74 protein-coding genes and 1 pseudogene are annotated in these 83,607 nt (G+C 68.9%); 33 read left to right on the top strand and 42 right to left on the bottom strand.

Annotated features, from left to right (window positions below; all coding sequences use genetic code 11):
* Positions 1–1,343: 1,343 nt before the first annotated feature.
* Positions 1,344–2,228 carry an oxidoreductase gene (locus VFZ09_RS40955; RefSeq protein WP_329733230.1) on the bottom strand — a complete coding sequence of 295 codons (885 nt, stop codon included), beginning with the start codon at positions 2,226–2,228 and terminating at the stop codon, positions 1,344–1,346.
* Positions 2,229–2,299: 71 nt separating this feature from the next.
* Between VFZ09_RS40955 and VFZ09_RS40950 the strand changes: the two genes are divergently transcribed.
* On the top strand, positions 2,300–3,442 hold the full coding sequence (locus tag VFZ09_RS40950; protein WP_329733229.1) for an RNA methyltransferase: 1,143 nt from the start codon (positions 2,300–2,302) through the stop codon (positions 3,440–3,442).
* Here the strand turns inward: VFZ09_RS40950 and VFZ09_RS40945 are convergent.
* The 3 genes from VFZ09_RS40945 to VFZ09_RS40935 form a co-directional block, all read right to left on the bottom strand.
* Positions 3,439–5,046: an ATP-binding protein gene (locus tag VFZ09_RS40945; protein ID WP_329733231.1), complete on the bottom strand. Its 1,608-nt coding sequence runs from the start codon at positions 5,044–5,046 to the stop codon at positions 3,439–3,441. The two genes, VFZ09_RS40950 and VFZ09_RS40945, sit on opposite strands and share 4 nt — an antisense overlap.
* A 179-nt stretch (positions 5,047–5,225) precedes the next feature.
* On the bottom strand, positions 5,226–6,128 hold the full coding sequence (locus tag VFZ09_RS40940) for a TIGR02266 family protein (protein ID WP_329733228.1): 903 nt from the start codon (positions 6,126–6,128) through the stop codon (positions 5,226–5,228).
* Positions 6,129–6,148: 20 nt separating this feature from the next.
* Positions 6,149–6,520 (bottom strand): response regulator transcription factor, encoded by a 372-nt coding sequence (locus VFZ09_RS40935; RefSeq protein ID WP_329733227.1) that lies wholly within the window; start codon positions 6,518–6,520, stop codon positions 6,149–6,151.
* 143 nt (positions 6,521–6,663) lie between these two features.
* On the opposite strand from VFZ09_RS40935, the gene VFZ09_RS40930 reads away from it, so the two are divergent.
* The 4 genes from VFZ09_RS40930 to VFZ09_RS40915 all read left to right on the top strand — a co-directional run bounded on the left by VFZ09_RS40930 (position 6,664) and on the right by VFZ09_RS40915 (position 10,724).
* A complete protein-coding gene (locus VFZ09_RS40930; RefSeq protein ID WP_329733226.1) occupies positions 6,664–8,052 on the top strand; it encodes a M20/M25/M40 family metallo-hydrolase in 1,389 nt (462 codons plus the stop codon).
* 57 nt (positions 8,053–8,109) lie between these two features.
* Positions 8,110–8,985: a hypothetical protein gene (locus tag VFZ09_RS40925; protein ID WP_329733225.1), complete on the top strand. Its 876-nt coding sequence runs from the start codon at positions 8,110–8,112 to the stop codon at positions 8,983–8,985.
* A gap of 166 nt (positions 8,986–9,151) precedes the next feature.
* A complete protein-coding gene (locus VFZ09_RS40920) occupies positions 9,152–10,522 on the top strand; it encodes a sensor histidine kinase (RefSeq protein WP_329733224.1) in 1,371 nt (456 codons plus the stop codon).
* A 13-nt stretch (positions 10,523–10,535) separates the two neighbouring features.
* Positions 10,536–10,724 (top strand): hypothetical protein, encoded by a 189-nt coding sequence (locus tag VFZ09_RS40915; RefSeq protein ID WP_329733223.1) that lies wholly within the window; start codon positions 10,536–10,538, stop codon positions 10,722–10,724.
* Positions 10,725–10,766: 42 nt separating this feature from the next.
* On the opposite strand, the gene VFZ09_RS40910 is transcribed toward VFZ09_RS40915, so the two are convergent.
* Positions 10,767–11,987, bottom strand: a complete 1,221-nt coding sequence (locus tag VFZ09_RS40910; RefSeq protein WP_329733222.1) for a small ribosomal subunit Rsm22 family protein — start codon at positions 11,985–11,987, stop codon at positions 10,767–10,769.
* A gap of 62 nt (positions 11,988–12,049) precedes the next feature.
* On the opposite strand from VFZ09_RS40910, the gene VFZ09_RS40905 reads away from it, so the two are divergent.
* The 5 genes from VFZ09_RS40905 to VFZ09_RS40885 all read left to right on the top strand — a co-directional run bounded on the left by VFZ09_RS40905 (position 12,050) and on the right by VFZ09_RS40885 (position 16,681).
* Positions 12,050–13,045, top strand: a complete 996-nt coding sequence (locus VFZ09_RS40905) for an ATP-binding cassette domain-containing protein (protein ID WP_329733221.1) — start codon at positions 12,050–12,052, stop codon at positions 13,043–13,045.
* A complete protein-coding gene (locus VFZ09_RS40900; RefSeq protein ID WP_329733220.1) occupies positions 13,042–13,845 on the top strand; it encodes an ABC transporter permease in 804 nt (267 codons plus the stop codon). Before VFZ09_RS40905 ends, VFZ09_RS40900 begins: the two co-directional genes overlap by 4 nt.
* A gap of 5 nt (positions 13,846–13,850) precedes the next feature.
* On the top strand, positions 13,851–14,642 hold the full coding sequence (locus tag VFZ09_RS40895; RefSeq protein WP_329733219.1) for an ABC transporter permease: 792 nt from the start codon (positions 13,851–13,853) through the stop codon (positions 14,640–14,642).
* Positions 14,643–15,033: 391 nt separating this feature from the next.
* Positions 15,034–15,783, top strand: a complete 750-nt coding sequence (locus tag VFZ09_RS40890; RefSeq protein ID WP_329733218.1) for a Uma2 family endonuclease — start codon at positions 15,034–15,036, stop codon at positions 15,781–15,783.
* 58 nt (positions 15,784–15,841) lie between these two features.
* On the top strand, positions 15,842–16,681 hold the full coding sequence (locus tag VFZ09_RS40885) for an ion transporter (RefSeq protein WP_329733217.1): 840 nt from the start codon (positions 15,842–15,844) through the stop codon (positions 16,679–16,681).
* 285 nt (positions 16,682–16,966) lie between these two features.
* Here the strand turns inward: VFZ09_RS40885 and VFZ09_RS40880 are convergent, their stop codons facing one another.
* Genes VFZ09_RS40880 through VFZ09_RS40870 form a run of 3 tightly spaced genes read right to left on the bottom strand, consistent with a single transcriptional unit; the run spans position 16,967 to position 20,682 of the window.
* Positions 16,967–19,516, bottom strand: coding sequence for a S8 family peptidase (locus VFZ09_RS40880; protein WP_329733216.1), 2,550 nt, complete (start codon positions 19,514–19,516; stop codon positions 16,967–16,969).
* 3 nt (positions 19,517–19,519) lie between these two features.
* Positions 19,520–20,503: an ATP-binding protein gene (locus tag VFZ09_RS40875; protein WP_329733215.1), complete on the bottom strand. Its 984-nt coding sequence runs from the start codon at positions 20,501–20,503 to the stop codon at positions 19,520–19,522.
* Positions 20,500–20,682: a MerR family DNA-binding transcriptional regulator gene (locus VFZ09_RS40870; RefSeq protein ID WP_329733214.1), complete on the bottom strand. Its 183-nt coding sequence runs from the start codon at positions 20,680–20,682 to the stop codon at positions 20,500–20,502. The genes VFZ09_RS40875 and VFZ09_RS40870 overlap by 4 nt, the downstream gene beginning before the upstream one ends.
* Positions 20,683–20,879: 197 nt before the next feature.
* Between VFZ09_RS40870 and mads1 the strand changes: the two genes are divergently transcribed.
* The 3 genes from mads1 to VFZ09_RS40855 are packed head-to-tail and all read left to right on the top strand — an operon-like array spanning position 20,880 to position 24,827.
* A complete protein-coding gene (gene mads1 / locus VFZ09_RS40865) occupies positions 20,880–21,080 on the top strand; it encodes a methylation-associated defense system helix-turn-helix domain-containing protein MAD1 (protein ID WP_329733213.1) in 201 nt (66 codons plus the stop codon).
* Complete coding sequence (locus tag VFZ09_RS40860) at positions 21,073–21,456, top strand: hypothetical protein (RefSeq protein WP_329733212.1); 384 nt, start codon at positions 21,073–21,075, stop codon at positions 21,454–21,456. Before mads1 ends, VFZ09_RS40860 begins: the two co-directional genes overlap by 8 nt.
* Positions 21,456–24,827 carry a hypothetical protein gene (locus VFZ09_RS40855; protein WP_329733211.1) on the top strand — a complete coding sequence of 1,124 codons (3,372 nt, stop codon included), beginning with the start codon at positions 21,456–21,458 and terminating at the stop codon, positions 24,825–24,827. The genes VFZ09_RS40860 and VFZ09_RS40855 overlap by 1 nt, the downstream gene beginning before the upstream one ends.
* A gap of 542 nt (positions 24,828–25,369) precedes the next feature.
* Here the strand turns inward: VFZ09_RS40855 and VFZ09_RS40850 are convergent.
* Positions 25,370–25,759 (bottom strand): RidA family protein, encoded by a 390-nt coding sequence (locus tag VFZ09_RS40850; protein WP_329733210.1) that lies wholly within the window; start codon positions 25,757–25,759, stop codon positions 25,370–25,372.
* 177 nt (positions 25,760–25,936) lie between these two features.
* Between VFZ09_RS40850 and VFZ09_RS40845 the strand changes: the two genes are divergently transcribed.
* Complete coding sequence (locus VFZ09_RS40845) at positions 25,937–27,556, top strand: peptide chain release factor 3 (RefSeq protein WP_329733209.1); 1,620 nt, start codon at positions 25,937–25,939, stop codon at positions 27,554–27,556.
* A gap of 102 nt (positions 27,557–27,658) precedes the next feature.
* Here the strand turns inward: VFZ09_RS40845 and VFZ09_RS40840 are convergent, their stop codons facing one another.
* Together VFZ09_RS40840 and VFZ09_RS40835 are read right to left on the bottom strand one after the other, a co-directional pair.
* Positions 27,659–28,375 carry a hypothetical protein gene (locus VFZ09_RS40840; protein ID WP_329733208.1) on the bottom strand — a complete coding sequence of 239 codons (717 nt, stop codon included), beginning with the start codon at positions 28,373–28,375 and terminating at the stop codon, positions 27,659–27,661.
* 59 nt (positions 28,376–28,434) lie between these two features.
* Entirely contained in the window at positions 28,435–28,980 is a 546-nt protein-coding gene (locus VFZ09_RS40835; RefSeq protein WP_329733207.1) for a hypothetical protein, read from the bottom strand.
* Between the two features lie 67 nt (positions 28,981–29,047).
* Between VFZ09_RS40835 and VFZ09_RS40830 the strand changes: the two genes are divergently transcribed.
* Positions 29,048–30,547 (top strand): carboxypeptidase M32, encoded by a 1,500-nt coding sequence (locus tag VFZ09_RS40830; protein ID WP_329733206.1) that lies wholly within the window; start codon positions 29,048–29,050, stop codon positions 30,545–30,547.
* A 201-nt stretch (positions 30,548–30,748) separates the two neighbouring features.
* Here VFZ09_RS40830 and VFZ09_RS40825 read toward each other — a convergent pair whose 3' ends face one another.
* Positions 30,749–31,096: a hypothetical protein gene (locus VFZ09_RS40825; RefSeq protein ID WP_329733205.1), complete on the bottom strand. Its 348-nt coding sequence runs from the start codon at positions 31,094–31,096 to the stop codon at positions 30,749–30,751.
* Positions 31,097–31,478: 382 nt separating this feature from the next.
* On the opposite strand from VFZ09_RS40825, the gene VFZ09_RS40820 reads away from it, so the two are divergent.
* Together VFZ09_RS40820 and VFZ09_RS40815 are read left to right on the top strand one after the other, a co-directional pair.
* Positions 31,479–32,042 (top strand): hypothetical protein, encoded by a 564-nt coding sequence (locus tag VFZ09_RS40820; protein WP_329733204.1) that lies wholly within the window; start codon positions 31,479–31,481, stop codon positions 32,040–32,042.
* Between the two features lie 107 nt (positions 32,043–32,149).
* Complete coding sequence (locus tag VFZ09_RS40815) at positions 32,150–32,854, top strand: hypothetical protein (protein ID WP_329733203.1); 705 nt, start codon at positions 32,150–32,152, stop codon at positions 32,852–32,854.
* Between the two features lie 68 nt (positions 32,855–32,922).
* On the opposite strand, the gene VFZ09_RS40810 is transcribed toward VFZ09_RS40815, so the two are convergent.
* The 6 genes from VFZ09_RS40810 to VFZ09_RS40785 all read right to left on the bottom strand — a co-directional run bounded on the left by VFZ09_RS40810 (position 32,923) and on the right by VFZ09_RS40785 (position 40,574).
* Positions 32,923–33,399: an NUDIX hydrolase gene (locus tag VFZ09_RS40810; protein WP_329733202.1), complete on the bottom strand. Its 477-nt coding sequence runs from the start codon at positions 33,397–33,399 to the stop codon at positions 32,923–32,925.
* 166 nt (positions 33,400–33,565) lie between these two features.
* Positions 33,566–35,194: a DUF2339 domain-containing protein gene (locus tag VFZ09_RS40805; RefSeq protein ID WP_329733201.1), complete on the bottom strand. Its 1,629-nt coding sequence runs from the start codon at positions 35,192–35,194 to the stop codon at positions 33,566–33,568.
* Positions 35,195–35,215: 21 nt separating this feature from the next.
* A complete protein-coding gene (locus VFZ09_RS40800) occupies positions 35,216–35,593 on the bottom strand; it encodes a GNAT family protein (protein WP_329733200.1) in 378 nt (125 codons plus the stop codon).
* Between the two features lie 69 nt (positions 35,594–35,662).
* Positions 35,663–36,013 carry a hypothetical protein gene (locus VFZ09_RS40795; RefSeq protein WP_329733199.1) on the bottom strand — a complete coding sequence of 117 codons (351 nt, stop codon included), beginning with the start codon at positions 36,011–36,013 and terminating at the stop codon, positions 35,663–35,665.
* 339 nt (positions 36,014–36,352) lie between these two features.
* Positions 36,353–39,064 carry a M1 family metallopeptidase gene (locus VFZ09_RS40790; RefSeq protein ID WP_329733198.1) on the bottom strand — a complete coding sequence of 904 codons (2,712 nt, stop codon included), beginning with the start codon at positions 39,062–39,064 and terminating at the stop codon, positions 36,353–36,355.
* 343 nt (positions 39,065–39,407) lie between these two features.
* Complete coding sequence (locus tag VFZ09_RS40785; RefSeq protein WP_329733197.1) at positions 39,408–40,574, bottom strand: ribonuclease D; 1,167 nt, start codon at positions 40,572–40,574, stop codon at positions 39,408–39,410.
* Positions 40,575–40,640: 66 nt separating this feature from the next.
* Here VFZ09_RS40785 and ttcA point away from each other — a divergent pair, with 66 nt between their 5' ends.
* Genes ttcA through VFZ09_RS40765 form a run of 4 tightly spaced genes read left to right on the top strand, consistent with a single transcriptional unit; the run spans position 40,641 to position 44,422 of the window.
* Positions 40,641–41,501, top strand: a complete 861-nt coding sequence (gene ttcA / locus VFZ09_RS40780) for a tRNA 2-thiocytidine(32) synthetase TtcA (protein WP_052519061.1) — start codon at positions 40,641–40,643, stop codon at positions 41,499–41,501.
* Positions 41,494–42,318 carry a TerB family tellurite resistance protein gene (locus VFZ09_RS40775; protein ID WP_329733196.1) on the top strand — a complete coding sequence of 275 codons (825 nt, stop codon included), beginning with the start codon at positions 41,494–41,496 and terminating at the stop codon, positions 42,316–42,318. The genes ttcA and VFZ09_RS40775 overlap by 8 nt, the downstream gene beginning before the upstream one ends.
* Before the next feature lie 16 nt (positions 42,319–42,334).
* Entirely contained in the window at positions 42,335–43,156 is an 822-nt protein-coding gene (locus VFZ09_RS40770; protein ID WP_329733195.1) for a phosphate/phosphite/phosphonate ABC transporter substrate-binding protein, read from the top strand.
* 30 nt (positions 43,157–43,186) lie between these two features.
* A complete protein-coding gene (locus VFZ09_RS40765; protein WP_329733194.1) occupies positions 43,187–44,422 on the top strand; it encodes a serine hydrolase domain-containing protein in 1,236 nt (411 codons plus the stop codon).
* A gap of 10 nt (positions 44,423–44,432) precedes the next feature.
* Here the strand turns inward: VFZ09_RS40765 and VFZ09_RS40760 are convergent, their stop codons facing one another.
* From VFZ09_RS40760 to VFZ09_RS40685, 16 genes are all read right to left on the bottom strand, one after another.
* Positions 44,433–45,701, bottom strand: a complete 1,269-nt coding sequence (locus VFZ09_RS40760; RefSeq protein WP_329733193.1) for a metallophosphoesterase — start codon at positions 45,699–45,701, stop codon at positions 44,433–44,435.
* Positions 45,702–45,755: 54 nt separating this feature from the next.
* Positions 45,756–46,304 (bottom strand): Uma2 family endonuclease, encoded by a 549-nt coding sequence (locus VFZ09_RS40755; RefSeq protein WP_329733192.1) that lies wholly within the window; start codon positions 46,302–46,304, stop codon positions 45,756–45,758.
* A gap of 171 nt (positions 46,305–46,475) precedes the next feature.
* Positions 46,476–47,624 (bottom strand): serine/threonine-protein kinase, encoded by a 1,149-nt coding sequence (locus VFZ09_RS40750; RefSeq protein WP_329733191.1) that lies wholly within the window; start codon positions 47,622–47,624, stop codon positions 46,476–46,478.
* Between the two features lie 86 nt (positions 47,625–47,710).
* Entirely contained in the window at positions 47,711–50,722 is a 3,012-nt protein-coding gene (locus VFZ09_RS40745; RefSeq protein ID WP_329733190.1) for a choice-of-anchor D domain-containing protein, read from the bottom strand.
* Positions 50,723–50,913: 191 nt separating this feature from the next.
* Entirely contained in the window at positions 50,914–51,771 is an 858-nt protein-coding gene (locus VFZ09_RS40740) for an alpha/beta hydrolase (RefSeq protein ID WP_329733189.1), read from the bottom strand.
* Positions 51,772–51,854: 83 nt separating this feature from the next.
* Positions 51,855–52,028, bottom strand: a complete 174-nt coding sequence (locus VFZ09_RS40735) for a hypothetical protein (RefSeq protein ID WP_329733188.1) — start codon at positions 52,026–52,028, stop codon at positions 51,855–51,857.
* A gap of 243 nt (positions 52,029–52,271) precedes the next feature.
* Entirely contained in the window at positions 52,272–53,273 is a 1,002-nt protein-coding gene (locus VFZ09_RS40730; RefSeq protein WP_329733187.1) for a trypsin-like serine protease, read from the bottom strand.
* Positions 53,270–54,145 carry a trypsin-like peptidase domain-containing protein gene (locus VFZ09_RS40725; RefSeq protein WP_329733186.1) on the bottom strand — a complete coding sequence of 292 codons (876 nt, stop codon included), beginning with the start codon at positions 54,143–54,145 and terminating at the stop codon, positions 53,270–53,272. The genes VFZ09_RS40730 and VFZ09_RS40725 overlap by 4 nt, the downstream gene beginning before the upstream one ends.
* A 71-nt stretch (positions 54,146–54,216) precedes the next feature.
* Entirely contained in the window at positions 54,217–56,139 is a 1,923-nt protein-coding gene (locus VFZ09_RS40720) for an AAA domain-containing protein (protein WP_329733185.1), read from the bottom strand.
* A 93-nt stretch (positions 56,140–56,232) separates the two neighbouring features.
* Positions 56,233–56,604 (bottom strand): hypothetical protein, encoded by a 372-nt coding sequence (locus tag VFZ09_RS40715; protein WP_329733184.1) that lies wholly within the window; start codon positions 56,602–56,604, stop codon positions 56,233–56,235.
* Between the two features lie 16 nt (positions 56,605–56,620).
* Positions 56,621–58,084 carry a restriction endonuclease fold toxin-2 domain-containing protein gene (locus tag VFZ09_RS40710; RefSeq protein ID WP_329733183.1) on the bottom strand — a complete coding sequence of 488 codons (1,464 nt, stop codon included), beginning with the start codon at positions 58,082–58,084 and terminating at the stop codon, positions 56,621–56,623.
* 114 nt (positions 58,085–58,198) lie between these two features.
* Entirely contained in the window at positions 58,199–58,954 is a 756-nt protein-coding gene (locus tag VFZ09_RS40705; RefSeq protein WP_329733182.1) for a DUF5953 family protein, read from the bottom strand.
* Between the two features lies 1 nt (position 58,955).
* Positions 58,956–59,705: a DUF6310 domain-containing protein gene (locus tag VFZ09_RS40700; RefSeq protein WP_329733181.1), complete on the bottom strand. Its 750-nt coding sequence runs from the start codon at positions 59,703–59,705 to the stop codon at positions 58,956–58,958.
* Positions 59,706–60,030: 325 nt separating this feature from the next.
* Positions 60,031–61,821 carry a serine/threonine-protein kinase gene (locus VFZ09_RS40695; RefSeq protein WP_329733180.1) on the bottom strand — a complete coding sequence of 597 codons (1,791 nt, stop codon included), beginning with the start codon at positions 61,819–61,821 and terminating at the stop codon, positions 60,031–60,033.
* The gene (locus tag VFZ09_RS40690; protein ID WP_329733179.1) at positions 61,818–62,669 is read right to left on the bottom strand and encodes a DUF2381 family protein; all 852 of its coding nucleotides are present in this window, start codon (positions 62,667–62,669) and stop codon (positions 61,818–61,820) included. Before VFZ09_RS40690 ends, VFZ09_RS40695 begins: the two co-directional genes overlap by 4 nt.
* Positions 62,670–62,840: 171 nt before the next feature.
* Entirely contained in the window at positions 62,841–63,680 is an 840-nt protein-coding gene (locus VFZ09_RS40685; RefSeq protein WP_329733178.1) for a hypothetical protein, read from the bottom strand.
* Positions 63,681–63,978: 298 nt separating this feature from the next.
* Between VFZ09_RS40685 and VFZ09_RS40680 the strand changes: the two genes are divergently transcribed.
* Positions 63,979–64,395 carry a DUF6209 family protein gene (locus VFZ09_RS40680; RefSeq protein WP_329733177.1) on the top strand — a complete coding sequence of 139 codons (417 nt, stop codon included), beginning with the start codon at positions 63,979–63,981 and terminating at the stop codon, positions 64,393–64,395.
* Here the strand turns inward: VFZ09_RS40680 and VFZ09_RS40675 are convergent.
* From VFZ09_RS40675 to VFZ09_RS40665, 3 genes and pseudogenes are all read right to left on the bottom strand, one after another.
* On the bottom strand, positions 64,379–65,389 hold the full coding sequence (locus tag VFZ09_RS40675) for a ketoacyl-ACP synthase III (protein WP_329733176.1): 1,011 nt from the start codon (positions 65,387–65,389) through the stop codon (positions 64,379–64,381). The two genes, VFZ09_RS40680 and VFZ09_RS40675, sit on opposite strands and share 17 nt — an antisense overlap.
* A gap of 121 nt (positions 65,390–65,510) precedes the next feature.
* A pseudogene (locus tag VFZ09_RS40670) lies at positions 65,511–65,693 on the bottom strand (hypothetical protein); the annotation flags it as partial.
* A 482-nt stretch (positions 65,694–66,175) separates the two neighbouring features.
* On the bottom strand, positions 66,176–67,492 hold the full coding sequence (locus VFZ09_RS40665; protein WP_329733175.1) for a DUF418 domain-containing protein: 1,317 nt from the start codon (positions 67,490–67,492) through the stop codon (positions 66,176–66,178).
* 367 nt (positions 67,493–67,859) lie between these two features.
* On the opposite strand from VFZ09_RS40665, the gene VFZ09_RS40660 reads away from it, so the two are divergent.
* From VFZ09_RS40660 to VFZ09_RS40645, 4 genes are read left to right on the top strand one after another with little or no spacing between them, the layout of a single operon-like run.
* Complete coding sequence (locus tag VFZ09_RS40660) at positions 67,860–68,447, top strand: RNA polymerase sigma factor (RefSeq protein WP_329733174.1); 588 nt, start codon at positions 67,860–67,862, stop codon at positions 68,445–68,447.
* Positions 68,444–69,208, top strand: a complete 765-nt coding sequence (locus VFZ09_RS40655; RefSeq protein WP_329733173.1) for a zf-HC2 domain-containing protein — start codon at positions 68,444–68,446, stop codon at positions 69,206–69,208. Before VFZ09_RS40660 ends, VFZ09_RS40655 begins: the two co-directional genes overlap by 4 nt.
* A complete protein-coding gene (locus VFZ09_RS40650) occupies positions 69,205–70,797 on the top strand; it encodes a caspase family protein (RefSeq protein WP_329733172.1) in 1,593 nt (530 codons plus the stop codon). Before VFZ09_RS40655 ends, VFZ09_RS40650 begins: the two co-directional genes overlap by 4 nt.
* Positions 70,785–71,717, top strand: a complete 933-nt coding sequence (locus VFZ09_RS40645; protein ID WP_329733171.1) for a hypothetical protein — start codon at positions 70,785–70,787, stop codon at positions 71,715–71,717. Before VFZ09_RS40650 ends, VFZ09_RS40645 begins: the two co-directional genes overlap by 13 nt.
* 83 nt (positions 71,718–71,800) lie before the next feature.
* Here the strand turns inward: VFZ09_RS40645 and VFZ09_RS40640 are convergent, their stop codons facing one another.
* The 3 genes from VFZ09_RS40640 to VFZ09_RS40630 all read right to left on the bottom strand — a co-directional run bounded on the left by VFZ09_RS40640 (position 71,801) and on the right by VFZ09_RS40630 (position 76,001).
* On the bottom strand, positions 71,801–73,672 hold the full coding sequence (locus VFZ09_RS40640) for a M4 family metallopeptidase (protein WP_329733170.1): 1,872 nt from the start codon (positions 73,670–73,672) through the stop codon (positions 71,801–71,803).
* 397 nt (positions 73,673–74,069) lie between these two features.
* Complete coding sequence (locus VFZ09_RS40635; RefSeq protein ID WP_329733169.1) at positions 74,070–75,170, bottom strand: AAA family ATPase; 1,101 nt, start codon at positions 75,168–75,170, stop codon at positions 74,070–74,072.
* A gap of 3 nt (positions 75,171–75,173) precedes the next feature.
* Complete coding sequence (locus VFZ09_RS40630) at positions 75,174–76,001, bottom strand: polyphosphate kinase 2 family protein (protein WP_329733168.1); 828 nt, start codon at positions 75,999–76,001, stop codon at positions 75,174–75,176.
* 97 nt (positions 76,002–76,098) lie between these two features.
* Between VFZ09_RS40630 and VFZ09_RS40625 the strand changes: the two genes are divergently transcribed.
* The 7 genes from VFZ09_RS40625 (at position 76,099) to VFZ09_RS40595 (ending at position 82,416) form a co-directional block, all read left to right on the top strand.
* Entirely contained in the window at positions 76,099–77,712 is a 1,614-nt protein-coding gene (locus tag VFZ09_RS40625; protein WP_329733167.1) for an adenylate/guanylate cyclase domain-containing protein, read from the top strand.
* A gap of 116 nt (positions 77,713–77,828) precedes the next feature.
* Complete coding sequence (locus tag VFZ09_RS40620; RefSeq protein ID WP_329733166.1) at positions 77,829–78,161, top strand: PadR family transcriptional regulator; 333 nt, start codon at positions 77,829–77,831, stop codon at positions 78,159–78,161.
* Positions 78,162–78,274: 113 nt separating this feature from the next.
* Positions 78,275–78,775, top strand: a complete 501-nt coding sequence (locus tag VFZ09_RS40615) for an acyl-CoA dehydrogenase family protein (protein ID WP_329733165.1) — start codon at positions 78,275–78,277, stop codon at positions 78,773–78,775.
* On the top strand, positions 78,666–79,046 hold the full coding sequence (locus tag VFZ09_RS40610; RefSeq protein WP_329733164.1) for an acyl-CoA dehydrogenase family protein: 381 nt from the start codon (positions 78,666–78,668) through the stop codon (positions 79,044–79,046). Before VFZ09_RS40615 ends, VFZ09_RS40610 begins: the two co-directional genes overlap by 110 nt.
* Positions 79,047–79,108: 62 nt before the next feature.
* Complete coding sequence (locus VFZ09_RS40605) at positions 79,109–81,148, top strand: BTAD domain-containing putative transcriptional regulator (protein ID WP_329733163.1); 2,040 nt, start codon at positions 79,109–79,111, stop codon at positions 81,146–81,148.
* 43 nt (positions 81,149–81,191) lie between these two features.
* Entirely contained in the window at positions 81,192–81,662 is a 471-nt protein-coding gene (locus VFZ09_RS40600; RefSeq protein ID WP_329733162.1) for an ATP-binding protein, read from the top strand.
* Positions 81,649–82,416 (top strand): tRNA(His) guanylyltransferase Thg1 family protein, encoded by a 768-nt coding sequence (locus VFZ09_RS40595; RefSeq protein WP_329733161.1) that lies wholly within the window; start codon positions 81,649–81,651, stop codon positions 82,414–82,416. Before VFZ09_RS40600 ends, VFZ09_RS40595 begins: the two co-directional genes overlap by 14 nt.
* 58 nt (positions 82,417–82,474) lie before the next feature.
* Here VFZ09_RS40595 and VFZ09_RS40590 read toward each other — a convergent pair whose 3' ends face one another.
* Together VFZ09_RS40590 and VFZ09_RS40585 are read right to left on the bottom strand one after the other, a co-directional pair.
* Positions 82,475–83,086 (bottom strand): hypothetical protein, encoded by a 612-nt coding sequence (locus tag VFZ09_RS40590; RefSeq protein ID WP_329733160.1) that lies wholly within the window; start codon positions 83,084–83,086, stop codon positions 82,475–82,477.
* A 7-nt stretch (positions 83,087–83,093) separates the two neighbouring features.
* On the bottom strand, positions 83,094–83,501 hold the full coding sequence (locus tag VFZ09_RS40585) for a hypothetical protein (RefSeq protein ID WP_329733159.1): 408 nt from the start codon (positions 83,499–83,501) through the stop codon (positions 83,094–83,096).
* Between the last annotated feature and the right edge of the window lie 106 nt (positions 83,502–83,607).

The raw sequence follows: 83,607 nt of genomic DNA, 5'->3' as shown, positions 1-83,607 counted from the left end.
GCTGGGCCGCGGCGGAAGTGGCGCCCACCAGGGGCAGCAGACACAGGGCACGGCGCGGAAGGACGAGGGTCACTCCGGAAGTTCCTCCGGCGGGTGAACCTAGCAGGTCATGCGGCGCGGTGGCAGCCGTTGTCCGCGAGGCGCGGCCATGCTCAGATGCGGGCCCGCTGACTGCGGAGGGGGCTCATGACCGGAAGACTGCTGGCCTGGATGCCGTTGCTCGTCCTGGGGACGGCCTGCCCGTCCACCTGGGGCAAGGAAGGTTACGTGCAGAAGACCTTCCACAAGAACATCCTCAGAGAGACATTGGATCTCAGGTCGTGCCCCTTGACGGACGAACAGTGGGTGCTTCGCTGTGGCACTGCGGTCGACCATTCAGGAGATTGTCCTGAGCAGTGTCCTCTTCCTCATGAGGTCGAAGAGGAGTGGTAGGTGATTGATTCTTGATGGGACGCCTCATGCTGCGGCGCGTGCTCCTGATGACCTTGGCCTGTACGCTTCTCCTGCTTCCACTTGCATGGCTGCTCTCCATTGCCATGCCGCGGACGAGCCTTGGCGAGCGGCAGGCGTCGAAGCTCATTCCGGTACTGGCCCACGATGTCCGGCAATCCCTGCTGACCTACCGAAGGGACTGTCATACGGACGCGGACTGCGAGCCACCGCTGGGATGCCTCATCAAGAGGGCTTCGGCGCTACATATGTGTCTGGACAGCACGTGCGAAACAGACCAGCAATGTGACGAAGGCTTCTCTTGTGTGCCCCTCAAGACCGTTGATGGTAGGGCGATTGTTCGTACCTGTTCGCTCGTGGGACAGAGGAAGGAGGGCGAGCGGTGTAAGGTGCTCCCCGCGGTCCAGCGCGATGGCTGTGAGCAGGGCCTGCTTTGTCAGGGGCGGTGCGGCCGTCCGTGCCGGTTGGAGGACCCGTCCAGTTGCCCTGATGGCTTCTTTTGCGCGGAAGGTCCTCAAGGGCCACCCTCATGTCTACCCACATGTGAGGGCCGCTCCTGTCCCGACGGTCTGGAGTGTCTTCCACGCGGAAAGGGCGTTTCTGTGTGTGCCCGGATGCAGGGTGAGGACTGCCGGAAGGTTCCGTGTCCAGAGAAGCATCTCTGTCGGGTGCTCGAACCTCCGCAGCGTCCCTGGGAACTCCGGACGGAATGCAGACGAATCTGTGACAAGGATGCCTCTTGCCCCGCTGGGTACTTCTGCCACGACTTCGGGTGCCGCAAGCCCTGTGAGCCAGAGTCTCCCGAGACCTGCGGGCCGGGGCTGACCTGTGGGCGGCACTATCCGGATGACCCCTGGTACTGCGTCCCGGGCTGAGAACCCCGCCTCCCGAGCCTACCCGTACGACTCCCGTTTGATGCGCTTGTCCTCCAGGCCGAGCGTGTGGAGGTGGCCGAGCACCGTCTCCATGAAGCGCGGCGTGGCGGGGGTGCGCGTCTCCAGCGCCTTGCGCCGGTCCCACGGGGTGATGGCCGGGCCGCACACGTAGACGAGGCACGTGGCCCGGTCCGGGATGAGCTCCTCCAGCAGCGCCTCGCCCACCCGGCCCTTGCGCACGGCGGCGCCGAAGCGCGACTCGTCCGTCTCCCGGGTGAGGGTGTGCACCACGCGCAGCTTGTCCGGGTGCGCGCGCTCGAGCGCCTCGAAGGCCTCGCGGTAGAGGATGTCGCCCCACGTCTTGTTGGAGCAGATGACGGTGTGGCGCGGCTTGAGCCCCCGGTGCAGGGCGTCCTTGATGATGGAGAAGTTGGGCACCGCGCCCGAGCCGGCGACGACGTGGACGAGGTGGTCCGTGCGCTCCTCCACGTCGTCCGGCAGGACGTAGGGCCCCATGAAGCCCAGCACCTTCATGCGCGAGCCCTTCAGCGGCGCGTGGACGAGGTAGGGCGAGAGCAGGGGCGGGTAGCGGGTGAAGCCGGGGATGTAGTCCTCGTCCTTCACGGTGATGGCCACCCGGGGCTCGTGTGGCGCGGAGGCCAGCGAGTACGAGCGCGCGGGCTCCTTGCGGCCCTTGTGCTCCTGGAGGTAGGCGGCGAAGCGGCCCAGGGCGGGGAACTGGTGCGGGTCCAGGTTGAGGAACTGGCCGGCCTTGTACTCGGGGCGCTCCGGGCCGAAGTCCAGGGACAGGGTGGCGGTGTCGTGCGTCTCCAGGCGCACCTCGCTCACCGTTACCTCGTACTCCCTGGGGCGGTTCCGGGCGGTCGTCACGGCTGCGCTCATGGCCTGTTTCCTACCAGCCCGGTGGACGTTCCTTCGAGGAAAGCATTGCGGCCGGGCGTCAGCCGCGGACAATGCCGCTTCAGGTGACGAACGTCCAACAGAGGGAGCACGTCTTCGTCCCGGCGCTGCCGGGGCTGGAGCCCGCCGTGCACGCCGAGGCCGAGGCCCTGGGTTTCTCGTCCCGTCCGGTGGACGGCGGCGTGGAGCTCACGGGCGCGCCGGGGCTGTACCAGGAGGCCAACCTGCGCCTGCGCACGGCGAGCCGTGTGTGGCTGCGCCTGGGTCGCTTCGCCGCCGCGGACGCCGGGGCCCTCGCCAAGGGCCTGGCGGGGCTGCCCCTGGGCCCGGTGTGGGACGGGCGGACGGCGCCGAGGCTCTCGGTGGTGCTGCACCGCGCGCGCTTCAAGGGGCCGGACGCGGTGCTGGCCGCCGCGGCACGGGCCTGGGGACTGCCCTCGGTGGAGCGCGCGGGCCCGCTGGACGAGGAGTCCTCCGAGGGCCTCACCCTGCTGGTCCGCGTGGAGGGCGACACCTGCACGGTGAGCGCGGACACCAGCGGCGAGCCCATGCACCGGCGCGGGTACAGGCAGGAGGTGAGCCGGGCGCCCCTGCGCGAGACGCTCGCCGCGGGCATCCTGGTGCTGGCCGGGTATGACGGGGTGGAGCCGCTGGTGGACCCGATGTGCGGCTCGGGCACCTTCCTCATCGAGGGCGCGTGGATGTCCCAGCGGCGGGCGCCGGGGCTCCAGCGCGCCTTCGCCTTCGAGCGCTTCCCCGGCTTCGACGCGGCGGCCTGGAGCGCGCGCAAGGCGAGGGCGGAGACGGAGGCCCTGCCCTCACCGCGCTCGGCGCTGCGGGGCTACGACATCAACGCGGGCTCGCTGGGCACGGCGCGGCGCAACGCGCGGCGGGCCGGGGTGACGCTCACGCTGGAGCGCCAGGACGTGCGCACGCTGGCGGCTCCCGCGGGGCTCGGGCCCGGGCTGGTGGTGGTGAATCCTCCCTACGGCAAGCGGGTGGGGGAGGCGGAGGACCTGCCGGGGCTGTACCGAGCCATGGGCGCCACCTTCCGGCGGGCCTTCCCGGGCTGGCGCGCCGCGGTGCTGCTCCCGGAGGACCCGGGCCTCGTCCGCGCGCTGGGCCTGCCCGAGGGCCGGAATCTCCCGGTGCGCAACGGAGGCCTGCGCTGCCGCCTCCTGCTGTGCCCGCTCTAACGGGCGAGCGGAAGGGGCTTCGGCTCCAGCTGGAGCGGCAGCCTCAGCTCGAAACGCGCGCCGCCTCCGTGCCGCTGGCCCACCGACACCGTGCCCCCGTGGGCGAGCACCACCCGCCGCACCACGGCCAGGCCCAGGCCCGTGCCCGTGGTGCGCGTGGTGAAGAAGGGCTCGAAGATGCGCTGGGCGTCCCCCGAGGACACGCCGGGGCCCTGGTCCTCCACGATGAGGCAGAGGCCCTCCGGCACACCCTCCACCGCCACGCGCACCTGTCCTCCCGTGGGCGAGGACTGCACCGCGTTGCGCAACAGGTTCTCCAGCGCCAGTTGCAGCAGGGACTCGTCCGCTTGAATCACGGGCAGGCCGGGCGTCTCGTCCACCGTCACCTTCACGGTGCCCAGCTGGCGCCGCTCGTGGAAGAGCTCCAGCGTGCGCCGGGCCAGCTCTCCCAGGCTGAGCGGGCGCGGCCGGGGCTCCAGCGGACGCACCACGTCCAGCAGGTCCCTCACCATCGCGTCCAGCCGCGTGGCCTCCTCCTCCAACATCTCCACCGCGCTCGTGCCCACGGGGCCCAGCTTGTCCCGCTTGAGCACCGCCACCGCGTTGAGGATGGAGCCCAGCGGGTTGCGCACCTCGTGGGCCACCACGCCCGCGGCCTCGCCGAGCACCGTCAGCCGCTCCTGCGCCACCAGCTCCGACTGCAGCCGGGACAGCTCGGCCAGCCGCAGGGCGGCCAGCCGGTGGTGGCGCACGTTCTCCAGCGCCCCGCCCACCTGCCGCGCGAACAGCTCCAGCGTGGCCGCGCTCGTGGGCGTCAGCGTCTCGCCCTGGACGGACAGCACCCCGTAGGGCTGTCCCTCCACGAAGATGGGCGCGTCCAGGCCCCGGACGATGGGGTGGGCACGCCGCATCTGCGCCAGCAGCTCCGAGGGATAGAAGTTCTCCATCGCCCGCAGGAGCTCCGGGTGGAAGGCCGCCTTGCGCCGGGTGAGCACCTCCGCGAGGTGGGGCACGCTGGAGCGCGCAAAGCGCACCTCCTGGATGGGCTGCCCGTAGAGCAGCTCGCCGGCGGCCACCTGGGCGGGGTCCTGCCGCATCGGCCCATGGACGAGCATCTCCCCCTCGAGCAACAGCACCGTCACGAAGAAGCCCTGCTGGTGGATGGCCTCCACGGCCGTCTCCAGCACCGTCTGCTCGTCCCGGCAGCGCACCAGCTCACCGGCCGCCTGTACGAGTGCCTCGGTGAGCCGCCGCGTGTTGGCCTCGCCCTCGGCGTCGAACAGCATCAGCAGCAGTTCTCCGGGCCGCGGCCCCTCGCCCCGGCGCATGCACCAGGTGCGCTCCTGGCCTCCCGCCTCGCGGATGCGGACCCATACCGTGTCGGGGAAGCCCTGCCCGCCCGCGTAGTTCGCGTGAATGGGCTCCAGCCATGACTGATCCGCGGGCGCGTAGCGGGTCAGCAGCTTCAGGAGCTCGGTGGTCCGCACCTCCTCCAGGCCGATGCCCAGCAACCGCAGCAGCGCCGGGTTGGCGTAGAGCACGTGGTTGTCGCGGACCACCAGGATGGGAGCGGGGAGCCCCTCGAGCGGCCGGTACTCCGCCATGTCGGACACTTCACTTCCTCCCGGATGCAATCACTTCCGCCGTGCTCCGTAGACCGAAGCGTAGGGCATGACGGGGGAATTGCACATGCGCTTCGCCAACGTGACGAATCCGGACGGGCTGGAACTGAAGGCCGTGGTGGTGGTGGCGGCCGGCTACCTGATGCTGGCCGCCATCTTCCTCAGCGGCTTGTTGTAGGCGCCACGGGGCGGCCGCCGCTGCGGAGGAACTCGTCGAGGAACGTGCGCTCCTCGGCTCGCAGGTCCGCCAGGCCCAGGCCGTAGCCCCGCGGCTGCTTGCCGTCATCCAGCGTGTACTCCCAGATGACGGAGCTGCGCAGCTTGATCTGCTTCTGCTGCTGCTCGAAGTGGAGCACCAGCTCCACGCGCGTGCCCAGCTGCAGCGGCTTGTCGGTGGGGATGAAGAGGCCGCCGGCCTGGAGGTTGATGATGCGGTGGTCGGTGAAGATGCCCAGGGTGCGGGGCGTCACCTTGACGTCCACCTGGAGCCGGTCGTTGCGCGTCTGCTGCAGCCCGACGAACTCGTCGGCCGAGTACGTGTAGACCGGGGCCTGCTGCTGCTGGACGGCGCGCACCCCGGCGTGGGGCGTGCCCGTCCGGGCGCCCGGGGCCGCGCGAGGGGCGTGGGCCTCCGCCTCGCGCATGCGGCTGGAGAGCAGCTCGAAGACCTCGGCGTGCACCTTGCGCAGCTCGGGGTGGGTGTCCGGCCCCTGGTGCTCCGGCGAGTAGCGCTTCGCCAGGCGGAAGAAGGCGCCACGCAGCTCCTCCACCGGCGCGTCCGGCTTCAGGCCGAAGAGCTGGTGGGCCGGCATGCCCTGCATCTGCCGCAGCTGCTGGCGCAGCCGCTCGGCCTGCTGCTGCTCGGCGGCCGGGTTGCTCTTGAGCGAGCTCAGGAGGTCCTTCACCTCGTTGAACTGCTCGATGGGCTCCCACGAGGAGCCGTCACGCGAGGCGCGGGTGACGGCCTTGAGCCGCCCCGAGCCGATCAGCTCACGCAGCGACTGGAGCGTCAGGGGCCCCAGCACGCGACCGATGGAATCTCCGATCCAGTAATTCGTCGACACGCGGTCACCTCGAGAGGGGCTCAGTGGGCCAGAGCCTGCCGGACGGCCAGGGCGATCTCCAGCGGGTGGAAGGGCTTGCCCACGAAGCCCACGGCTCCGGCGGACATCGCCTGCTCCACCACGGGCTCGGCATCCATGCTGCTGATGATGAGCACCCGTGTATCGGGAGACGACTCCTTGATGGCGGCCAGCACCTCCAGCCCGCTGCGCCGGGGCATGAAGAGATCCAGCAGCATCACCGAGGGCCGCTCACGCGCCGCCACCTCGAGCCCCTCCTGTCCATCCGAGGCCTCCAGCAGCCTCACGTCCAGCCCACTCTCGTGGATGGCGTCCTTCAGGAGGTGGCGGACGAAACGATCGTCATCGACCAGCAGCAGCGTCGGGGTGGTCATGCGTGTGAATGATAAAGCATACGCCAGTCGAATGCCCGCACAACCTGAAACGCCGTGCATCGCTGAACGCAGTGTGAAAGAGGATGGACGGGAAGTCGACGGATGCGGCCCGCGCCGCCTGCTTTTCGAGTAAGTGAGGGAGCATGTCCACCGACAAGGCCCTGGCCCATTTCGACGCGCAGAAGAACAGCTATCTCGAAGATTTGAAGCAGTTGATCCGCATTCCCAGTGTGTCCTTTGACGGATTCGATCCCGCTCACGTGCGCGCGAGCGCGGAAGCCACAGCGAGGCTGTTGAAGTCGCGTGGGTTCGAAAATGTGCAGCTTTTGGAGATACAAGGCGCACATCCGTATGTGTATGGCGAGATTTTGAAGGCCCCCGGCAAACCCACGCTGCTGCTGTATGCCCACCATGACGTACAGCCGGCGGGAGACGAGGCGGCGTGGAAGAGCCCGCCGTTCGAGCCGCGGGAGCGGGACGGGCGGCTGTACGGCCGGGGCTCGGCGGACGACAAGGCGGGCATCGTGGTGCACACCTCCGCGGTGGACGCGTGGCTGAAGGGCACGGGAGGTCTGCCGCTCAACGTGAAGGTCGTCATCGAGGGCGAGGAAGAGGTGGGCAGCGAACACCTCGGCACGTTCCTGCAGAAGCACAAGGCGCTGCTGAAGGCGGACGCCATCGTGCTGACGGACACGTCGAACTTCGAGACGGGGCTGCCGTCCATCACCACGGCGCTGCGCGGACTGGTGACGGTGGACGTGGAGGTGCGCGCGCTGCGGCAGGCGGTGCACTCGGGCATGTGGGGCGGGCCGGTGCCGGACCCGGTGATGGCGCTGTGCCGGATGCTGGCGACGTTGACGAATCCGGACGGGAGCATCGCCATCGAGGGCATCTACGACAGGGTGCGTCCGCTGAGCGAGGCCGAGCGCAAGAGCATCCAGGCGCTGCCGGGTGACGCGGAGTACTTCAAGAAGCAGGTGGGCATGGTGCCGGGGGCGCAGATGTTGGGTGGGCGCCACCCGTGGGAGATGAACTGGCGGCAGCCGGCGCTGGCCATCAACGCCATCCAGGCCAGCAGCCGCAAGGACGCGCGCAACATCATCTGCGACGTGGCGTGGGCGCGCGTGGGCATCCGCGTCGTGCCGGACATGGACGCGCAGGACGTACAGCGGCGGCTGGTGGAGCACCTGAAGAAGGTGGTGCCCTGGGGCCTGGAGCTTCACATCAAGCAGGACCCGCCCGCGGGCCCGTGGTTCACGGATATCTCGCACCCGGCCTTCCAGGCGGCGTTCCGCGCGCTGCGCAAGGGCTACGGGGCGGAGCCGGTGGCCATTGGATGCGGTGCGTCGATTCCCTTCGTGGAGCCGTTCGCCAAGGAGCTGGGCGGCGTGCCGGCGCTGCTCATCGGCGTGGAGGACCCGTACACGAACGCGCACTCGGAAAACGAGAGCCTGCACCTGGGCGACTATGAGAAAGCGGTGCGCAGCGCCATCCACCTCTACGAGGAGCTGGCGAAGGACTTGAAGGGTTGAATATCGCCGGGCCGGGTGCGTCCGGGGGCATGAGTCGTTCAGAACCGGGAATCCCTCATGTCCTCGCCCCGCCATGTCCTGTCGTGTGCCCTGCTCGCCGGGGCGTTGCTCACGTCCGCCTCCGCGGAGGCCCGCTTCGGCAAGAGCTCGACGTCCTCGGACGAGGAGGCGTCGGGCTCGCGGACCCATGACGCCTCCCCCGTGAGCTCCAGCGGCCCCGTGCACGATGCCTCTCCCGTGACGGAGGACTCGGGCTCCGGCGGCGACGTGCCTGATGCCCCCCCGGTGGAGTCGTATCCGCCGCCGCAGGACTACGTGGAGCCCCCCACCACCTATGTGACGCCCGGGTATGTGACGCCCAGTCGACCGCGCTCCTCCGGGCACGAGGACACGTTCGCGTCCCGCCGGCACAGGAACTTCACCCTGGGAATCGAGGCCAATGCCATGCGCCAGGGCGCGGGGGTGGGCCTCCATCTGGGCCTGGAGGGGGAGCAATTCGGAGGCTTCGTACGTGCGAGCGCGCTCTCCCTGCGAGCGGAGGATGGGCTCGGCGTGACGGACGACATCTCCGTGACGGCGCTGCACCTGTCGATGGCCGTGTTGAAGGGCCAGGCGGGGCGGGTGCGGCTGGAGGGGGGCCTGTCCATCGCGAAGGCGCCGGATGTCACCTTCGTCGGCCCCAGCGTGGGGCTCTCGTCCGAGCTGTACCTGGTGAGCGCGCTGTCCCTGGAGGCCCGGGTGCAGCTCACCCCGTGGCCCTACCGCCAGCTCGACGCGGCGGGGGGACTGGCGTGGTACTTCGGCGACTGGCGCATGCTGGCCCTGCGCGGTGGCATGCGCATGCTGGTGTTGAACGACGCGGGCCATGTGGATGGCGTCGTCCACCAGGACGTGCTGCCCGGCCCGTACCTCTCGTTCGGCCTGGCGATCTGAACATTCCGGGTGTGCTCCAGCGCACAGTCCCGGGGGCGGTCGAGCGCTCCTGGCACGGCGGGTCTGCTGCCATCTCCGCCCATGTCCTACGCTCCTCTCCGGAGAGCGAAAGAGGAGTCGCACCGGACGCCAGGGGGGCACGTGGCGCAGCGGTCGCGAGCGCGACATGGACATGCGTCAACCGCCTGCCCTCTCCGGGACGGGCGTCGGCAGTGAGGCCCACGCCAATCCCGTGAACCACCGGCTCATTCTCTGGGCCGTGCTGTCCTCGCTCATCTTCCAGGTCATCCTGGTGGCGAGTGCTTGGGGGCAGTGGGTGACCGTGGGGGTGCTCTGCGCGCTGTTCGTCGCCCGCGCCGGGCTCAACATCCTGTTGGCCCACTGGATGAACCGGACGAAGCGGGAAGTGCTCGGGGGGTGGCTCATCATGGGCACCAACCTGCTCATCAGCACGGCCATGTCCGAGGTCCTTCACTGGAACCTGCTGGCCTGGTTCAACGTGCTCTTCCAGGCGTTCTTCCTCAGTGGGTTCCGGGAGCGGGAGAGCCACGCCGCCATGCACCGCTCCGGGCTGGCCGTCTTCCTCGCGGTGTCGGCCGGGCTGGCGCTGCGCACGGGGCTCGAGCCCTCGTTCATCGCCATGTTCTGCGTCATGGCCGTCCTCTTCTTCTGCATCGGAGAGGCGCGCTGCCAGCAGCTCGCCGCGGCACTGGACGCCTCGCGCGAGAGTCACCAGCGGCTGCTGCGGATGCAGGCCCAGCTCGTGGCGCAGGAGAAGTTGTCCAGCCTGGGCATGCTGGCGGCCGGTATCGCGCATGAGATCAACAACCCCATGGCCTTCGTGACCAGCAACATCCGGTCGCTCAGCAAGGACCTGGCGGCGCAGCCCCAGCTCCCGGAGGAGCTGCGCGAGTACGTGGACGACGTGCTGCCCGCGACGCTCGACGGCATCCGCCGCGTCAATGCCATCGTGGCGGACCTGCGCCGCTTCGCGCGCAACGACCCGGAAGCGCCCGTCGAGTTCGATCTCAATCACGAGGTCTCCTCCGCCATCCGCCTCTCCCAGGGCGAGCTGAAGCACCGCTGCGGCGTGGAGCTGGAGCTCGGCGAGCTCCCACCTCTCGTGGGCCAGCCCCGGCAGATTGGCCAGGTGCTCGTGAACCTCATCGTCAATGCCGCGCAGTCGCTGCCCTCCCAGGGCGGCGTGGTGAAGGTCAGCACCTCCGCCGGGCCCGACGAGGTGCTCGTGCGGGTGCGAGACAACGGCGCGGGCATGTCCCAGGAGACCCTGGGCCGGCTCTTCCAGCCATTCTTCACGACCAAGCCCGTGGGCGAGGGGACGGGCCTGGGTCTGGCCGTCGCCTATGGCATCGTCACCGGGCACGGGGGCCGCATCGAGGCCGAGTCGGAGCCCGGAAGGGGCTCGTGCTTCACCGTCCGGCTGCCGAGGCCCGTGGAGAAGGCGCGGGCGACGCCTCCCGGTACGATGTCACCAGGAGTTGACCCGGGTGCAACGCGGGCTCCTCATGGAGGGTGAAGAGTCGGCTCCCATGAACGTCACGTCCCTCCTGAATGCCGCTCGCACCGATGCTCCCTCGCCGGGCTCCCTGACGCTGCTGCGCGTCGAGGCCAGCGTGCTCGCCCAGGCCCTCGTTGTCTCCGCCCGCGAGAGCGTGCTCGCCTTCCGCTTCATGCGCGGCCTGCTGCTCGACGGCGGGTTCTCCACTCCTCTCAAGTAGGGCCCTGGCGCCACGGGCCCTCTTCCTGGGGGAACCCGGGGCTCAGGTACCCTCACCCTTTCCCTCTCCCGAGGGGAGAGGGGTGGGGGGCGGAGTGGGGGGCGAGGGGGGCGGGGCAGGGGGGACTCCCTTGCCCGCGTAGGCCACCACCTTCACCTCGGACGTGTCGTCCAGCGCGAGCCCGTCTCCCTTCGCCTCCGTGTTCGTCACCGAGATGACGTCCCCCCGGTGCAGCTTGAAGAAGCGCTCGTTCTTCTCCGTGCGGTGCTTCTCCTGCATCGCCAGTCCCATGCGGCCCTCGGGCCCGCAGCCGATGAAGCGCTGCCGCCCCTTGCCCTCGAGCGACTCGGACACGATGCGGAACAGCCGCTCCGGCCTCGGCTCCGGCCAGCCCTCGCCCTTGGGCGCCAGCATCAGGTAGCTCATCTTCAGCGACTCCTTGTGCAGCCCCGCCGCCCGGGCGATCTCCTCCACCACCTTGGGCATCGGCCAGTCGCGCTCCGCGTGGCACCAGTCGCTCTCCTTCACCAGCGCCGGGCACGCCCCCCGGTACATGCACGGCGCGCGGATGGCGTAGCCCTTCTCCACCATCTCGTCCCGCACCTTCAGCAGCAGCCGCGACGTCTCGCGCAGCGCCGGCTCCAGCACCAGCAGGCTCCCGCCCGGCTTCACCTGCGCCAGCACCTGCTCCAGCAGCGCCGCCCGCGGCTTCACCGCCTCGTCCCCCGAGCCGTACAGCTCGTTGAGCACATGGCCCATGGTGATGAGGTCGTACTTGCCCTCGGGCGGGGCCGCCTTGCGCGTGGGATCCCACTCCCGGGTGGCCAGTGCCTCGCCCGCCTCCGCGGCGAGCGCCCGGGCGAGCGTCAACGCAGGCTTGCTCCGGTCCGCGGCCGTCACTTCGGCGGCCCCCGCGTCCAGCGCGGCGAAGGCCATGGGGCCCGGTCCGCTCCCCAGGTCCAGCACGGTGCGTGGCCGGTTGGGCAGCTCCCCGAGCGCCTCGCGGGCCTGGGCGTAGGAGACGGGCCAGTAGAAGAGCAGGTAGGCGCCCAGCAGCTTCGGGTCGTCCATGTACTTCGCGCCGGCCAGCTTCCGGTCGCGCGTCAGCCCGAGCGAGAGCTGCTTCACCCCCGCGCCCACCTCCTTCACCTCCTGGGGGGTCAGGCGCGTCTCGGGGCCATCCCCTCGCTTCCGGGCCTCGCGCCAGACGGCGATGAGCCGCGGTATCCACCGCTCCAGGTCCTTGCCGTAAGCGCCACTCATCCAACCCTGCCTTCCAACGAGGGGTCGCCTCTGCCGGGCAACCGCGTTAAACCCCGTCCCAAATGATTTCCGTCCGAGACCTGCGCAAGCACTACCAGGTCCACAAGCGCCCGCCTGGCCTCAAGGCCGCCCTCCGCTCCGTCATCCACCGGACCTATACGTCCGTGAAGGCGGTGGATGGCATCTCCTTCGAGATAAAGCCCGGCGAGCGCGTGGGCTTCCTCGGTCCCAACGGGGCCGGGAAGACCACCACCCTCAAGGTGCTCTCCGGGTTGCTCCACCCGTCGAGCGGTGAAGTGCGGGTGGATGGTCATGTTCCCCGCCACCGCGAGGATGCGTTCCTCAAGAAGATCATGCTGGTGATGGGGCAGAAGCAGCAGCTCCTGTGGGACCTGCCGCCGGCCGAGACGTTCGAGCTCAATCGCGCCATCTACGACGTCCCCCGCGCCCAATACAAGCAGACGCTGGACGAGCTGGTGACGTTGTTGGAGCTGGAGGAGCTCATCGGCAAGCCGGCGCGGCAGCTGTCGCTGGGCGAGCGGATGAAGTGCGAGCTGGCGGCGGCCCTCATCCACCGGCCCCGGGTGCTCTTCCTGGACGAGCCCACCATCGGCCTGGACGTGTCCATGCAGGCCACCATGCGGACCTTCATCAAGTCCTACAACGAGCGCAACGGGGCCACGCTCATCCTCACCAGCCACTACATGGACGACGTGGCGGCGCTGTGCCCGCGCGTCATCGTCATCGACAAGGGCCTGCTGTCGTACGACGGGGGCCTGGACGCGCTGGTGCAGCGGGTGCGGCCGGAGAAGCGGGTGGTGCTGCGCCTCGAGCAGGCGGTGGCGGCGGACAGCCTGGCGGCCCTGGGCAAGGTGGTGACGCACGACAACGCCACGGCGGTGCTGCAGGTGCCGCAGGACGCCGTCAACGCCACGGTGAGCCGGGCCCTCTCCAGCCTGCCGGTGCAGGACCTGACGGTGGAGAACGCGCCGCTGGAGGAGGTCATGAGCGAGCTGTTCGCCGAGAGCAAGGCGCGCCGGGAGCAGGTGGGCACATGAGCGCGCGGAGCACACTGCGGGCGCTGCCCACGTTGTTGCGCATCGGCGTCTCCGAGGCGGTGGCCTACCGGGCGGAGATGTTCGTCTGGGTGCTGTCCACCACCATGCCGCTCATCATGATGGCGCTGTGGACGGCGGTGGCGCGCGAGGCGCCCGTGGGCCCGTACGGCTCGCAGGACTTCGTGCGCTACTTCCTGGCGGCCTTCGTGGTGCGCCAGATGACGGGGGCGTGGGCGGCGTGGATGATCAACTACGAGGTCCGCCAGGGCACGCTGGCCATGCGCCTGCTGCGGCCCATCTCGCCGTTGTGGGGCTACGCGGCGGAGAACATCGGCGCCATGCCCATGCGGCTGTTCGTGGTGGTGCCGGTGGCCCTCTTCGCCGTGTCCACGGTGGGCTGGCGCTCGGTGCCCCAGACGGCGTGGGGCTGGGCCTTCTTCCTCGTGTCGCTCTTCGGCGGCTGGCTCATCACCTTCCTGGTGAACGTGGCCATCGGCACGCTGAGTCTCTACATGGAGAGCAGCACCAAGCTGATGGACGTGTGGCTGGCGCTCTTCTTCGTGTGCTCGGGCTACCTCTATCCGGTGGACCTCTTCCCGCCCCTGTGGCGGAAGATCCTCGACTGGCTGCCCTTCCGCTATCAGATCGGCCTGCCGGTGGAGTTGATGACGAACGCGCACGATTTCGGGGCGGCGCTGGGGCTGCTGGGGCGCCAGTGGCTGTGGGTGGGGTTGATGCTGGCCATCAGCCTGGGACTCTGGAACCGGGGCCTGAAGCGCTTCGCGGCCTTTGGAGGGTGAGGGAGATGCTGAGGCGCTACCTGGGTCTGCTCGGCGTGCAGCTGCGGGCCTCGAGCCTGCTGGCGATGCAATACCGGGGCGACTTCGTCATCGAGGGCATCATCTCCCTCTTCTGGACGGCCACCGCGCTGGCCCCGCTGTTCGTCGTCTACCGCGAGCGGCAGTCCATCGCCGGGTGGAGCTTCGGCGAGGCGCTGCTGGTCATCGGGTGGTTCACCCTGCTGCAGGGAATCCTGGAGGGCGCCATCAACCCGAGCCTCACCGGCGTGGTGGAGCACATCCGCAAGGGGACGCTGGACTTCGTGCTGCTCAAGCCCGCGGACGCGCAGTTCCTGGTGTCCACCGCGCGCTTCCTGCCGTGGCGCTCCATCAACGTGCTCGCGGGCCTGGGGTTGTTCGCCTACGGCTTCCACCTCATTGGCCGCGCTCCCTCGCTCGTGGGCGTGCTGGCCTCACTGGTGCTGCTGGGCACGAGCGTGCTGCTGCTCTACTCGCTGTGGATATTGACGGTGAGCGCGGCCTTCTACGTGGTGAAGGTGGACAACCTCACGTACTTCTTCACGTCCATCTTCGACGCGGCGCGCTGGCCGGCCTCGGTGTTCCGCGGGCTGCTGGCCTTCGTCTTCACCTTCGTCATTCCGCTGGCGGTGATGACCACCTTCCCCGCGCAGGCCATGCTGGGACGGCTGCCGTGGATGTCGCTCGTCTGGGCGGTGGTGGGCTCCATGCTCTTCGCCTTCCTGTCGCGGCGGGTGTGGCTGCACTCGATCGGCCACTACACCTCCGCGAGTAGTTGAGCGCCTCCCTCCCTGACTTTCCTGATGCAGTCCGAGCCCATTTCCCCTGCCCATTTCCCCTGCCCACTTCCCCTCTCCCCTCGGGAGAGGGACGGGGTGAGGGTGCCCGTCACCCGGGTTGAATCCCGAAGCGCGACCCCGCGTGACTTGTGAAGTCACGTGGGATGGATATCGTCTCGGAGGTCAGGTGCAGGGGATTCGGGTCCGGCTGCCCGGTCCCTGCACGAGGGGCCACCCCGATGCCATCCCCATCCGACGACCAGCTGCCTTCCGCCGAGCGCTTATCATGAGTATCGGGCCCTACCGCATCGATCCGGATGATCCGCGCGCGCCGCCGTAGGAGGTATGGGAGCGGCTGTCTCCCGAGGAACGGGCGCGTATCGTTGACGGATTGCCGTCCGAGTTTCCGGTCTCCGAGGAGGCTCCGCCCGAAGGGGATGCGCACTTCAATGCCAAGGTTCGGATACGCCAGGTGCTGGGAGGGTTCTTCACGCGCACGGGCCGCAAGGTGTACCTGGCCTGTGAGCTGCCCGTGTACTACCCGGGCGAGCGCATGTTCGCTCCCGATGTCATCGCCGTCATGGGGGTGGAAACGCACGAGCGCATGAGCTGGGTGGTGAGCGCCGAGGGCAAGGGGCTCGACTTCGCCCTGGAGATTCATGTGGCGGGCGATCGGCGCAAGGACCTGGAGCGCAACGTGGAGCGCTTCGCCCGGCTCGGCATCCGCGAGTATTTCCTCTTCGATCGCGGGCGTTTGCGGCTCACCGGGTGGAGGTTGTCGGCGGGCCGGCGGCGTTATCGCGCGGCCCTGCCGCAGCAGGGTCGCTTCGCGTCCGAGGTGTTGGGTCTGGACCTGCGGGTAGAGGGCGAGCGGCTGCGTTTCCTTCGCGATGGGGTGCCACTGCTGGAGGCGGATGAGATGATCGCCTCGCTCGAAGTTCAGCGCACCCGGGATGCGCAGGTGCGCGTTGAGCTCGAGCAGCAGCTCGCGGAGCAGAGACGTCTACGCGCCAAGGAAGCACGCCTGCGCGCTGAGGAGGCTCGTCTGCGCGTCGAGGAGACGCGGCGCCGGGAGGCGTCCGAGCGCCAACTGGCCGAGGCCCTCGCCGAGCTGGCCCGGCTGCGCGGCAAGCCGGGCTGACACGGCCCCTCCAGACAGGGGTTTCCGCGAGGCCACCTGTCGCGTAGCGTCGAGGCTCATGGAACGGCATGAGGCGCTCGAAGCCCTTCCGGAAGCGACGGAGGGGGGCGGTGCACGCGGCCAGGCCGCGTGGAACCTGTTGATGGTGGTGCTGGCGGTGGCCAGCCTCGGGCCCATCCTCTGGGTCGAGCTGGAGGGCATCCACTGGCCGGATCCCCGCTTCCAGGTGCTCGCGGCGGTGGACCTGCTCTTCGTCCTGCTCTTCCTCGGCGATTTCGTCGTGGGGTGGGCGAGGGCGGAGGACCGCAAGGCGTGGTGGAAGCGGCACTGGTACGAGCTGCCGGGCCTCGTGCCGCTCTACTTCGAGGCGTTCGCCTTCCTGCGCATCGCCCAGGTGCTGAGGCTGGCGCGGGTGCTGCGGCTGCTGCGCGCCCTCACCGCGCTCCGGCGCCTGCGCGGGCTGGCCTTCGTGGATGTGCTCATCAACCGCAACAAGCTGGGGCACACGCTGGTCATCTCCGCCTCGGTGGTGCTGAGTCTGGCCTCGGTCGTGTGGCTGCTGGAGCGTGATACCAACCCCGCGCTCAGCCACTTCGGTGACGCGCTCTGGTGGGCCATCGTCACCACCACCACGGTAGGCTACGGCGACATCACCCCGCGGACGGGCCTGGCCCGGCTCGTCGCCACGGTGCTGATGCTGATGGGCATCGGGCTGATTGGCGTGGTGGCCTCCAGCATCAGCGCGGCCATCATCGCGGTGGGCGGCGCGGCGCCCGAGGATGCGCCCGCACCGCCGCAGAGCCTGGCCCAGGAGTTGGAGCGGCTCGCGGCGTTGAAGGAGCGGGGCCACCTGACGGAAGAGGAGTTCACGGCGGCCAAGCGCAAGCTGCTGGGCTGACCTCTCCGAGGCGCGTCCCATGGAGCAGCTGCGCCCCACGGAGAAAGATGCACTTTCGCACTACTGCGTCAGAATCAGGGCATCTCCCCTCGGAGCGCGCCTACCGGCTTCCGAGGGGAGTGACGCAGTCGCGTTAGATCGTCAAATCCCGCACGCGAACCGGCTACCCGGGTTGTCATGCCGAGTGCGACGGCCAGAGCCCTGCTGCGCCGATGGCCGAGCGGACCCTGCGGGCGGTGGCCCACGCAGGGGCGTGGGCCGAGCAGCGGGCGGCGTGGGCGGGCCTCACACCTCGAGCGTGATGCGCGGCTCGATCTCGACCCTTGGCTTGATGGCGGCGTAGACGCCAGGCCCGAACACGGAGACGACGAGGGAGAACTTCATCTCCTGCATCCGCAGCGCCTTCCGCTGCTCCCACCAGCCGAGCACCGGCACGATCGCGATCAGCTTGTCGCCGACCAGCGCAGACATCTTCCCGCGCCATCGATCGCTCTGGACGGTGCCTCGGCTCCGAGCCTGGATGCCGATGTCCCAATCGAACGACTTGGTCTTGGCGGGCTTCACGCGCTTCCCCTTAGCGTCCATCGCGCGCTTCAAGACGTTGATGCGCTGGATGAACGCGTCGTCGGACTCCTGCGGGCCTTGCATATCCCACTTGAGATCGAGCCCGTGGTACGTGCGCCGCCCGAACTTGTTGGGCTCGGTGAAGTACGAGAGCGTGACGCGCAACTCGACGTCGGGGTCCGCGTCGGTCAGCAGGCTCTCGGGTATCGGCAGCTTGTACAGCTTCACCTTGCGCCGGACCTTCGGCTCCGTCGTCTTGGTCGTAGCGCGCTTCGGGGGCTTCTTCTTCGGCTCCTCCTCGATGACCGCGTTCGGCATCGAGTCCTCGACGACGATCGTCGCCACGCCCTGCGCGCACTCCGCCGCGAGCCGTTCGTTGGGCGCGCCGTAGCCGCACGCGAGGAGCCGATCGTTCATGCCGGGGAAGTCGTCGAGCATCGCCTTCGACCAACTCGCCGAGTGGACGATGAGGCCACGTACCGTCTCGGGACGAAGCTTGGGCTCGAGCCTCCAGATGTGCGCCGCGAGGTGACCTGCGCGTGCAGCGGCTTCGCTCGTCATAGACATCAGCGCGACGGGCCTGCCGTGCGTGTGCCGAATGCTCGTGGTGAGCGCCGACAGCGTCGGCACGGTGTCGTTAGGGAGCGTGCCGCTGATCGCGAGGTTGCCGCCCTCGAACACGACGTCGGGCTTGATGGGCCACTCGTTTCCGACGAGCCCGGTGCTCGTGTACGGCGAGATGCCGCCCGGCTTCGTCGCGACGACGCGAGCCTCCGCGTAGTCCTTGTCGTTCGGCAGCTCGACACGCGCGGTGAATGCGCCGACGGTCAGCGCATTCACGGCCTGCGCGGGCTGGTGAATCTTCTCGGAGAGCTGCAAGAGCGGATGCTGCTCGGCCAACGCGAGCCACTGCTCGTCACGCGCGTTGCCCGCCGAGACGATCATGAGGCGCCCCTGTCCCTTGCTGAAGGCGATCTGGTCGACGGCCTGACTCCACAACGTCGGCGCGATCCCGTCGAGCGGCGGGTCTTGCATCGTGCGCGTGATCGCGAGGACGAAGGCGCGGTTGCGCGCGCGGTCGTCGGCCTTCTCGGCGGCGTGAACCGCTTGCTCGGTCAGGACTGGCCACTTCTCGTAGTTCTCGTCGGACGAGGTGCCATAGCCGGGCGCGATCAGCAGCCGACTGCTCTGGAGCCAGTGTGGCGCCTCGGCGCTCCCACGTTCGATGGCGGCGCCGACGTCGTGGTACAGCGCGAGGCCCGCCATCATCGTGCCGTGGCCGTGGGTGTCCTCGGGCGATGGAATCTCGGGGCCAGCGGTGGTCGCCGTCAGGATCGCCGACTTGAGCAGCGGGTGGCCTGTGGCGACACCGGTGTCGAGGACCACGACCGACGGGGCATCCTCGTGCGGCTTGGTGAGCTCGAAGTTCGCGATGTCCTTCGTCTCGAGGCCGTCGAGCAGCTTGAGATCGCGCAGAGGCTGCGGCGCGAGCTCGACGTCGTAGATGCAGTCGGTCGCCGCCTGTAGCGCAGCGAGCTGCGCCCGCGTCACGCGCACGAAGAAGTAGACCTGCTCGGGGCCGAGGAACTCGTCGAGCTTCTGGCTCACGCCGAGGCGGTGGAGCTGACGAGCGATCTGCGCGCGGCTGTTGAGGGTGTCCTGCTCGGAGGAGCGATACCCGCCACGACAGCCGATCTCGAACCAGCACGCACGGTCGGCGGGAATCGCGTTGACCTGACGCTGGCCAACGCCGACATCCTCCAGTCGCGCAAGACCGATGCTGCCCACCGGCGCGATGGCCTTCTCCGAGGCGCGCGCCGTCACCTGAACGCCGTGTTCATCCAGCTTGGGCGAGCCGTCCTTCTTCGTCTTCGCAATGACCTTGGAGTCGTCTGCGAAGGCCTCGATCTTCTCGCGCAGGTAGCCGAGGTCGGCGCTGGCCACATCGAGCAGCACCGTCCCGGTCTCGGGCATCACGCCGACGAGGCGTGCGTCCGCCTTCGACTCGTCGAGCTGGTCCGCCGCGAGCTGCGTGTTCGCCGCTGGCCGCACGGCGACGATCTCGCGCTTGGCCAGCTCGTCACGCGTGGTCTCGGCGCGCGCGTTCACCTGCTGCGTGATGGCGTCAAGCTGCTGGATCAGCGCCGAGCGATGGGCCTTCGGATCGAGCGAGGGCATCGCGGGCGGAACACCGCCGCCTTGCTGAGGCGCTTCATAGGTGTCCACCGAGGTGATTCGACCTCGGAGGAGCGGGAGCCGCGCGTCGGCCATGGGTCAGCTCCTGGCCGGTACGTTGCGTCGCTTGAGATCCTCGAGGGCCAGGACAACATCACGCTCGGAGATCTCTTCACGATCGTCGAGGGCCATCGTGCGGACCGCATCATCACAGGCGCGCGTGACGTCCGCAAAGCTCCAGCCCTCTGCGTGAGCCGCGAGACGTGTGGCCGCATCATCGCGGAGGCCCACCGTCGAGAGCCGCAGCTTCATCAGCTCCGCGATCTGCTCGCGGGTCGGCTTGTCGAAGGGCACGATCACGTCGAAGCGGCGGAACACGGCCCGGTCCAGCAGCTCGACGTGGTTGGTCGCGGCGACGAGGATGCTGCCGCTCATGTCGGCGTCGACGAGCTGCAAGAACGCGGTGACGACGCGATTCATCTCGCCGACGTCCTGCGAGTCGCCACGGGCCTTGGCAACCGAGTCGAACTCGTCGAAGAGGTACACGCCCGGGCGGCGCGGCATCTCCGCGAAGATCGCCCGGAGCTGCACGGCGGTGGCCCCGAGGAAGCGCGAGAAGAGCGCGTCGAAGCGCACCGTCATCAACGGCAGGCCCATCTCGCCGGCGAGCACGGCGGCCGCGAGCGTCTTGCCGCAGCCGGGAGCACCGTGGAAGAGCAGGTGGCGACGCGGCGACACGCCGAACCGCTCGAGCCGTGCGCGCGACCGGTTCTCGGAGAGCACGCGCTTGAGCGTCTCCTCTGCCTCGGGACGCAAGACGATGTCGCGGAGGCGCTCCTCGCGGTGGCCGCCCTCGAGGATGTCCGCGAGATCACCGCGTGGTGCGGCGATGTCGACGACGGGCATCTTCTTGCGGACGCTCGTCGCGGGCATCTTGGCGATGATCGCCCGAATCTCCTCCGCGACGCGTACGTGGCCTGCGGTGCTCTCGGCCGCCGCAAGCTGCAGCGCTGCCTTGCGGAACGACGACTCGTCGCCCTCCGCGTGAGACTGCAGCAGCAGCTTGAGGATGTCCGCCTTCATGATGCGTTCTCGGATCCTGAGTGGATCCGCCTCCGTAGCTCCAGAACTTGGCGGCGAGGGTACAGCCGGTACCCGTTCATCGGGTGTCGTTTCGCCCGCAGCTTCCCGGCCTTGTCCCAGCGCCGGAGGGTCTGCTCGCTCACCTCGAGCACCTCGGCCGCCGCCTTGATCGTCAGCATTTCGTCGTCGTCGCTTTCGGGCACGCCCACCCGCAAAGCTTATACAACCTTGATCGCGAGGACAAGGTGGCTGCTGCGCAGGCGAGCAGGTCCTTCCGGGCGCGAGCCGCCTCGGTCGGCTTGCTGCCGCCCCATCCGCTGCCGCACTCTGGAAACGGCTGGAAGCCTTCGCCTTCCTCCGCGCGGAGCCCCTCCGGATGAGCGATGAGATACTCACGGTCCAAGAGGTCGCGAGGCTGCTGAAGGTCGCGGACAAGACCGTCTACACGATGGCGCAGAAGGGGGAGATTCCGGCCTTCAAGGTCCGCGGCCAGTGGAGATTCCGGCGGGTCGACATCGACGCGTGGATTCAGGCCCAGACCACCTCACCACGCCGTCAGGAGGATGGGGATGCGTAGCCCCGGCAACCCGCCGCTCGCCGTGCGAGCTCTCTCCCTTCTGAAGAAGGTCCTCGAGACGAAGGCGATGCTTGACCAGACCGGCATCACCGAGCAGTACGCGGCGCTCTGCTCGGCCTCCGGGCAAGCGTTCTACAACACGTCGAAGTTCAGCCTGCGGAAGTGGGGCTCGTGCTCGTCGGCAGGCACGGTCACGCTGGCAAGCGACCTCGTGGACCAGGATCCGCGCTTCCAGGACTTCGTCTCAACCATCGGGCCGACCTCGCGAGCTTTCTTCAAGGGCGCCACGAGTCGCCCCTGTGGCATCGAGCGATCCGGCTCCTCGGAGTTCACCTGCTCGAGCGTGAGAACGGCGTCGCCGAGTGGAAGGGGCTGATGTCCTCCTTCGACAGGGGCAACCTGACCATCATTCGAGACCTCCTCCTCGAGGCTCCTGCCTTCGCCATGAACGCGGGGCCGTTGCTCGAGAGCCTCTTCCCGGATCTCGTCGCTGCGGATGGCGTTCTTCTCCAGCGGCTCCTGACGCGCTTCTTGGCCTTCGCTACAGTTCCCAACGAGCAGATGCAGGCGATTGCTCGCGCTGTCGGCATGGACGCCAACGCGGCGCGTGCGGCCTTTCGCCGGCCGCACTGGCCATACTGGCTCGATGTCCTCGCGGTCCTGCACGCCCATCGCGTCGAGGCTCTTCGCGTTGCCCCGTCCGAGGTCGCCAAGGTCGTCGAGATGTGGCTGGAGTTCGTTCCGCCCGGTTCCATCCGACGACGCGAAGCGGCCGAGCTAGCCATCTTGCTCGGCCAGAGCGCAATTGATTCTCGCGATGACTACGGAGAGCGCGAGGAGCGCGGGAGATTCTACAAGTGCGCCCTGATGGCAGCGCCCGAGCGGCCTGACGAGGTCGCCCATCTCGCAAGGACTGCAGCGGAGCGCATTCCCCGGCCCGCAGTGGCTGCAGACGAGTCGACACCGCCTCAACCGCGACCACGCAGCATGTTCAGCACCGGGATCATGCGCGGCCCCTGGCCAGACGGTCCGCTCGCGCGCGTCGACGAAACCTTCCAAGACGTTGTTCTGGACACTCCAGTTATTCAACATCTCTTCCGGGTACGCCCGACGGTCGCGCGGGAGGTTGTCCTCGCAGCGCTAATCGAACCACCTCACGAGGAGGACTGGGGCAGCAGTCGGCTGCACGAGTTCGAACTTGATCTCGTGAGCCGACACAAATGGCAGCCAGCGCTCTACACGCAGGGACCATTTCTCGTATGTCTTCGAGGCAACTTCGCGGAGGGGCTGGAGTTGATCATGCGGCTCGTCGACTTCGCCACAGCACGTGCTGGCGAGCGCGCCGAGCAAGAGCGGAGAGAGTGGCGTGCCCAGGCAGTCGCAGACGGTCACACCGAAGCAGAAATCGACCAGGCAATGGCCGCAGCGCCTGCGCGCAGTCTGACCCTGCTCAGTGAGGGCTCGAACGCCCTGACCTTCGAGGGCGATGCAACCGTCTACGGTTGGAGTTCAGGCCTGGGGAATCCACCGGACGCAGTTGAGGCTTCCCTCATGGCGCTCGAGCAGTATTTCTACCTTCGCCTTGACGCGGGCGACGACATCGCTGAAGAGATCTCCGCTGTTCTTGCTCGTAGCCGGTCTGTAGCGGCTCTCGGAGTTCTCTGCGACATCGGAAAGCGCCAGACGAGCCTTTTCGACGGCCCCCTGCGAGCCTTGCTGTCAGGCCCTGAGCTCTACTCTTGGGAGATCAACAAGCTCGTGCAAGGGCGCTCGCACCTGATGATCGGTGCGTTCATGCTGGGGCAGGAGTTCATCAAGCTCGCACAGCAGTTCCACGGTCTAGAGCACCGAAAACGTGACTTGCGCCATGTAGCGACGGAGCGCTTGCTCAAGAGCGAGGAGATGCAGGCCTTCTTCGCCTCGGCCCGAGACTGGTGGAAGAAGCGCAGGGCTGATGGCGAGCGGCTCATCGAGATGGCTGACCAACTCAACCTGTGGCTCGATCCCGCGAACTACCAGATGCGCGAGGATCCGGCGCACGGGCTGATCATCGTCAACGTCGCGCTCGAACGAGTACAGGCCGAGAGAGCAACCGAGCATCAAGCGATGAACGATCGGATGCTCGTCACGGGCTTCCCGATACGCTGCAGGACGATCCTCGATGAGCGGCGTGTCCAGACCGATGCTCAGCTAGATGAACTCTGGCAGACATGGGTGCGCGTTCGGGAGCTTGCCAAGGCAGGCCCGGCGCTTCCCGGTGACGAGGAGCGTTTGGGTGACGAGTACGTCAACGCCATCACGGGCGGCATCGCGGTGCTGCTCTGGCACGATGAATGGGTCTCCCAAGATGCAACTCGACGTCAGGAACTCGAAGGGGCTCTTGAGTCCCTCATGAGCGGCGACCTCCCGGAGCGGGATGGGTTCAGATCCAAGCACGCTGTCTCGACGTGGACTTGGGACTGCTTTGTCGCTGAGTCCGCCGCCATGTTGTGGGCACGTCAGCCGCAGGATGTTCGGTGGCGTCGCCTCGTGGCGGAGATGGTCTTCGCGGAGAAGTACGCGACGGTTCGTCTGCTGTTCGCACGATGTGCGGAGTCCCGGGCGACGCTTGGTGCCGACTTCGGACGACTGCGTCGGCTTGCGCTTGACTGGGCGCATGTGCGGGACCGGGTCGATGTGTTGCGTAGCGTGCAGCACCTGGTCCCGCCGCTTGATGAACAACTGCACGAGCGACTGCAAGGTGAAGTGGCGAGCTGGGGTGAGCAGTCGGTGTCGTCCTTCGTTGACGGCTCGCTGGCTCCTCTGCCAGTCGACTGGAGCAGGTTCGGCGACGCGAACCGCTTCGTCGAAATCGATGCTCTTCGTCGCCGGTGGCCCGATTACATGCTGATGGACTTCCATCTCGTGCGGTGCAGTCACGAGTGGATGCCCCCGCCCGATGAAGCGCAGAGCCCGGAGGAGCGGGCAAGCGTTGTCCAGTTCTGGCGGGTCGCGCTCGAGGTCGTCGCGGCGAGGCCGCGCGCCGACCTGCAGCGACGCGATCAACAGTATCCCCACGAGGACGAAATATGGGTCCTCGAGAATGTGGCTGCGGCGGTGCTGCAACTGCGACCAAACGAGAACCCCGAGCAGTTCTGGACGGCGCTCATCGATCTCCACAGTGAGGCCCATGATTGGCCGGAGAAGTTCCTGACAGCCCTACACCGTCGGGCTCTCGCCACCGGAGAGACGCCAGCGACCTATGCGCCGCTTCTTCGTGAAATCGCAAGGCGCGCTTTCTCTGACGTCGATGGCAAGCGTCGGTGGCCTTGGCATGAGGAGGTATGGGATGCGCTGATCGGCATCGACTACTGGGTGAGCAATCTGTGGTCCGATCGGCATGCGGACCACGTGCTTCGCATCTGGGACGTCATCTCTCTGTGGATGGAGAACGCCCCCCAGGGGGGCAGACGACTCGGGAAGTTCGCTCGCTGGCTCTCGAAATCTGCGGCCGCGCCGATTCGCCTACGCGTGCTCCCGTGGTTCGTTGCGCAGCTTCAGCCTGGGGAAGAGAGGTCCGTCTACCGGGATGACGACGTTGAAGACGACCTGGCGACGCTTCTCAACGTGGTCTGGGACCAGGATCAACGTTCGCTGCGTGCATCGAGTGCTCCGTTCGCGGCCTTTCGTGGACTCCTCGCCTGGCTCGTCGAGCGTCAGAACTCGTTGGGGTTGGAGCTTCAGGGCCGCATCGGAGGGCTCGCATGACCGCAGCTTCCTTCGAGCTCATTCCGGTCCTCGGCCGCAACGAAGTCAAACAGGGAACGGAGCCCAACGCAGGCGGGACTTGCGAAACTGCCGCCCTGAGACGGATCGGAGGAATAGCGTGACCACCGTCGCCGGACCTCCAGTCGCTCATCAACGGTCCCGCGCCCGTCGCCCACGCTGGCCCCGCGTGCGCGCCGTCGCCCGCGACCCGCGCCACGCCCCGGACCACCGCTCCGGGCGCGCCCCCGCGCCGACGTGGGCGCCCGTTCGGCGCTCGCCACGTGCCATCGCCCCGTTGCCCAACCGCGTACCGTCGAGGGACTGCCGCCCGGGTTTCCGGTCTCCGAGGAGGCGCCACCCGAAGGGGATATGCACTTCGTGGCCAGGGTGGGGGTAGAACCGCACGAGCGCCTGAGTTGGGTAGTGAGCGCCAAGGAGAAACGGCGCCGGGAGGAATCCGAGCGCCAATTGGCCGAGGCCCTCGCCGAACTGGCACGGCTGCGCGGCGGCCCAGGCTGACGCTGCTGGGCTGACTTCCCCGCTCAGCCGGGAACGAGGGCGTCGGCTTCGATCTCCACGAGCATCACCGGGTCGATGAGGCGGTTCACCTCCACCATGCTGGTGGCGGGGCGGATGGTGCCGAAGAACTCGCCATGGGCCCGGCCCACGTCCCCCCACAGGGAGATGTCCGTCACGTACATGCGCGTGCGGACCACGTGCTCCAGCCGGCCACCCAGGGCCTCGAGCGCCGTCTGGATGTTGCTCAGCGCCTGGACGGTCTGGGCGTAGATGTCTCCCTCGCCCACCACCTGGCCGGACGCATCCGTGGCGGTGGTGCCGGAGACGGTGATGAACGGACCCACGCGGACGGCCCGGCAATAGCCCACACGCGGTTCCCAGGCGGTTCCAGTCGAGTAGGTGGTGCGCTGCATGGGGCTCCTGGGGAAAGGGGTGGAGGAACCCCCCACCCTAGCGCTCTCCGAGCGGAAGTGGACACATACCCGGGGTCCAGGCGGGGGCCCGCTGGCCCGGCTGCCTTCCGGCGGGACGGCTCCCCCATGTGGAAGCCCGCGAAAAAACGCACGCCCCGTGATAGTTCCCTTCCCGATATGGCATCCGAGCTCGACCAGGAAGTCGCCCGCCGGCGAACCTTCGCGATCATCTCCCACCCCGACGCCGGTAAGACGACGCTTACCGAGAAGCTGCTGCTCTACGGCGGCGCCATCCACCTGGCCGGCAGCGTGAAGGCCCGCCGTGCGAGCCGCCACGCCACCAGCGACTGGATGGAGCTGGAGAAGGAGCGTGGAATCTCCGTCACCTCCTCGGTGCTCCAGTTCCCCTACCGCGGCCACGCGGTGAACCTGCTCGACACCCCGGGCCACCAGGACTTCTCCGAGGACACCTACCGCACGCTCGCGGCGGCTGACTCGGCCGTCATGCTCATCGACGCCGCCAAGGGCGTCGAGCCGCAGACCAAGAAGCTCTTCAAGGTCTGCCGCATGCGCGGCATCCCCATCTTCACCTTCGTCAACAAGCTCGACCGCTGGGGCCGCGCCCCGCTGGAGCTCATGGACGAGCTGGAGCAGGTGCTCGGCATCCGCGCCTACCCGATGAACTGGCCCATTGGCATGGGGCCCGAGTTCCGGGGCGTGTACGACCGGCAGTCCAAGGTGGTGCACGTCTTCTCCGCCGAGGGCCGCCATGGTGAGTCCGAGGTTCAGGAGCGCTCCATCCCCATCGACTCGCCGGACATCCTCACCGTGCTGAACGAGCGCGAGCTGTCCACGCTCAAGGAGGAGATCGAGCTGCTGGACATCGGCGGCGACGAGTTCACCCGCGAGAAGGTGGAGAAGGGCCAGCTGACGCCCATGTTCTTCGGCAGCGCCATGACGAACTTCGGCGTGCGGCCCTTCCTGGACCACTTCCTGGAGCTGGCGCCGGCGCCCACGTCGCGTCAGACGAAGAACGGGCCGCGCGAGCCCACGCACCCGAAGTTCGCGGGCTTCGTGTTCAAGATTCAAGCGAACATGGACCCGGCGCACCGCGACCGCATCGCCTTCATGCGCGTGGTGTCGGGCCGGTACACCAAGGGGATGAGCGCGTTCCACTCGCGGCTGGGCAAGGAAGTGCGCCTGGCCAAGCCGAGCCAGTTCCTCGCGGCCGAGCGCACGGCCATCGAGGACGCGTGGCCGGGGGACGTCATCGGCCTGTTCGACCCGGGCCTGTTCCGCATCGGCGACACGCTCTGCGAGGGCGAGGACCTGTTGTTCGACAGCGTGCCGCGCTTCAGCCCGGAGTACTTCGCCGTGGTGCGCTCGAAGGACCCGTTGCGCCGCAAGCAGATGGAGAAGGGCCTGGAGCAGCTCTCCGAGGAGGGCACGGTGCAGATCTTCCAGCAGCTCGGGATGGGCATGAAGGATCCCATCGTGGGCGTGGTGGGAGCGCTGCAGTTCGAGGTGCTCCAGTACCGGGTGGAGCACGAGTACGGCGCGCGCATCCTGCTGGACCGGCTGCCCTTCAGCCACGCGCGGTGGGTGGTGGGGCCGAACTTCGATCCGAAGACGTTCGACTGGGAAGGCAACCGGCAGACGGTGCAGGACCGGGACGGGCTGCCGCTGGTGCTCTTCCGGGACGACTGGGCGCTGCAGCACGCCGAGGAGAAGCACCCGGAGCTGAAGTTCCTCTCCGCGGCGCCCATCCTGCGCCAGCTGGCCGCCACGGGGAGCTGAGCCTCCCCCGGCGCCCATGCTCTCCGCCCATCACCCCTCTCCCACCGGGAGAGGGACGGGGTGAGGGGGCCAGGGGCCCCGGGTTGAATCCGTGAAGGCCGTCTACCGTGAGGCGGTCTGGCAGAGCCCGTTGCCGCCCTCGAAGTGGAAGCCGAGGTTGACGGAGGGCTGATCGGACCGGACGCAGGTGCTCACCACGAACTCGATGTTCTTCCCGTCGGCGCTGGTCACGATGTTGCTGTACTGGCCGGCGTCGGAGATGGTCGAGCCGTCCGCGCGGTAATAGCTGAAGACATTCGAGAGCCCGGCCGCGTCCGTGGGGAGCCCGCCCGAGGGCGAATAGGCCCGGACGCGGGTCCGGATCAACATGGGCCGAGCGGTAACGCAGCGCGTGTCATCGGTCGCGAAGGAGAGCAGCTCGGCGGCGTAGGTCACCGGGCCGGTCGCCGTGGCCGGATCCCACGAGACGGGGAACGTGTTGAAGTTCTCGCAGGTGGGCGTGGGCACGTGCTGGCAGGTGCTGCTGCGGGAGCTGCAGTACGAGCCGTAGGCGCAGGTGGAGGGCTGGGGATCGGCGAGGACGCAAGGGTCCCCCGGCTCCTCGGTGCCCGCGTCGGTTCCCGCGTCCGGGGTGCCCGGGTCGGAGCCCGCGTCCGTGCCCGCGTCGGTGTCACTCCCCGCGTCATCCCCCGCGTCCGTGGGGGTCTCCTCCCCTGCGTCGTTGCCAGAGTCCCCGCCGGGCCCGTCCGGGTCGCAGGAGGCGGCCACGAGGACGAGGCCGAGCGAGAGGGGAAGCAGCAGGGAAGGGAATCGTCGCACGGTCGCGTCTCCGGGTCACACCACCGGCACACAGGTGCCGGGGAGAGCCGGAGTCTAATTCACTTGTAGGGCACCACGGTGCCGCCGCGGTGGGCCGAGTCGCGCAGCACCAGGCGCGTCTCCTTGTAGAGGCGCGCGGCCTTGGGGCCCACGAGGAAGGCCTTGGGGTCTCCCTTGCGGAACGTCTTCTTCAGGTACTCTTCAATCTCCCGGTAGATGCGCCGGAACTGGTCCGAGGCGGCGTCCTTGCGGCCCGTCTGGGGCGTCACCTCCATCTCGGCCCACATCTGGCCGCTGAGCAGCTCGCCCTCCTCGTTCATCCGGCAGCGCTCCATGAAGATGACGGGCGAGCGCACCTCGTCGATGCGCCAGAAGCCCTTGTCCGGGCCGCGCTTCACCTTGTCCACGATGGCGGGCCCCACGCTGACGGCCACGAGGTACAGGTCCTCCTCGGGCAGGCGGGGGACGTTTTCCTGGCTGGCGCGGAAGGCCTCCCAGTCCGGGGGGACGCGGCGGGGGTACACCTCCAGCTCGAAGCGCTCGAGGAAGCGGAAGAAGGCGACCTCGTCGTCGGGGGACATGAAGTACTGAAGCTGGCTGGCCATGGTGGGGCAATTAACCGAATGCCGCGCGTTGCGGAAGTCCGGGGCGATTCGGACTAAAGAATCCGCCATGGACAAGACCTTCGACGCGCTGCTCGCCCGGATGCACGAGCTTCGGGATCTCGGTGGGCTGATCGCCCTGGCCACCTGGGACCAGGAGACCTACCTGCCTCCCAAGGCGGCGGAGTCGAGGGCCCACCAGCTCTCCACGGTGCAGGGCCTCCACCACGAGCGCCTGGTGGACCCCCGGCTGGGCGAGCTGCTCGCCTGGGCGGTGGGCAACCCGAGCCTCACGGACGACCAGCGGGCCATGGCGCGCGTGCTCCGCGAGGAGCGGGACCGGGCGGTGAAGGTGCCCAAGGCGCTGGTGCAGGCGCTCGCCGAGGCGCAGAGCCGGGGCCTCATGGCGTGGCGCGAGGCCCGCAAGGAGAACCGCTTCTCCGTCTTCAAGCCCGCGCTGGGGCGGCTGCTGGCCCTGCGCCGCGAGCAGGCGGATGCCTACGGGCACGGCGGCGAGCGCTATGACGCGCTGCTCGAGGGCTTCGAGCCCGGCATGCGCGTGGCGCGCCTCACCCCGGTGCTCAGCGCGCTGCGCGACAAGCTCATCCCCCTGGTGGCGGCCCTCCAGGCGGCGCCGCGGAAGGTGGAGGACCTCTTCGTGGGCCGGAGCTTCGACCCCGAGACGCAATGGCGCCTCTCGCTGCGGCTGCTGGGGGACATGGGCTTCGACCTGGAGGCGGGGCGGTTGGACAAGAGCATCCACCCCTTCTCCAACGCGCAGCACCCCCTGGACGTGCGCCTCACCACGGGCCTGGAGGAGGGCACGCTCTCGGCCCTCTTCAGCACGCTGCACGAGGGAGGACACGGCCTGTACGAGCAGGGCTTCTCCCCGGCCCACCACCGCACGCCGCTGGCGAACGGGCCCTCCATGGGCCTGCACGAGTCGCAGTCGCGCCTGTGGGAGAACCAGGTGGGGCGCGGCCGGCCCTTCTGGACGCACTACTTCCCGGTGCTGCGCGAGGCCTTCCCGCGGGCGCTCGCGGACGTGGACCTGGACACCTTCCACGCGGGGCTCAACCGTGTCTCGCGCTCGCTCATCCGCGTGGAGGCGGACGAGGTGACGTACAACCTGCACATCGTCCTGCGCTACGAGCTGGAGCTGATGCTCATCCGCGACGAGCTGCCGCTGGACGAGCTGCCCTCGGCGTGGAACGAGCGCATGCGGCGCTTCCTGGGCGTCACGCCCCCGGACGACATGCAGGGCGTGTTGCAGGACATCCACTGGTCCTGGGGCGAGTTCGGCTACTTCCCCACGTACGCGCTGGGCAACCTCTACGCCGCGTCCCTCTACCGCGCCGCGCAGCGCGCCATGACCGGGCTGGAGGAGGGCCTCGCCCGTGGTGAGCTCAAACCCCTGCGCGAGTGGCTGCGTACGAACATCCACGCCGAGGGCTACCGCCTCCACGCCGAGGACCTGGTGCGCAAGGTGACGGGCCAGGGCCTCACCGACGTGGACTTCCTCGCCTACCTCGAGTCCAAGTACGGCGCCCTCTACGGCGTCACCCTCTGACTCGACTCTCGCCATTTTGGGCGCCCCAGAGGGAAGAACGAAGCGCTTTCCCAGAGGGGTGTCAGAGGGAGCTGGTCAAAAATGGCTAAAGTCGAGGCCCAATTGAGAAACACGCATCCCGCCTGACTCGGTGAGGTGAAGAGGGGCGCAGGAGGGCATCCGCGCCCACCCGGCTCCCCTCTATGTTTTCCGCAAATGTGTCTACGGGCGGAAAGGTCTTGGCGGTAGTGCCGCTTGCAGATCCTCTGGCACTGCTACATCGTTCCGACGCGCAAGATCGATGTAGGCGCGAATGACCTCCCAGAGTTCGTTGCAGGTTGCCGTCTGACGCCCGCTCTTGACTGGCTTGCTCGCTGGCTGGCGGCCATTGATTCTGCTGATACGCGGGTCGAAGATCTGGTCCTTGAAGACCGGTACGCTTCCATGATCCCACTCCTCAGGGCCGAACCCCACACGGTAGTAGAAGCCGGGTCCATGGCCGTCTGAGGCGTCCACAAAGATGGAGTCTTGGGGGTTGAAGATAGCTGGCACTCGATCGTCCTCCTTCATTCGATTCTCCTTCTTCAATTCATGGATAGTACCTATAGGGTCTATTTCAACCTATAGGTCTCTTCCAGGCCCTATAAGTATCGGTTTCATGAGGGGGGGTAGCAGGAGTGCGAGCGAGTCTGGAGCACCTGGGAGTGCCCACCGCATGTGCGGCTTGGACCCGGCGCGAGGGCCAACCGAGGCCAAGTGGCGCCGTGGAGCCTGCTCGCGCCTCACGCCAATGCCGGAGCCGTGCGCAGGGCGGTGATACGCTGCCCCCATGAGAACAGCCTTGGTCATACACAGAGCGATGGCGATGAGCCTTGCCCTCATGCTTGTTTCCTGCGGTGCGGCACACTCCGCAGCGGTCGGACCCACGGCCCCCAAGGATCTGACCAGGTACGTGATTGTTCTCGAGCAACAGGCAGATGGGCAGGTGCTGCACGCCTGGGTTCCATTGCAGGAGTTTGATCTGGCGAAGTTCCAGCACACCATGCGCATGAGGAACGTCCGTCGAGACATCGTGCGTGTCTCCTCGTCGGACTTGAGGGCGTATTGCGAGGGACGGCGTGCGCAGTGCGAAATGGACTGTCTCAGGAGTGGCAGGCCCTTTGCGATTGGTCGCCGCAAATACCAGGACACCCGGGTACAGCCGTGGCGCATCGCCAGGGGATGGTGGTGTCCGGAAAACTGCATGGATGCTTTTGTTGAATGCACGAAGGGCCGCGGTGAGTGGACAGAGGAGTACGCCGCCGGGTTCGATGCGATAGAACCTGCCATTGACTGGCTCAAGAAGCATCGTGCGGAGCTTGTCGTGGGCTCCGTCGTGGTCATCGCCGGTGTGTCCTTTGCTGTCGTGGTCGCCGGCTCGGGAGGCGCGGTCCTCGTTCTGGCGCCACTCCTGGTCATGGCGGAAATCTCTCCGGGGATGCTCCCCGAAATCCAGCTCGGGGGGGCATGCAGGTGACAATCCATGAGCAGCTTGCGGACGTAGTGCTTTTCATGGGGACCCGGTGGCGAGCAGCGGAGACGAAGGGGTGGCACGAGGAAGTGAAGCTCTGGAGCTATGTGAGGATGCTCGACGACTTCGTCCGCGTGACAGGCCAGGTCTACCGGTTCGAAGACTCCCTCAGGAGAGAGCTTCCAGCGGAACGGCCCTTCGTCAGTACACGTCTGGGCAAACATGAAGGGACGCTCGCGCAACCGGCGATGCAATTGCTGCTCGAAACCCTGGACGAGACGCCTGAGCCTGAACACAAGCAGCAGGTGCGCGTTCTCATCGCCCTCATCAACTTCATCGCCGAGACGGGGCAACTCGAAGAAGCGGATGGCTTCGTCGTCAATCGGCTGGACTACGCCCCGGTGGCCATCGCGCACTTCGCCACTCATGAGGAGGCCCATGCCTGGATGGAGAGCGTCACGGAGCCACCGAGCCCGGTCCGCATCCTCATCGGCGATGAGTATTACCAATTCTGGTATATGCGTGAGGACAATACGCGCGGAATGTATCGCGATCATCCCCTGGAGCCGGTGCTGGAATCGCTCACCGCCAGGGGAATTCCCCTGGGGACACCTTCGTTCGCCACGCGCGTGGAAGCGGAGGCATGGTTGATGAGCCACCCAGCACATCCCTATTCATTCGTGACAATCGCCGGGGAGCACTACTTCGCGGTGCATCACCCGATGTTGAAGCGCCACTCCCTCCTCCATGTGGCATCGGCCCTGGCGGCCTGGGGGGAGTGCGAGACAGAGGACTCGTCAGATGGCGCCGGTGAGTAGGAGGACCCACCAGCTCTGGTAACAGGCGCGGCTCAGGTGCTGGCGAGCTGTTGGGCGCGACCGGCAGGTCAGGCACGCCGCGCGGCCGCGTCCTCGAGGTAGGCGCGCACCATCTCCGCGAGGGGCAGCTGGAGCGCCGTGTCCACGTCGATGAACGCGGCCCATACCACCTCGCGGTTGTCGAGGGCGAGGCTGGGTGGCGCTTCGACCGTGAGCTCGACGAAGAAGCACCGGTCGCGCTTGTACTCGTCGGTGCCCCGGGCCTCGAAGACCTCGCGCAGCTCGCTCGGGGCGACGCTCAGCCCCACCTCCTCGCGCAGCTCGCGTGCGCCCGTCTCCCGCGGGGACTCGCCCCGGTGCTGGCCTCCGCCGGGCATGCTGAAGACGCGCTTGTAGGAGTTCTGCAGCAGCAGCACCTCGCGGCCGTGCCACACGCCGACGAGGGTCCCCGTCGTCTCCGGGCGGCGCACGAACCAGTACCCGAGCGCCAGTGTGTAGGCGCCCCGGTACGCCATGCGCATGAGGGGATCGACGAGCGAGCTCACGGTGCCTCCTGCCTGACACGGTAGCCGAGTGGCCTTCCCTGGTCGATCTGGCGTCGCGGGCTCATCATCCGGCCTCCATTCCCCTGGGAGACCCTTCTCCTTGGAGGTATGGATGCTCGCGAGCTGTCGGATCACCCTGAGCATCGCGGTGATGGAGCAGGCCCGCTCAGCTCCGGTTCCCGCGCAGCCGCGTGTACACGTACGACACGGCCAGCAGCATCAGCCCGAGCAGGATGAAGGTGAGGATGCGCTGGTCCGGTGGCAGCCCGGACAGGTCCACGAAGACCAGGCGCCCCAGGGTGAAGGCCAGCACCGCGAGGCCCACGAACCGGTACCAGCGCTCGCGCACGGCGAAGCCCAGGGCGAACAGCCCGAAGGCCGCCATGCCCCAGCCCAGCGTGGTGAGATCCTCGGGCATCCGCTCGCCCACGAGCCACACCAGCGCGAGCCCCGCTCCGGCCGCGCAGGAGAACTGGAGCGCGCCGCGGCGGCTCCCCTCGAGCGGCGGAGGCAGCCGCTCCGTCCGCGCCACCGCGGCCCGCTCGACGAGCACGAAGCCCACCAGCAGGGCGGCGTCCAGGAGCGCGCGTCCCGTGGACGACGGCACCTGCCACGTGGCCACGAGCGCCACGTAGAGGATGCCCACGCCCACCACCTGCAGGGCACCCGCGCCCAGGGCCCGCCCGGCGACTCCCGCCACCCCTCCCACCGCCGTCCACGCCCGCACCAGCGCCGAGTCCTCGTACTCCCAGGGCAGGCCCAGCGCGAGCGTGAGGCCGCTCGTGGCGAGGAAGGCCTGGAGCACCGCCGGGTGCGAGTTCCTCCACCCCGCCACCGCGGCCCCCACGCCCTGCGCCAGCGCGAGCGCCACGAAGAAGGTGAAGAGGTGCGGCTCGCCCCAGCGCCCCACCTCCACCGCGCCCAGGACGAGCATCCCCACCCAGTTGAGCAGCGCGAAGGACAGCGCCGCGCGCCTCGATATCTCGCGCGGGTGCACCAGCAGCGCCACCGAGAAGATGACGTAGTAGAGCGCCAGGAAGGACAGGCTCAACGCCAGCCGCTCGCTGTCGGGCTGGCCCGGGGCGAGGGCCTCCTCGCGCATCGCCCAGACGACGTGCGTCGAGTACACGGCCACCAGGCTCGACAGTGGCACGAAGACCCAGCGGTTCTTCACCAGGAAGAAGAGCGCTCCGCCCGCCAGCATCGTGGTGGACATGAGCGTGAAGGAGGTGATGTCGCTGAGCATCCCCGTGCGCAACCCGAGGAAGAGCGCGATGCCCGCCACCGTCTCCGACTGCATCCGCTGGGCGATGACGACGATGCCCACCACGTTGAGCGCCAGCAGCACCAGCGCCAGGGGCTCGCTCTCGATGACCCGCACCGCCGGCACGAAGTGCAGCGCGTACGTGACGAAGTAGGCGAGCGCCAGGCCTCCACCGAAGACGATGCGCCCGAAGAGCTCGTGCCGCTTGGACAGCCACAGGCCCAGCGCCGCCAGCCCCGCGCTCAGCAGGTAGCCCGCGCCCACCCGCGCCAGCACCCCCAGCTCGCCGAAGTGATAGATGATGAGGAAGGCGAAGCCGATGATGAGCGCCACGATGCCCACCCGGCTCAGCCAGTACGTGCCGAGGTGCGCCTCCAGGTCCTGCGTCCGCTCCGTCTCGGGCACGCGCTCGACGGGCTCCACGGCGGGGGCCTCCGTCTCCAGTTGCTCGATGCGCGCCTCCAGCCGGGCGACCGTCTCCTCCAGCCGCCGCACCGTGTCCCGCAGATCCTCCGTGTCTCCCTCCGCCATGCGCTCCTCGTGCGCCGCACCTTATGCCGGGCCGGGCTTCCACTCCGAGCGCAGAATGCCCATCACCCACGTGTCCACGTACGCGCCGTCCACGTAGTGGTGCTGCCGCATCACGCCCTCGCGGCGGAAGCCCGCCTTCTCGTAGGCGCGGATGCCCGCCACGTTGGGCTCCAGCACCTCCAACTGCACCCGGTTCAGGTTCAGCGTGCCGAAGCCGTAGTCCAGCGTCATCCGCGTGGCCTCCGCGCCGTAGCCCTTGCGCCACTCGGACGGCTCGCCGATCACCATGCCGAAGGTCGCTCGCCTGCTCCGGAAGTCCAGGTCGTGCAGACCGGTGGTGCCGATCATCCGGTCCCCGTCCCGCAGCACGATGGGGCCCAGGAAGAACGGTGTCTGCACGGTGGGGTCCTCCTCGGGAAGAAGACCCTCACCCTCGCCCTCTCCCAGGGGGAGAGGGGACTTGCTCCGTCAGGTGAAGAGCAGCGGCCGGCACGCCCGGGCCAGCTGCAGTGCATCGCGTGCCAGCACGTTGGCGGACAGGTCTCCGTCCAGCCACGCGGCACGGGCCACCTGGTTGCTCAGCTCGAAGCACAGCGTCGCCGTGCGCCGCGCCAGACGGCTGTCCTTTTGCAGGGCACGGGCGTTCAGCTCGCACAACTCCGCGCATTGGCGCAGCAGGCGCATCGGCTCGCTGTCAGCGCGCATTCCCTTGGCGGCCAGTTGCTCCATCGCCGCCTCGCACGAGGCCTGACAGCTCAGGCTCGCGGCGATGCAGTGATGGATGTCGGCCGTCGCGCCACCCAGTCGGACTCCAGACATGCCCGCGCCACCTCCACAGCGGCTTCAAAGCTACGCACGTTCCCCCCAGCCGCAACCTGAACCTTCGCCCCGCGAGCCACATGTTCAATCGGCTCCATGACACTGCTCCGCACGCCTACTGCCATCGAGTAGGACGCACAGGCGCGCACCGGAGTTCCCGCCCCGCTCTTCGTGAAACTCCGGCAAAGCACCCGGGCGCGTGCGTTGGCCGCCCGGATGCAAGGGAACAGGGCTGATGGGCGAGGCCCTCACGAATGACGGGCGAGCTCGTCACTCGTGACAGAAGATGACGCCCCGCGTGAGTCCAACGGTGGAGACGCTGAACACGCGGGGTTTCCGCTACTGGCGCGAGAGGAAGCGCACGAGTCCGGGCTGGAGGGCCTCGCGCTGGGCGATGCACAGGTCCACGTGCTCCAGGGCCCGCCCGAGGATTTCCGTGCCACCGGCGTAGCGGGCCGCGCGCTCCCGGAAGAAGGCCTCCACGTCCTGGCGGTGCGTGGCGTCGCAGAAGGAGGCACCGAGCGCCGGCATGTGGCCACCCATCTCCTCGGGCATCCGGGCCATGATCGCGTCGAAGTGGTCCTTCAAGTAGGTGAAGAACAGCTCGCGCGTGCCCTCTTCGCCCATCATGCCGTTGACCAGGCCCATGCTGACCTCGAGCGTGGAGAAGTCGTCGGAGAGCATCAGGGCGGTGGAGGCGCGGGCGAGCGCCGGATCCTGGAAGGAGCCCAGCGCGGTGAACAGCTTGCCGCGCTCGGCCGGGTCCTGCGTCTTCCGGGCCTCGGCGAGCAGGCGCTGGTGGAGCGCGGCATCCCCCTTCCTCGCGGCGAGCGGCAGCACCACCTCCACCATCTCCGGCGAGACGGCACGGCGATCCTCCAGCCACCTGCGCGCCAGCTCGCGGGCGCTGGCCTGGAGGGAGGGCTCCTCGCCCAGGAGCGCCACGACGCGCACCACCGAGGGCCGCAGCAGGCGCGTGGCCTCGTCCTCGCCCGGGCGCGGCTGCAGGCCGAGCGCGCGCGCCTTGTCCCCGAACGTGCGGCGCACGAAGGCCGCGTACTTGGGCCTCAGCGCCTCGGGGATGAACTCGCGCCGCAGCGAGCCCACCATGTTCAGCGCGACGGTGAGCAGGTCGCGGTCATCCGTGGGCAGCAGGCTCGTCACCACGCCGAGCGCCTCGTCCACCGGCAGCGCGTTGCTGGCCATCAACGCCTGCGCGTCGCCGAGCAGCCCCATGCGCTCGGTGAGGGACAGCTGCTTCGCGCCCCCGCGCGTCAGCTTCTGGAGCAGATCGCCTTCCAGCTTCGCCTGGTAGTAGCCGCGCGCGTCCGCGTTGGGGGCGAGCCACTCGGGGCAGGCGGTGGCGCCCGTGAGCACGAGCTCGCCCGTCTTGTCGGTGAGCAGCGTGCAGGCCCGCGCCTCCTGCTTGCCGGTGCCGTAGCGCACGCACACGGGCACCTGCCACGTCTGCTCCGCGGTGCCCGCGCCCCGCGAGCCCACGGGGAGGAAGCGGCGCTGTGACAGGGTCAGCTTCGGGGGCGCGCCCGCGGTGCACCGCAGGCCCATGGAGACGAGCGGGACGCCGGGCTGGGTCAGGAAGGTGGAGAGGGCGGCCGTCAGGTCGGTGCCCGAGGACTCGGAGAGGGCCTGGAAGAAGTCGGCCGCGGTGGCGTTGCCGTGGGCGTGGTTGCGCATGTGGGCGCGCACGCCGTCGCGGAAGCGCTCCGGGCCCACCCAGGACTCGAACATGGCGAGCACCGCGTTGCCCTTGTGGTAGGTGATGGCGCTGTCGAAGGCGGTGAGGATGTCGCCCTCGCTCTCGACGGGCTGCTGGATGCGGCGCGTGGTGACGAGCCGGTCCGCCTTCATCGCGTGGGCCCGGTTGCGCACGCGCTCGGCGTCCATGCTCCACGAGGGCTGCCACTGGCCCGTCACCTTGAGCGAGAGCCAGTCCGCGAAGGACTCGTTGAGCCAGGTGTCATCCCACCAGGCCAGGGTGACGAGGTTGCCGAACCACTGGTGGGCCAGCTCGTGCGCCTGGGTCAGCGCGAACTCGCGCTGGCGCGAGAGCGTGTCGTGCTCGGGCCGGGCGAGCAGCAGCGGCATCTGGAAGGTGATGAGGCCCGGGTTCTCCATGGCCCCGAAGAGCACGGGCCGCGGAATGGCCAGCACGTCCAGCTTCTCGTAGGGGTAGGGCATGCCGAAGTAGTCCTCGAGCAGGCCCAGCAGCGGCGGCGTGGCCTGGGCGGCATAGGCGGCCTCGGCCGTGCGGCCCTTGGGCACCACGATGCGCACCGGCGTGCGCTTCTGTCCGGCGGGTGCCGCGTCCACCGTCTCGAAGGGGCCCACCGCGAAGGCCACCACCTCGCCAGGCAGCGGCGGCGTGGGCCGGAAGCGCACTGTCTTCCACCCGTCCGGGCCCTTCTGCTCGGACTCCACCGGCGTGTTGGAGAAGGCCCGCTGCTTCTCCGGCACCTTCAGCGTGAGCTGCCACGGCACCTTGAAGCCCGGCTCGTCGAAGCACGGAATCGCCCGCCGCGCGTAGTTCGCCTGGAACTGCGTCAGCGCGTACCAGTGGTCTCCATCCTTCTGGCGGAAGAGGCCCACCGTCTCCTTCGCCAGCGCGAGCCCCTGGTACGCCACGCGCAGCGTCGCCGTGCCCGGACCCACCGGGCGCTCCAGCAGGAATCCGATGAAGTTGTCGTTTTCCGTCACCGCACGCGCCGGCTGCGACTGGCCTCCCGCCGTGAGCGTGGCCTCCTTCACCGTCAGGCCCTTGCCGTGCAGCCACACCTGCCGCGTGGGCTCGGAGAGCTCGAGGGGGATTTCCACGACGCCGCTGAAGCCCTCCTGGTCCGCGTCCACCGTGAGCTCCACCTTGTAGCTCGTGGGCTTCACCTGGGTGCCCAGGCGGAAGGTGGGCGGGCGCGGCGTCTCGGCCTCGGCGGCCGGGGGTGGAGGCGCGGTGGGCGTGGTGCTCTGCTGCGGCGTGGCACAGGCCAGGGTGAGCGTGAGCAGTGCCCACGGGGTGTGGCGGAGGCGGAGGTGCATGGACTCCCTCGATGAAGTGGCGGGAGAACGCCTGCGCGCCGGTTCTATTGCACGCGGGCGCATGCGGCGGACGCTTTGATCGCGCCCGGGGTTGGATCAGACCGCGCTGGCCTTGGCTCTCGTCAGGGCAGGTTCTCGGGGCTGTCCAGGAAGAGCGCATGAAAGAGCCGCGTCTCGGGCGGCTCCGTGAACTGCACGAAGAGCGGGACGCCTGGACATGCGCAAGGCCTCATGACCCGTGGACAGTGGGGAGCACGGGCCCGGATACCCTCACCCCGTCCCTCTCCCGGAGGGAGAGGGGATGGATGCGCGAGTGGGGGAGACAGGGCGATGAGGGAATGGCTCAGCCCTGCACGGGATGCTGGGCGAGCAGCGCCAGCAGGTCCTCTCCGTACAGCTGCACCCGCTTCTCCCCGATGTACGGCACCGTCCTCAGCTCGTCCAGGTTCGCCGGAGGCCGCGACGCGAGCACGTCGAACACCGGGTTGGGCAGCACCACCGAGGGCGTCACCTTCCGCGCCGACGCCTTCTCCGCGCGCCACCCCTTCAGCGCCTCCTCGCGCTTGCGCCGGTTCGCGTCCTTCGGCCCCTTCTGCTCCTGCTCTGGTTTCAGCTCGCCCCGCCGCGACTTCTCCAGCAACTCGCGCACCAGGGCGATGATCTCCTCCCCGTGCGCCCTCACGAAGGCGCCCCGGACTCCCGCCGCCTTCGCCAGCTCCCTCGGGTTGCCCGGCGGCTTCACCGCGATGTCCGAGATGGCCATGTTGGAGAGCATCCGCCCCATGGGCACGTTCTCCGCCTCGGCCCACTCCAGCCGCTTGCGGTGCAGCGCCTGCGCAATCGCGTTGGCCAGCACCAGCTGGTTCGGCGTCAGCCCCGCCTTCGGCAGGCGCGGCTTGAAGTCCGCCCCCACCTCCGGCCTCGCCGCCGCCTCGTCGCACATGCGCTGGCAGTCCAGCAGCACCTCCTCGAGGATGTCCGCCTTCCGCGTCTCCTCCCTCACCAGGCGGCCCAGCTCCACCAGGTAGCGCACGTCGTTGGCGATGTAGTCCCGCATCCCCGGCGGCAGCGGCCTCAGTGAGAAGTCCGACTGCTGGTGCTCCTTCGGCAGCTCCACGCCCAGCCGCTCGCGCGCCAGGTCCGCCAGCCCCACCTTGGGCCAGCCCAGCAGCGTCGCCGCCCGGTGCGTGTCGAACAGCCCCCGCACCCTCACCCCCGCCTCGGCCAGGTAGGGCAGGTCTCCCCCGGCCGCATGGAAGAACTTGGTCCGGTCCGGGTCCTCCATCACCGGCGCCAGCAACGAGGGCTCCACCCCGGGCTGGAGCGTGTCGAAGAGGAGCACCTCCTCGTCCGTGGCCACCTGGAGGAAGCACAGGCGGGCGCGGAAGGCGTGCATCGCATCCGCCTCCACGTCCACGGCCAGCTCCCGGGCCCCTTCGAGCTTCCGGGCGGCCGTCTGGGCCCCCTCTGAATCGATGATGTCCTGCGCACCTTGTGGGAAGCTGTGCATGGCGGAGAGCAGGCTAGCGGACCAGGTATGTACGTGTAGCGTGTTTTTTCCGCCGCCGCCGCTAGGATGACAACCCCGATGAACCCCGACGTCCTTCGCCTCGAGAAGAGCCTGCTCGGCCACATGGGCCGTGCCATTTCGGACTACTCCCTCATCTCCGAGGGGGACCGCATCATGGTGGGTGTGTCCGGTGGCAAGGACTCGTACACCATGCTGTACCTCCTCCGGGAGCTCCAGCGCCGCGCCCCCGTGAAGTTCGACCTGCTGGCGGTGAACCTCGACCAGGGCCACCCCGGCTTCCCCGCCGACAAGCTCGAGGGCTGGTTCAAGTCCGAGGGCTTCGCCTACAAGATGCTCAAGGAGGACACCTACTCCATCGTCCTGGAGAAGACGCCTCCCGGGAAGACGCAGTGCGCCGTCTGCTCCCGCATGCGCCGCGGCATCCTCTACACGGCGGCCGTGGAGCTGGGCTGCAACAAGATCGCCCTCGGCCACCACCGGGACGACCTCATCCACACCCTGCTGCTCAACCTCTTCTTCGCCGGCTCGCTCAAGGCCATGCCGCCCATCCTCAAGAGCGACGATGGGCGCAACACCGTCATCCGCCCCCTGTGCTACGCGCCGGAGAAGGAGATCGCCGCCTACGCCGAGGCCCGGCGGTTCCCCATCATCCCGTGCGACCTCTGCGGCACCCAGGAGAACCTCCAGCGCAAGCGGATGCAGAAGCTGATGGAGGAGCTGGGCAAGGAGATTCCCAACGTCCGCCAGAGCGTGCTCTCCGCCATGAGCAACGTGCGGCCGAGCCACCTGCTGGACAAGAGCGTTTTCGACTTCTCCTCGCTCGCATCCGAGGGTACTCCAGCAGGGGAAGCGCAGGCGCAGACGACGACCGCAGCACGAATCCAGGGAGGGCTGGCGGATGCCTAAGGAAGCGGTGAAGGCGCGCAAGGAGCGGAACGCGGCGCTGGTGGAGGTGATGCTGCTGGCGGCCATGGCGGATGGCCGGGTCTCCCAGCTCGAGTTGCAGACGTTGTTGCGGCGCGTCATCGAGCGCCCCGAGTTCGAGGGCACCAAGCCGGACGAGCTCAACGCCCTGGTGGAGGCGAGCGCCCAGCGGCTGTCCAAGGCGCACGACCTGGAGGAGATTCTGGCCTCGCTGCGGGCGCGGCTGCCGGACCACAAGAACCGGATGCTGGCCTTCGGGCTGGCGGCGTCCATCGCGTTCTCGGACCACCGGGCCACGCGCACGGAGCTGGGGCTGCTCAAGACGTTCCAGGCCGCGCTGGGCATCTCCGAGGACGAGGTGGCCCAAATCATCGACGTCATCGAGGGCGGAGGCAGCCTGTCGGAGGCGCTCGGTGAGCCGCTGGAGCGGCTGTTCGCCGAGGTGATGGTGCTGGTGAGCGCGGCGGACGGGCGCCTGAAGGAGGCGGAGGCGCGGGCGCTGGTGGAGAGCTTCGCGTCGGATCCGCTCTTCCACAACGTGAGCCCCGAGCGGGCGCAGTCCTTCGTGAGCGAGGCGGTGTCGGCGCTGGCGGCCGAGGGCCTGCCGGCCCGGTTGCAGGTGATGGCGCACGGGCTGACGACGCACACGCAGCGGCTGAAGGCCTACCGGCTGGCGACGAAGATCGCCCACGCGGGAGGCCAGGAGCCGAGCCTCGCCGAGCAGCGGATTCTGCACATGCTGCAGGCGACATTCGGATTGGCGGACGACGAAGTGGCGCGGCTGGACGCCGAGGCGTAGACACGGGCTCCCGACCATGTCCGCCTCTCCTCCCAACCCGGCACGATTCTCCTTCCGCTTCGGTCTGCCGCCCTCGCTGGGCAATGCGCTGGCGCGCGAGCGGGCCGAGCGGCTGACCGCGTTCATCGAGAAGGCCCTGGGCCGCAAGGTGGAGGTGAGCGTGGCGGCCAGCTACGAGGCGCTCGCCAAGGACCTGCTCGCGGGCCGGGCGGATGCGGTGTGGGCGCCGCCCTTCGTGTGCGCCCGCGTGGAGGCCATGGGCGTACGGGTGCTGGCGCGCGGGGTGCGGCGCGGGCGCTCGTCGTACCGCTCGGCGCTGGTGGCGCGGGCGGGCTCCGGGCTGACGCTGGACACGTTGCAGGGCACGCGGGTGGCGTGGGTGGACCGGGACTCGGTGGGCGGCTACCTGCTGCCGGTGGCGTACCTGAAGGCCACGGGCCGCGAGCCGGTGAAGACGTTCTCCGCGCAGCAGTTCGCGGGCTCGTACAAGGCGGCCCTGGAGGCGGTGCAGGGCGGCCAGGCGGACGTGGCGAGCATCTTCTGTCCGCCGGAGTCCACGGGGCTGACGTACGCGGACGGCGTGGAGGTGGTGCTGCCGGGGAAGGGCGGGGCGTTCGAGCTCATCGCCTACACCGAGGAAGCGCCCAACGACGGAGTGCCGGTGGGGATGGGCGTGGCGTCGGAAGTGGCGGGCCAGCTGGAGCGCGCGCTGCTGAGCCTGCACGAGACCGAGGACGGCAAGCGCCTCCTGGAGGAGCTGTTCTCGGCGGAGCGCTTCGAGCCCGCGCCGCGGATGGGCTACCGGGCCCTGTACCGCGTGGCCCTCGCGAGCCTCTGAGCTCCTGGCCCGCCGGGGGAGAATCAACGGATGGCGGACTTTGGCATCGACGTCGACCCGGGTGAGGTCGGCCTGGACGCGCGGCGGCTGCGTCGCATCGACACGCATCTCCAGCGGTATGTGGACGACGGGCGGCTCGCGGGCTGGCAGGTGATGGTCTCCCGCCGCCGCAAGGTCGCGCATCTGTCCTCGTACGGGCTCGCGGACAAGGAGGCCGGCCGCCCCGTCGAGACGGACACCCTCTGGCGCATCTACTCGATGACGAAGCCCATCACCTCCGTCGCGGCGATGATGCTGTGGGAGGAGGGCGCGTTCGAGCTGTCCGATCCCGTCAGCCGGTGGTTGCCCGAGTTCTCCCAGCCGCGCGTCTACGTCGGCGGCTCCGCGGCCCGGCCCGTCACCGTGCCCGCCATCGAGCCCATCCGCGTGTGGCACCTGCTCACGCACACCGCGGGCCTCACGTACGGCTTCCACCGCGTGCACGTCACCGATGAGATGTACCGGCTCCGCGGCTTCGAGCTCGGCTCATCGGAAGGCATGGACATCGCCGCGTGCGTGCGCGGTTGGGCCGAGCTGCCGCTCGCGTTCCAGCCCGGTGCCGAGTGGAACTACTCCGTGGCCACGGACGTGCTCGGCCGGCTCGTCGAGGTCGTGTCCGGGCAGACGCTCGATGCCTTCTTCAACGAGCGCATCCTCGGTCCGCTCGGGATGAAGGACACCACGTTCTGGTGCCCCGAGGACCGGCTGCACCGTCTGGCCGCGCTGTATACGGCGGACCCCTCGCGCACCCGGACCATCCGCTCCGAGGCGTTCGGCAGGGGCATCCTGAAGCCGCCCACGTGGTTCTCGGGGGGCGGCGGCCTGGTGTCGACGACGCGCGACTACACGCGCTTCACCTGGATGCTCCTGAACGGCGGCGAGCTCGACGGCGTGCGGCTGCTCTCCCCGAGGACGCTCCGCTACATGACCCGGAACCACCTGCCCGGAGGCGCGGACCTCGCCGCCTTCGGCCGGCCGCTGTTCGCCGAGACGCGCTACGACGGCGTCGGCTTCGGGCTCGGGTTCGCCGTGGTCATGGATCCGGTGGCCTACCGCACGCTCTCGACCGCGGGCGAGTACCACTGGGGCGGCATGGCGAGCACCGCCTTCTGGGTGGACCCGGCCGAGGAGATGACCGTCGTCTTCATGACCCAGCTGCTCCCCTCGAGCACCTATCCGCTGCGCTCCCAGTTGCGGCAGCTCGTCTATCAGGCGCTCGTCGACTGAGCGCCGGGCTCTACACGCCCTGAGCCGCCGCCCGCGCGGGGCCCAGCGCCCGGCCCTCGAGGGCGCTCGGGGCCACCGGGAGCTGCTCGACCTGGAACCGCGGCAGCGCGCGGAACAGCAGCCACTCCCCGCTCTCGAGCGGCCCCTTCACCAACTGCCCGGTGTCGAGCAGCTGCCGGCCGATGGGGCTCGAGGTGTCGCCGAGCGGGAGCTGGAAGCGGAGCCGCTCCAGCCGTCCGTCATCCAGCTTCACCTGGCCCTCCACGCGGATGCTGTCGTCACGGAGGAAGACGCGCGAGGCCCCCTCCACGCGGCCGTAGGAGTTGTCCGCGAGGACGAGCTCGAAGGAGTCCTCGCGCAGCACCGAGGGACAGTCGCCGCTCGGCGTGTGGCCCACCACCACGCGGTGGATGCCCGAGCGGGCGAGGGTCTCGATGAGGGCGGGGGAGGGGAGCCCGGGGTGGTTGAGCCTGTCGGCCATGCGCCCGTACACCACGCTGCCGAGGTTGATGCGCTCGCCGGGAATGGGGGCCTGGTAGGCGATGAGGGGCTCCCAGGCCGGAGTGCCGTCCGGCTCGAGGCGCTCCTCGCGGAAGGCCGAGAGCTGCTCGCGGTACCAGCGGTTGAGGGCCTCGACCCAGGCGTCCACGCCCTCCACGTGCTCGCCCGTGGGCACCTGCCCGAGGCTGCGCTCGTGCACTCCACCGTGGACGAAGAGCGTGTTGCCGGTGCGGTGGGCGAGCTGGCAGACGGAGAGGTAGTCGCGCAGTAGCCCTCCGGGGCGGACGTCCTCGAGGAAGCTGTCCACCACGTCCTCGTCGCTCACGGGCGTGCCGGTGCGCTCCAGCTCTTCCCGGCGGAACTCGAAGGCGTCACGCGCGCCCATGGTGTGGTCGAAGATCCACCGCAGCAGCACCGGCCTGGGGGCGGTGCGCACGTCGGCGGGGGTTTTCGGGAGGGGATGGCCGTTCAGCTCGCGCGGCAGGCGCAGCTTGTTGATGTCCCGGTTGCCCGCCAGCAGCACCACCTGGGAGGGCTGCCGCCGCCGGGCCTCCAGCAGGGTGCGCACGACGCGGAGCCCATCCGGCCCGCGGTCCACGGCGTCTCCCCCGTAGACGAAGGTGGCGCCGGGACGCACCACCAGCCGCTCTCCGGCCTCGAGGTGCACGTACGGGTTGCCCTGGCAGAAGCTGTCCAGCTTCTCCCAGATGCCCTCCACGTCCGTCAGGTAGGCGATGGGATGGTCGGACCTGCTCGTCCCGGGATGGGTGTTCGCCATGGCGGAAGGGTGCTCCTCCAGCGCGGGTCTGTCATCCCTATTCCTGGCGCGCGGCTACACCTCGTCCCAGAGGGCGGCGAGCTCCAACTCCAGGGCCTCGAAGGGCTCGGCGCGCACCCGGGCCGTGCCGGTGTGGGTGGCCATCGGTGAGTAGTGCGCTCCGTCCAGCCGGAGGACCTCCAGCGTGCGTGTGTCCGGATCCAGGAACCACACGTGCCGGACGCCCTCGCGCGCGTACACGGGGAGCTTGGCCTTCCGGTCCAGCCTGGCCGTGGAGGGAGAGAGCACTTCACACACCCAATCCGGTGCGAGCGTGAAGCCCACGGTGCGAGGCATGCGCGGCATCCGCCCCCTGCGCCAGCCGGCAATGTCCGGCACCAGCACGTCCTCCCCCAGGTGCAGCTCCGGTTCATCCAGCAGGACCCACCCGCCGGGGCCTCCTCGATGGAATGCCACGCCCAACTTCACCCCCAGCACGGAGGACGCCATCGCGTGGGGGCTCGCGGGCCGGGGACTGGCGTACAGCTCCCCGTCGATCAGCTCCCCCACCACATGCTCCGGGAGGGCCTCCAGGTCCGCGTAGGTGGCTCGTTCACGTCCCATGACTTCCCTCAATCCCCCGACGCCCGTCTCCGTGTCCATGGAGCCGGTCTAGCACTCCGGTCTGACGTGTCACGTCACCCGGGTCCATCTTCCCTCGGAAGTTGCCTCCGGACCCACACAATGTCCATGGAGCCACACGCGGGCCGCCTGTCCGCTCGCCCGTGAGCGGGCCTACGTCTCCTCCGTCTCCTCGCCATCCCCGCGGGGGGCGGTGGGACGCCGGGTGGCGGAAGCCTGTGCCCGGCCCTTCGACGGCGTGGCGCCCGCGGGACGGGCCTGCTTCGCCTGGGGCCCCTGCGCCTGCGCGGGTGCCACCTTGGTCGAGGACGGCGAGCTGATCTCCCGCGACAGCCGGGGATCGTACTGGATGACGGTGGGCTCGCTGGCGAAGCGATCCTCCTCGAGCTCCGCGGAGAACAGCTCCTTCATGAAGGCGGTGAGGTGGGCCGGGGTGCCCGGGAGCCGCTCGGCGAGCAGGAAGTCCTCGAGCGCGAGCTGGAACTCCCCGGCGCTCTGGAAGCGCTCCTCGCGCTTGCGGGCCAGCGCCTTCATCACCACGGCGTCCAGCGACTTCGGAATGCCGGGCACGGCCTCGGAGGGCGGAATCACCTTGGCGCCCACCACGGCCTTGAGGGTGGCCAGGTCCGACTCGCGCTTGAAGAGCCGCTGGCTGGTGAGCAGCTCGTAGAAGACGATGCCCAGGCCGTACACGTCCGAGCGCGCGTCGAGCTCCTCGTCGCGGGCCTGCTCCGGGGACATGTACGCGTGCTTGCCCTTGATGGTGCCCACTACCGTGTGGCTCAGCTTCCCGGACACCTTGGCCACGCCGAAGTCGATGAGCTTCACGTTGCCGTTGAAGCCCACCAGCACGTTCTGCGGCGACACGTCCCGGTGGATCAACCCCAGCTTGCGGCCCGAGGGCGAGCGCGCCTGGTGCGCGTGATCCAGTCCCGCGGCGGCGTCCGCGATGATGCGGCACTTGAGCCCCAGGGGCAGCCCGCCCTTGCGGTGGTTGGCGCGGGCGTTCACCTGGCTGACGGCCTCGCCCTGGACGTACTCCATGGCGATGTACAGCACGCCGTCCACGTCCCCCAGCTCGTAGATTTGGGCGATGTTGGGGTGGTTGAGGATGCCGGCGATGCGGGCCTCATCCAGGAACATCTTGATGAAGTCCGTGTCCTCGGACAGGTGGGGCAGCAGCCGCTTGACGACGAGCAGCTTCTGGAAGCCCACGGGCCCCTTCTGCCGGGCCAGGAAGACCTGGCCCATTCCGCCAGTCGCCAGTTTTCGGAGCAGCTCGTAACGGCCGAAGGTTTCCACGGGGGACCCCACCATATCCCCCCCGAGGCCACGAGCGGAAGGGACCCCGCGCCCTTGACGGGGTCCCCGGAGGCTCCCCCCGCCCCTCAGGGGGCCGCGGGGGTGATCACGCAGGCGCTGCGGTAGCGGACCTCGATCATCTGGCCCAGGGTGGGCACCGCGGCGGACCGGAAGACGACGGCGTTGCGCGCCGGATCATGGAACCACTGGTCGTCGGGCAGCCGCCGGCCCTGGACGCGCACGGACATCTCGGTGGTGCCGTTGGGCGTGGCGCTCAGGGAGAAGTCCGCCTGGGGCTCGCCGGCGCGCTGGAGCAGCTTGTCCAGGAAGGGGCCGTAGTCGCCGGTGCAGATGGAGGCCACCGCGCCGCCCGTGCGCTGGGCCACGCTCGAGAACCGGGGCCCAGGGCCGCCCGCCGTGGTGCAGCGCGAGTCGGTGGGCACCAGCGCGTAGAGCTGGGTGCGGTGCGACATGCCCGTGCCCTTCACGGCCTGGAGGAACTGCACGTAGCTCTCCGGGTCGAAGCCCGAGTGGTCGTCCTCGTCGGACACCACCACCACCGCGAGCCGGGCCGTGGAGCGGATGAAGCCCAGGTTGCCGTCGTTGGGCAGCGGGGTGCGCGGATCATCCGCGCTGGTGGCCAGGGGCGAGGAGAGCGCCTGGCGCATCGTCTCCAGGCCCTGGACCAGGTTGTGGCACAGCCCCAGCTCGTCGATGTTGGCCTGCACCGTCCCGGCCGCCGTGGCCGCGGTGCTGGAGATGGCCCGGGCGCGCCGCCCATCCACCGGGGCGAGCCGTCCGGCCTCACCGCCCGCCGCCGGGCCGCCGCACACGCTCGCCCGGGCACCCAGGCCCGTGCTGGTGACGCCCAGGCGCAGGTCCACGCCCTCCGTCCGCGCGCGCTCCAGCCACCCGGGCAGGGCCGCCTTCAGCCGCGCCTGGAAGGTGTCCATGGTGGTGGTGTTGGACACCACGAAGAGGACGTCCAACTGGCTGTCCGTGCCCTGGATGAAGCGATCCAACTGCAGGCCCTCGTGGTTCGTCTCCGCCAGCAGCGGGACGAGCAGCGGCGCCGTCTCGTTCTCGGCGGACGCGAAGAAGGGCGTGTAGTGCTGGCCCAGCACGTCGCGCGCATAGGTGAACTCCACCTCCACGCCCTCGCCGGGCGCCAGCATGCGCGGCAGGGCGAGCGGCGTCACCTGATGGAACTGGCCGCTGGTGCCCGCGCCCATCCAGGCGTTGTCCATGACGACGGGCGCGGCGCACTGGTTGGAGATGAGCGTGCGCCGGGGCTTCGCCGGGCAGTCGTAGCGGATGGGCCCGAAGTCCACGAAGTTCGGCGCGGCCACCAGGCAGGTCGCCTGCGACACGCCGCGCAGGGGCAGCGTCACCGTGGGCGTCGCCGGGTTGTTCACCGTCAGCTTCAGCTCGCCCTGGAACTGGCCCGTCGCCGGGGGCCGGAAGGCGATCATCGCGCTGAAGGCCGAGTCGTACGGCACCACGCCGCCCGCCAGCTTCCCGCCGGGCATGAAGAAGGCACCCCCGCCGTCATGGGAGATGTGGATGTCCTTCACCGCGCACTCCTCGCGGCCCGGGTTGCGGAAGTGGAAGCCCAGCACCGCGCCCCGGCCCGGCTCCACGTTGCCGAAGTCCAGCACCGGCTGCGGTTGCAGCTCGAAGACGCACGGGCCCGTGGTCCGCGCGCGCCCGGTGAGGACGATCTCCCGCTCGGGGTTGATCAGATCGTCCGAGACGAGCACCAGCGTGGCCGTCCAGGGGCCCTCGGCCACGGGCTCGAAGTACACCGTCAGGTCCAACGCGTCCGCGCCCGGGGCGATGGGGATGTCGTCCGCGCCCAGCGCCGGCCAGGCGGTGCCCGCCGTCCAGGGCAGGGGCGCCTTGCCGCGCAGGGGCACGTCCACCGAGAAGTGCGCCGCGGCGCCCGTGCCGCGCACGCCCTTGAAGTACAGGTTGCCGGTGGTGCCGCCGTTGGTCAGGCGGATCGTCTTGCCCACCTTGCCGCCCACGGGCAGCTCGCCGAAGTCCAGCGCCAGCGGGGCCACCGCCAGCCGGGGCCGGCCGCCGCTCGCGTCCAGCACCACCTGCGTCTGGCGCCGCTTGTCCGACTCGTAGCCCACCGTCAGCAGGGCCTGGGTGGGCCCGGAGGTGCGCGCCGCGAACTCCAGCGGGAGCTTCACCACCTCGCCTGGCTTCACCTCCGTGGCGCGCGGGGCGGCCAGCGGCGTGAAGGCCCGGTCATCCGTGCTCAGCTCCTGGAGGGTGACGGGCCGCCAGGTGATGTTGCGCGCGCGCGTGAAGGACTGCGTGCGCTCGTGCACGGGAATCAAATCGAAGGGCACCGGCGAGGGCTCGAAGACGAAGGCGCTCGCCACCGAGCGGCCCGCCAGCTCCGCCGTGGACGGGGTGCAGGTGGCGCAGGGCTTCACCTCCACCAGCGCGCGCATGTCCCCCAGGTCCGTGGGCAGGTAGCGCGTCTCCACCTGGTGCGTGCTGAGCGGTGGCACGGTGAGGGTGTCCGTGCGGAACGCGTCCGCCGCCGCGCCCTTCACCGTCACGGTGAGCGGCAGGTCCACCGGGTTGGTGATGGTGAGGCGCAGCGTGCGCTCGCTGTCCACCTCCAGCGTCTCGAAGTCCAGCACGGGCGGTTGGATGTCGATGGGCAGGGGTGCGCCCTGGCCCATCACCCGCACCGTGTGCTCCCGGCCCGAGTTGGCATCCGTGGTGACGTGCACCCGCTCCTCCACGGGGCCCTCGGCCAGCGGGTGGAAGCGCACGCGCACCAGCTTCTCGGCGCCCGGCTCCACCCGGCCTTCGCCCTCGAAGGAGACCTGGTACGAGGGATTGCCCTCGAGCCCCAGCGCCTCCAACGCACGGAAGGGCACGTAGCCCACGTTGCGTATGCGCACGACCTTCTCGCGCCATTGCCCGACCGGCACCTCGCCGAAGTCGAGTGCGTCCGAGTCCACTGCCGCCGTGGCCATGACCGAGCGGGTATTCCCCGGCTCATGGCATGCGGCCAGAAGCGCCGCCAGCAGCGACAGACCGATGATCCGCCCACCACTCAGCCCCGTTCTCATCACCTGATCTCGCCTCGCGCCCATCCGGCAGGGCCCCAATGCAAACGGGCGACCAGCTCTCTGTCGACTGGGGAGTCCAGTGAAAACAGGGACTTGGTGAGAGGTGTGGATGTGGGATACGAACGGAGGGAAGCCGCGTACCCTGAAGGGTGGAAGGGATTTTCCCGGGTTGCCGGAGGGCCGGGGGCGGACTAGCGGGCCGAGCGGACGTGCTCCACCAGGGCGCGCGCCACGGCCTCGGGCTGCTCCAGGTGGACGTGGTGCCCGCCGGGGATGACGAGCGGGGGAGGCAGCCGCAGGGCCTCCATCCTCGCCCGGGCGCGCTCCTCATCGAAGCGGAAGCCCTCGCCGCCGAGGATCAACCGCACGGGGCAGGTGACGGCCGAGGAGAGGGCGAGCCACTGCGCGTCGTCGTAGCCGAAGGCGAAGCGGCGGCGGTGGGCGGGATCGAAGGTGAAGACGAGGCCGCCGTCCACGGGCCGGGTGCCATGGCGGGCCAGGTGGAGCGCGACGCTCTCGGGCAGGGAGGGGGTGTTCTCCCGCAGGCGGGCGGCGGCGGCCTCGACGGTGGGGTAGCGCTTGCGGTTGGGCGGGCGCTCCAGGTCATCGAGGAAGCCGCGCAGGCGGGGGAGCGCGTTCTCGGGAGGGCCGCCGGTGGGGCCGAGGCTCTCGATGAGGCCGAGGCTGAGGACGCGCTCGGGACGCGCGGCGGCGTAGGCGGTGGCGACGATGCCGCCGAGCGAGTGGCCGACGAAGTGCGCCGCCTTCAGCCCGGTGGCGCGCAGCACGGCCTCCACGTCCACCAGGTGCTCGGCGAACTGGTAGTGCGCATGGCCCGGCAGGTGCGCGCTGCGGCCCATGCCGCGGAAGTCGAGCAGCACCAGCCGCCACGTCTCCGGCAGGTGCTCGGCGACGAGATCGAAGCTGTGGGAATGGTCCAGCCAGCCATGGAGGAACACCACGGCGGTGTCGCCCCCGGGATTGCGCTGGCGCGCGTGGAGGGCGAGGCCGTGGGCATCGGCTGTCAACGACTCGAAAGAAGAGGACAACGGCGGCTCCTTGCGGGCCGGGAGACTACTCCGGCCGGAGCCGCATGACGCATCCGGCCGCCGTTGGGAACTGCGAGCTCGACTCAGGCCTGCAGCTGGACGGGCTCCATGGACGCCGGGGCGGAGAGCATCTGGGCGAGCTGCTTCGCCTGGCCCTCGGAGGTGCAGCGGTACTCCTGCACCTTCCCGTTGGCCTTCTCCAGCCGGAGGACCCACACATCTGCTTCCTTGGACACGACGGAACGAACCTGCGACATGGCTGCCTCCTTTGAGGGCTGCCTTCCCCCGCTCCCTCCTCAAGCATGCGGCGTGCCGATGCCCGGGTATGGCCGGTCCACAAGGAATCCAGGGATTTAGACCCTGCCAGCCCCTCCCGGAGTGACAAATTTTGCGGGGGGATGCGACAAAACGTGCGTGTAGGACTGCACCTTTTGCGTAGTCGGCCGGGGTGACTGTCGAGGTTCTTATTGTCTCGAGTCCCAGGCATCCAGAATCATGAATCACGGCTCCGCCAGTTGTTGGCTCAGCCACTCCTCATGCGAATAGATGCTGGTGAAGACCGAGAGGCTCTCGCCCCTCCCGTTCTTCGCATTCCCACCCGCGATGCCGATGAGCACCAGGTTGCCATCGCTTCCCGTGCGCCAGCAGCCACCTCCGCTATCACCTGCGTCCAGGTGTGCGGCGACGTGTCCGGTGGGCATCCGCTGCTGTGCAACGACGAACTCGACACTCCCCGAGTCCAGAGTCCTGAGCCAACTCACCTGGTTCTCGCCAGAATGACGCTCCCCAGCCAATCCGAGGGGCTCACCGGGTCCATAACCCGCCATGACGATGGGCTCACCCACCCGCGCCTCTGCTGTCGTCCGCTCCACCACCGGAAAGTCCTTCACCGGCATGTCCAGGTGGATGACCGCGAGGTCCGCGCTACTCCAGACCACGCTCCCTTCATCGTCGTAGAGGAGCTCGAGCCGGGGATGGGGCCTCACCGTGCCGCTGTAAGTCACCTGCCGCGAGCCCTCCGCTTCTCCTGGAACCCGCGGCTCGTAGATGATCGTCCTGACCTTCGCGCTGCTCGCGCACCTCGAGCTGTCCAGGACGGCGTCAAGACGTTGGCCCCGAAGGCTCTCGGCCCTGGAAACGACATCCCCTCGGCGCGCCATCCCGGCAATCGCCTCCTTGCCGAGTGCCTCGCGTTCGGACACGGAGAGCTTCCTCACGATGCAGACACAATGTCCGGCCGTCAGAACGGCCCGCGGCGCGATGAGGACGCCGCTGCACTCTCCGCTCGAGCCCTGTTCTTGTGCTGCCTTCTCCGCGACGAAGAGCCTGAGCGTCGACCGGTAGCGGTTCTCGAAATCCCGCGAGCTCCCTGGCCTGACGAGAGACGTGCGCCGGAACAGCGTCCGCTCCTGCGACGAGATCTCCCCGGCGCAGCCGCTCCCGAGGGCGAGCACCGGCAGCGAGAGCACGGCGAGGAGTGTCCGGCAGCGGCCCCCGCTCATGGCGTGCTCTGCATCCGCTCGAGAATCCAACCCTGGAAGGCATGGGTGCCGATGAAGGAGGGCTCCTGGCCCAGGCTGCGGCTCGATACCCCGATGAGCTCCTGCCCCTGAGGGGTCTCCCGCAGGCAAGGGCCTCCGCTCTCGCCCTTGTAGACACTCCGGTTCGGCTGTTCGAACAGGATTCGCTCTCCGCCTGCTTCCGCGCGCTTCACCACCCGCGTCCTGTTGAATCGGCGATCTCCCCCCATGCTTCCTCGGAGCTCGTCATGGCCGTGTCCCACCACGGTGATGGGCTCACCGGGGATGACTTCAGTCTTCGCGAGAGCTGGAGACGCAGGCGCGTCCTTCACCGGAATCTCCAGGAAGACGAGCGCGAGGTCCGCATGGCTCGAGACAATCCCTCCGTCAGCATCCAGCAGGAGCTTGAGCTCGGGATGGGCGTGAACCTTGCCTTGATGTCTTGTCGCGCGCACCTCCGACGGTTCACCCGGCGTCATCGGAAGGTAGGAGAGGACCTTGATGGTGGCACTCGCCGAACACGTGGTGCCATCGACGATGCGCCCATTCTCATCTCCAGGCACACGCGCTGGCCGCTGCGGACACACGCAGTGTCCCGCCGTGAGCACCCACCGCGGGGAGAGCAGCACGCCGCTGCAACCCTTGAAGCCCTTTCCCGTCACGGGCTCCTGGGCGACGACGAGGACCGTTGAAGGATAGCGGTTCGCCGAGTCGACCTCGCCCGCCAGCGCCTCCACCGACACCTCCCGGCTCGTGGTCTCCGGGCTCTCTTGCTTCGTGTCCGGGTTGGAGCGGTCCGAGCACCCTGCGATCGACAGCCACAGCAAGAGCCCCGGCAACACGGATGGGGACAACGCACCCCCTCGCGGGTGTGTCCTATTGTACATCTGTTCACGATAGGAGGGGGGGCGCGACGTGTCAAACGTCAGGGGACGTCCGCGGGGTCGGGCCACTCCCAGGCGGAGCGGTAGGAGGAGGCCTCCTGGGTGGACTCGATGAAGCGGGCGTAGAAGGGGTGGCCGCTGAGGGTGGCCGAGTCTCCCACCACGAAGAGGTGCCTGCGGGCGCGGGTGAGGGCGACGTTGATGCGGCGCAGGTCGGTGAGGAAGCCGAGCTGGCCCTCGGAGTTGGAGCGGGTGAGGGAGACGAGGATGGCGTCCTTCTCGCGGCCCTGGAAGGCGTCGACGGTGTCCACCTCGACGTCGGGGGAGAGGGCCTCCACGCGCTCGCGCAGGGCGTGGGCCTGGGCGCGGTAGGGGGTGATGACGGCGAGCTCGCGCGGCTCCAGGCCGGCGCCGAGCAACTCCTTCACGCGGGCGATGACGAGCTCTGCCTCGCCGCGGTTGAAGAGGCTGCCGGTGTCCTTCTCCTGCTCCTCGTCGAAGCCCTTGCCGGCGGTGTCGAGGAAGAGGACGGGCGGGGCGTCCACGCTGGCGGTGGAGGGCAGCACGTCGGCGAGGGTGCGGTCCGCCACGCTGGGGTGGGCGCGCAGCTCGCCGCCGTACATCTCCTTCGAGGGGAAGGACATGATGGCGGTGTTCATCCGGTACTGCTCGCGGAGCATGCGCTTGACGCCCTCGCCGTGGTCGGCGAGCAGACGCTCGAAGAGGCTGACGGCGAGCCCCTGCTTGGCGGCCTCGGGGGAGAGGACGGTGGGCGGGAGCTGCTGGGGGTCACCGGCGAGGATGACGCGAGGGGCGCGGAGGACGCCGAGCAGGGTGAGGGGCTCGGTGGCCTGGGTGGCCTCGTCGAGCAGGGCGAGGTCGAACTCCTCGTGGGAGAGGACGCCGGACTCGAGGCTGGCGAGGGTGACGCAGACGACCTGGGCGCGCTCGAGGACGGCGCGCAGGGCCTTGCGCTCGAGGGCGCGGGCCTCGTCGAGGAGGCTCTTGGCCTCGGTGGTGGAGGCGCGGGCGTTGGCGAAGCGCTCGCGGCTGCGGCCCTGGTTGCGCTGGCGGCGGGCGTAGCCGAGCAGGGAGAAGGCCTCGTCGAAGAGCTCGCGGGAGAGGACGCGGTCGGGGTGCTCCTCGACGACGAGATCGAGCGTGTGCTGCTGGAGCCGGGGCGTGACGCGGGCGGGGTGGCCGATGCGGAGGGCGCGCAGGCCCTTGTCGAGACAGAGGTCGGTGAGGTGGTCCACGGCGGCGTTGCTGGCGGCGGTGCACAGCAGACGCTGGCCGCGGGAGACGGCCTGGGCGGCGACCTCGGCGAGCACGGTGCTCTTGCCGGTGCCGGGAGGGCCGTGGACGAGGAAGAAGTCCTCGGCGGCGAGCGCGCGGGAGACGGCGTCGTGCTGCTCGGGGTTGAGGGGGCGGGTGGGGGTGAATTCGCGCAGCGAGTCGAAGCGGGGGTGCTCGTTGCCGAGGAGGACCTCGCGCTTGCGGCGTGCGGCGCCCTTGTCGAGGGCCTTGACGCGCTGGAGGCCGGCGCGGACGCGCTCGTAGGTGACGTCGTTGGGGACGCGGTCGAGGCGGAGGAGACCTTCGTGGACGAAGGGAGGGGGCTCGCGGTCGAAGGCGAGCTGGACGCGGGTGGCGGTGGCGCGGGAGACGAGGGCGCGAGCGGGCTCCTTGATTTCGGAGCGGCGGGGGAAGACGGCGACCTGGTCTCCGTTGTCGAGACGGGCGGGGAAGCGGGCGCGGTCCTTGCGGGCGAGGGTGACGAGGACGCGGCCGCCGAGGCCGACCTCTTCCTCGATGCTCTCCAGGTCGAGGAAGGAGAGGCCCTGCTCGGCGCGCTGCTGAAGGGACATGCCCTCGGCGAGGGCTTCCATGCGGGCGCGCTCGGCCTCGCGCTCGAGGGAGAGGAGGCGGCCCAGGGAGTCGAAGAAGGAGACGTCGCGAGACATGGGGGAGGTTTATGCCATGTGCCGGCTACCCCCAGAAGCGCATCAAGGGACTCCAGACCCCTGGCGCACAGATCGCCAGCTCGCTGACACTCCTCACCCTCCACTTGCATGAAATGCTTCGAGTATTTCCGCTGCCGTCATTGCCGGAGTCACCTTTACCTCGCCGTTCATACTCTCGTCGCAGAAGAGCAGTGGCAGGTGAGGGGGGACGAGAGTGCGGCACCATTGAACGAATCCGGAGGTGTCTCGAAGAGAGGCACCTTCGAACGTCATGGAGTCACCCGTTCGAGCAAGCAAACCCTCCAATGCTGAATCCGTCATGGGAACACTGAACTCCAAAACATAGCTTCTCTCGGGATTGGAGATCTGTCTCACCGTGGCTCCAGGCCACCGCGTGCTCAGGCTGGAGATGAACTCAGAGACAGGCGGCAATCCGCCACTCTCCGCCAAGATGAAGAACTTCATCCACCTTCTCCTCGCTTCAAGGGCGAACAACAACCTCACCTGGAATGCTGAATTTCTTCAGGAGTTGCTCGAAGAGCGGAACAGCCCTGCTATCGTTGACAATCACCTCGAGCCCCACTGCTGGAGTGTTGGGATCCCTGATGACTGCGGCGTAACGCGCGAACTCGTCCATGAGTGCGTTCAGAATCATGGTTCGGGCTTTCTCGACACACTTCGAGCCAGCAATGAATGGACTTCGCTCGGCATCGCCAATGTGCTTGACCTCGAGCAGTTTCGCCTCCTCCAGGCGGGCACCGTCCGCCCAGACTTGCTCTCCACCTCCGGAGACCTCCATCTCCTCTGGCCCAGCATGCTTCCTCTGGTACTTGTAGGCTTCCGAGCCCTCGCGGGCGGGCCGCCGTTTCACCTTTCCAATCCATTCCTTGAAGGTTTTGTGGTTGACCTTCTTGGGCTTCACTCCCTCTGTTGGAGCGCCTCCTCCCGCCGAGCGTCCACCTGCGGCGGCGAACGCGGGTGCCACACCTGTCCCTGGGACGACACCTGGAGCGGCGCCCACGGGAGCGCCCACATGCCCGCCCGCGGCTACTGGTATGGGTTCGGGTAGCAGGGCGGGATGGTCGCGTGGCCCCGGCCGGTTCTGCACCTTGCCGGATACCTTCTTCATCAGGATGAACGTCACGACGCTCACCCCCACCGTGGCCCCGGCTCGTGCGAGGTGCGTCGCCGCTGCGTCGAGGCCCGCCTCATCTCTCGCATGGGTTGCGGAGTTGACGTAGAGCCACAGCGAGTCCTTCACCGCAGCCGTTTGCGCTGCGGCCATCATGACGCCCAGCGATAGCAGCGCCACGTCCACGGCCTGGCCGAGCACGGGAATGCCCTGACTGCCAATCCATGCCATGGTCATCGTTCCCATGAGCGTGATGCTCTCGGGAGACAGTACTGCCTGCACTTCATTCATCGCCTCGCCGGGCATCTTCTCCATGGCTCGTACGAAGGCACGGCAGAGCTTCTCCGGCTTCTCCATCGCTTCGACTGGCCGAGGCCGCGCATGGCACAGCTCATTCTCCAATGGGCTGGCGAACGCGGGCGCAGCGAAAAGAAGCCCCAAGCAATAGAGAAGGATTCTCATGGATGTAGGCGCTGACCGGATGCGCGCCGCACCGATAGGTAGCGCGGCAGCGCCCATGCTACTACTTCTCGTGGGAGAGGATGCTGGACTTGAGGGGGGCGCGACCTGGTCCCCGTTGTCGAGGCGTGCGGGGAAGCGGGCGCGGTCCTTGCGGGCGAGGGTGACGAGGACGCGGCCGCCGAGGCCGACTTCTTCCTCGATGCTCTCCAGGTCGAGGAAGGAGAGGCCCTGCTCGGCGCGCTGCTGGAGGGACATGCCTTCGGCGAGGGCTTCCATGCGGGCGCGCTCGGCCTCGCGCTCGAGGGAGAGGAGGCGGCCCAGGGAGTCGAAGAAGGAGACGTCGCGAGACATGGGGGAGGTTTATGCCACGCGCGGGCCGCCTGCAGGACAGCGGTGGGGGCCGGGCGCTTGCCAGCCGGCGCTCTCGGGTGAGTACCTGGCGAGGCTCCCTGCCGAAACCTGCTCTCAAGGGAGGACTCGCCCGCCAATCTCCGGGAAGCGCTCGTAGACCCGTTGAAGCGCGTCCAGGTGGGTGGGGTTGTCCAAGTCGAGCGGCGCATCGGTGAGCCGGACAACCCACCCTCCCGTCGCGGTACGCCGTGTGCGTGACAGCAACTCCGCGTCGCGGGCCGGGTCCGGAAAGCCGATGGCCTCCGCAGCCGCACCCGACCAGTAGTTCAGCCACCCGAGGCGATGCGGAATCTCAGGCGAGCGCATGGCACCAGGGGACTTGATCATCGGCAGCCCGCGAGGAGGAGGCTCCAGGTCGTCTGGCCGGTTCTTTGTCTGGCGCGCGATATCCAGCGACGCCTTGGACGGCGTGGCATGCCCCCAGTACGCGCGCGCGTTTTCTGCCACGGCCTCCAGCACATCCGCTGCCGCTGCAATGCCTTCTGGGCTCAGTGGGAGCTTGATGTGTATTTCCAGCTGGGCCTGACCGCCCGGCGAACTGGTCGCCGACGCTTCCGTTCCATACACCGAGACGAACGCACGCTCATCGCCGTTGTGGAGGAGCGGAAATTCCCGGTCCATCCTCTGTTGGGCCAGCCATGTATCGCGATTCGCCAAAAGGGTGCGCTGCCCGTCCAGTGAAGTCGTCCATCCCAGGCTCATGCCAGGGAACGCACGCTCCATCCCATGGACCACTGTCATGGGTCGACTGTCATCGCGCACGAGTGCGGGCGCGTAGACGATGAGGGTGATTTTTCGTTTGGCTGTCATCTCAGCACCAGTCCATGACAACGATGAGGCCAATGAGATCCGGGGCCTCTTCTTCCAGCGCTTCTTTGTGCGCTTCACTGCGCACGCCGACGTGGTAGTCAAATCCGCAAGCCAGAGCGAGGGCGCGCTCGTGCCGCAACTCCTGCACCTGACTTTTGACCACGATGACCTGTAGGTCGTCCGTGTACGTGTCGAACTTGTCGGTCTTGACCTCCCACAGCGTGCGCGTGGCCAGTTGCAGCGCGTCGAAGTTCTTCCCATTCACGAACACATCGCCGCCGGGAAAACTGTTGTTCGGAATTCTGTCGGCGCACATGTCGTGCAGTTTATTACCGCCAAGGTGGTACGGCACTGGAGCGGGCTCGCACCTGCGGCGATCTCGCGCCGAAGTCTCGGGTGGCTCCACAGGAGGTAGATCCGGCCCCTTCGGCTCCGGCTTGGGCCTTTTTTTAGGCGAGGGTTTCTGTGGAGTGGTCCGCGTTTCAGGCACGGGCCGCGTTTCAGGCGCGGGCCGTACCTCGGGAAGGCCCATATCCAGAGCATACGCATCCAGGGCCTCCTTGATGACGAAGCCCACTAACACCACGCCCGCGATGATCACCGTTCCCACGACGAGTTCCGGCGCCGCCAGGACACAGAGCCCGACTCCCAGGGCAGCGGCACCGGCAGAGGCCACCGCGCATCGCCCCGTGGTGTCGTGAAACTCGATCCGGTCATGGTCGAGGGCATGAAAGCACCGCTCCGCCAGCACGGGCCAGGGCTCGGAAGCCTCCTGTACGGCGCAACGCCCCCCGTCCGTCCAGGGCAGCGTCGCCGCTCGCTGGAGGTTGGCCAACCTCGGGTCCCGGGCTGCTGGCCCTCCTGGGCCGGGCGCTGACGTAGCGCAGGCTGAGACATAGAGTAGAAGTGCGATACACGCTCGGAGATGCATGGCCAGGTCCTCCAAACAACTCAGGACCTCGAGGGTCCTGGCGGGGCCGCTCGGAGTATGACAGCACGCCCAGACAGCCACGAATCGGCACGTGAGTGGAGCGGCAGGGGGCCAGAGCCGAGAGCGTCACGTCGAGCGGCGGCACCTAATCATCTATGACGACGCGGGGCCGGAACTTGTTGTCGGGGCCCTGGATGTAGGTGAACACGATGGGGAAGTTGAGGATGGCGGCATCGGGGCTCCGGTCCACCTTGGTGGGCTCCACCAGGGCGCCCTCCTGCGGCATGACCGCCCATGTCTCCACCCCGAAGCGATTCCTGTTGTCGTTCAGGGCCGCGCCGCAGAAGGGCACGGGTGGGCCCTCGGGCGTGGGATGGAGCTTGTCGAAGTAGATGTAGACCCGGTCCGGGAACACCTTCGCCTCACCCGTCACCTTGAAGTAGTCCTCGTCGTTCACGATGAGCTCGCCCTGCACCGGCCCGCTCTTGATGTTGACCGTGGCCAGGTGGTGGTCTGGCCCCGCTTCCGTCACGTTCACCAGCTGGACTTCCATGATGGACCGGAGACCCAGCCGGCTGGCCGTCTGGCGGGCCTCGGGTGGGCACTGCGCGAGGAGGGGCTCCATTTCGGGGCGGACGGGCGCGCTCGCGCACCCCAGGAGGTTCGCGGCGGCGGCACAGGCACCCAGCCACGTGCACAGGCTGCTGGCGGGATGGGGCTGCGAGAGGGTGTCGTCGGCTCTGCGGGAGGGTAACAAGGAGTGGTTTCCTTTCTCGGTGGAACCCGCGCCGGAGCACGCCAGCTCGAAGGCAGACACGCACTCCTCGCGGACCAGACTCCACCCTACCCCGAGTAGCCCCGCGGTGACGGCGAGTACCAGGAGTGCCCTCCACCGGAGCCCCGGCTTCCTCGGCTCCTTCTGTGCGTCCGCCGTCTGGCCGGCCGGAGAGGACGTTCCTGGCACCCCGTTCTCATCTGGAAGGGCAGGAGGCGCCTCATCCCGAGCCGCGAAGGCATACGGGCGCGTCCATGGCTCCGAGTCTCCCTCCGCCTCCAGCATCCGCATCAGTTCCTCGTGGACGGCCCGGGCGCTCGGAGGGCGCAGCTCCGGCTTCTTCGCCAGCAGCCGCATCGTCAGGTCATTGAGGACTGGCGGCACCCGCGGGTCGAGCAGGAGGGGCTCTTTCGGGACGACTGACTCGATGGCGAGCAGCAGCTTCGCCTGGGGCAGCCGGGGGCTGAAGGGATGGCAGTCGGTGAGCACCTCGTAGAGCAGGGCACCCAGGCCGTAGAGGTCCATCGCGGGAGTGGCGGAGAGATGCGCTCCCTGCTCCCACTCGCCGTTGATGAGGAAGGTGGCGCACTCGGGAGGCAGGTTGTGGAACGTGGTGGGCGGCAACACCTCTGTCAGCGTGTAGGCCCCGGGCAGGAAGGCCGAGCCGAAGTCGGTGAGGAAGAGCTTCTCGTCCCCCTCCCGGATGAGGAGGTTGTCCGCTTTGAGGTCCCGGTGCACCACGCCGCGCTCGTGCAGCTCCGCGAGCACCCGTGCCACCTCGGCCACCTCCTTCACCTGTCGGCGCAGCGAGGAGTGTGTCTTCCAACGCCACCGGTTGAAGGTGCACCCGGGGATGTACTCGGTGACGACGAAGAAGTAGCCCGAGTCCGCGTCGGGCCAGCGTCCCGTGGCGTAGACCTTCGGCAGGTGGGGATGCCGGAAGTGCCCCAGCACCACCGCCTCGCGGACGGCCCGCTCGTCCACGCGCGACTCGTCCTCGGCGCTCGGCGGCCGCGCCGCCATCTTCATCGAGAAGAAGTGGCCCCCGTGTTCCACGAGGAGGACGGTGGAGAAACCGCCGGAGCCCAGACGGCGGACCACCCGGTAGTGACGCACGCGGTGGCCCGGGCGCAGCTGGTCCGGGTGCAGGGGGCGCTTCATGGGTTCACCTTCAGTTCCTTGACGCGCAATGTCCGGGGGCCGTCTTCCTCCAGGGTCAGTCCCACGCAGCCAGCCCCCTCGGGCATCGGCGTGGTGAAGGTGTGGAACTGATATCGCCCAGAGCTACCCGAGGTGATGCGCACGGGGAGCCCCTCGCCTCGAGGGCACCCGGCCTCCAGCCGGACCCGGACGAGCCGCCAGGGCCTGGAGTGACGGCGGTCGGCTTGGAGGGTGACGGTGACGAAGAGGTATCCCTCCAACTGGAGGGAGGACTCGACCCAGGCCCGGAAGCCGCTGGCCGGCACGGTGGCCGTCTTCATGTCCGGGACACGGAGCGACAGCCTGGGACTGCCGCCTCCTGGTACGTGGCTCGCGAGCAGCTCGCGGGCGACCGCGTCCACCTCGTTTCCGTCCGCCACCGGCTCGGCAAGCACGTGGGCTCGGGCCACCCACGCCTCCGCGTCCACCACCTCCTTCCGGGTGACGAGCGCCAGCGTCAGCGAGACGGGCTCTCCGGCCTCCGTGCGTCCCGTCACGGGCAGCAGCAGGCGTTGCCCCTCCAGCAGGTTCTTCACGGGGGAGAGCACGAGGGAGCGCTCTCCAAACGGAGCGACTTCGACATGCCCCTGCCACTCCGGTCCTGGCAGTGCGCGCGGTTCCACGAGGTCCACGAAGCGGACGCGGGTGACCGTGCCCGAGTCCACGTACAGCACCGGGGGTGCCTCCGGCCGTCCCGCGACGAGCACCGTGCCGCGCCGCGACTCGGGCCCGGTGGCCCGTGCGGGTTGTGCGGCGAGGGTGGTGACGAGAAGGAGCCAGAGCAGGGCTGTCCATGTGCGAGGGCGCACGGGGCCTCCGGGAAGAGGCTCGCACCGTAGAGGAGCCTGCCCGTCCGGACAAGGACTGCTCAACCGGAGCGGTCACTCCGGAGCAGGTCACTTGACGAATCGGTAGGGGGCGTATGGGCCACCCGGGGCATCTCCTTTGGAGGCGCGTGTCCGCGAGCCCATCCGTGCTTCTCAGTCTGGCCGTGAGGGCTCGGGTTCAACCTCGAGATTGATGGTGTATCCATCGGCCATCGACAGGGGGTACAGGGCGCGGCGTTGGACGTTGGCGTGGTTGACCGCGAGGTGGACTGCACCCGCGATCATCACCCATTCGCGATCGGGCGGCTCGGCTTGCGCTTTCAGCCAGGCCTCGGCCATCTCGCGGCTGGCGAATGAGGCCACGGGGATGGGGGGTACATCCTGGACGAGCTCCGCGAGGTAGTACTCCATTGCGGGCCACGGCATGACCTTGCGGTGGTTGATGTCTCGGAGATAGACGGCTTGGTGGTACTGGTCTCCAATCAACACCAAGGCCCTGCTGGGCGGTTCGGACGTGTTTTCCAGCCAGGTTGTTGCCTCTGCCTGCGTTCCAAATGCGGCGATGACGCGCGGCGGAGCGCCGGCTTCGAGTCTCTGCATATGTTCGTCCAAAGCGACGAACTCGCCGTTCAAGACGATGTAATGAAACACGTCGAGGAGAATGCGAATCGGCTCATGGTCATTGGTACAGTTCGGCCCGGCCAGCAACTGATTGAAGAAGCCATGGGTTCTGGCCAGAAGCTCTCGGATGTTCGCGCTACCAGCGGCTCCTGGTTCGTTGGGGGCGAGAGTGCGCGATTCGACCCGTGCCGGGCTATCTGAGGCCAGGTTCTTGCGAAAGTCCTCGAACCGGTAGTGCTGGCCGGTCGCGGAGATGAACGAGAGGGTGTAGCCCGCACACTCCAGGATTCTTTCTCGCTCAGGGGATTGCTCCTCCTTCCAGAGCCTCCCGAGGAGCTTCTGGGCTTCGATGAGTGCATCGTGGATTGGCATCAAAGATGACTCTACCCGCGTATGCTCACGGGCGGTGTTCCTTTCCCTGGACGAGGTGCTCGAACGGCTGGCGCACGATGCCGACGAGCGCCTCGAGTGGCAGGCATCCCACGGCCTTTGATGTCATTCTCCAGTGGTGCGGGACTTCGACATGGACGGGGCGTGCGCGAGCCCTCTGCACGGAGGCGCGCGGATGCCCCATGTCTCCTGGGAAAAAGAGAAAAGTGGAAATTCCTGGAATTTTCTCCACCGCATCCTGGAGAATGCCCGGGCAGTCCTTTCCCCCCAGGAGCTTCTCTTGTCGTCCAGACTCTGTGCGTTCGTCCTCCCCCTGCTGATCGCCACCTCCGCCGCGGCGCAGACCCCGGTCATCTCCTTTCCGGTGAGCGGCCCCTATACGGTCACCGGTACGCTGCGCGCCGGCCAGCCCTTCACCGTCCAGTACGCGCTCGACCGGCTGAAGACGTGCCGCGCGACGTACAGCGGCATGGACACGTGGTTCATCACCGTCGAGTACCGCTTCGACTACGGCACCTTCCAGAGTGCCTATGTGACCACCACGAGCGGGTACAGGCGGGAGCCCGCGCCGGCCACCATCACGGCACCGGTGGGGGCGCGCACCCTCGAGATGCGGTTCAAGAACTGGGACCGCGGGAGCTGCGTCGCCTACGACCCGAGCTCCTGGCCCATCTACACGTTCACGCTCCAGCCGTAGCGGAGCGCTCCAGCAAGGCTCCAGCCCAGGTGAGGCCACTGCCCACCACCGCGAGTGCCACCGCGTCGCCCACCTGGGGGTTGTCCCAGTTCTCCGAGAGCACGGTGGGCGCGCCCGAGGCCCCACAGTTGCCCCGGTGCTCCACATTGTAGAAGTGGTGCGCGTCGGGCACCTCGGTGCGCCGCTGCACCGCCTCCAGCATGCGCAGGTTGGCCTGGTGTCCGATGAGGCTCAGTCCGTCCGGGGTGCGTCCTGGTGAGGCCGCGAGGTAGTGCGCGCGCAACGCCAGGAACGTCTCGCTGGCGCGCTTGATGGCGAAGGCCTGCACCGCGGAGCCCTGCTGGGTGAAGTGGCCGGCGCGGGGCACCTTCACCTTGTCCGCGCCCGAGGGGCTTCCGCCGAGCAGGGTGTGCGTGATGCGCCAGGGGCCGGGGATGCGCGGGCTGATCAGGGCGGCGCTGGTGCCATCGCCCCACAGCACGCAGCTGGAGCGGTCCGCGTAGTCCACCACGCGGGTGGAGTTCTCCGGATTCACCACGAGGATGAAGTCTGGCAGCCGCTCCGGCCGCATCCCGGCGAGGAAGTGCAGCTGCGCGCAGAACGACGAGCAGGCGGCGTTGAGGTCCAGCGAGGGGGCCTCGATGCCCAGTGCCTCGGCGATGCGGCAGGCCTCGGCTGGAATGCACTCGTCGGGCGAGCAACCTCCGGCCACCACCATTCCCACGTCCTTCACGTCGCGCCCCGCGCGCTGGAGGGCCATGAGCGCCGCGCGCCTGCCCGTCTCCGCGTTGGAGTACAGCGCGGCCTCGAGGGCTCCGCGCACGTCCCGGTTGCGGGTCTCGCGGAGGTAGTCGAGCGGCAGCACCGTGTGCCGGGTGCGGATGCCCACCCGCTCGACAATCCATGCGTCGTCCGTCTCCAGGCCGATGTCCTGGAGGAACGCGTTGGTGATGAGGTTCTCCGGGTGGAAGTGTCCGAGCGCGTGGAGGAACATGCGGACCGTCTACCCGCGCCACGTCATCGCTTTGCCACGGCCGCGAGGATTTCCCACGCGAGTCCGGCTCTGACGCGGTGCGCGTACGCCGCGCACCGCGTCATGGCCCGCATGGCTGCTCCTGGAAGGCCAGCGAGCCGGCCATCGTGAACGCCTGCGGCGTGGAGTCGCGCACGTGCGTGCTCCCATCGACCAGATGCACCTCCACGTCCACCATCGGGTAGCCCGCGAGCACGCCTCTCTCCATGGCGCCGGCCACGCCCTTCTCGATGGCCGGGATGAACTCCTTCGGGATGACCCCGCCATTGTTGCGGTAGCGCTCGATTCGAGTGGTGCGAGACATAAAAGACTCCCGTTCCCGCCGGGTGCACGCACCCGCGGGTTGAAGACAGACACTGGTTGAGAGGATTCAGACGCTCGGGAGGCTTCGGGCGCGCACACGCATGCCCGGGAGCGGCCGCTCAGGGACGCTCGGGACGGTGTGAGGACACACGAAGGCCCGGGATGATCAGCGGCGGAACAGAGCCCCTGCGGTACACGGGAACCAGCCAACCCGCGTACCAGGGAACCCGGTCCGCCTGATCAAATGTCGAGCAGAACCTTGTTGCGGGAGCCGAGACGCACGTCCGCCATCGGCGCGAACTCGCGCTTGGACGGCACACCCAGGATGGTGGTGACGGGCCTCATGACGCGAACATAATTAAGACATCAGCGGGAATTGTCAATCCTGAGCAGGCATTGACGCGGGAGGGCCCGGTGCTTCGAGGCGTGCGTCCACCCGCCGGCTCAGGCGTTCGCCATTTCCTTCTTCTCGGCCGTGGAGGCCCGGCGCATGGGCTGGGCCTTGCCGTACGTCAGCGAGCGCGTCACCCACTCGACGGGGCCGAAGCGGAAGCGCGCCAGCCACAGGTGGCTGAAGACGATCTGCAGGGCGAAGAGCACCAGGGTCAGCGCGAACTGCGCCGCGGGGCTCTTCAGTTTCTCCATGAGCCCCAGCCCGTAGCCGTAGAAGAAGAGCACGCCCAGCACCGACGTCAGCAGGTAGTTCGTCAGCCCCATGCGGCCCACGGGGGCGAGCACGGTCAGCCACCGGCGCCACTTGTCGCGCTGGAAGAGCAGGGTGATGCCCGCCGCGTAGGCCGACGCCATGCCCAGCTCTCCCAGGTGGCGCATGGGCCCCATGACGAACGGCAGCCACGGGAGCGATCCGGGTTGGAGGATGTTCCGGATGGAGAGCAGCCACACGACGATGGCCACGCTGCTGGCGGCGAGGCCCAGTCCCAGGCCCCACCCGAGCAGCCGGCGGAAGAAGCGCAGGTGCTGGTGCGCGTCATGGAAGAGGCGGCGGCGCCCCGCCCACAGCCCCAGCAGGAAGCGGCCGGCGATGACGGGCAGGAGGGCGCTGAGATTCCAGAACAGGTCTTCGCAGTAGTACGCCCCGCCCACGCGCACCGTGTCGAGCCAGGAGCCGTGCGAGAACGCCTCCAGCACCCGGGCGCGGAGGGCCAGGCTGTGCTCCATGGCGGCCTTCGCGGCCTCCTCGGTGGCTGGCGAGCCGAGCAGCTCTGTCACCCGCGGGACGATGAGCCAGAGCAGGGGAGCGAGGAAGATGAGCACGGCGGCCCAGACGAGGAGGGTGCGGTCCGTGCGCTTGTGGAACAGCAGCAGGGTGAAGCCCAGCACGGCGTACGTGCTGACGATGTCGCCCTGGAAGAGCAGGAACAGGTGCGCGAGGCCGACGCCCAGCAGCACCACCAGCCGCCGCGCGTAGAGCGGGACGACGGAGGTGCCGCGGCCCTCGGCGCGCTCGAGCTGCACCACGAACCCCAGGCCGAACAGGACCGAGAAGAGGGTGATGAACCGGCCGCCGATCAGCGGACCGAAGGTATGGATGATGACGGCGTCCAGCCCTGACGACTCCCGGTAGAACGTCTTCACCTCGGCGAGCGGGCGGAACATGAGCCCGCTGAACCACAGGTGGACGTTGGCCAGGAAGACGCCGCTCAGCGCGAAACCCCGCAGGGTGTCGAGCAGGACGAGGCGCTCGCCCTCGTCGACGGGACGGGCCTTCAGGGCGGGGGAGGCGGGGGGGGTGGAATCCATGGCGGGGGAGTATCGCAATGCCCGCGCCAGTCCCACGGGGGCCCCTCCCATGTGGGACAGCCATGCCCGCGCCCTGGGGCGTTCCCACTTCTGGGACGGGCCCCTTCAGGACCGGACATGCGCGGCGGCGGGCGCCGGCTCACTCGGGGTGCAGGCGGCCCTACACCCGAGGCGAAACAGCCCGCCCGGAAAATCAACCGTGGGGCTTGCCCGGATATCCGGCCCACGGGTCCAAGGTTTTGGGAGTGCCAGCAGGAGGCCCGCGCCGATGACGATCCTATTGCAGTTACAATCCAGCGGCGGTGGGCCTCGGCTGGGCTGGATCGGGTCTGGTAGAGTGCCCTCCCCCCCATCCCCGACCAACGCTTTGAGCCGAGACGACTCGCAGCAGATCTCCCTGCTCTTCAACCAGCACGGCCCGCGGGTGTACCGCCGGGCGTTGCGGTTGCTGGGCAATCCAGCCGACGCGGAAGAGGCCACGCAGGAGATCTTCATCCGGGCCTTCCGCGCCGCCGGGAACTTCCGGCAGCAGAGCCAGATGACGACCTGGCTCTATCAGATCACCACCAACTACTGCCTGAACCAGATCCGGGACCGCTCGCGCCGCACCCGGTTGCACGAGGAGCACGTGGAGCCCATGGCGGACGACGGCTCGCGGACCGGGCCGGTGAGCCCCGATGACCTCGTGCTGCTGCGCCGGTTGCTCTCGGAGGCCGACGAGCGCCAGGCCGCCGCCGCCGTGTACGTCTTCCTCGACGGCATGTCACACGAGGAGGCGGCCTCGGTGCTGGGCGTGTCCAAGCGCACGGTGGGCAACCTGCTGGAGCGGTTCCAGGAGTGGGTGAACGCGCGGACGGCGGGAGGCTCGGAGGGCACGCCTCCTCCTCCCCCGGCTCCGCCACCGCCGGAACGAAAGACCTCGGGTTTCCTGGGATTGGGAAGGAGGCGCTCATGAAGCCGCCTGACTTCGTCAAGTTGCGCGCGGGAGGGCCGGAGTGCCCCTCCGATTTCACGTTGGATCGTCTCCACGCGGGCGAGCTCCCGCCGGAGGAGGCGCAGCGGACCGAGCGCCATGTGGCGGGCTGTGCCGATTGTGGCGCGCGTCTGGCCGAGCGCCGGGCGGGCTTCGGCGCCATCGACGGCGTGGATCCGCGCGTGATGCTGGGGCGTATCCGCAAGGGGCTGGATGAGCCCGCCCGGGCTTCGAGCTCCGAGCGGCTGCTCGGCTGGGCACGCCGCCTGCTCGCCCCGATGGCGATGGTGGCCACGGCGGCCGTCGTGCTGCTGGTGGTGGTCCCCGGCCAGCAGGGGACGCGGATGAAGGGGGCGCTCGGGCTGCACGTGTTCCGCCTCGTGGGCGACCATGCCGAGGAAGTGGTGAGCGGCGACACGTTCGCGCCGGGCGACCGGCTCCGCTTCAGCGTGGACGTGCCGGCGGAGGGCCACGTGACGGTGCTCGGCGTCGAGGCGTCCGGGGCGCTGTATACGGCGTGGCCGCTGGAGCCCGGAATGCAGACGCGCTTCGAGGAGGGGGACGGCATCGCGCTCCCGGGCGCGGTGTCGCTCGACGCGCAGCCAGGCCGCGAGATGCTCTACCTGGTGCACTGCCCGCTCGAGGTGGGCACACCGGAGTGCACCTCGGGCGGCGCCGGGGAGAAGCCCGTGTGCCCCGAGGGCTGCGCGATGACGCCGTTCATCCTGGAGAAGGGCGGATGAGCCGGGGATGCGTCTTCCTCCTGGGCCTCGTGCTGGCGGTGCTCGTGTCCCCGCTGGCTCAAGCGCTCCCCGAGCACACCTGGGTGGTGGCCATCGGCCATGACCAGGGCGCTCCCAACGAGGTGGGCCTGCTCTTCGCGGAGCAGGACGCCCGGGCCTTCACCGACGTGCTGCGCCAGCACGGGGGCGTCTCGTCGCGGCGGACGATGTTGCTGCTCGGCGATGACGCGGCCTCGGTGCGTCGCGCGCTGCAGGATGTGAACGCCGCCATCCGCGCGCAGGCGGGGGCGGGGCATCCCACCGCGCTCGTCGTCTTCTACTCGGGCCATGCGGATGCGACCGCACTCCATCTCGGGGGAACGGAGCTGCCCCTCGAGGAGCTGAAGACGCTGGTGGCGGGCTCGCCGGCCGGCGTGCGTCTGCTGGTGCTCGATGCCTGCCGCTCCGGCTCGGTGACCCGGGTGAAGGGAGTCAACGCCGCCGAGAGCTTCGACATCTCCCTGAACAACAACATCGCCACCGAGGGGCTGGCCATCCTCACCTCGAGTGCCGCGGGCGAGTCGAGTCAGGAGTCCGATGAGTTGCGTGGCTCGTTCTTCACCCACCACCTGATGAACGCGCTGCGCGGCGCGGCCGACCATGACGACGATGGCAAGGTCACGCTGACCGAGGCGTATGGCTATGCATATACCCAGACACTGCGCTCGAGTGGCCAGACGGTGGCGCTGCAGCACCCCACCTACTCGTGGGAGGTGAAGGGGCGCGGCGAGCTGGTGCTGTCCACTCCGGCGGAGACGCAGGGGAAGATGGGGCGGCTGCGGCTCGGCTCCTCCTCGCTCTACCTCATCCTGGAGGGGCGGCGGGGCGGGCCCGTGGTGGCGGAGGTCTCGCCACAGGGCAATCGCCGGGAGCTGTCCCTTCCCGCGGGCCACTACTTCGTGCAGCAGCGCAGCGCCGATGAGTACCGCGAGTACCAGGTGGCCCTGGCCGCGGGCGCCGTGGCCGACGTGGCCTCGCTGCCCTTCGAGACCGTCCGCTATGACCGGCTGGTGCGCCGCCGCGGTGGCGAGAAGCGCTACACCCATCATGTCGACCTGCTCGGGGGCGCCCAGGGGCAGATGCTCGCGGGAGACGGCATCGCGCCGCAGCTCCGCGTGGGCTATGGGCTCGACTTCGATTGGGGCTCCGTGGGCGTGCGGCTGCGGGGCATGCGGAGCCAGAGCTCCGGGCTGGACGGGTTGCTGCCTCGCACCCATGACGAGCTCGGCCTCGGATTGACGCTCCAGCGTTTCGTCGATTTGCAGCCCGTGAGCCTGGCGTTCGGGCTCTTCGTCGAGGGCGTGTACCACCGGCAGAGTTTCGACACGCAGCGGGTGTCTCCGGACCGGCAGGCGCTGGGCGCGGCCTTTGGCGGAATCCTGTCGGTGGAGCGGCACCTGGGGGCGGGGCTCGCACTGCGCCTCGAGGGCGGGCCGGTGACCGGCCTCTTCCAGCGGGCCGTGATGAAGAACGGGGTGGCGTCGGATGAGCGTGAGCTGGCGACCCCACTGACCTGGTGGGGCGCGGGAGGACTCGTATGGCGCCGGTGAGCACCGAGGGCAGGGCTGCTTCCTCTCTTCTTCGCGGGCTCGTCTGCGTGCTGGCGGGCGCGGCACTCGCCTGCGGAGAGACGCTCGTCGACGAGACGTACTCGGGGACGCCGCTGTTCACGCTGCGGGGACGGGTGGTGGCCCCCTCGGATTATGTCGATGAGGAGGACGCCGAGGTCTTCCTCATGGTGCTGTGGAGCCTGGGCGGTGCGGCGAAGGCGGACAGGCTGGTGCCGCAGCCGGGGACCACCCGCCGCATGGCGTTCTTCCGGTCCTTCGAGATGCACCTGTTCGACGAGCCCGGGCCCGAGCTCCTCTACACCACGCCCTCCGGCGCGCGGTATGGCATCGCGCGGCTCGGGGCGTTCCGGGATGCGAATGGCAATGGGCGGAAGGACGACTCGGAGCCTTTCGAGGGCTACTCCCAGAACGCCTTGATTCGCGTGCCCGTGGCGCTGTCGGGCGGTGATTCACCCACGGGGACTCCCTTGAGCGCGGGGTGGCACCTCGTCTCGACCCCGATGATGTGTCCGTCCTCCATCCGGCCCACGACGCCCGTGGCGGATGGCGAGTGCGGCGTGCCGCTCGGGGCCGGGTGCAAGAGGGACTCGGACTGTGGGGGCGGGGTGTGTGTCCTCAACTTCGTCGGAGAGTGGTCCGGTGGGGCCTGCCTCATCCCGGAGCCTCCGCCGAATGGCTGCCGCCAGAAGGGCTCGGTCCTGCTGCGGGCCCCCGCGCCGGACGCGACGGCCTATTGGATCAAGGCCTGTACGGTGACGGAGGACTGTGGGCGTCTCCATCCCTATCAGTGCGACCAGCAGCTCCGCGGGTGCAGGCCCTCGGCCGAGGTCGTCGTGGACGTCAACGGGCGGGATCCGGCGCGCTCCTTCTGCGTGGAGCAGGGGGCTCCGCCTCAGTAGCGGGGTCGCCCGCGAAACAAAGCCCCCGGGAGGCATGCCTCCCAGGGGCCGTTCAACTCACGTTCCGCTCAGCGTGCTCGGGACTAGTACGCGCCCTTGAGCGAGGTGCTGGAGTAGGAGCTGTAGCCGCGCAGCATCACGTAGTAGCGGCCGGAGGTGGTCTTCGCGGCGAAGGAGCACGTCTCGTTGTTGCCGGAGAGGTACGGGCGGCAGTCGTACGAGCTGGTGCTCGGCGTCGAGCCGAACTTCACGTACATGTCCGCGTCACCCGAGCCGCCGCTCAGCGTGAAGGTCACCGCCCGGCTGGCCGGCACGTCCAGGTGGTAGTACTTCAGCGAGCCCGAGGCACCGGAGATGCCGGTGATCGCCACGTTGTTGGTCAGCGCCGTGGAGGCCGGGGGAGGCGTCGAGGCGCCCACGCCCACCGCCGTCCAGGCCGCCGACACGGAGGCGACCTCGGCCGTGGTGTAGCCCAGCGCCGTCGCGGCCTGCTCCGTGTACGTCTTCGCCTGGGCGAAGGTGGTGGAGGCCGTGAAGAGGTCGCGGTTGGCGCGGTAGAAGATCTGACCGGCCTTCTGGATGCCGATGCCCGTCACCACCGTGCTGGTCATGCCGCGCGGGTGCGTGCCGCCCTGGCTCAGCAGCACGAACGCCAGGTTGGCGATGCCCGAGTTCCAGTGCACGCCGCCGTTGTCGGACGTGCCCGTGTAGCGCGTGGGGTAGTAGTCGTAGGACGAGCCGTCCTGCGTGGGGTTGGCCATGTAGCGGAGCGCGTCACCCGGGGTGTTGGGCGTCCACACGTCATCGCCCACCATCCACACCGCCGCGTCCACCACCCAGCCGCGCTTCCACGACTCGCAGTAGGCGCCGAAGATGTCGCTCATGCCCTCGTTGAGAGCGCCGGACTCGTTGGAGTAGGTGAGGTTGGACTCGGAGCTGGTCACCGCGTGCGTCAGCTCGTGCACCGTCACGTCCAGCGACTTGCCCAGCGGCGCGGACTGCACGCCGTTGCTGTCGCCGTACACCATCTGGCTGCCGTTCCAGAAGGCGTTGGTGTAGTTGGTGCTGTAGTGCACCGTGCTGCGCAGCTGCGCGCCCGCGCCGTTGTACGAGTCACGCGCGAAGTTCACGCTGTAGCAGTCGTAGGTGGTGCCCAGGTGAGCGTAGTTGTCGTCCACGTGGGTGTCGCCCGTGGCCGCGCCACCCTCGGAGCGCCTGAGGGTACCGGGCAGGCTGGTGCCGTTGTTGGCCGAGTACACCGCGCGGTTCTTCGCGGAGTGGATCTCCGTGGTGGTGTCCTCGATGGCGCCGGTCAGCGCGTTGACGAACACGTGGTCACGGATGGGCAGGTCCGCGCCCTCGCCCGTCACCACCACCTCCCAGGCCAGCCGCAGACGGCCGTCCTGCTCGGAGCGGATGTACACCAGGCGGGCATCCCCCTCGGTGGCGATGTGGCGGCCCACCGTGTTGTCCAGGGCGGCGGCCTTGGCGGCCTCGCCGGAGACGCGCGCCTTGGCCGGGACGAGCTCGCCGTCACGCGCCGAGCCGTTGGCCATGAAGATCTTGCCGCTCGGATCCTTGTGGATGATGAGCTCGCCGCCCATCACGGGCAGGCCGTTCTTGGTCTGGCTGTAGCGGATGTGCGAGTTGCCCTGCTCGTCCACGCTGGTGCGCGTCATCACCAGGTCGGCGGTGTCGAGGCGGAAGGCCGCGGCGATGCCCTGCAGGCCGTTCACGTTGTCCAGCGAGCCCTTGAGCATGAAGGGAACGCCATCGTCGTTGGAGCCAACGACCTCGGCGGAGGGCAGCGCGGCGAGCGCGGCGCGCACGTCACCGAGGGAATCGGCGGCCGCGTCGGACTTCGGGGCGCCCTCGGGCAGCTGCGAGTTGTCGACCTCGCACGCGGCGAGGGGAAGCGCGAGCAGCGCGGCGGCAAGGAAACGGGTGCGGATCACGAGATCTCTCCTGACCGACGGCGGGGTGCCATCGGACGGCTCCCGCTAAAGCAGGGAACGCGCCAACCCCGTAAATGCTTGGAACTCCGAAGGTTGCGGCCCCATGTTTAAATTTTGTGGAGCAAGTATGTCACGCCCGCCTGCCTTCCGGATGTAGAGCGTGTTTACACGGAGTAGGAAGAATCACCTGATTTCAATGGTTTGAGACAACTCAATCCGGGGTGTCCTGGATTCGGACAGGAGTGTCCTGGGTCGCGACAGGCCCGCCACCCGGTCTCCGAGTCCGGAAAATACCGTGTCAGGACGCAGGGTCCCTGGCGTCTTTTCCGGCTCCCTGACTCCAAATCCGGGCGTGCGGGGTTCAACTCCCTGGCGGCCTGCCACTTCTTCCTTCTCGTCACTCCGCCTCGTCCGGCTCCACGAGCTCCGTGGCGCCCGAGTCCTTGCGCAGCGGGAGGATGGACGCCCGGGCGTGCTTCTCCAGCGCGGTGGCCAGCTCGTGGGCGTGCGTGGTGACGAACACCTGTCCCTGCCGGCTCGCGGTGGCGATGAGGCGTCCCAGTGGCTCCAGCAGCGAGGGGTGCAGGCTCGTCTCCGGCTCGTTGAGCGCGAGGAAGGGCGGGGGACGGGGCGACAGCAGCGCGGCGAGCAGACAGAGGTAGCGCAGCGTCCCGTCCGACAGCTCCGTGGCTTCCAGCGGGCGCACCAGCCCGGGCATGTGCATGCGGAAGGAGAAGCGCCCATCCTCGCTGTCGAGCTCCAACCGTGAGCCGGGGAAGGCGCTCTCCACGGCCGCGTGCAGCGCGCGGTCATCGCCGATGTCGTCGATGGTCATCAGCGCCGCCGCCAGGTCCCTCCCGTCGTGCGCGAGCGCGGGCGTGCGCACGCCCACCTGCGCGTGACGCAGGGGCGAGTCCGGGTCGGTCCGGAAGTGGTGGTAGAAGCGCCAGCGGAGCAGCTCCGCGCGCAGCGCGCTCAGCAGCGGGAAGCGGTGGGGCTCGGAGAGCTGGGCCAGCACGGACTCGCTGCTCCACAGCTGGGCCGCGAAGGTGGTGCGGTGGCCCTCCGCGTCGCGCGCGAAGACGCTCTGGGACTTGCGCTCGGCCACCACGTGCCGGCGCTTGCCCTCGTGCACCCAGACCGTCTCCTCCTTCACGTCCGGGTCCAGCGAGAAGGGCCCTTGAGGGGGCGGCACCACCCCGCAGGACAATTCGTAGGCCAGGTCCTCCAGCCGCACGCCCACGGTGAGCCGCAGCGGGGCGGACTTCGGCGCGCTCTTCGGACGCGGGCCCGCCCACAGCACGGAGGGCATTCCGCCTTCCTCGGCCAGGGTGCGCGCCAGGGTCCCCTCGGCACCGGCGAGCAGCAGCTGCAACGCGCGGTAGACGTTCGTCTTGCCGCTGCCGTTGGGGCCCACCACCACCGTCACGGGGGCGAGCGGGAAGCGCAGCGCCCGCACCGAGCGGTAGTTCTCGATCCACAGCTCTTGGACGGGCATGGGCTAGCGGCTCTTGCGCCAGGCCTCGAGCTCCGCCTTCTTGCGGACACCCACCTCGTCGAGCCGGTCCTGCCAGGCCTGGCGGTAGGGCCGGAGCGCCTCCACGAGGGAGCGCGCCACCACGAGGTTGCGGTACCACTTCGAGTCCGCGGGGACGAGGGTCCACGGGGCCTTCTTCGTCGAGGTGCGCGAGAGGGCCTCCTCGTAGGCCTGGGTGTAGTCGTCCCAGTGCTCGCGGTCCTCCCAGTCTCCGGCGTTGATCTTCCACGCCTTGCGCGGCTCCTTCTCCCGGTCCACCAGGCGCTGCTCCTGCTCCTCGCGGCTGATGTGGAGGAAGTACTTGAGGATGAGGGTGCCGTGCTCGGAGAGCATCTCCTCGAAGTCGCGGATGTGCCCGTAGCGCTCCTTCCAGAGGGACTCGGGGACGAGCCCGTGCACGCGCACGACGAGCACGTCCTCGTAGTGGGAGCGGTTGAAGATGGCGAGCTCGCCCTTGCGCGGCGCATGGCGGTGGATGCGCCAGAGGAAGTCGTGCTCGCGCTCCTCCTCGGAGGGGACGCCGAAGGAGGTGACGCTGACGCCTCGCGGGTTGAGGAAGCCCGCCACGTGCTTGATGGTGCCGTCCTTGCCGGCCGTGTCGCGGCCCTGCAGGACGATGAGCACCGAGTTCATCTTCGCGCCCCACAGGAGATCCTGCAGATCGAAGAGCTCCTCGCCCAGCGCCTCGAGCTCCCGCTTCGCCGCGTCCCGGTCCGCCTTCTTCGGGGGGGCCGCGGAGATGCCGTCGAGTTTGACCTTCTCGCCCTGCTTGTCGATGGTGATGATGTCCATGCCCACACCTCCCGTTGGCTCCCGTGAGCAGGTTTCCACGGGGCGTGAGGGCTGACAACCCGGACTGTCCACCCGTGGAATGGTAAGGTCCGGCCCCATGCAGCTCATCATGAACCCGGGCGCTCTGGATGAGCAGACGTTCGTGCTTCCCGAGGGCCCCGTCACGATCGGGCGCACGCCGGAGTGCACCGTCTGTGTCGTCCACAAGAGCCTGTCGCGGCGGCATGCGCGGCTGGAACGGGTGGGCGGGCGCATCGTCCTGGAGGACCTGGGCAGCAAGAACGGGACGTTCATCGGCTCGGCCCAGGTGCGGCGCCACGAGCTGCGCGAGGGGGAGAGCTTCCGGTGCGGCCAGGTGTCGTTCCGGCTCGTGCGCACCTCCCCCTCGTTCTCGCGGGAGCCGATGCCGACCCAGGTGCGCTCGCTGCAGACGCGCTTCTCTCCCACCACCATGGGCGAGCTGCTGCGGCCATATGCCGATCCCGAGTCGAACACCGCCCTGAAGATGAAGCCCGTGAGCGGCGACGTCCGGGCCCACAACAAGCTGCAGATCCTCCTCAAGGTGAGCCAGCTGCTCTCCTCACCCGGCTCCATCGACGAGGTGTTGGACCGCGTCCTCCAGCTCGTCTTCCAGATATTGGAGGTGGACCGGGCGGCCATCCTGCTGGTGGAGCCGACCAGTGGGCAGCTGCGTCCGCGGGTGGCCCGTGCGTCGGGCGAGCTGCCCGCGGGGCCCTTCTACAGCCAGCACATCGTCGACTACGTGCGCAAGCACAGCGTGGCGGCGCTCTTCTCGGATGCCCGGAGGGATCCGCGGCTGGGCTCCGCCGACTCGGTGCTGAAGCAGTCCATCTGCGCGTCCATGTGCGTGCCCCTCAAGCCCCGGGACACGGTGATGGGGGTGCTCTACCTGGACAACCTCTCCCGGGCCCATGGCTTCACCCAGGAGGACCTGGAGTTCCTCACCGCCTTCGCCAACCAGGCGGCCATCGCGCTCGACAACTCGCTGCTCCGCCAGCAGCTCGAGGAGGAGGCGGTGATGCGCACCACGTACCTGCGCTTCTTCCCGCCGGCCACCCTCAAGAAGCTGCAGCTCGCGCGCAGCGCCCACCTGGGCGTCATCGAGACGGAGGTGACCATTCTCTTCTCGGACATCAGCCAGTTCACCGCGCTGTCCTCCACGCTCGAGCCCCGGCAGGTGGTGGACCTGCTCAACGAGTACTTCCCGGTGATGGCGGACATCGTCTTCCGGCACGAGGGGACGCTGGAGAAGTACATCGGCGACGCGCTGATGGCGGTGTGGGGGGCGCCCGTCGCGCACCCGGACGACGTGGACCGGGCGGTGCGCGCCGCGGTGGAGATGCAGCGGGCGCTGGCGCGGTTGAACGCGCGCTGGCGGGCCGAGGGCCGGCCCGAGCTGAACATCCACGTGGGCCTGAACACGGGCCGGGTGGCGGCCGGGAACATCGGCTCCGAGCAGTACCTGCAGTACGCCACCATTGGAGATGCCACCAACGTGGCCAGCCGGGTGTGCGCCGCCGCCCGGCCCGGGGAAATCCTCCTCACCGAGGCCACCTTCGAGCGCTGGCGGGAGCGCGCCTTACCCGTCACGCCGCTGCCGCCGCTCCCGGAGCACGGACGGCAGGAGCCGCTGACGCTCCACCGGGTGGAGTGGCGAGGGCCCCTCGGGGAGTCCTCGTACACCGGCTGACGCGCCCCGGGTCCGGGTGCTCCCCTTGACGGCTTAGGGGATGCTGGGGACTCTTCCCTCGACACCTGAGGGGAGCGTGCGCGTCGCTCCCCCGAGCACCTGAGGGGACGAGCGACATGGCGGGCAACTCGCTGGAGTTGATGCAGGGCACGCTGGACGTGCTGATTCTGAAGAGCCTGTCGTGGGGCCCGTTGCACGGGTACGCGGTGGCGGAGGTGGTGAGGGAGCGGAGCGGGGAGGAGCTGAAGGTGGAGGAGGGGGCGCTCTACCCGGCGCTGCACCGGCTGGAGAAGCGGGGCCTCTTGGAGGCGGAGTGGGGCCTGTCGGAGAACAACCGGCGGGCGAAGTTCTACCGGCTCACCTCGGCGGGCCGGGCGCACCTGAGGGCCGAGACGCAGGCGTGGCAGCGCTACGTGGCGGCCGTGTCCCGGGTGCTCGAGGCGGCTTGAGGGCGCCCATGCGCTACCCGGTCACGCCCCCGTCACACCCCCGTTGGTACTCGTTGCTCCACGTCGGACGAGGCGCATGGGGGGACTCCCGCGCCCGCGACGAGGAGTGACGCATGAAGAGCGCTGAGACGACGAAGGTGGTGCGGGCCGCGCGGGACCTGGCTCCGGTGATTGCCGCCCGGGCCGCGGACATCGAGTCGGGACGGCGGTTGCCCTTGGACCTGCTCGCTCCATTCAAACAGGCGGGGTTCTTTCGCGCCTTCGTGCCCCGGAGCCACGGTGGCTTCGAGGTGGACCCGCGGACCGGCTGCGAGGTGCTGGAGACGCTCGCCCGCGCGGATGGGGCGGCCGGCTGGACGACGATGATCGGCATGGAGAGCCCGCACCTCTTCGCGCTCCTGCCGCGCGAGCGCTTCGATGCCATCTACTCGGCCGGTCCGGACGTCATCATGGGCGGGGCCTTCAACGCGCAGGGGCAGGCCGTGGTGGAGCAGGGAGCGGCGCATGTACGCGCGCGTCCCGCTCCTCGAATCTCCCGTCTTCCAGCTCGAGCTCGGCCGCGTGGACACGAGCGTGCGGGCCGCTCACGCGCTCCTGTACGCCACGGCGGATGAGTTCTGGGCCGCGTGCGTGAACGAGCCCGCGTCCGCCGTGCCGCTGGCCCCGCGCCTGTCGGCCGCCCTGGCGTGGGTGACGGAGAATGCCTCGGGTGTAGTGGAAACCTGCTATCGCGCGGGAGGGGCCAGCTCGCTCAAGGAGGGCTCGTCGTTGCAGAGGCGCTTCCGTGACATCTACACCTTCAGGCAGCATGCGGCTGCCGCTGAGGGGTGGTTTGGTCAGGCCGGGGCCTCCCTCCTCGAGCAGCCGACGGGATTCTGGACCTGAGGACGCTCCCTCGAGAGCGCCCGGGGTGCTCGGCTGCTCCATGGAGTGGCGGGGGGGAAGTCGTGACGGACTGGCGGTTGGAAGTGCTCGGGGGAGCGCGGCTCCTGGGGCTGGCGGAGCCCCTGGAGGTGCAGCGTCGTGTGGCGGCGGTGCTGGCGTGGCTGGCGTTGGAGGGGCCCACGCCCAAGTACAGGCTGGCGGGCATGCTGTGGCCCGGCTCCGGCGAGGACACGGCGCGCAACAACATGCGCCAGTTGCTGCGCCGGCTGCGGGTGGCCACCGGGACGGACCTGGTGCTCGGCGGGGACGTGGTCTCCCTCTCCGAGCGGGTGTGCACCGACGCGGTGGAGCTGGAGGCCCATGTCTTCGCGGGCCGTCACGCGCAGGCGTTGTCGCTGGCGGGCTCGCTGCTGGGCACGCTGGACTTCGATGACTGCCCGGACTTCGAGGCGTGGCTGCTCCGGGCCCGCGAGCAGCTCGAGGCCTTGCGGTGCCGTGCCGCCATCGCCGAGGTGGAGGCCCGCGAGCAGCAGGGAGACCTGGCCGGGGCGCTGCACTTCGCCGAGCGGCTGCTGGGGTTGGCGCCCCTGTCGGAGGAGGCCTACCGGCGGTTGATGCGGCTGCACTACCTGCAGGGAGACCGGATGGCGGCGCTCACCCTCTTCGAGCGCTGCCGGAAGATGTTGTTCGAGGAGTACGACGCGGCGCCGCACCCGGACACGCTGGCGCTGGCGCGGGACGTGGAGCGCGGACAGGTGAAGCCCCGCGCCGTGGAGAAGAGGCTGGAGCGGACGCTGCCGCTCTCCGTGCTGCGTCCGCCGGTGCTGGTGGGCCGCGCGCGCGAGTGGGCGCGGATGGAGGCGGCGTGGGGGTCGAGGCAGCTCATGCTGCTGCTGGCCGAGCCGGGCGTGGGCAAGACGCGGCTGGCGCATGACTTCGCGGCGTCGAAGGGGCGCTACCTGGTGTTCTCCGCCCGGCCCGGAGACGCGGAGGTGCCCTACTCCCTGTTCGTGCGGAACATCCGGGAGATCTTCGCCGGGCGGCCCGAGCTGCGGCTGGGCCTGGAGCCATGGATTCGCCGGGAGCTGGCGCGGGTGATGCCCGAGCTCGCCGCGCCCGGGGAGCGGATTCCTCCCGTGCGGGACGAAGGGGAGCGCGTGCGCTGCCTGGACGCCTACAGCGAGGTGCTCCGCCGCTGCACCGAGGGCGTGGACAGCTTCATCACCGATGACCTGCAGTTCGCCGACACCGCGAGCCTGCAGGTGGGGGCCTATGCCCACGCGCGCTTCCACTCGGCCGGCACCTTCCCGCTCATCATCGACTGCTGCCGCAGCGGTGACTTCGGGGGCGAGGCGCTCGCCATGACGAAGCGGCTGGAGGCCGCGGGGCTGGCGATGTTCATGTCCCTGGAGCCGCTCCCGCCGGAGGCGGTGGGTGAGCTGCTGGAGAGCCTGGAGCTGCCCGGGGCGGAGTCGCTCACCCGGGAGATGACGCGCTACACGGGGGGAAATCCCCTCTTCATCACCGAGACGCTCAAGCATCTGGTGGAGTCGGGGAGCCTGGAGCAGGGGTGGCCGGAGCGGCTGCCTCCACCGGGGCGGGTGCGCCCGCTCATCCAGCAGCGCCTGGAGCGGCTGTCCCCGCTGGCGTTGCAGCTGGCGCAGGTGGCGGCGCTGGCGCTCATGGAGTTCAGCCTGGAGCTGGCCGGGGAGGTGCTGGAGGTGAGCCCCCTGTCCTTCGCCGAGCCGCTGCGCGAGCTGGAGGCGGCGCAGATCTTCCGGGGTGAGCACTTCACGCATGACCTGGTGTTCGAGGCGGTGAAGGACTCGATTCCCTCGGCGATGGGGGGCCTGCTGCACCGGCGCCTGGCGCAGCGGTTGGAGGCGAGGCGAGCGGCCCCGGCGCTCATCGCGCAGCACTGGCTGGAGGGAGGGGAGACGCGGCGCGCGGTGCCCTTCCTGCTGGCGGCGGCCCAGGTGGACGAGTCCCACCTGCGCCGGACGGAAGCGGCGACGAACTACGCGCGGGCCGCGTCCATCCTGGAGTCCTCGGGTGAGCTGGAGGAAGCGGCCCGGTGGAGGAGCAGGATTCCCTCGGGGTGACGTCAGAGGCCGGGCGTGCACACCGTCCGGGGAGGGACGTGTCATGGAACTGGTCCTCTTCATTGGATTGCAGGGCTCGGGAAAGAGCAGCTTCTACCGGGAGCGCTTCGCGGGCTCGCACGTGCATGTGAGCAAGGACCTGTGGCCCAACGCGCGCAAGCGGGAGGCCCGGCAGCGCAGGCTCATCGCCGAGGCGCTGGCCCGAGGGGACTCGGTGGTGGTGGACAACACCCATCCGCTCGTGGAGGACCGGGAGCCGCTCATCGCGTTGGGCCGCGAGCACGGGGCGCGGGTGGTGGGCTACGTCTTCGAGTCGGACCTGGAGACGTGCCTGGCGCGCAACGCGGGGCGGGTGGGGAGGGCGCGGGTGGAGGACAAGGCCCTCCACATCACGTACCGGAAGCTGCGGTGGCCCTCGAGCGCCGAGGGATTCGATGCGTTGTTCCACGTGCGGGTCCGCCCCGAGGGCGGCTTCGACGTGAGGGAATGGAGGGAGGGACATGAAGCCGGATGATTTCGAGGCCCGGATGCGGGAGGGCGAGTTCTTCCACTCGCTGCGGCTGCTGAGGGGGGCGTGGTGCGTGCTGAGGGTGGACGGGCGGGGCTTCTCGCGCTTCACGGAGGCGCGTTACGAGAAGCCCTTCGACGCGACGCTGCACCAGCAGATGGTGCGCACGGCCTCGGCGCTGCTGGAGGAGCTGCAGGGCGTCTACGCGTACACGGAGAGCGATGAGATTTCGGTGCTCTTCCGGCCGGACTGGTCGCTGTTCGACCGGGAGGTGGAGAAGCTGGTGTCCATCTCGGCGGGCGTGGCGAGCGCGACCTTCACGCACGTGGCGGGAGTGCCGGCGGTGTTCGACAGCCGGGTGTGGATGGGGGTGAACGAGAGGGAGGTGGTGGACTACTTCCGCTGGAGACAGGCGGACGCGACGCGCTGCGCGTTGCACGGCTGGTGCTACTGGACGCTGCGCAAGGAAGGGCAGAGCGTGGCGCAGGCCTCGCGGGAGCTGCACGGCAAGTCGGTGGGCTTCAAGAACGAGCTGCTCTTCCAGAGAGGCATCAACTTCAACGAGCTGCCGCTCTGGCAGAGGCGGGGCTCGGGCATTTACTGGGAGCAGTACGAGAAGGAGGGGGAGGACCCGCGCAGTGGCCGGAAGGTGAGCACAAAGCGCCGGCGGCTGAAGGTGGACGAGTCCCTCCCGATGAAGGAGGAGTACGACGCCTACGTGCGGGAGCGGATGAACGCCCCCGCCCCCTTCGCTTCATGAACACGACCTCCCGTGTAGCCGACTGATGAGGTGTGTCCACAAGACCGGGGCAGGCTCACTACATGAAGATCCCCGGGGCTGTTTCCAGGGCGGCACGCAGCTCCTCGACTGTCGTCTCCGACTTCTTGGCGATGGTGGGCGCGTGCCAGACCGACGCGACCGTGCCCTGTGGCGGATCGCACACCGTCCTGATCACCGAGTCGAAGGAGCCGGGCCACTCACACCGCGCCAGCTCCGCGGCATGCCGGCGTGCGTCCAGGAAGGTGAAGCACGGCCAGCGCGGCAGTCGAATCGTCGTCATGTCGCAGTTGAAGAACCGGCAACCGTTGAGCTGCGCCTCCGTGAAGTCGCAGTCCTCGACTCCACCGGCCTTCCACCTCTCGTCCACGTCCTCGCGGAAGCCGAAGTCATTGCCGGTAAAGCGACCCTTGAACCGGCACCCCGTCAGCTTCATCGGTGCCCAAGGCAGGCCCGTCAGCTGGCCCTTCGCCTGGATGGTGCAGTTGATGAACTGGCCCGACATAGGCACCAGCGACCGCCCAGCCGCACTGATGATGACAGTGGAGTCGCGCACCGTGAGGTCGGGGCCGAGCCAGTAGATCGGGCCCTTGGCCAGCTCCAGCCGCTCACCGACAATCTCTCGCTTTTCGTAGTGGATGTTGGGAGTCACTCGGGTCTCAGAAGAAGATCATACGAAAGAAGGTGCTCGCCATCCGTCGCCCGTGCAGCGCGAAGTTCGACTCCGTGCCAGACAGGATCTCGTAGTGGTAACTCTGTCCCCCCGGGCCCGTGATGTCGACACCGCGGCTGTTCCACGACAGGCTCGGGAACCGCTGCTTCATCTGCAGCTCCACCCACCGCCCGCGCGCCTGGCGCTCCAGGAGATTCGCGCGGTGCTCGAGACCGCGGCTTCGCACTGCGTCGATGGCCCTACGCTCCTCGTCCCTCAGAAACGCCTGGGACCACTTCGCCGCAAACTCCTTCACCGCCGCCTGCAGCTCGTCGCCCAGCCGGTCCTCCCCCGGGATGTCCCCGTAGCTCTTGCCTCGCGGGAGGACGGCGTCCACATACTGCACCCCCGACATCACTCCCCAGCTCCGAGCAGGTGACGGTGACCTTGCGTGGGCACCCCCTCCAAGGAGTGCGGCTGCCAGTTACTCAGGCCTTTCGTACCCAGGACGGCCAGCGTTA

Source organism: Archangium sp. (assembly GCF_036277355.1).
Lineage (GTDB): Bacteria > Myxococcota > Myxococcia > Myxococcales > Myxococcaceae > Archangium.
This window is presented reverse-complemented; position numbering and strand designations above follow the sequence as displayed.

What these genes read in the sequence shown, in the direction of transcription:
- VFZ09_RS40675 (WP_329733176.1), bottom strand. Translation starts at nt 65,389, where the DNA reads ATGTTCCTCCACGCGCTCGGACACTTCCACCCGGAGAACCTCATCACC.
- VFZ09_RS40585 (WP_329733159.1), bottom strand. Translation starts at nt 83,501, where the DNA reads ATGTCGGGGGTGCAGTATGTGGACGCCGTCCTCCCGCGAGGCAAGAGC.
- VFZ09_RS40860 (WP_329733212.1), top strand. Translation starts at nt 21,073, where the DNA reads ATGCGTAGCCCCGGCAACCCGCCGCTCGCCGTGCGAGCTCTCTCCCTT.
- VFZ09_RS40765 (WP_329733194.1), top strand. Translation starts at nt 43,187, where the DNA reads ATGGCGGACTTTGGCATCGACGTCGACCCGGGTGAGGTCGGCCTGGAC.
- VFZ09_RS40685 (WP_329733178.1), bottom strand. Translation starts at nt 63,680, where the DNA reads ATGCCAATCCACGATGCACTCATCGAAGCCCAGAAGCTCCTCGGGAGG.
- VFZ09_RS40885 (WP_329733217.1), top strand. Translation starts at nt 15,842, where the DNA reads ATGGAACGGCATGAGGCGCTCGAAGCCCTTCCGGAAGCGACGGAGGGG.
- VFZ09_RS40825 (WP_329733205.1), bottom strand. Translation starts at nt 31,096, where the DNA reads ATGAAGGAGGACGATCGAGTGCCAGCTATCTTCAACCCCCAAGACTCC.
- VFZ09_RS40915 (WP_329733223.1), top strand. Translation starts at nt 10,536, where the DNA reads ATGAACGTCACGTCCCTCCTGAATGCCGCTCGCACCGATGCTCCCTCG.
- VFZ09_RS40785 (WP_329733197.1), bottom strand. Translation starts at nt 40,574, where the DNA reads ATGCACAGCTTCCCACAAGGTGCGCAGGACATCATCGATTCAGAGGGG.
- VFZ09_RS40705 (WP_329733182.1), bottom strand. Translation starts at nt 58,954, where the DNA reads ATGACAGCCAAACGAAAAATCACCCTCATCGTCTACGCGCCCGCACTC.
- VFZ09_RS40655 (WP_329733173.1), top strand. Translation starts at nt 68,444, where the DNA reads ATGAAGCCGCCTGACTTCGTCAAGTTGCGCGCGGGAGGGCCGGAGTGC.
- VFZ09_RS40625 (WP_329733167.1), top strand. Translation starts at nt 76,099, where the DNA reads ATGCAGCTCATCATGAACCCGGGCGCTCTGGATGAGCAGACGTTCGTG.
- VFZ09_RS40920 (WP_329733224.1), top strand. Translation starts at nt 9,152, where the DNA reads ATGGACATGCGTCAACCGCCTGCCCTCTCCGGGACGGGCGTCGGCAGT.
- VFZ09_RS40870 (WP_329733214.1), bottom strand. Translation starts at nt 20,682, where the DNA reads ATGCTGACGATCAAGGCGGCGGCCGAGGTGCTCGAGGTGAGCGAGCAG.
- VFZ09_RS40600 (WP_329733162.1), top strand. Translation starts at nt 81,192, where the DNA reads ATGGAACTGGTCCTCTTCATTGGATTGCAGGGCTCGGGAAAGAGCAGC.
- VFZ09_RS40770 (WP_329733195.1), top strand. Translation starts at nt 42,335, where the DNA reads ATGTCCGCCTCTCCTCCCAACCCGGCACGATTCTCCTTCCGCTTCGGT.
- VFZ09_RS40955 (WP_329733230.1), bottom strand. Translation starts at nt 2,228, where the DNA reads ATGAGCGCAGCCGTGACGACCGCCCGGAACCGCCCCAGGGAGTACGAG.
- VFZ09_RS40620 (WP_329733166.1), top strand. Translation starts at nt 77,829, where the DNA reads ATGGCGGGCAACTCGCTGGAGTTGATGCAGGGCACGCTGGACGTGCTG.
- VFZ09_RS40635 (WP_329733169.1), bottom strand. Translation starts at nt 75,170, where the DNA reads ATGCCCGTCCAAGAGCTGTGGATCGAGAACTACCGCTCGGTGCGGGCG.
- VFZ09_RS40950 (WP_329733229.1), top strand. Translation starts at nt 2,300, where the DNA reads ATGCCGCTTCAGGTGACGAACGTCCAACAGAGGGAGCACGTCTTCGTC.
- VFZ09_RS40610 (WP_329733164.1), top strand. Translation starts at nt 78,666, where the DNA reads ATGTACGCGCGCGTCCCGCTCCTCGAATCTCCCGTCTTCCAGCTCGAG.
- VFZ09_RS40790 (WP_329733198.1), bottom strand. Translation starts at nt 39,064, where the DNA reads ATGCACCTCCGCCTCCGCCACACCCCGTGGGCACTGCTCACGCTCACC.
- VFZ09_RS40815 (WP_329733203.1), top strand. Translation starts at nt 32,150, where the DNA reads ATGCTCGACGACTTCGTCCGCGTGACAGGCCAGGTCTACCGGTTCGAA.
- VFZ09_RS40755 (WP_329733192.1), bottom strand. Translation starts at nt 46,304, where the DNA reads ATGGGACGTGAACGAGCCACCTACGCGGACCTGGAGGCCCTCCCGGAG.
- VFZ09_RS40875 (WP_329733215.1), bottom strand. Translation starts at nt 20,503, where the DNA reads ATGAAGGCGGACATCCTCAAGCTGCTGCTGCAGTCTCACGCGGAGGGC.
- VFZ09_RS40735 (WP_329733188.1), bottom strand. Translation starts at nt 52,028, where the DNA reads ATGTCGCAGGTTCGTTCCGTCGTGTCCAAGGAAGCAGATGTGTGGGTC.
- VFZ09_RS40595 (WP_329733161.1), top strand. Translation starts at nt 81,649, where the DNA reads ATGAAGCCGGATGATTTCGAGGCCCGGATGCGGGAGGGCGAGTTCTTC.
- VFZ09_RS40695 (WP_329733180.1), bottom strand. Translation starts at nt 61,821, where the DNA reads ATGAAGCGCCCCCTGCACCCGGACCAGCTGCGCCCGGGCCACCGCGTG.
- mads1 (WP_329733213.1), top strand. Translation starts at nt 20,880, where the DNA reads ATGAGCGATGAGATACTCACGGTCCAAGAGGTCGCGAGGCTGCTGAAG.
- VFZ09_RS40615 (WP_329733165.1), top strand. Translation starts at nt 78,275, where the DNA reads ATGAAGAGCGCTGAGACGACGAAGGTGGTGCGGGCCGCGCGGGACCTG.
- VFZ09_RS40900 (WP_329733220.1), top strand. Translation starts at nt 13,042, where the DNA reads ATGAGCGCGCGGAGCACACTGCGGGCGCTGCCCACGTTGTTGCGCATC.
- VFZ09_RS40665 (WP_329733175.1), bottom strand. Translation starts at nt 67,492, where the DNA reads ATGGATTCCACCCCCCCCGCCTCCCCCGCCCTGAAGGCCCGTCCCGTC.
- VFZ09_RS40835 (WP_329733207.1), bottom strand. Translation starts at nt 28,980, where the DNA reads ATGGCCAGCCAGCTTCAGTACTTCATGTCCCCCGACGACGAGGTCGCC.
- VFZ09_RS40715 (WP_329733184.1), bottom strand. Translation starts at nt 56,604, where the DNA reads ATGAAGTTCTTCATCTTGGCGGAGAGTGGCGGATTGCCGCCTGTCTCT.
- VFZ09_RS40775 (WP_329733196.1), top strand. Translation starts at nt 41,494, where the DNA reads ATGCCTAAGGAAGCGGTGAAGGCGCGCAAGGAGCGGAACGCGGCGCTG.
- ttcA (WP_052519061.1), top strand. Translation starts at nt 40,641, where the DNA reads ATGACAACCCCGATGAACCCCGACGTCCTTCGCCTCGAGAAGAGCCTG.
- VFZ09_RS40945 (WP_329733231.1), bottom strand. Translation starts at nt 5,046, where the DNA reads ATGGCGGAGTACCGGCCGCTCGAGGGGCTCCCCGCTCCCATCCTGGTG.
- VFZ09_RS40745 (WP_329733190.1), bottom strand. Translation starts at nt 50,722, where the DNA reads ATGAGAACGGGGCTGAGTGGTGGGCGGATCATCGGTCTGTCGCTGCTG.
- VFZ09_RS40880 (WP_329733216.1), bottom strand. Translation starts at nt 19,516, where the DNA reads ATGGCCGACGCGCGGCTCCCGCTCCTCCGAGGTCGAATCACCTCGGTG.
- VFZ09_RS40910 (WP_329733222.1), bottom strand. Translation starts at nt 11,987, where the DNA reads ATGAGTGGCGCTTACGGCAAGGACCTGGAGCGGTGGATACCGCGGCTC.
- VFZ09_RS40855 (WP_329733211.1), top strand. Translation starts at nt 21,456, where the DNA reads ATGTCCTCCTTCGACAGGGGCAACCTGACCATCATTCGAGACCTCCTC.
- VFZ09_RS40830 (WP_329733206.1), top strand. Translation starts at nt 29,048, where the DNA reads ATGGACAAGACCTTCGACGCGCTGCTCGCCCGGATGCACGAGCTTCGG.
- VFZ09_RS40650 (WP_329733172.1), top strand. Translation starts at nt 69,205, where the DNA reads ATGAGCCGGGGATGCGTCTTCCTCCTGGGCCTCGTGCTGGCGGTGCTC.
- VFZ09_RS40645 (WP_329733171.1), top strand. Translation starts at nt 70,785, where the DNA reads ATGGCGCCGGTGAGCACCGAGGGCAGGGCTGCTTCCTCTCTTCTTCGC.
- VFZ09_RS40845 (WP_329733209.1), top strand. Translation starts at nt 25,937, where the DNA reads ATGGCATCCGAGCTCGACCAGGAAGTCGCCCGCCGGCGAACCTTCGCG.
- VFZ09_RS40925 (WP_329733225.1), top strand. Translation starts at nt 8,110, where the DNA reads ATGTCCTCGCCCCGCCATGTCCTGTCGTGTGCCCTGCTCGCCGGGGCG.
- VFZ09_RS40630 (WP_329733168.1), bottom strand. Translation starts at nt 76,001, where the DNA reads ATGGACATCATCACCATCGACAAGCAGGGCGAGAAGGTCAAACTCGAC.
- VFZ09_RS40905 (WP_329733221.1), top strand. Translation starts at nt 12,050, where the DNA reads ATGATTTCCGTCCGAGACCTGCGCAAGCACTACCAGGTCCACAAGCGC.
- VFZ09_RS40935 (WP_329733227.1), bottom strand. Translation starts at nt 6,520, where the DNA reads ATGACCACCCCGACGCTGCTGCTGGTCGATGACGATCGTTTCGTCCGC.
- VFZ09_RS40805 (WP_329733201.1), bottom strand. Translation starts at nt 35,194, where the DNA reads ATGGCGGAGGGAGACACGGAGGATCTGCGGGACACGGTGCGGCGGCTG.
- VFZ09_RS40895 (WP_329733219.1), top strand. Translation starts at nt 13,851, where the DNA reads ATGCTGAGGCGCTACCTGGGTCTGCTCGGCGTGCAGCTGCGGGCCTCG.
- VFZ09_RS40720 (WP_329733185.1), bottom strand. Translation starts at nt 56,139, where the DNA reads ATGTCTCGCGACGTCTCCTTCTTCGACTCCCTGGGCCGCCTCCTCTCC.
- VFZ09_RS40795 (WP_329733199.1), bottom strand. Translation starts at nt 36,013, where the DNA reads ATGTCTGGAGTCCGACTGGGTGGCGCGACGGCCGACATCCATCACTGC.
- VFZ09_RS40760 (WP_329733193.1), bottom strand. Translation starts at nt 45,701, where the DNA reads ATGGCGAACACCCATCCCGGGACGAGCAGGTCCGACCATCCCATCGCC.
- VFZ09_RS40730 (WP_329733187.1), bottom strand. Translation starts at nt 53,273, where the DNA reads ATGAGCGGGGGCCGCTGCCGGACACTCCTCGCCGTGCTCTCGCTGCCG.
- VFZ09_RS40710 (WP_329733183.1), bottom strand. Translation starts at nt 58,084, where the DNA reads ATGTCTCGCGACGTCTCCTTCTTCGACTCCCTGGGCCGCCTCCTCTCC.
- VFZ09_RS40930 (WP_329733226.1), top strand. Translation starts at nt 6,664, where the DNA reads ATGTCCACCGACAAGGCCCTGGCCCATTTCGACGCGCAGAAGAACAGC.
- VFZ09_RS40850 (WP_329733210.1), bottom strand. Translation starts at nt 25,759, where the DNA reads ATGCAGCGCACCACCTACTCGACTGGAACCGCCTGGGAACCGCGTGTG.